The organism is Rhodococcus sp. DMU2021, assembly GCF_019641445.1.
GTDB classification, from domain to species: domain Bacteria; phylum Actinomycetota; class Actinomycetes; order Mycobacteriales; family Mycobacteriaceae; genus Rhodococcus; species Rhodococcus pyridinivorans.
In genome coordinates this window covers 338,247-441,827 of record NZ_JAIFKB010000004.1, presented here as the reverse complement: position 1 = coordinate 441,827, position 103,581 = coordinate 338,247, and the positions used below count along the sequence as shown (strand labels likewise).

86 protein-coding genes and 1 pseudogene (1 of these 87 cut by a window edge) are annotated in these 103,581 nt (G+C 68.6%); 35 read left to right on the top strand and 52 right to left on the bottom strand.

What is annotated here, in order from left to right; genetic code table 11:
* Positions 1 to 589: hypothetical protein (locus K3M35_RS10370; RefSeq protein ID WP_374107757.1), on the top strand; the 589-nt coding region annotated here is incomplete at its 5' end.
* A 14-nt stretch (positions 590 to 603) separates the two neighbouring features.
* Here the strand turns inward: K3M35_RS10370 and K3M35_RS10365 are convergent.
* Positions 604 to 3,381 carry an FAD-binding and (Fe-S)-binding domain-containing protein gene (locus K3M35_RS10365; RefSeq protein ID WP_220666372.1) on the bottom strand — a complete coding sequence of 926 codons (2,778 nt, stop codon included), beginning with the start codon at positions 3,379 to 3,381 and terminating at the stop codon, positions 604 to 606.
* 130 nt (positions 3,382 to 3,511) lie between these two features.
* Between K3M35_RS10365 and K3M35_RS10360 the strand changes: the two genes are divergently transcribed.
* From K3M35_RS10360 to K3M35_RS10350, 3 genes are read left to right on the top strand one after another with little or no spacing between them, the layout of a single operon-like run.
* On the top strand, positions 3,512 to 6,808 hold the full coding sequence (locus tag K3M35_RS10360) for an arabinosyltransferase domain-containing protein (RefSeq protein ID WP_220666371.1): 3,297 nt from the start codon (positions 3,512 to 3,514) through the stop codon (positions 6,806 to 6,808).
* 44 nt (positions 6,809 to 6,852) lie between these two features.
* Positions 6,853 to 10,161 (top strand): arabinosyltransferase domain-containing protein, encoded by a 3,309-nt coding sequence (locus tag K3M35_RS10355; RefSeq protein WP_220666370.1) that lies wholly within the window; start codon positions 6,853 to 6,855, stop codon positions 10,159 to 10,161.
* A 50-nt stretch (positions 10,162 to 10,211) separates the two neighbouring features.
* The gene (locus tag K3M35_RS10350) at positions 10,212 to 10,646 is read left to right on the top strand and encodes a hypothetical protein (protein WP_033097841.1); all 435 of its coding nucleotides are present in this window, start codon (positions 10,212 to 10,214) and stop codon (positions 10,644 to 10,646) included.
* Positions 10,647 to 10,728: 82 nt separating this feature from the next.
* Here the strand turns inward: K3M35_RS10350 and K3M35_RS10345 are convergent, their stop codons facing one another.
* The 14 genes from K3M35_RS10345 to K3M35_RS10280 all read right to left on the bottom strand — a co-directional run bounded on the left by K3M35_RS10345 (position 10,729) and on the right by K3M35_RS10280 (position 34,095).
* Positions 10,729 to 12,270 (bottom strand): acyl-CoA carboxylase subunit beta, encoded by a 1,542-nt coding sequence (locus K3M35_RS10345; RefSeq protein ID WP_064061903.1) that lies wholly within the window; start codon positions 12,268 to 12,270, stop codon positions 10,729 to 10,731.
* A gap of 8 nt (positions 12,271 to 12,278) precedes the next feature.
* Positions 12,279 to 17,264, bottom strand: a complete 4,986-nt coding sequence (gene pks13, locus K3M35_RS10340) for a polyketide synthase Pks13 (protein WP_220666384.1) — start codon at positions 17,262 to 17,264, stop codon at positions 12,279 to 12,281.
* Positions 17,265 to 17,317: 53 nt separating this feature from the next.
* On the bottom strand, positions 17,318 to 19,207 hold the full coding sequence (gene fadD32 / locus K3M35_RS10335) for a long-chain-fatty-acid--AMP ligase FadD32 (RefSeq protein WP_006553446.1): 1,890 nt from the start codon (positions 19,205 to 19,207) through the stop codon (positions 17,318 to 17,320).
* A 683-nt stretch (positions 19,208 to 19,890) separates the two neighbouring features.
* Complete coding sequence (locus K3M35_RS10330) at positions 19,891 to 20,850, bottom strand: cutinase family protein (protein WP_220666369.1); 960 nt, start codon at positions 20,848 to 20,850, stop codon at positions 19,891 to 19,893.
* Between the two features lie 20 nt (positions 20,851 to 20,870).
* Complete coding sequence (locus tag K3M35_RS10325; protein ID WP_072740470.1) at positions 20,871 to 21,431, bottom strand: DUF732 domain-containing protein; 561 nt, start codon at positions 21,429 to 21,431, stop codon at positions 20,871 to 20,873.
* Positions 21,432 to 21,564: 133 nt separating this feature from the next.
* Complete coding sequence (locus K3M35_RS10320) at positions 21,565 to 23,481, bottom strand: alpha/beta hydrolase-fold protein (RefSeq protein ID WP_024102676.1); 1,917 nt, start codon at positions 23,479 to 23,481, stop codon at positions 21,565 to 21,567.
* A 258-nt stretch (positions 23,482 to 23,739) separates the two neighbouring features.
* A complete protein-coding gene (locus K3M35_RS10315; RefSeq protein ID WP_220666368.1) occupies positions 23,740 to 24,750 on the bottom strand; it encodes an alpha/beta hydrolase family protein in 1,011 nt (336 codons plus the stop codon).
* A 267-nt stretch (positions 24,751 to 25,017) separates the two neighbouring features.
* Positions 25,018 to 26,964 carry a flagellar motor control protein ZomB gene (zomB, locus tag K3M35_RS10310; RefSeq protein WP_308257069.1) on the bottom strand — a complete coding sequence of 649 codons (1,947 nt, stop codon included), beginning with the start codon at positions 26,962 to 26,964 and terminating at the stop codon, positions 25,018 to 25,020.
* 4 nt (positions 26,965 to 26,968) lie between these two features.
* Entirely contained in the window at positions 26,969 to 27,874 is a 906-nt protein-coding gene (locus K3M35_RS10305) for a decaprenyl-phosphate phosphoribosyltransferase (protein ID WP_033097846.1), read from the bottom strand.
* Positions 27,871 to 28,368 carry a phosphatase PAP2 family protein gene (locus tag K3M35_RS10300; protein WP_024102673.1) on the bottom strand — a complete coding sequence of 166 codons (498 nt, stop codon included), beginning with the start codon at positions 28,366 to 28,368 and terminating at the stop codon, positions 27,871 to 27,873. The genes K3M35_RS10305 and K3M35_RS10300 overlap by 4 nt, the downstream gene beginning before the upstream one ends.
* Positions 28,369 to 28,414: 46 nt before the next feature.
* Positions 28,415 to 30,352, bottom strand: coding sequence for a glycosyltransferase (locus tag K3M35_RS10295; protein WP_006553438.1), 1,938 nt, complete (start codon positions 30,350 to 30,352; stop codon positions 28,415 to 28,417).
* On the bottom strand, positions 30,349 to 31,569 hold the full coding sequence (gene glf, locus K3M35_RS10290) for a UDP-galactopyranose mutase (RefSeq protein WP_220666367.1): 1,221 nt from the start codon (positions 31,567 to 31,569) through the stop codon (positions 30,349 to 30,351). Before glf ends, K3M35_RS10295 begins: the two co-directional genes overlap by 4 nt.
* A 72-nt stretch (positions 31,570 to 31,641) precedes the next feature.
* Positions 31,642 to 32,394: a MerR family transcriptional regulator gene (locus K3M35_RS10285; protein WP_006553436.1), complete on the bottom strand. Its 753-nt coding sequence runs from the start codon at positions 32,392 to 32,394 to the stop codon at positions 31,642 to 31,644.
* A gap of 141 nt (positions 32,395 to 32,535) precedes the next feature.
* A complete protein-coding gene (locus K3M35_RS10280; RefSeq protein ID WP_006553435.1) occupies positions 32,536 to 34,095 on the bottom strand; it encodes a SpoIID/LytB domain-containing protein in 1,560 nt (519 codons plus the stop codon).
* 273 nt (positions 34,096 to 34,368) lie between these two features.
* Between K3M35_RS10280 and K3M35_RS10275 the strand changes: the two genes are divergently transcribed.
* Positions 34,369 to 36,513 (top strand): N-acetylmuramoyl-L-alanine amidase, encoded by a 2,145-nt coding sequence (locus tag K3M35_RS10275; protein WP_220666366.1) that lies wholly within the window; start codon positions 34,369 to 34,371, stop codon positions 36,511 to 36,513.
* 25 nt (positions 36,514 to 36,538) lie between these two features.
* On the opposite strand, the gene K3M35_RS10270 is transcribed toward K3M35_RS10275, so the two are convergent.
* Both K3M35_RS10270 and K3M35_RS10265 read right to left on the bottom strand, forming a co-directional pair.
* Entirely contained in the window at positions 36,539 to 37,540 is a 1,002-nt protein-coding gene (locus K3M35_RS10270; RefSeq protein ID WP_259443871.1) for an HAD family hydrolase, read from the bottom strand.
* A complete protein-coding gene (locus tag K3M35_RS10265; protein ID WP_006553432.1) occupies positions 37,503 to 38,318 on the bottom strand; it encodes a 1-acyl-sn-glycerol-3-phosphate acyltransferase in 816 nt (271 codons plus the stop codon). Before K3M35_RS10265 ends, K3M35_RS10270 begins: the two co-directional genes overlap by 38 nt.
* A 63-nt stretch (positions 38,319 to 38,381) precedes the next feature.
* On the opposite strand from K3M35_RS10265, the gene K3M35_RS10260 reads away from it, so the two are divergent.
* Both K3M35_RS10260 and K3M35_RS10255 read left to right on the top strand, forming a co-directional pair.
* Positions 38,382 to 39,194 (top strand): hypothetical protein, encoded by an 813-nt coding sequence (locus K3M35_RS10260; RefSeq protein WP_217579291.1) that lies wholly within the window; start codon positions 38,382 to 38,384, stop codon positions 39,192 to 39,194.
* Between the two features lie 52 nt (positions 39,195 to 39,246).
* Positions 39,247 to 40,830, top strand: a complete 1,584-nt coding sequence (locus K3M35_RS10255; RefSeq protein WP_019290360.1) for a Rieske 2Fe-2S domain-containing protein — start codon at positions 39,247 to 39,249, stop codon at positions 40,828 to 40,830.
* A 14-nt stretch (positions 40,831 to 40,844) separates the two neighbouring features.
* On the opposite strand, the gene K3M35_RS10250 is transcribed toward K3M35_RS10255, so the two are convergent.
* Positions 40,845 to 42,047 (bottom strand): MFS transporter, encoded by a 1,203-nt coding sequence (locus K3M35_RS10250; RefSeq protein ID WP_064060539.1) that lies wholly within the window; start codon positions 42,045 to 42,047, stop codon positions 40,845 to 40,847.
* Positions 42,048 to 42,139: 92 nt separating this feature from the next.
* Between K3M35_RS10250 and K3M35_RS10245 the strand changes: the two genes are divergently transcribed.
* On the top strand, positions 42,140 to 42,640 hold the full coding sequence (locus K3M35_RS10245; RefSeq protein WP_217579292.1) for a PaaI family thioesterase: 501 nt from the start codon (positions 42,140 to 42,142) through the stop codon (positions 42,638 to 42,640).
* Between the two features lie 19 nt (positions 42,641 to 42,659).
* Here the strand turns inward: K3M35_RS10245 and K3M35_RS10240 are convergent, their stop codons facing one another.
* From K3M35_RS10240 to K3M35_RS10225, 4 genes are read right to left on the bottom strand one after another with little or no spacing between them, the layout of a single operon-like run.
* The gene (locus K3M35_RS10240) at positions 42,660 to 44,006 is read right to left on the bottom strand and encodes a glutamate-1-semialdehyde 2,1-aminomutase (protein ID WP_220666365.1); all 1,347 of its coding nucleotides are present in this window, start codon (positions 44,004 to 44,006) and stop codon (positions 42,660 to 42,662) included.
* Between the two features lie 2 nt (positions 44,007 to 44,008).
* Positions 44,009 to 45,289: a GNAT family N-acetyltransferase gene (locus K3M35_RS10235; RefSeq protein WP_220666364.1), complete on the bottom strand. Its 1,281-nt coding sequence runs from the start codon at positions 45,287 to 45,289 to the stop codon at positions 44,009 to 44,011.
* A complete protein-coding gene (locus K3M35_RS10230; RefSeq protein ID WP_220666363.1) occupies positions 45,276 to 46,844 on the bottom strand; it encodes an oligosaccharide flippase family protein in 1,569 nt (522 codons plus the stop codon). Before K3M35_RS10230 ends, K3M35_RS10235 begins: the two co-directional genes overlap by 14 nt.
* 47 nt (positions 46,845 to 46,891) lie before the next feature.
* Positions 46,892 to 48,283 carry a polysaccharide pyruvyl transferase family protein gene (locus K3M35_RS10225; protein WP_094979600.1) on the bottom strand — a complete coding sequence of 464 codons (1,392 nt, stop codon included), beginning with the start codon at positions 48,281 to 48,283 and terminating at the stop codon, positions 46,892 to 46,894.
* 207 nt (positions 48,284 to 48,490) lie between these two features.
* Between K3M35_RS10225 and K3M35_RS10220 the strand changes: the two genes are divergently transcribed.
* The 4 genes from K3M35_RS10220 to K3M35_RS10205 are packed head-to-tail and all read left to right on the top strand — an operon-like array spanning position 48,491 to position 54,931.
* On the top strand, positions 48,491 to 50,002 hold the full coding sequence (locus tag K3M35_RS10220; protein ID WP_220666362.1) for a hypothetical protein: 1,512 nt from the start codon (positions 48,491 to 48,493) through the stop codon (positions 50,000 to 50,002).
* Positions 49,999 to 51,513, top strand: a complete 1,515-nt coding sequence (locus K3M35_RS10215; RefSeq protein WP_220666361.1) for an O-antigen ligase — start codon at positions 49,999 to 50,001, stop codon at positions 51,511 to 51,513. The genes K3M35_RS10220 and K3M35_RS10215 overlap by 4 nt, the downstream gene beginning before the upstream one ends.
* Positions 51,510 to 52,595, top strand: coding sequence for a glycosyltransferase family 4 protein (locus K3M35_RS10210; RefSeq protein ID WP_220666360.1), 1,086 nt, complete (start codon positions 51,510 to 51,512; stop codon positions 52,593 to 52,595). The genes K3M35_RS10215 and K3M35_RS10210 overlap by 4 nt, the downstream gene beginning before the upstream one ends.
* Positions 52,574 to 54,931 carry a glycosyltransferase gene (locus K3M35_RS10205; protein ID WP_259443807.1) on the top strand — a complete coding sequence of 786 codons (2,358 nt, stop codon included), beginning with the start codon at positions 52,574 to 52,576 and terminating at the stop codon, positions 54,929 to 54,931. The genes K3M35_RS10210 and K3M35_RS10205 overlap by 22 nt, the downstream gene beginning before the upstream one ends.
* A gap of 16 nt (positions 54,932 to 54,947) precedes the next feature.
* Here the strand turns inward: K3M35_RS10205 and K3M35_RS10200 are convergent, their stop codons facing one another.
* Positions 54,948 to 56,270, bottom strand: coding sequence for a putative glycoside hydrolase (locus K3M35_RS10200; protein ID WP_094979604.1), 1,323 nt, complete (start codon positions 56,268 to 56,270; stop codon positions 54,948 to 54,950).
* A gap of 92 nt (positions 56,271 to 56,362) precedes the next feature.
* The gene (locus K3M35_RS10195; protein ID WP_183079172.1) at positions 56,363 to 57,742 is read right to left on the bottom strand and encodes a phenylacetate--CoA ligase family protein; all 1,380 of its coding nucleotides are present in this window, start codon (positions 57,740 to 57,742) and stop codon (positions 56,363 to 56,365) included.
* A 193-nt stretch (positions 57,743 to 57,935) separates the two neighbouring features.
* Here K3M35_RS10195 and K3M35_RS10190 point away from each other — a divergent pair, with 193 nt between their 5' ends.
* Genes K3M35_RS10190 through K3M35_RS10180 form a run of 3 tightly spaced genes read left to right on the top strand, consistent with a single transcriptional unit; the run spans position 57,936 to position 61,755 of the window.
* On the top strand, positions 57,936 to 60,071 hold the full coding sequence (locus K3M35_RS10190; RefSeq protein WP_308257068.1) for an alginate lyase family protein: 2,136 nt from the start codon (positions 57,936 to 57,938) through the stop codon (positions 60,069 to 60,071).
* A gap of 41 nt (positions 60,072 to 60,112) precedes the next feature.
* Complete coding sequence (locus K3M35_RS10185) at positions 60,113 to 61,117, top strand: glycosyltransferase family A protein (RefSeq protein WP_064060550.1); 1,005 nt, start codon at positions 60,113 to 60,115, stop codon at positions 61,115 to 61,117.
* Positions 61,118 to 61,155: 38 nt separating this feature from the next.
* Entirely contained in the window at positions 61,156 to 61,755 is a 600-nt protein-coding gene (locus K3M35_RS10180; RefSeq protein ID WP_094979606.1) for a dTDP-4-dehydrorhamnose 3,5-epimerase family protein, read from the top strand.
* A 4-nt stretch (positions 61,756 to 61,759) separates the two neighbouring features.
* Here K3M35_RS10180 and K3M35_RS10175 read toward each other — a convergent pair whose 3' ends face one another.
* Positions 61,760 to 62,404, bottom strand: a complete 645-nt coding sequence (locus tag K3M35_RS10175) for a PIG-L deacetylase family protein (protein ID WP_081263402.1) — start codon at positions 62,402 to 62,404, stop codon at positions 61,760 to 61,762.
* Between the two features lie 320 nt (positions 62,405 to 62,724).
* Here K3M35_RS10175 and K3M35_RS10170 point away from each other — a divergent pair, with 320 nt between their 5' ends.
* From K3M35_RS10170 to wecC, 3 genes are read left to right on the top strand one after another with little or no spacing between them, the layout of a single operon-like run.
* Positions 62,725 to 63,945, top strand: a complete 1,221-nt coding sequence (locus K3M35_RS10170; protein ID WP_220666359.1) for a hypothetical protein — start codon at positions 62,725 to 62,727, stop codon at positions 63,943 to 63,945.
* Entirely contained in the window at positions 63,942 to 64,757 is an 816-nt protein-coding gene (locus K3M35_RS10165; RefSeq protein WP_064060553.1) for a WecB/TagA/CpsF family glycosyltransferase, read from the top strand. The genes K3M35_RS10170 and K3M35_RS10165 overlap by 4 nt, the downstream gene beginning before the upstream one ends.
* Positions 64,750 to 66,006 carry a UDP-N-acetyl-D-mannosamine dehydrogenase gene (gene wecC / locus K3M35_RS10160; protein ID WP_220666358.1) on the top strand — a complete coding sequence of 419 codons (1,257 nt, stop codon included), beginning with the start codon at positions 64,750 to 64,752 and terminating at the stop codon, positions 66,004 to 66,006. Before K3M35_RS10165 ends, wecC begins: the two co-directional genes overlap by 8 nt.
* Positions 66,007 to 66,117: 111 nt before the next feature.
* Here wecC and wecB read toward each other — a convergent pair whose 3' ends face one another.
* The 3 genes from wecB to K3M35_RS10145 all read right to left on the bottom strand — a co-directional run bounded on the left by wecB (position 66,118) and on the right by K3M35_RS10145 (position 69,097).
* Positions 66,118 to 67,275 carry a non-hydrolyzing UDP-N-acetylglucosamine 2-epimerase gene (wecB, locus tag K3M35_RS10155; RefSeq protein ID WP_064060555.1) on the bottom strand — a complete coding sequence of 386 codons (1,158 nt, stop codon included), beginning with the start codon at positions 67,273 to 67,275 and terminating at the stop codon, positions 66,118 to 66,120.
* 155 nt (positions 67,276 to 67,430) lie between these two features.
* Complete coding sequence (gene serS, locus K3M35_RS10150; RefSeq protein ID WP_064060556.1) at positions 67,431 to 68,693, bottom strand: serine--tRNA ligase; 1,263 nt, start codon at positions 68,691 to 68,693, stop codon at positions 67,431 to 67,433.
* An 11-nt stretch (positions 68,694 to 68,704) separates the two neighbouring features.
* Positions 68,705 to 69,097, bottom strand: coding sequence for an ankyrin repeat domain-containing protein (locus K3M35_RS10145; RefSeq protein ID WP_006553426.1), 393 nt, complete (start codon positions 69,095 to 69,097; stop codon positions 68,705 to 68,707).
* 36 nt (positions 69,098 to 69,133) lie between these two features.
* Between K3M35_RS10145 and K3M35_RS10140 the strand changes: the two genes are divergently transcribed.
* Together K3M35_RS10140 and K3M35_RS10135 are read left to right on the top strand one after the other, a co-directional pair.
* Positions 69,134 to 70,192, top strand: coding sequence for a septum formation family protein (locus tag K3M35_RS10140; protein ID WP_033097889.1), 1,059 nt, complete (start codon positions 69,134 to 69,136; stop codon positions 70,190 to 70,192).
* A 13-nt stretch (positions 70,193 to 70,205) separates the two neighbouring features.
* Complete coding sequence (locus K3M35_RS10135; RefSeq protein ID WP_033097890.1) at positions 70,206 to 70,544, top strand: metallopeptidase family protein; 339 nt, start codon at positions 70,206 to 70,208, stop codon at positions 70,542 to 70,544.
* A gap of 27 nt (positions 70,545 to 70,571) precedes the next feature.
* On the opposite strand, the gene K3M35_RS10130 is transcribed toward K3M35_RS10135, so the two are convergent.
* From K3M35_RS10130 to K3M35_RS10090, 9 genes are all read right to left on the bottom strand, one after another.
* On the bottom strand, positions 70,572 to 70,733 hold the full coding sequence (locus K3M35_RS10130) for a hypothetical protein (protein ID WP_016933301.1): 162 nt from the start codon (positions 70,731 to 70,733) through the stop codon (positions 70,572 to 70,574).
* 122 nt (positions 70,734 to 70,855) lie between these two features.
* Positions 70,856 to 71,143 (bottom strand): putative quinol monooxygenase, encoded by a 288-nt coding sequence (locus tag K3M35_RS10125; protein ID WP_024102663.1) that lies wholly within the window; start codon positions 71,141 to 71,143, stop codon positions 70,856 to 70,858.
* Positions 71,144 to 71,230: 87 nt separating this feature from the next.
* On the bottom strand, positions 71,231 to 71,629 hold the full coding sequence (locus K3M35_RS10120) for an NUDIX domain-containing protein (protein WP_170318549.1): 399 nt from the start codon (positions 71,627 to 71,629) through the stop codon (positions 71,231 to 71,233).
* A 49-nt stretch (positions 71,630 to 71,678) separates the two neighbouring features.
* Entirely contained in the window at positions 71,679 to 72,437 is a 759-nt protein-coding gene (locus tag K3M35_RS10115) for an SDR family NAD(P)-dependent oxidoreductase (RefSeq protein ID WP_094980951.1), read from the bottom strand.
* A 23-nt stretch (positions 72,438 to 72,460) separates the two neighbouring features.
* Positions 72,461 to 73,618 (bottom strand): acyl-CoA dehydrogenase family protein, encoded by a 1,158-nt coding sequence (locus K3M35_RS10110; protein ID WP_217579298.1) that lies wholly within the window; start codon positions 73,616 to 73,618, stop codon positions 72,461 to 72,463.
* 6 nt (positions 73,619 to 73,624) lie between these two features.
* On the bottom strand, positions 73,625 to 74,608 hold the full coding sequence (locus tag K3M35_RS10105; RefSeq protein ID WP_024102660.1) for a nitronate monooxygenase family protein: 984 nt from the start codon (positions 74,606 to 74,608) through the stop codon (positions 73,625 to 73,627).
* 38 nt (positions 74,609 to 74,646) lie between these two features.
* Positions 74,647 to 75,300: a TetR/AcrR family transcriptional regulator gene (locus tag K3M35_RS10100; RefSeq protein ID WP_094979610.1), complete on the bottom strand. Its 654-nt coding sequence runs from the start codon at positions 75,298 to 75,300 to the stop codon at positions 74,647 to 74,649.
* A 31-nt stretch (positions 75,301 to 75,331) separates the two neighbouring features.
* Positions 75,332 to 76,093 carry a 3-hydroxyacyl-CoA dehydrogenase gene (locus K3M35_RS10095; RefSeq protein WP_019290368.1) on the bottom strand — a complete coding sequence of 254 codons (762 nt, stop codon included), beginning with the start codon at positions 76,091 to 76,093 and terminating at the stop codon, positions 75,332 to 75,334.
* 54 nt (positions 76,094 to 76,147) lie between these two features.
* Positions 76,148 to 77,341, bottom strand: a complete 1,194-nt coding sequence (locus tag K3M35_RS10090) for a thiolase family protein (RefSeq protein WP_217579300.1) — start codon at positions 77,339 to 77,341, stop codon at positions 76,148 to 76,150.
* Positions 77,342 to 77,513: 172 nt separating this feature from the next.
* Between K3M35_RS10090 and K3M35_RS10085 the strand changes: the two are divergent.
* Positions 77,514 to 78,254, top strand: a pseudogene (locus K3M35_RS10085) (alcohol dehydrogenase catalytic domain-containing protein).
* A gap of 10 nt (positions 78,255 to 78,264) precedes the next feature.
* Positions 78,265 to 79,044, top strand: a complete 780-nt coding sequence (locus K3M35_RS10080; protein ID WP_006553415.1) for an enoyl-CoA hydratase — start codon at positions 78,265 to 78,267, stop codon at positions 79,042 to 79,044.
* Between the two features lie 61 nt (positions 79,045 to 79,105).
* On the opposite strand, the gene K3M35_RS10075 is transcribed toward K3M35_RS10080, so the two are convergent.
* Positions 79,106 to 79,681, bottom strand: a complete 576-nt coding sequence (locus K3M35_RS10075) for a TetR/AcrR family transcriptional regulator (protein WP_006553414.1) — start codon at positions 79,679 to 79,681, stop codon at positions 79,106 to 79,108.
* 70 nt (positions 79,682 to 79,751) lie between these two features.
* Here K3M35_RS10075 and K3M35_RS10070 point away from each other — a divergent pair, with 70 nt between their 5' ends.
* Positions 79,752 to 80,327, top strand: a complete 576-nt coding sequence (locus K3M35_RS10070) for a dihydrofolate reductase family protein (protein ID WP_217579301.1) — start codon at positions 79,752 to 79,754, stop codon at positions 80,325 to 80,327.
* Positions 80,328 to 80,367: 40 nt separating this feature from the next.
* On the opposite strand, the gene K3M35_RS10065 is transcribed toward K3M35_RS10070, so the two are convergent.
* The 4 genes from K3M35_RS10065 to K3M35_RS10050 form a co-directional block, all read right to left on the bottom strand.
* Positions 80,368 to 81,003 carry a TetR/AcrR family transcriptional regulator gene (locus tag K3M35_RS10065; RefSeq protein ID WP_006553412.1) on the bottom strand — a complete coding sequence of 212 codons (636 nt, stop codon included), beginning with the start codon at positions 81,001 to 81,003 and terminating at the stop codon, positions 80,368 to 80,370.
* Positions 81,004 to 81,095: 92 nt separating this feature from the next.
* A complete protein-coding gene (locus K3M35_RS10060) occupies positions 81,096 to 81,758 on the bottom strand; it encodes a histidine phosphatase family protein (RefSeq protein ID WP_037217338.1) in 663 nt (220 codons plus the stop codon).
* 2 nt (positions 81,759 to 81,760) lie between these two features.
* Positions 81,761 to 82,687 carry a prephenate dehydratase gene (gene pheA / locus K3M35_RS10055; RefSeq protein WP_064060562.1) on the bottom strand — a complete coding sequence of 309 codons (927 nt, stop codon included), beginning with the start codon at positions 82,685 to 82,687 and terminating at the stop codon, positions 81,761 to 81,763.
* 73 nt (positions 82,688 to 82,760) lie between these two features.
* Complete coding sequence (locus tag K3M35_RS10050; protein WP_019290373.1) at positions 82,761 to 83,423, bottom strand: hypothetical protein; 663 nt, start codon at positions 83,421 to 83,423, stop codon at positions 82,761 to 82,763.
* 108 nt (positions 83,424 to 83,531) lie between these two features.
* Here K3M35_RS10050 and K3M35_RS10045 point away from each other — a divergent pair, with 108 nt between their 5' ends.
* Complete coding sequence (locus tag K3M35_RS10045; RefSeq protein WP_064060563.1) at positions 83,532 to 84,299, top strand: DUF2470 domain-containing protein; 768 nt, start codon at positions 83,532 to 83,534, stop codon at positions 84,297 to 84,299.
* Between the two features lie 32 nt (positions 84,300 to 84,331).
* Here the strand turns inward: K3M35_RS10045 and K3M35_RS10040 are convergent, their stop codons facing one another.
* Positions 84,332 to 85,633 (bottom strand): MFS transporter, encoded by a 1,302-nt coding sequence (locus K3M35_RS10040; RefSeq protein WP_037217341.1) that lies wholly within the window; start codon positions 85,631 to 85,633, stop codon positions 84,332 to 84,334.
* Between the two features lie 195 nt (positions 85,634 to 85,828).
* On the opposite strand from K3M35_RS10040, the gene K3M35_RS10035 reads away from it, so the two are divergent.
* From K3M35_RS10035 to K3M35_RS10025, 3 genes are all read left to right on the top strand, one after another.
* On the top strand, positions 85,829 to 86,635 hold the full coding sequence (locus K3M35_RS10035; protein WP_220666357.1) for a CPBP family intramembrane glutamic endopeptidase: 807 nt from the start codon (positions 85,829 to 85,831) through the stop codon (positions 86,633 to 86,635).
* 199 nt (positions 86,636 to 86,834) lie between these two features.
* Positions 86,835 to 88,064 (top strand): LCP family protein, encoded by a 1,230-nt coding sequence (locus K3M35_RS10030; protein ID WP_232512453.1) that lies wholly within the window; start codon positions 86,835 to 86,837, stop codon positions 88,062 to 88,064.
* Positions 88,065 to 88,204: 140 nt separating this feature from the next.
* Complete coding sequence (locus K3M35_RS10025; RefSeq protein ID WP_229568520.1) at positions 88,205 to 88,750, top strand: ferritin; 546 nt, start codon at positions 88,205 to 88,207, stop codon at positions 88,748 to 88,750.
* A gap of 84 nt (positions 88,751 to 88,834) precedes the next feature.
* Here the strand turns inward: K3M35_RS10025 and K3M35_RS10020 are convergent, their stop codons facing one another.
* The 4 genes from K3M35_RS10020 to K3M35_RS10005 form a co-directional block, all read right to left on the bottom strand.
* The gene (locus K3M35_RS10020) at positions 88,835 to 89,752 is read right to left on the bottom strand and encodes a DUF5926 family protein (protein WP_006553403.1); all 918 of its coding nucleotides are present in this window, start codon (positions 89,750 to 89,752) and stop codon (positions 88,835 to 88,837) included.
* Between the two features lie 62 nt (positions 89,753 to 89,814).
* A complete protein-coding gene (locus K3M35_RS10015) occupies positions 89,815 to 90,588 on the bottom strand; it encodes a glycerophosphodiester phosphodiesterase (protein WP_016694581.1) in 774 nt (257 codons plus the stop codon).
* On the bottom strand, positions 90,585 to 91,640 hold the full coding sequence (locus K3M35_RS10010) for a DUF4328 domain-containing protein (RefSeq protein WP_064060565.1): 1,056 nt from the start codon (positions 91,638 to 91,640) through the stop codon (positions 90,585 to 90,587). Before K3M35_RS10010 ends, K3M35_RS10015 begins: the two co-directional genes overlap by 4 nt.
* Positions 91,640 to 91,966: a rhodanese-like domain-containing protein gene (locus K3M35_RS10005; RefSeq protein ID WP_006553400.1), complete on the bottom strand. Its 327-nt coding sequence runs from the start codon at positions 91,964 to 91,966 to the stop codon at positions 91,640 to 91,642. Before K3M35_RS10005 ends, K3M35_RS10010 begins: the two co-directional genes overlap by 1 nt.
* 258 nt (positions 91,967 to 92,224) lie before the next feature.
* On the opposite strand from K3M35_RS10005, the gene K3M35_RS10000 reads away from it, so the two are divergent.
* Positions 92,225 to 93,160 carry an LLM class F420-dependent oxidoreductase gene (locus K3M35_RS10000; protein WP_006553399.1) on the top strand — a complete coding sequence of 312 codons (936 nt, stop codon included), beginning with the start codon at positions 92,225 to 92,227 and terminating at the stop codon, positions 93,158 to 93,160.
* A 31-nt stretch (positions 93,161 to 93,191) separates the two neighbouring features.
* Here K3M35_RS10000 and K3M35_RS09995 read toward each other — a convergent pair whose 3' ends face one another.
* From K3M35_RS09995 to K3M35_RS09985, 3 genes are all read right to left on the bottom strand, one after another.
* The gene (locus K3M35_RS09995; protein WP_024102646.1) at positions 93,192 to 93,719 is read right to left on the bottom strand and encodes a hypothetical protein; all 528 of its coding nucleotides are present in this window, start codon (positions 93,717 to 93,719) and stop codon (positions 93,192 to 93,194) included.
* A gap of 219 nt (positions 93,720 to 93,938) precedes the next feature.
* Entirely contained in the window at positions 93,939 to 94,607 is a 669-nt protein-coding gene (msrA, locus tag K3M35_RS09990) for a peptide-methionine (S)-S-oxide reductase MsrA (RefSeq protein WP_006553397.1), read from the bottom strand.
* A gap of 9 nt (positions 94,608 to 94,616) precedes the next feature.
* Positions 94,617 to 95,711: an acyltransferase gene (locus tag K3M35_RS09985; protein WP_033097862.1), complete on the bottom strand. Its 1,095-nt coding sequence runs from the start codon at positions 95,709 to 95,711 to the stop codon at positions 94,617 to 94,619.
* A 297-nt stretch (positions 95,712 to 96,008) separates the two neighbouring features.
* Between K3M35_RS09985 and K3M35_RS09980 the strand changes: the two genes are divergently transcribed.
* The 7 genes from K3M35_RS09980 to K3M35_RS09950 all read left to right on the top strand — a co-directional run bounded on the left by K3M35_RS09980 (position 96,009) and on the right by K3M35_RS09950 (position 101,981).
* Positions 96,009 to 96,632 (top strand): superoxide dismutase, encoded by a 624-nt coding sequence (locus K3M35_RS09980; RefSeq protein WP_006553395.1) that lies wholly within the window; start codon positions 96,009 to 96,011, stop codon positions 96,630 to 96,632.
* 232 nt (positions 96,633 to 96,864) lie between these two features.
* On the top strand, positions 96,865 to 97,398 hold the full coding sequence (locus tag K3M35_RS09975) for a hypothetical protein (RefSeq protein ID WP_024102643.1): 534 nt from the start codon (positions 96,865 to 96,867) through the stop codon (positions 97,396 to 97,398).
* A 264-nt stretch (positions 97,399 to 97,662) separates the two neighbouring features.
* Entirely contained in the window at positions 97,663 to 98,361 is a 699-nt protein-coding gene (locus K3M35_RS09970) for a TMEM165/GDT1 family protein (protein WP_064256871.1), read from the top strand.
* Between the two features lie 78 nt (positions 98,362 to 98,439).
* Positions 98,440 to 98,943, top strand: coding sequence for a MarR family winged helix-turn-helix transcriptional regulator (locus K3M35_RS09965; RefSeq protein WP_006553392.1), 504 nt, complete (start codon positions 98,440 to 98,442; stop codon positions 98,941 to 98,943).
* On the top strand, positions 98,940 to 100,187 hold the full coding sequence (locus tag K3M35_RS09960) for an MFS transporter (protein ID WP_170318542.1): 1,248 nt from the start codon (positions 98,940 to 98,942) through the stop codon (positions 100,185 to 100,187). Before K3M35_RS09965 ends, K3M35_RS09960 begins: the two co-directional genes overlap by 4 nt.
* A gap of 130 nt (positions 100,188 to 100,317) precedes the next feature.
* Positions 100,318 to 101,085, top strand: a complete 768-nt coding sequence (locus K3M35_RS09955) for an SDR family NAD(P)-dependent oxidoreductase (RefSeq protein ID WP_006553390.1) — start codon at positions 100,318 to 100,320, stop codon at positions 101,083 to 101,085.
* Between the two features lie 86 nt (positions 101,086 to 101,171).
* Complete coding sequence (locus tag K3M35_RS09950; RefSeq protein WP_220666356.1) at positions 101,172 to 101,981, top strand: alpha/beta hydrolase; 810 nt, start codon at positions 101,172 to 101,174, stop codon at positions 101,979 to 101,981.
* Here K3M35_RS09950 and K3M35_RS09945 read toward each other — a convergent pair.
* A complete protein-coding gene (locus tag K3M35_RS09945; RefSeq protein ID WP_006553387.1) occupies positions 101,965 to 102,723 on the bottom strand; it encodes an IclR family transcriptional regulator in 759 nt (252 codons plus the stop codon). The genes K3M35_RS09950 and K3M35_RS09945 overlap by 17 nt on opposite strands.
* Positions 102,720 to 103,581, bottom strand: the 3' portion of a protein-coding gene (locus tag K3M35_RS09940; protein ID WP_220666355.1) for an APC family permease. 653 nt of this gene lie beyond the right edge of the window; the window shows 862 of its 1,515 coding nt (coding positions 654-1,515); the start codon falls outside the window, past its right edge — the gene reads right to left on this strand; its stop codon occupies positions 102,720 to 102,722. Before K3M35_RS09940 ends, K3M35_RS09945 begins: the two co-directional genes overlap by 4 nt.

Sequence of the window (103,581 nt, the reverse complement as noted above, 5' to 3'; positions counted from 1 at the left end):
GCGGAGTGCCTCTCTCGATGACGGATACTTGACCTTCGACAAGCCAAGAATCCACTACCGGACAGGCACTTCCGTGCTTTACACGCCGGGCTCAGCCCGCATGAGAGGAAATCTCCAGGCTAGTGCCCTTTCCATGGTCTTGCTCTTGGTCGTGTATCTCACCGTCCTCAACGGAGACTTCCGCTGGGTCCACTGGTGGATCATGTGGGTCATCATGGCGGTAGGCGCCTGGATGATGTTTCGCGCTACCGCGAACCATTGGACCGCAGCCGGTGCCAGTTGGGTGCAATGGCGCAGCAGCTGGGTCGACACATACAAACTCACCCGCATCCGCTTTTCCGCAGACGGCTACAGCCGTGTGCTCCGACTGAAAGACGCCCACGGCAACGAAATCCAATCGTTCAAGATCAGTGAGATCCAACGCAACCCCGACCTGTGGGACCTGGTCTACAACGGCATCCTCCACTCCGTCGCGTCGGGCAACTGCGACATCGACGCCAAAACCCGCCACATCCTGAAGATCCCCTACGAACTCGGGCCGCGCCCCACCCGAAGCGAACGCACCAGAGGACGGCGGCGTAGAGGGTGAGGACGTCTCCGGGCCTACGGCAGTCGTGAGGCCAGCAACTCCGCCAGATGCGTGCCGCGCCGCGTCGTGAGGTCGCTCAGCTGGGTACGGCACGAGTAGCCGTCGGCGAGGATCACCGCGTCGTCGGATGCCGCCTCGACGGCCGGCAGCAGTTGGGTTCGCGCGACCGCCACCGACACGTCGTAGTGCCCGCGTTCGACTCCGAAATTCCCGGCCAGGCCGCAGCAGCCGGCGAGGCGCTGCACGTCGGCACCCGCGCGTCGCAACAGGGCGGCGTCGGCGCCCCAGCCCATGACGGCGTGGTGGTGGCAGTGGGGTTGTGCGACGATACGTGTGCCGTCCAGCGACGGCGGTTCCCAGTCGGCGAGGAGTTCGGCGAGGGTCGTGGTGCTGTCGGCCACGAGGCGAGCAGGTGCGGACCCGAGCAGTTCGACCGCGTCGGAACGCAGGACGGCGGTACACGACGGTTCGAGACCGACGATCGGCATGCCGCTGCGGAAGAGTTCGGCGACGGTGCGGCCCAGGATCTTCCGGGCCTGGTCGAGCTGACCGGTTGTGATCCACGTCAGGCCGCAGCAGCGGGGTTCGTCGGTGAGGTGCACGCTGTGTCCGGCGGCTTCGAGCACGCGCACGGCGGCAACCCCGATCTCCGGGGTGAAGTACTCGGTGAAAGTGTCGACGAACAGCAGCACCGGGTCGCCCGTGCGGGATCGTTGCGAGAGGGTGTCGGCGAACCACTTCCGGAAGGTGCGGGGCGCGAACCTCGGTACACGGCGGCGGCGGTCGAGACCGGCGACGGTCAACCCGAGCGGGGCGACCCCCGGAGCGCGTGCAAGGGCGTTGACGGCGCGTGGTGCACGGGAGGCGATCGCCGCCCACTGCGGCAGCCTGCCGAGACCGTAGTGACTGACGGGCCGTCGTCGTCCCCGGTAGGTCTGGTGCAGCACTTCGGATTTGAGGGTTGCGATGTCGACCCCGGTCGGGCAGTCCGACAGGCATCCCTTGCACGACAGGCACAGATCGAGCGTCTCGTGCACCTCCGGCGACTGCCACGACTCGTCGACGAGGTGACCGTTGAGCATCTCCTGCAGCACCCGGGCACGTCCTCGGGTGGAGTCCTTCTCCTCACGGGTCGCGAGGAAGGACGGGCACATCACCCCGCCGGTGCCGGTGTTGTCGGCGCGGCACTTGCCGATCCCGGTACACCGGTGCACTGCCTGCGTGAAGTCGCCGCCGTCCTCGAGATAGCGGAAGGTCAGGCCCTCCCGGATCTTCCCGGCTGCCGGGACGCGCAGGTCGGCGTCGACGGGCCGCGGGTCGACGAGCACGCCGGGGTTGAGGACGTTCTCCGGATCGAAGACCGACTTCACGGCCCTGAACAGTGCGAGCGCGTCGGGTGAGTACATCACGGGCAGCAGTTCGCTCCGGGCACGCCCGTCACCGTGCTCCCCCGACATCGACCCGCCGTATTCGGCGACGAGTTCAGCTGCCTCGAAAAGGAATTCGCGGAACAGACCCGGAACCTCGAGGGGGATGTCGAGGCGGATGTGGATGCAGCCGTCGGCGAAGTGCCCGTAGGGATAGCCGGTGATGTCGTATCCGGCAAGCAGTTCCTCGAAGTCGCGGAGATAGTCGCCGACGCGGTGGGCAGGGACGGCGGCGTCCTCCCATCCCGCGTGCGCGGGCAGTCCCTTCGGACTTCTCGCCGACAGGCCGGCTCCCTCCTCCCGGATACGCCACAGCGCAGCGGCACGCGCCTGGTCCTCGACGTGCAGGACGTCGGTCGCGGCGGCGGCCTGCGCGAGTGCCTTCGCCCGGCCGCGCACCTCGTCGGCGTCGTCACCGGCCAGTTCGACGAACAGCCAGGCCGCACCCGACGGCAGGGGCGGTACCGCCTGCGGTCCGCGCCGGTGCCGGACGATGTCGACGATCCGCGAGTCGAGCCCTTCGCACGCCGTGGGCCGGAAACCCAGTAGTCCGTGCGCGGCGTTGCCGGCGGCGACGATGTCTGGATAGCCGAGCACGACCATCGTGCGGACGGCAGGGTCGGCGACCAGCTGCACCGTCGCCTCGGTCGTGATCCCGAGCGTGCCCTCGCTACCGACGAACAGCTTCCGGACGTCGAAACCGTTCTCCGGCAGCAGATGCTCGAGTGCATAACCCGACACCTGCCGGCCGAAGCGGCCGAATTCGGTGCGGATGGTCGCGAGGTCGCGGGCGACGATCTCCCGCAACGGTTCCAGCACCGGATCCTCGCCGGGCAGCGACAGCGGGTGCCCGGTGCCGGTGAGCACTTCGAGCGCGACGACGTTGTCGGACGTGCGGCCGTAGCCGAGCGCCCGCGCCCCGCACGCGTTGTTACCGATCATCCCGCCGATCGTGCACCGGTTATGGGTGGACGGATCGGGGCCGAAGCGCAGACCGTGCGGTGCCGCGGCGCGCTGCAGTTCGGCCTGCACGACACCCGGTTGCACCCGCGCGGTCCGGGTCTCTGGGTCGACGGAGAGCACCCGGTTCAGGTGACGCGAGAAGTCGATGACCACGCCAGGCCCGACAGCGTTGCCCGCGAGCGAGGTGCCGGTGCCGCGGGAGGTGAGGGGGACACCTTCCCGGCGGCACACGTCGAGGGTCGTGGCGACGTCGTCGATCGATCGGGCGCGCACCACGGCCTGTGGCGGGACGCGATAGAGAGAAGCGTCGGACGAGTACAGCGCGCGCGTGGTCGAGTCGTCGCAGACCTCCCCGATGCCCGCCGCGCGCAGAGCGCGCCCGATCGGGGTGGAGGTCCTCATAGACAGCGATGCTAGTGGCGGGAGGCATCGCTCCGGGCGTGGTCGGACAGAACCGCGGAGTACCCGCGAGTGGTGCGAGCGGAGCGGCACGCGCCGGCCCCGTGACGGGACTCGCCTAGCATCGACGCTTGTGCCAGCCGATACCGCTTCGCCCGGGAAAACCGATTCGTCCGACCCGACATCGTGCGTCCGCACAGCTCGGATCGTCGCGATCGTGTCGGGACTGCTCGGGTTCGTGCTGGCTCTGACCCTTCCGTTCCTGCCGGTCCGGCAGGAAACCGGCGAACTGCAATGGCCGCAGAACGGCAGCATCGACAGTGTCGAGGCGCCGCTCGTCACCTACGCCCCGCTCACGCTGCGGGCCAGCGTGCCGTGCGCGGCAGCAGCGCAGCTCGGTTCCGACGGCGGCACCCTCGTCTCGACCATCCCGTCCGGCTCCCCCGACGCCACGGCGGAGGGCCTGGTGATCCGCGCGATACCCGGTGAGGACGGCGCTCCCGGCACCGTCGAGGCCGTCCTGCGCAACTCGGTGCTCGTCTCGGCGCCGCTCGACGAGCCGTGTACGGCCGTGACGGTCGCATCGAACTCCGAACGCACCGCCGCCGAGATCGTGGGCGCCGACCCGCCGGTGGCGATCGAGCTCGAGGGCGACGAGCGGCCGCAGATGGTCGGTGTCTTCAGCGACCTCGGCGGCCCGGCCGGCGCCTTCGAACCCGACGGTGACGACTCCACCGAGCGGTTGTCGGTGCGCGCCGAGCTCGACTCGCGGTTCACCTCGACCCCCACGGTGCTCAAGCTCCTCGCGATGATCGTGTGCGCGCTCGCGACGCTGGTCTCCCTCGTCGCTCTGCATCGACTCGACGGGATCGACGGGCGCCGCGCGCGCCGGTTCCTGCCGGCCCGCTGGTGGCGGTTCACCCTCGTGGACGCGGTGGTCGTGAGCACTCTGCTGCTCTGGCACATCATCGGCGCGAACACCTCGGACGACGGCTACATCCTCAACATGGCGCGGGTGTCCGGCGACGCCGGATACATGGCCAACTACTTCCGCTGGTTCGGTGTGCCCGAGGCGCCGTTCGGCTGGTTCTACGACGTGCTCGTCGTGTTCGCACAGGTCTCGACGTCGAGCGTGTGGATGCGCCTGCCCACGCTCATCGCGGCGATCCTGTGCTGGATGGTCATCAGCCGCGAGGTCATCCCCCGGCTCGGCGTCGCTGTCCGGCACAGCCGGGTGTCGCTGTGGACGGCCGGGCTGGTCTTCCTCGCCTTCTGGCTCCCCTACAACAACGGTCTGCGCCCGGAGCCGATCATCGCGGTCGGTGCGCTGCTGACCTGGTGTTCGATCGAACGCGCGATCGCGACCGGGCGCATGCTGCCCGCCGCGATCGCGGTCCTCATCGCGGCCTTCTCGCTCGCCGCCGGCCCGACCGGCCTGATCGCGGTGGCCGCACTCGTCGCCGGGATGCGCCCGCTGGTGAAGGTTCTTATCGCGCGCCGGCATCTCGTCGGTGTCGTCGCGCCCCTCGCGCCGATCCTGGCGTCGGGCACCGTCGTGCTCATCGCCGTCTTCGCCGACCAGACGCTCGCGTCGGTCCTCGAAGCGACCCGCGTGCGTTCGGCCGTGGGCCCGAACGTGCCGTGGTTCGAGGAGCGACTGCGGTGGGACGCACTGCTCACCGTCTCCCCCGACGGTTCGCTGGCCCGCCGGTTCGGCGTGTTCGTGATGCTGTTGTGCCTGGTCGTGTGCGTCATGCTGATCCTGCGCAAGGGCCGCATCCCGGGCACCGCTATCGGACCCTCGCGGCGCATCCTCGGCATCGTCTTCGCGTCGTTGCTGCTCATGATGCTCACGCCGACGAAGTGGACACACCACTTCGGTGTGTACGCGGGCCTGGCCGCGTCGGTGGCTGCGCTCGCCGCGATCGGAGTGGGCTCGGTCGGCATCCGATCGGCCCGCAACCGGGCGCTGTTCACCGCCGGGGTGCTGTTCGTCCTGGCGATGGCCTTCACCGGTTCGAACGGCTGGTGGTACGTCTCGAGCTACGGCATCCCGTGGTGGGACAAGCCGCCGTCGATCTCCGGTTACGCCTTCTCCACGGCACTGCTCGGCCTCACGGTGCTCGCCCTGCTCCTCGCCGCGTGGTTCCACCTGCGCGAGCCGTTCACCACGCCGCGACCCGACCGCAACGGCAGGGTGCGGGCCCTGGCGTCGGCCCCGCTCACGCTGGTCGCGGCGGCGGTGGTGCTGTTCGAGGTGCTGTCGCTGCTCAAGGGCGCGGTCTCGCAGTACCCGGCCTATTCGATCGCCAAGTCGAACGCGGCGGCCCTCACAGGCAACTCCTGCGGACTCGCCGACGAGGTGCTCGTCGAGTCCGAACCGAACGCGACCATGCTTCAGCCCCTCGACGGTGATGCGGGCGAGGCCCTGGGTGCGGGCACGGCCGTCGGTTTCACCCCGAACGGCGTGGCCCTCGACCTCACCGCCGACGCGGAGACCACCACGACCGGTGGCGCCAACACCGTCGACAGCGAGGAGGGCGGCACCACCACATCCACCAGCGCCGGCACCGAGGGCGGTCGCACCAGCGACGAGGGCATCAACGGCAGCACCGTGAAGCTGCCCTTCGGCCTCGACCCGCAGACCACGCCCGTCCTCGGCAGCTACCGCTCCGGCGTGCAGCAGTCCGCCGAACTCGAATCCGGCTGGTACGCGCTGCCGGAGCGCACCGACGAGACACCGCTGCTGGTCGTAACCGCGGCGGGACGCATCCGCTACGTCGACCCCGACGGTGTCATCACCCCCGGTCAGGACGTGCTGCTGGAGTTCGGTTCGTCATCCGGGGACGACGTGACGCCGCTGGCCACGCTCGCCCCGATCGACATCGGCCCGTCGCCGTCCTGGCGCAACCTGCGCGTGCCGAGCGACGCGATCCCGGCCGACGCCGACGCCGTGCGGATCGTCGTCGACGACGGTGACCTCTCCCCCGACCAGTGGGTCGCGGTCACGCCGCCGCGGATGCCGCGCATGCAGACCCTGCAGGAGGTCGTCGGATCCGACGCCCCGGTCCTCATCGACTGGTCGGTGGGTCTCGCCTTCCCGTGCCAGCGACCCTTCGGGCACCGCAACGGTGTCGCCGAGGTCCCCGAGTACCGCATCCTCCCGGACCGGGTCGGGGCCGACGCGACGAACGGCTGGCAGGACGACATCGGCGGCGGACCGCTCGGCTGGATCCCGCTTCTGCTGAACGCCGAGGCCGTCCCCACCTATCTGAACCACGACTGGGATCGCGACTGGGGATCGCTCGAGCAGTACCGTCCGATCGACCCGGATGCCTCCCCCGCGGAGGTCACCACCGACGTGACGACCCGCTCCGGCCTGTGGTCGCCGGGCCGCATCCGTGACGGGGTCCCCGTCCTGCTGGAGTAAGGGCGAGTGCCGTCACACCACGTCGCCGGATACCATCGACTCCCGTGCCCGACGACGTGACGACCTCACCCGCGCCCGCTCCGACCGCCCCCCGGTCGATGGGCGAGGACCTTCGCACTCGGTACCGGACTGCGCGACTCGTCGCCGTCGTCGCCGGGTTGCTCGGCATGATCTTGGCGCTGGCCACACCGTTTCTCCCGGTCCGCGTGACCGAGGCGACGATGTCGTGGCCGCAGGACGCGGCGGCGACCGACGTCGAACTGCCGCTGATGTCGCAGGTCCCCCTCCAGCTCCGCGCCACCGTGCCGTGCAGCGCCGTCGCGGAGATGCCCGGCGACGGCGGGATGCTGCTCGCGACCGCCCCCACCAACGGGCAGGACGCCGCCCTCAACGCGATGTTCGTGCGGGTCGGCGCCGAGAACGTCGACGTGCTCGACCGCAACGTGGTGGTCGCGACCGCGCCGCGCGCCGACGTCGAGTCGGGTGCGTGCAGCGAACTGCAGATCTTCTCCGACTCCGAACGCACCACCGCCGAGTTCGTCGGCCTCTCGGACGAGAACGGCAACCCGCGGTCGGGTGAGCTCACCGGCGACCTGCGGCCGCTCGTCGTGGGCGTGTTCAGCGACCTGCCGACCGCGGTTCCCGGCCTCGACGTCACCGTCGATGTCGATTCCCGGTTCACGTCGTCGCCGACGCTGGTCAAGTCCCTCGCGATGGTCCTCGCGGTGCTGTCGACGGCACTCGCGCTCGGCGCGCTGGCCAAGCTCGACGGCACGGACGGTCGCGGTCACCGCCGCTTCCTGCCGTCCCGCTGGTGGAAGTTCACCGGCGTCGACGTCGTCGTGGTCCTCACGCTCGTCGGCTGGCACTTCTTCGGCGCGAACACCTCGGACGACGGCTACCTGCTGACCATGGCCCGGGCGGCGGAGAACTCCGGCTACATGGCCAACTACTTCCGCTGGTTCGGTGTCCCCGAAGCTCCCTTCGGCTGGTACTACGACGTGCTGGCGGCGTTCGCGAAGATCTCCACGGCCAGCCCATGGATGCGCATCCCGGCACTGATCGCCGGAATCCTGTGCTGGATGGTCATCAGCCGTGAGGTGGTGCCGCGTCTCGGCCGGGCCGTGCGGCACAACCGCATCGCACTGTGGACCGGCGGACTGGTCTTCCTCGCCTTCTGGCTGCCCTACAACAACGGTCTGCGGCCCGAGCCGATCGTCGCGCTCGGTGCGCTGCTGACCTGGTGCTCGATCGAACGCGCCATCGCGACCGGTCGTCTGCTGCCCGCCGCGACGGCGGTGTTCATCGGCGCCTTCACCCTCGCCGCTGCACCGACCGGCCTGATGTGTATCGCCGCGCTCATCGCCGGCATCCGGCCGATGACGCGGATCATCGTGCGCCGCCACCGCGAGGTCGGCACCCTGCCACTGCTCGCCCCGATCGGCGCCGCCGGGATGCTCGTGCTCGTCGTGGTGTTCTCCGACCAGACCCTCGCCGCGGTCCTCGAGGCGACCCGCGTGCGCACCATCATCGGCCCCAACGAGGAGTGGTGGAACGACTTCCTCCGCTACTACTACCTGATGGTGCAGACCGTCGACGGTTCACTGCCGCGCCGCTTCGCGTTCCTCACGATGCTGCTGTGCCTGTTCACGACGCTGTTCGTGCTGCTGCGCCGCCGCCGGATCCCCGGCGTCGCCGTGAGCCCGACCTGGCGTCTGCTCGGCATCGTCTTCGGCACGATCTTCTTCATGATGTTCAACCCCACGAAGTGGACCCACCACTTCGGGGCGTACGCAGGCATCGCCGGATCGCTCGCGACGGTCACGGCCGTCGTGGTCTCCGCGAGCGCATTGCGGTCGCGGCGCAACCGCACGATTTTCCTCGCCGGAGTGCTGTTCGTCCTGGCGGTGTCGTTCGCCGGCATCAACGGCTGGTGGTACGTCTCGAGCTACGGCGTGCCGTGGTTCGACAAGACCGTCTCGCTGAGCGGCTACCAGTCGAGCTCGCTGTTCCTGGTCCTGTTCGGTCTCGCCCTGGTGCTCGTCGCGTGGCAGTACCTCCGCGAGGGCTACGCACCGCCGCCGGAGTCCCCCGAGACGAAGAAGGGCCGGCGGATCCGCGCCCTCGCGGCTGCGCCGCTCACGGTCGTCGCCGCGGTGATGGTGCTGTTCGAGGTGCTGTCGCTGCTCAAGGGCGCGGTGTCGCAATACCCGGCGTACTCGCTCGCTCGCTCCAACATCGGGGCGGTCGCCGGGCAGACCTGCGGTCTCGCGAACGACGTGCTCGTCGAGGCCGACCCCAACGAGGGACGCCTCGAACCGATCATCGACCCCGCCTATCCGCCGGCAAACGACGACCCGCTCGCCGGTGCGGCGCCGCGCGGTTTCACTCCCGACGGCGTGCCGTCCGACCTGACCGCCGACTACGTCGAGGTCAAGCCGGGCCAGGGCAACACCGACAACCAGAGCGTCGGCCCGACCTTCGAGACGGGCGCGGGCGGCGGCACCACGGGTGGTTCCGGTGAGCAGACCGTCAACGGCAGCACCGTGCGTCTGCCCTTCGGGCTCGACCCGTCCGTCACCCCGGTGCTCGGCAGCTACCAGGAGGGTGTGCAGGAACCCGCCGCGCTCACCTCCAGCTGGTACGCCCTTCCCGGGATCACCGACGAGACGCCGCTGGTGATCATCTCCGCGGCCGGTCGCATCTGGTCGTACGACGACACCGGTGCACTGACCTACGGCCAGTCGCTGCTCGTCGAGTACGGCACCCGCCAGGCCGACGGCAGCGTCGAGGCGAAGGGCACCTACCTGCCGCGCGACATCGGCCCCGCACCGTCGTGGCGGAACCTGCGTGTGCCGCTCGCCGACCTGCCCGACGACGTCGACGCCGTCCGCATCGTCGCCAACGACCCCAACCTCACCGGCGACCAGTGGCTGGCGTTCACGCCGCCGCGCGTCCCCACCCTCGAGCGGCTCGACGCCCAGCTCGGTTCCGAGCAGCCGCTCCTGCTTGACTGGGCCGTGGGTCTGCAGTTCCCGTGCCAGCGGCCGTTCGACCACTGGGCCGGTGTGGCCGAGATGCCGAACTACCGGGTCCTCCCCGACCGTCCGCTCGCGGTGTCGTCGACCGACACCTGGCAGTCGGCCGACAACGGTGGCCCGCTCGGCTTCGCGGAGGTCCTGGCGCGACCCGAGCAGGTGCCCACCTACCTCGAGAACGACTGGGGGCGCGACTGGGGTTCGGTGGAGCGGTACGTGCGCTTCTACCCGAATGCGCAGCCGGCCGAACTGACCACCACCGAGGTGACGAGGTCCGGGTTGTGGAAACCCGCGCCGATGCGCGTCTACGAGTGACGGATGAGGCGCGAGTAACGGAAGTGACGCCGACGGGCGACACACAGGGCATGACGACCTCGAGAAAGATCGCATTCACGGCAGCCCTGGGCGCGGCGCTCGCGCTCGGTGTGGTCACCGCTCCCGCAGCGTCCGCGGAGCCTGTGGCGGCTACGACCCTGAGCCCTGTGATCGGCGCGGTCGGTGGCACCGGTTCCGCAGGGTGGGGAGGTCTCCTCGTCAACGAGGGCGTGACCGTCGGTGTGGACCCCGAGCGTCCCGGCTTCTCGCGATTCGGCAGCAGCTTCCAGTGCCCGTGCCTCGTGAACTGGACGAACGTCACCACCGGACAGCGTGGCACCGTCACCCTGCCGATCTACCCGCCCATCCCCTCCGCAGGATGGGAATACCCCTGGTTCGAGACCGGCTCCGGACGTATCGAGGCGGTCGTGACGACCACCGACATCACCTTCCTGCCGGGCCGGGGTTCCTGGACCGTGCCCTGACCCCAGGCCCGGTGGGGCGGCGTCGGATACACACGACGGGGCCGGTGCACGCACTGGTGCACAGGCCCCGTCGGCAACGGCTCTACAGCGGCAGCAGGTGATGCTTCCGCGGGTTCTTGAACACTTCCTTGTCGCGAAGAAGGTTCAGCGCCTTGCGGATCTCGAGACGGGTGGTCGACGGCTCGATCACCGCGTCGACGTATCCGCGCTCGGCCGCGATGTACGGCGTGGCCACGTGCTCGTTGTAGAAGTTGATGAGCTGCTGGCGCACCGCGGGAGCGTTCTCGCCCGCGGCCTCGATCTGCCGGCGACCGATCACCGCGACAGCCGATTCGGCACCCATCACGGCGATACGCGCGGTGGGCCACGCGAAGTTGATGTCGGCGCCGAGCTGCTTCGACCCCATCACGGCGTAACCGCCGCCGTAGGCCTTGCGGACCACGACGGTCACCTTCGGGACCGACGCCTCGACATATGAGAACAAGAAGCGGCCGCCACGCTTGATGACGCCGATCTTCTCCTGCTCGACACCGGGCAGGAAGCCGGGGGTGTCGACGACGAACACGAGCGGGATGTCGTAGGCGTCGCACACGCGCACGAAGTGCGCGGCTTTGTCGGCAGCAGCCGCATCGAGGGCACCCGACAGGTACAGCGGCTGGTTCGCCACCACGCCCACCGCCCGGCCGTCGACGCGGGCGTAGCCGGTGATGATGTTCGGCGCGGTCTGTGAGCGGACCTCGAGGAACTCGCCGTCGTCGAAGATCTTCAGCAGGATGTCGTGCATGTCGTAGCCGGAGTTGTCGGCGTCGGGCATGAACGTGTCGAGTTCGAGATCGTCGGGCGTGAGCTCCGGTTCGAGACCGGGATTGATGATCGGAGGCTTCTCCTGCGCGTTGGACGGCATGTAGCTCAGGTACTGCCGCACCCACTCGAAAGCGGCCTTCTCATCCGGCGCGACGTGGTGCACGTTGCCGTACTCGGCCTGCTGACGGGCACCGCCGAGCTCCTCGAGGCTCACGTTCTCACCGGTGACCGCCTTGATGACGTCCGGGCCGGTGACGAACATGTGGGCGCCTTCGGTGGCGACCACGACGTCGGTGTTGATCGGCGCGTAGACCGCACCACCGGCGCAGTTGCCGACGATCACCGAGATCTGCGGGCACAGACCCGACAGCGGCTCGTGACGCTTGCCGATCTCGCCGTACCAGGCGAGCGAGGTGACGGCGTCCTGCACGCGGGCACCACCGGAGTCGTTGATGCCGACGACGGGGCAACCGATCTTGAGGGCGAAGTCGAGGACCGCGGCGACCTTGCGGCCGAACATCTCACCGACGCTGCCGCCGAAGACGGTCTGGTCGTGGGAGAACACCGCGACCGGGCGGCCGTCGACCGTGCCGTGCCCGACGACGACGGCGTCGCCGTACATCGCATCGTCGCGGCCGGGCGTCTTCATCAGCGCGCCGATCTCGACGAAACTGCCCCTGTCGAGCAGCATGTCGATGCGCTCGCGAGCGCTCGGGATGCCCTTCTTCGCGCGCTTGGCGATCGCGAGTTCGCCGGCAGGCTCCTTCGCGATCTCCAGCTTCTCGCGCAGCTCGGCCAGCTTCTGTGCCGTGGTGCTCACTTCTTCGTTCAGCTCCTCGAGGCCTCGATGTCGGCCAGCTTGCGGGTCAGGTCTTCCCCCACCTTCGAGATGTACGGCTCGTCGACGATCTGCAGGTGATCGCCGCCGACGTGCACGACCTCGAGATCCGCGACGACCTCGCCCCACCCACCGTCGGGCAGCCGGGTCCCGAAGGCCGGCTCGAGATCGATCGCGTCGTCGTGATACTTGTCGGCCATGTACAGCACGACCTTGCCGTCGTAGGGCAGCAGATCCGCGGTCTGGATGGCGCGGTTGTCGAGCCACGACGTGCGCTGGTGCTCGATGATGCCGCCGGGGATCTGCGCCCCGCTCAGCTCGAGCAGACCCATCAGGATGCCGATCTGCTCCTCGTCGCTGCCGGCCTCGGCCAGCAGGTCGTAGGGCAGCGGCGCGTCGACCCCGTAGGTCTTCTTCGCGAACGCCGAGTAACGCTGCCAGCGCTTGCGGATCTCGTCGGGCGTGTCCTCGACCTTCTCACCGGCCATGACGGTGTCGATGAGGCCGACGAGACGCACGTCCTTGTCCTCCTCGCGGAGCAGACGGGCCACCGCGTAGGCCAGGACACCGCCGAGCGACCAGCCGCACAGCACGTACGGGCCGTCGCCCTGGATCTCCTTGATGAGCGGCAGGTACGCCTGTGCGCGGGTGTCGATCGGGCCCTCGGTGCGCTCGAAACCGAACACCGGGGTGTGCGCGGGCAGGCGGCGCAGCAGCGGCTCGTACGCGACCGTCGAACCACCCGCGGGGTGGAAGACGAAGACCGGCACGGTGTCCGATCCCTCGGCGCGGGGCCGCAGGGTGCGCACGAGTCCGTCGATGCGATCGGCGGATTCGAGATGCTGACGGACGGTCTCGGCGAGCTGCTCGACGGTCGGGGCGGAGAGCACGTCGTCGACGGTGATCTCACCCTCGGCCCGCTCGGTCAGCCGTGCCGCGAGCTTCTCGGCGACATCGCGGTCGAGCTTCGGCAACGGGTTGAAGATGCCCTTGGCCGACTTGCCCGTGACCACGGCCCACGAGGCGAAGGTCAACCGTTCCGCGGCGTCGCGCGGCGGCACGTCGACACCGCTCGACTCCTGCTCGGGCTCGGCCGTCTCGGGCGCGGTCTGTGCTTCGGCTTCGGCTTCGGCTTCGGCTTCGGCTTCGGCTTCGGCTTCGGCTTCGGCTTCGGCTTCGGCGAGAATCTGCTCGGCCTCGCCCACCGCGGTGGTGTCCTCGAGCGGGGGAAGCTCGACCTGCTCCGCGACCTGCGGGAGGTCCTCGCCGTTCGCAGCGGCGGCGCGTTCGGCTGCCTTCTCGGCGGCCTGCTGCTCGGCGAGCTGCGCGACCTCCTCGCGGTTCTCGACGGCGTATCGCAGGTACTTCGCGACGTCGCGCAGGCTCGCGTCCTTGACCGCCGACAGCTGCAGCTGCGGGATGTCGAACTCGTACTCGACGCGGTTCTTGATGCGGACCGCCATGAGCGAGTCGAGGCCCAGCTCGATGAGCGGGATCTCGGCGGGCAGATCCTCGGGCGCATAACCCATGGACTCGGCGACGATCAGCGTCAGGCGGTCGTCGAGGCTCTGCGATCCGTTGGGATCCCACTGGTCGCCGAACGACTCGACGACCTCGGGAAGCTCCTCGGCCTGCGCGGCCGGCTTCGCGGCCACCGCGACGGGCGCGGGCAGCGGCTCACCGGAGGTGACGACACCCTCGTGGACGAGCGTGAAACCGTCGCCGGTGTTCGCGTGCACCTGCAGTGACGCGCCACCCGGGTGCCGGGTGAGCGTCGTGGTGAGGGTGCCGGTCGCGGGGACGTCGGTGTGCGGGATGGACGCGGTGAGCGTGACATCGGACAGCACCTGCGAGGCCGCCGCGACGACCAGCTCGGCCGCATCGGTGACGGCGGATGCCTGCACCTCCCACACGTAGCGGCCGTCGGGCAGTGCGACCCGGGCGCCGGGCGCGCGGCCGCTGCCGGAGGTGCCGATGCTGGCGTCGACCCAGTACGGCTTGCGCAGGAAGGCGGTGCGCGGCAGGTCGGCGTAGTCGCCTTCCGGCAGCAGCGTCCTCAGATCGACGGACTGCCCGTGCACGTACAACTGCGCGAGCGCGGCCAGCACACCGAGGGACTCGTCCTCCTTGCGCTTGAGCGTCTGGATGAACTGGCCGTCCTGCACACCGGCGTCGAAGGCCGTCGCCGCGACCGACATGAGCGTCGCGGGGTTGGCGTTGAGCTCGACGAAGGTGGTGTGCCCGTCGGACAGCGCCTGCCGGATCGCCTGCGTGAAGTACACGCTGTGGCGCATGCCCTTGGTCCAGTACTCCACGTCGTGGATGCCCTCGTGACCTGCGCGGTAGAGGGTCTCCTGATCGACCGACGAGTACAGGTCGACCTTCAGGCGGTGCGGTTCGATGCCGGCGAGCTCGGCCGCGAGCTCGCCGAGGATCGGATCGACCTGCGAGGTGTGGCTCGCACCCTTGGTCTGCAGGACCCGGGCGAACTTCTCCTCGGCCTCGGCACGCGCGACGATCGCGTTGACCTGCTCCTGCGGGCCACCGATGACGGTGTGCGTCGGCGCCGCGTAGACGCAGACCTCGAGCTGCGGGAAGTCGGGCAGCACGTCGGTGATCTCGGCGGCGCTGTACTCGACGAGCGCCATGAGGCGGATGTCGTCGCCGGTCAGGCCGGATTCGGCCTCACCCATCAGACGCGAACGCGAGCAGATGACGCGCACGGCGTCCTCGAGCGAGAGTCCGCCCGAGATGTAGGCGCCGGCGGCCTCACCCATCGAGTGGCCGACGACCGCGGCGGGCGCGGCACCGTGGTGGCGCAGCAGCGCGGCGAGACCGATCTGGATCGTGAAGATGCCGACCTGCGCCGTCTCGACGTCGTAGTCCTGCGCGTCGTCGAGGAACTTCTCCTTCATGGAGTAGCCCGACTCGTCGTAGATCAGCTCGTCGACCTCGTCGACGGCCGCCGCGAAGACCGGGTTCTCCAGGTACAGCTGCTTGGCCATTTTGCGGTGCTGGGCACCGAAGCCGGAGAGCACCCACACCGCGCCCTTGGAGGCGGGAGCGTCGGCGGTGAACACGCCCTGCGCGGGCTTGCCGGCGGCGACGGCACGCAGACCGGCGATCGCCTCACCGTGGTTGCTCGCCACGACGATCGCGCGGGACCGGCCGTGGTTGCGACGAGCGAGCGTGCGGGCGACGTCGGCGAGCGGCGTCGTGCTGCCCTTCTCGGTCTCGAGCCAGTCGGCGAGATCGGCGGCGGCACGGCGGCGACGCGACGGCATCGCAGCGGAGACGGCGAGCAGGACGGGCAGCTCGCGGGCCTGCTCGGTGGTCTCCGCGGCGGGGATCTCCTCCGGCAGGACCTCGACCTCGGCCTCGGACGCTTCGAGCCCCTCGGGGCCGGTGTACTCGCGCACGACGACGTGCGCGTTCGTGCCACCGAAACCGAAGCCGGATACACCGGCGACGGCGCGACCGGTGTAGCGCGGCCACTTCGCGCCCTCGGGGATGACCTTCAGGTGCGCGCTGTCGAACGGGATGTACGGGTTGGGCGCGGTGTAGTTGAGCGTCGGGGGCAGCTGATCGTTCTGCATCGCGAGAACGACCTTGATGAGACCGGCCGCACCCGCGGCGGACTCGAGGTGACCGAAGTTGGTCTTGGCCGAACCGAGCAGGACCGGCTTGTCGTCCTCGCGGCCACGACCGACGACGCGGCCGAGCGCGTCGGCCTCGATCGGGTCGCCGAGTACCGTGCCGGTGCCGTGCGCCTCGATGTAGTCGACACCGGACGGCAGGATCTGCGCGTCGCGGTAGGCGCGGCGCAGCACGTCGACCTGCGCTTCGGGGTTGGGAGCGGCCAGGCCGTTGGAGCGGCCGTCCTGGTTGACGGCCGAACCGGCGATCACCGCGAGGATGTCGTCGCCGTCGCGCTCGGCGTCCTCGAGACGCTTGAGCACGACGAGACCCCCGCCCTCGGCGCGGATCATGCCGTCGGCGTCGGCGGAGAACGCCTTGATGCGGCCGTCGGGTGCCATGACGCCGAGTTCGTCGAAGCCGAGGGTGCCGGCCGGGGCGAGCAGCATGTTGACGCCACCGGCGAGGGCGACGTCGGCTTCGCCGTTACGCAGCGCACGTACGGCCTGGTGCACGGCGACCAGCGACGACGAGCACGCCGTGTCGAGCGTGACCGACGGGCCGTGGAAGTCGTAGAAGTACGACACGCGGTTCGCGATGACCGCGGTGGAGGTGCCGGTGAGCGCGTAGGGATGCGCTGCGGACGGATCGCCGACCGCGAGGAGCATGTAGTCGCTCGCCGAGCTGCCGATGAACACACCGACCGAGCCGCCCTTGAGGTCGCTCGGCGGGATGTGCGCGTGCTCGAGTGCTTCCCAGGTCAGCTCCAGCGCGAGGCGCTGTTGCGGGTCGACCATCTCGACCTCGCGCGGCGACATCGCGAAGAACTCGGCGTCGAAGCCCTTGACGTCGTCGAGGTAGCCGCCCCTGGTGTTGGCGTTGCGGATCGACTCCCACACGGCGGGATCGTTCTCGAACTCCGACCAGCGGCCCTCGGGCAGATCGGAGATGCCGTCGCGTCCGGACGCGAGCAGCTCCCACATCTGTTCGGGGGTGTCGACGTGGCCCGGAAAACGGGTGGACAGACCGACGATGGCGACGTCCTTCGAACCCGCCGCGGCACCGACCGTGTACAGGGCGGAGTCGTCCTCGGCGGGTGCCTCGGGCTCACCTTCGATGATGCGCGTCGCGAGCGACGCGATCGTCGGGTGCTGGTAGGCGATCGTCGCGTTGAGGGTGACACCGAGGAGTTCCTCGATCTCACCCGCCATGGCGACGGCGTCCCGGGAGGACAGCCCGAACTCCTCCATCGGACGATCGTCCGAGATCTGGGAGACCGGCTGCCCGGTCGCGTCGGCGATCCAGTTGCGCAGCCATTCGCGCAGCTGCGCAACCGTCATTTCAGTGTCAGACATCAACCCACCACGCTACCCGGGAAAGAGGACATTCGTTCTTACACGCTGTCCGGGAAGGCCTGCTGCTGGTAACCACCACGCAGCGTTCCCTCGACATATGCGGTCTTGCACGCCCGACGCGCGATCTTTCCGCTGGACGTACGGGGGATCGAACCGGCCGGCACGAGCAGCACGTCGCGGGCGGTGACACCGTGCCGGGACGAGATCGCGGCACGTACCGCGTCGGCGATCGGCTGCGGATCGGCCTTGCCGGCGCCGGGAGCGCGCTCGGCGACGATCACGAGCTGCTCCGACGAATCGTCGGCATCGAACTGCAGGCCGGAGGCGTCGTTGTCGAACACCTCGCGCGGCAGCTGGTTGGCCGGCACCGCGAACGCCGCGACGAAGCCGGGACGCAGCGCGGAGCTGGCCTCCTGCGCCGAGAACTCGAGGTCCTGCGGGTAGTGGTTGCGGCCGTCGACGATCACGAGGTCCTTGACGCGACCGGTGATGTAGAGCTCGCCGTCGATGTAGACGCCGTAGTCGCCGGTGCGCAGCCACTTGCTGTCGTCCGGGGTGCCCTCGGCGTGGCTGCCCTCGGCCAGACGCTTGGTGATGCGGTTGTGGAAGGTGTTGTCGGTCTCTTCCTTGCGACCCCAGTAGCCGATGCCCATGTTCTCGCCGTGCAGCCAGATCTCGCCGACCTGCTCGTCGGGCATCTCGGTGCCGGTCTCGGCGTCGACGATCGCGGCCCACTGGCTGCGTGCGACGTAACCGCAGGAGACCTGCGGGATGGCGTTCTCGGCATCGGGCTCGACGCGCATGACCCGGCCCGCGTTGAGTGCGGTGCGGTCGACGTAGATGACCTTCGCCTCGTCGCTGTGACGGGTGGAGGAGACGAACAGGGTGGCCTCGGCCATGCCGTAGGACGGCTTGATCGCCGTGCGGGGCAGACCGTAGGGCCCGAATGCCTCGTTGAACTTGCGCATCGACGACGTGGTGACCGGCTCGCTGCCGTTGATCAGGCCGATGACGTTGCTCAGGTCGAGTTCTTCGCCCGGCTTGGGGACCGCGCGTGCCGCAGCGTGCTCGAACGCGAAGTTCGGGGCGGCGGCGAAGGTGCCGGCACCGTCGGAGACGGCGGCGAGCTCGCGGATCCAGCGGCTCGGCCGGGCCACGAAGGCACGCGGGCTCATGATGGTGATGTACTTGCCGCCGACCGCGGGCAGGATCACCGTGAGCAGGCCCATGTCGTGGAACAGCGGCAGCCAGGTCACGCCGCGCGACGACTCGTCGAGTTCGATGGAGTCGGCCATCTGGATGACGTTGGTGAGCACCGAGCGGTGAGTGATCTCGACGCCGGCGGGAACGCGGGTCGAGCCGGAGGTGTACTGCAGGTACGCGATGTCGTCGGTGCCGATGGGCGGCCGGTTCCAGGACTCGGCGACCGAGTCGGGGATGGCGTCGACGGCGATCACGCGGGGACGCTGCGCAGCGGGGAGCGGGCGGAAGAACTGCCGCACGCCGGCCGCGGACGAGGTGGCGGTGAGGATCGCGCTGGGGGTGCAGTCGCCGAGAACGGCGTGCAGGCGATCGGTGTGGCCGGGCTCGTCGGGATCGAACAGCGGCACGGCGATGGTGCCGGCGTAGATCGCGGCGAAGAAGGACACGACGTAGTCGAGGCCCTGCGGAGCGAGGATCGCGACGCGGTCGCCGGGAGCGGTGACCTGTTGCAGGCGCGCGGCGATGGCCTTGATGCGCACGCCGAACTGATCCCAGGTCAGCTCGTGCACCTCGCCGTCGCGTTCCCGCGAGTAGTCGATGTACCGGTAGGCGAGGTCGTCACCGTTTGAAGCGAAGTTCCCCTCGAGGTGATCGAGCAGGGTCTGCCCTTCAGGCAGCCTGATCCGCCCGTTCTCATCGATGAACTCTTCGAACCCGACGCTCAATTCCTTCTCCCTGTCGAAGCGATCCCACAACCACTCGACATGGTTGCGCCACTAACTTTTCCTCCGCGCCGGCGGATCGTCGTACCGATACCGCCCCCCACGGCTTCCGGCGGTCCGTTCCTCGAACGTGTCCATCGACCCCAGATCACGAATATGTTACAGATCGGCATCACGCGCACCCACGCAAAGTGCGGTCGCCGGGAAGAACGCTTCCCCTCGCACACGGGAAACACAAAGATACGACATGGTCGTCTTCACACACACATTCCGCGCCCGTCGAACGAGACGAGCACACGATCCGATTGTGTGCGAGGGTTTTTCGACGCCGACACCGACCGACGGTGCAACCCGCCGCCCTCTGCTGCCCAGGATCGGCGCCCCGGTACGTACGCCCGACCGAGGCGAGAGCTCGTGACAAGGATCATTCCCGGTCGCGGGCCGTCGCTACGCCCCCGGAGGGGGCCGGCCGTTCGCCGTGCCGTCACTGGCACCATGAACCTCTTCTCCTGTGGCAGTCGTCGTGCGCCACGATCCCGGACGGCCGGGCCGCAGCCGAGGGATGAGTCTAAAGGCAGCCCGTCTTTCGAGTGTACCGGGTGGTGAGATCGGACACTACCGGCGAGTAATATGTGGGAGGGTTCACTCGGACCCGAACCTCCCCCGCGTGCAGCGACGGCTGCACCTCATTCTTCTGCGGGTTCCGGTGCGGCATCGATCTTCTCCGCCGCCCAGTTCGCGATCCACTGCGTCGCGGTCGTGCCGTTCTCGTCCACGACGTAGGTGTTGTACATCGCGTGGATCGGGTTGTTGACGTACTCGAGCAGGCGCGGAGCGGCCGACATCCAGTTGGCGGGATTCAGCGCGTTCGGTGGTGCGTCACAGATACTGTCCGTGGGCGCGCAGATTTGGATCGTGCGGTCGTCGAGCTCCCCGAAGCCACCGGGACGCGCGCCGGTCATTGTGATCCCCGGCAGCCGCAGGCCGTCGAGCGACAGTTCGGCGCCCACTCCGGCGACGGGCGCACCGATGTCGGTGCCCGAGACCCCGTCGCGGCGACCGTCGGCAACGAGTGCGACACCGAGCACCCGGTCGGCGGGGACCGGGCCGTTGCCGGCACCGATCTGCGCGGCGACGTCGCCCACGATCACGGCGCCCTGCGAGAAACCGGTGAGCACGTAGGTGGTCAGCGGGCACTCGGCCGAGCGTCGCGCGAGGATTTCGGTGGTGGCCGCGAATCCCTCACTGCGGCTGTTGTTGTAGGACTGCTGGCCGTCCGGCGGGATCGCAATGGGGTTCGAGAACTGCGCGACGTACGGCACCGTGTAGACATCGGCGCGTTGGGCATCGAAACGCTCCTGCAGCGGCCTCGTCACGTTGAGCATGAGCGAGTACGGGTTCGCGGCCGGAGCGTACGGATCGTCGCCCACCGCGGACTCCCAGGTGCCCGGCACCGCGACGACCTGCACGTCGGGGCACGAGGCCGGCTGCGACTGCGGCTCCTCCGGCCCGGGCGGGGTAGGAATCGGCGACGGGATGTCCAGCCGCCCCGCGAGCATGTACCAGAGCACCAGCACGATCGCCAGGACGAGCAGCGCCCCCACGACCACGATCCTGCGTCCGCGACGCTGCTTCGTCCTGACCATTCGTGCTGTCCCCGCGTTCCCTAGTTGCAGTACGTCTCGCCGGCGACGGCGATGTACGTGTCGGCCGTCGAGGAGGCCTGATCCTCCGACAACTCGACACCACCGGCTGCAGCATCACTACCCACGAGCGCGGTCACGAACACCTTGATCTCCTCCGGCGACCCGCCCTGCGCCTGGGCGCTGCAGATGTAGTCGGCGATGTTCACCGCGCCGGTCTCGTCGCTGGGCTCGACGCCCTCGGCGCGGAGACCGTCGAGGAAGGCCTGTGCGCCGGGCGTGGGAGCGGGTGCTACGCCCGTGTCCTCTCCGCCATCGTCGTCTCCGGCAGCGGGCGAGGACGGAGCCGGGGACGCCTCGCTCGTCTCGGTCTCGCCCGTGGTCTCGGCCCCGGCCGCGCCGGGGGATGTCTCGGCCGCGGAGGTCGATGTCGACGCCGAGGTTTCCGTGGCGGCAGACGTCGTCGGCGTGTTCGTCGCGGTGGAGTCGTCGCTTCCGCACGCGGAGAGAACGGCCGTGGCGGTCAGTGCCGCAGCGAGGGCGCCGAGGACTCGGGTCGAGCGTGAGCGGGTCCGTGCAGGCATGTGGTGGGGTCCTCACATCCGGGATGTCGGTCGAACTTGGTCAGATGCGCCCCAGGCTACAGAGCGGCCCGTGCGGCCGGTAGGAGCGTCCCTCCTCCCCCCGGTTACACGGGCCGACCCTGCTGTCGTTCGGTTACGGCTGCAGCTTCACTTCGTCGCCGTCGAGGGTGATGAAGCCGTTCTGAAAGTTCTGCTGGACACCCTTGCCGTCCACGGCCGGGAACTCGTCGCTGATCGGCAGGCCCAGACGTCCTTCGGCACCCTTCTCGGCGAGCCACGCCTCGAGGATCTTGCCGCGGACCGGCCAGGCACCGGTGAGCGGGCTCCAGTAGATGTTGCCGTGCTGAAACTCGTTGAAGCGACCGTCACGCCCTGCGGGCTGCTCGCTGGCCGTCGGGTAGCCCAGGACTCCCGTCTCGTAGCCGAGCTGGGAGTACTTGTCGAGGATCATGCCCTGCACGCCGTGGGCGCCGGTGTCCTCGCTCCAATACATGGCGCCGATCTCGAAGCCCTGGACCGCGCCGCGGCCGTCGGGGGTCGCCGCCTCGTCGAGGATCGGGTAGCCGAGCGGTCCGCCCTCCCAGCCCTGGTTCTTCCATTCCTCGAAGATCTTTCCGCGGACCGCGTGGGCGCCGTGCTCGGGCGTCCAGTAGATCGCGCCGTTCCGGAAATGGTTGAACCGTCCGCGTCCGTCGGGTGCGACGCGTTCCTCGGTGGTCGGATAGCCGAGCTGCCCGGCCGGACCGCCGACACCCTGGTAGGCGCCGCCGATCGCACCCGCGACCGGCACCGTCGTGCCGTCGGACGAGAAGACGCGGCCGAAGCGGAAGTCCTGCACCTTGCCACCGGCGACGTCGTATTCACCGGTGAGGCAGTCGCCGAGCCAACCGTTCACGTTCGCCACATCGCCGAAGGCGCCGGTGGGGTTGCACTCGGGCTTGTCGACCTCGACCCCGAGGGTGTTGGCGAGCTGCGGCCACAGCTGGTGCAGTTCGAACTCCCAGTACTTCCACGTGTGGGTGCCCGACGGCCGGTACACGATCTGGGCGGGGATGCCCTGCTTCTCGAGCTTCGTCGCGAACGCCTGCGAGGTGAGGCGCGAGAGGATCTCGAGGCCCATGCCGGCGTAGTTGGTGCTGACCCCGGGGATGCCCGACGGATCGTCGTGGGGGCCGGTGGTGCCGCTGCCGCTCGAGACGTACAGGCTCACGCCCTTGAGCTTGTCGGCGAGCAGGTAGGGATCGTGCGACTCCCAGCCCTCGGAGCCGGGCGCACCCCACATCGCCTCGGAGTCGAAACCACCGGCGTCCTGCATCGCGTAGTGGATGGCCTCGGGCATGCCGAGGGTGGTCGTGGTGAGGATGCCGGACAACGACGCCGCGAACTGCGCGAAGCCCGGGTTGCGGGCGGGTAGGAACATCGCGGCGGTACCGCCCATCGACAGGCCGACGACGCCACGCTTGTCGGTGGTACGCCAGTCGCGTTCGAGCAGCGGAGGGAGCTCCTTCGTCAGGAAGGTCTCCCACTTGTAGTTCTGTCCGTTGTTCTGATCGATCCAGTCGGAGTAGAAGCTCGACTGGCCGCCCACCGGCAGCACGACGTTGACGTTCTTGTCGGCGAAGAAGGCCTCCGCATCGGTCTCGAGCGTCCACCCGTTCTCGTCGTCGCGCGCGCGCATGCCGTCGAGCATGAACACCGACGGGAACTTCGCGTCGGGCTTGCTGTTCCAGTCGCGCGCGAGCAGCAGCTGCACCTGGATCGGCGTCCCCATCGACGGCGAGTCGATCCACAGAGCGACGCGGCGATCGGTGAGCCAATCGACAGAGCGGACGGTCGCACCGGCAGTGCTCGTCGGGCCGGACTGGGCGATGAGCGGATCGGCGGTAGCCACCGAGACGGTGGTCAGACCTGCGGCGACGGGCGCGACGAGGGCTGCGGCGATCAGTGCGAGCGCACGGGATCTTCTGCGCCGCGCACCCGCGACGCGAGCCGCTCTCCTGCTCGGCCCCGTCCGTCGCTCACCGTGCTCGAGCTCAGTTCGCATCTGCATCGCTCACTTTCTGCGTTGCCGGATTTCCTGCCGAAGTGCGGCTTCGGGTGGACCGCGACGGCGGCAGTGGCAGGGCGCCCGGCTGGGTATGCCGACTCGGGATACCGGAGTCCCGGATGTTGTTTCTACACCGGCGGCACCCGGAATCGCGGGTGCCGCGCTGTGACAGGTGAGAAAATTGTTGCAGAAAGTTACGACGCCGCCCACTCACCGGATCGGTGAGCGGGCGGCGTCGTTGCTAGCAGTGCGTACCGGAGATCAGAACGCGTTCAGCGCCTCGAGGATCTGCGGGCGTGCCTTCCACAGCTGATCCTCCCAGTACTTCCATGCGTGCGTGCCGCGCGCCGGGAAGTCGAAGGTAGCCGGGATGCCGAGCGTCGCCAGCTTGAGCTGGAACGCGCGGGTCTGGGCGAGGGACAGCGCCTCGAGCGCCATGCCGTTGGCGGTGTTGTAGTAGCCGACGAAGCCCTGCGGGTTGTCGTGCTCACCGGGCAGACCGCTGGCGGCCGAGATGTACAGCGACAGACCCTCGAGCTTCGGAGCGAAGACGAACGGGTCGTTGCGCAGCCACGCCGGGCTCCACGGCGGGCCCCACATCGAGTCGACGTTGAACTGGCCGGCGTCGAGCATCGCCACGCGGATGGCCTCACGCATGCCGGGAGCCGACAGGTTCAGGTAGCCGGACAACGACGACGCGAACTTGAACTGGTCGCGGTGGTAGGCGGCCAGGGTCAGGGCGGCGGAACCGCCCATCGACAGGCCGAGAATGCCGTTGTTGTTGCGCGACACGCCACGGGTGGCGAGATAGTCGGGCAGCTGCTCCGTCAGGAACGTCTCCCACTTGTAGGTGATGTCCTGGCCGTTCAGGTTGGACGGCGCGTACCAGTCGGTGTAGAAGCTCGACTGTCCGCCGACCGGCATGATCAGGCTGACGTTGTCGTTCGCGAACTGCTGCAGGGCGTTCGTCTCGAACGTCCAGGCGTTCGCGTCGTCCCGAGCGCGCAGGCCGTCGAGCATGTAGAGCGCCGCGTCGCCACCGCGCGCAGCCCACTGGATCTGAACCTTGATCGGGCCCATGTCGGACTCGACGAAGACCTCTTCGAAGCCCCCTGCAGGCGCGCGGTGCGAGACCGGCGCTCCCTGCGCCGGCGCGGCGACGGCGGCGGTGGTTCCGACGAGGCCGGCAGCCACGGGGAGGACCAGAGCTGCGGCGGCGGTGCCGAGCAGTCGCCGTCGAAGGCCCTGCCTCAACCTCGGGACAAAACGCATGAACAATGCTCTCTTTCTCGTCTGCGGCGTCCGCGTTCGCGTCCCCCGGATTCCGGCGATGACGACCGCGGAAGGCCGCCCCAAGTCACACTGCGGTCAAAACTGTAAAGGACCGCGTGATCTCTGACAAACCCTGGTTTCAACAGCTCTTGGGCACCTCTTGACCTATAGGTCAAGCACGCGCTGCCGGAAAGTTACCTATCCGTGATGCGTCGTGATCCTATCGAGACAGTCGAAGGGGGCCAAGTTGATCTCGGTGTCCGGCCGTCACCCCCGCGGCGGTGGCATCGGCAGGTCACAGCGCTGGATCTCGTACTTCGGCACCCGTTCGATCCGGTACGAGGCGTAGTCGAACGCGTTGCGCAGGTTCCTCTTGAACAGTGCCCACGTGAGTTCGGCGCTCGAGGAATCGATCATCTCCCGGGTCTCGGGACAGGTCAGCGCGGTCTTCGCCATCGCGACCCAGTCCTCGTCGAGATAGCCCGGCATCCACGGATGGACGTCGACCATGCCCGAATCGGCGACCACCCAGTCGGGGAACAGGATCTTGTCATGGCCGATCCGGCCGTCCTCGAGACGCTCGGTGTGCGCGGCGAGCGGGTAGGCCAGGCCCATCTGGTCGACGACCCGCACGTCCAGACCGGTGTTCATGCTGGTCATGCCCAGGTTCAGGAAGAACACCGTGTGCCCGGCACCGCCCGGTGGGATGGGCTCGGGTGGCGGCACGACGTCCCACGCGTCGAAGGAGGGGGTCGGCAGCAGCAACCCGCCGTTCGGGGTGTTCGCGATGGCCTCGACCATGGCCCGCATACGTGGGTAGTCGAGATAGTCCTCGGCCAGGATGGGATGCAGATGCCCGGTGTTGAGGGCGTAGAAGGCGCGCTCGTCGACGATGCCGGATCGGCCCACCACGGCGCCCTCGGTCATGCCGGTCGTGGTGGCCGCGGCGGCCGTCCACACGACGGTGCCCAGCCACAGCACGGCCAACGCACCCGCGACCTGCGTCGGCCGGTTGTTGCCGAGCTCCGCCCGGTCCGGGATCCGCAGCGGGACGACGGCGACGGGCAGGAGCAGGCAGAACAGCGGCGGCAGGAGGACGCGGCCGTGCATGAAGTCGCCGCCCACACGCAGCGAGTACAGCGCGAGCAGCACACCGGAGCCGAGGAACAGCACGACGACGGCGGTCGGCGTGCGCAACAGCTTCTGCGCCCAGGTCAGCGTGGCCCGCACGTCGCGCGGATCGGGACGCGCCGCCGCTGCGGTGAGGCCCACCACCTCACGGCTGGTCGCGAGGACGAGCGCGGCGAGGACCGCGAGGACCAGCAGCGGCAGCCACAGCAGGTACGGCGAGACGAGGTTGCCGAGATATTCGAGGCCCTGCGACCACTTGGCACCACCGGCGTCCTTGGCGACCGCGGTGTTGGGATAGGGCAGTCCGTAATAGCCCATGCGCCAGATCTGGTAACCGATCGGGATCATCCCGGCGACCGCGACCATCGCGACCCGGATGCGCAGGTCGAGGCCGGGCGCGAGGAACAGCATCGCGAGTGCGAGCACCGCGACCAGCGCGAGTTCGGGTCGCACGAGCGGGCCGAGTCCGGCGACGAACGCCGTGGCGAGGATCTGCCCGGTACCCGGGAGCGATCCGTCCCCTCCCGGCGTGGGGGTCGCCCACCGGGCCATGAGCAGCCACAGCAGGCCGAGCCAGCAGATCACCAGGCAGGACTCGAGGCCCGAGGTGGCGAAGTCGCGGGCCGGGGGCACCGCGATGTAGACGAGGACACCGGCGGGCAGGAGCAGCACGGTGCCCGTGGTGGCGCGCAGTCGCCACCGGTACAGGCGTGCGGCGCCGAGCATGGCGAGGACGATCGCGCCCGTCGACAACACGAGCGCGATCGTGAGCACCACGTATTCGAGGCGGAGGCCGGTGAGCCATCCGCCCGCGTAGACGATGTACGTCCACGCGGTGGAGGTGTTGGCCTCCACGCGCTCCCCCGCGTTGAACACCGGCCCGTTGCCGGCGAGGAGGTTGCGCACGGTTCGCAGGACGATGAGACCGTCGTCGGCGATCCAGCGCCGCTCCCACGCTCCCCAGAACATCAGGAACGCGGAGACGACCACACCCGCGGCGAACACACCGCCGGTGAGGCGGTCACGCCGAACGGGCCCGACCGTACTGGACGGTCCGGCCTCGGTGTCGTGGACGCCGTGCACGACGTCAGAAGAGGTAGACAGCACCGCCGACCACCAGGATCCACACCACTGCGAGCAACTGCAGCACCCGGTCCTTCAGGGCGATCTCCTCGGGTTCGCCGGCTTCACCGCCGTCGACGTCGACCGCGTAGCGCAGGATGGCGACGACGAACGGGACCATCGAGATGGCGTACCAGTTGGAACCGGCCACGTTGTCCTGTTCGAACGCCCACAGGCCGTAGCAGAGCACGACCGCCGTCGCCGCGACGGTCCACACGAACCGCAGGTAGGTCTCGGTGTAGTACTCGAGCGACTTGCGGATCTTCGCGCCGGTGCGGGTTGCGAGGCGCAACTCGGCGTACCGTTTGCCGGCCGCCATGAACAGCGACCCGAACGCCATGATCAGCAGGAACCACTGCGACAGCGGGATCTCGGCGGCCACGCCACCGGCGATGGCACGGATCAAGAAGCCCGACGAGACGATGCAGATGTCGAGCACGGCCTGGTGCTTGAGCCCGAAGCAGTACGCGAGCTGGATGCCGATGTACACCGCCATGACGACGGCGAGCTGCCAGTTCGCGATGAACGACAGCGCGATCGAGCCGACGAGCAGCACCGTCGCGAGGATGTACGCGAGTCGCACCGGGAGCACGCCGGCCGCGATGGGCCGGAACCGCTTGGTGGGGTGTGCACGGTCGGCTTCGACGTCCATCGCGTCGTTGACGAGGTAGATGCCCGAGGCGGCCATACAGAAGACGACGAAGGCGAGCGCGACGGGCAGCAGCACGTCGACCTGGGTGACCGAGCCGGCCGCCATCGGGGCCGCGAGCACCAGGACGTTCTTCACCCACTGTCGGGGACGGACCGCCTTGACGATCCCGGCGCCCAGGCTCTTGGGCGCCTCCTTGACGGGCGCCGGTTCCTCGCTCATCGATCTCCCCACTTCGTCTCTGCCCGCGCCACGACGGCCGCGGACGCCGCACCGAGTGCCGCACCCGCCAGTACATCCGTCGGATAGTGCACGCCCAGCACCAGGCGGGACAGCATCATGGGCGGCACGAGCACCGCGGGAAAGGGTAGCCCGGTGGTGCGGGCGAGTAGCACGGCCGCCGCAGTCGTGGACGTCACATGCGACGACGGGAAGCTCAGCCGGCTCGGCGTGGACACGTTGACCTGCACCGTCGGGTCCACCGGCCGCGGACGGCGCACGACCCGCTTGATGACGACGGACGCCGCGTGGGCACCGAACGCGCCGACCGCCACGCTCGCCCACTTGCGGCGACGGGGACGGTCGACGAGGGCGCCGGCGGCGCCGATCGCGATCCAGCCGAGAGCGTGCTCACCGAAGTGCGACATGCCGCGGGCGATCGTCGTCGCTGCGGGTACGGCACCGGCGGTGGCCTGGACGGTCTGCAGCACCCGCACCTCGGTGTCGGTGCTCTTCCAGTGACGTGCAGCCGCAGTGCCGGGGTCAGTTGCCGATTCCGAAGACACGCTCCCACTCCTCCTTGCTGGTCAGGGCGGGAACCGCGTCCCGGTACCGCTTCTTCATCTCGGGGAACCGGCGCGCGAGTTCGCGTCGCAGCCTGAGCGCCTCGGTGAGCAGGGCCTGGGCCTGAGCACGGTCGCGCTTACGGTAGACGACACCCCGACCGTCCGCCGTGGTGACCGTCACGCCGTCGACCTGCGAGAGCAGGAACCACCGCGCGTCGATGGTGGGCACGTTCAGCTGCGGCCGCTCGTGGTGCTCGCGGTTCTCGGGGCGCACGTTGTGCAGCACACCCTTCGCGAGACGCCTGACCTTCGCGACCGCACCCTCGGGCAGTCCGACGGCCCCGACCTCGGCGCCGGATGCCATCGGCAGTTCGGTCGACGACGGCAGCACCACGGCGTCGGGGAAGTTCTTCCGGAGCGCGTGCACCTCGCCGAGGGCACGCGGCAGCAGCTCGAACAGGTTCTCCGGACCGGCGAGGAAGTCCTCGATGGCCTTGTTCTGGATCGCGACCGTCGAGTACTCGAGACACACGAGGTGCTTGATCGTGGCCTTGATCGTGTCGAGCACCATCGGCTTGGCGTCGCCGTGCTGGTGCAGCGCGGCCACGACGAGCCGGTTGCGCAGATGGAAGTACGCCTGCCAGTCGATGGCGTCGTCCTTGTCGCTCCACGCCATGTGCCAGATCGCGGCGCCGGGCATCGTCACCGTGGGGTAGCCGGCGTCCCGTGCCCGCAGGCCGTACTCGGCGTCGTCCCATTTGATGAACAGCGGCAGGGGCTGGCCGATCTCCTCCGCGACGACGCGCGGGATCATGCACATCCACCAGCCGTTGAAGTCGACGTCGATGCGTCGGTGCAGGAGCTTCGAGTTCTCCCGGTCGCGCAGCGGCTTGGTGGAGAAGTCGTGGTCGTACTCGACGTTCGGCGCGGCACCCCACATGAAGTTCGAGCGGTGGATGACCTCGCCCATGGTGTGCAGGTGGCTGCGTTCCTGCAGGTTGAGCATCTGCCCGCCGACGAGCATGGGCTTCTTCGCGAATCGCGACAGGGCGAGCGCGCGCAGGATCGAGTCGGGTTCGATCTCGATGTCGTCGTCCATGAACAGGATGTACGGGCTGGAAGTGGTCTTCAGCGCCTCGTACATGATGCGGCTGTAGCCGCCGGAGCCACCGAGGTTGCCCTGGTCGTGGATGACGAGACGGTCGCCGAAGGGTTCGGCGGCCTCCGCGAAGTCGGCCTCGTCGCGAACCTTGCGGGTGCCCTGGTCGGGGATGATGACGGCGTCGACGACGTCCATCACCAGCGGGTCGGACGCGAGCGCACGCAGCGCCTTCACGCAGTCGGCAGGGCGGTTGAAGGTCGGGATGCCCACTGCGACCGAGGCGTGTCCGGGCGCCTCGACAGGTGCGTACCAGCCGGCGGCGTGCAGCGTGACCTCGCTGTCGGTGGTGACGTCGAACCACAGCCAGCCGCCGTCCTCGAACGGCCCCAGGTCGGCTTCGATCTCGACGACCGTGTCGGACCCGCGGAACTCGCGGCCGGTGACGTGGATGCGGCTCGAGTCGGCCTTGCTGCGGTACAGGTCGACGCGGCCGTGGCCGGTGAGTTCGAGTCGCAGCACCACCGAGCCGAGCGTGCTCCAGCGACGCCAGTAGCTCGCCGGGAAGGCGTTGAAGTAGGTGCACAGCGACACCTCGGACTCGGCGCCGATCGCCAGCGTCGTCCGGCTCGTCGCGTGGGCGCGACGCGCGTTGGTGGGCGACTCCTCGAGGTAGAGCGTGCGCACGTCGAGGGGCTCGCCCGGGCGCGGCAGGATGATGCGCTGCAGCAGCGACCGGCCGAGCAGTTCGTCCTCCGTGGCGGGGGTACTCGCCGCCTCGTGCTTCGCGACGGCCGCGTGCTTCGCGGCGCTCACGAGGCGTCCCCGGCGATGGGCGCTCCCGAGTCGAAATGCGGGGCGAGGACGTTGTCGAACATCGACAGCGCGCTCGCGATCGCCATGTGCATGTCGAGGTACTGGTAGGTGCCGAGCCGGCCACCGAAGAGCACCTTGTTGTCCGCGGCTTCCTTCTTCGCGAGGGAGCGATAGGCGTTGAGTTTCTCGCGGTCCTCGGGGGTGTTGATCGGGTAGTACGGCTCGTCGTCGTTCTCGGCGAAACGCGAGTACTCACGCATGATGACCGTCTTGTCGGTCGGGTAGGTGTCGCGCTCGGGGTGGAAGTGCCGGAACTCGTGGATGCGGGTGTAGGGCACGTCGGCGTCGTTGTAGTTCATGACCGGGGTGCCCTGGAAGTCTCCGGTGAGCAGCACCTCGGTCTCGAAGTCGAGGGTGCGCCATCCGAGCCGGCCCTCGGAGTAGTCGAAGTAGCGGTCGAGCGGGCCGGTGTAGACGACGGGGGCTTCCGGGCTCGCGGCACGGACCTCATCGCGCACCTCGAACCAGTCGGTGTCGAGCCGGACCTCGATCCGCTCGTTCTCCGCCATGTTCTCCAGCCACGCCGTGTACCCGTCGACCGGCAGGCCCTCGTAGGTGTCGTTGAAGTAGCGGTTGTCGAAGGTGTAGCGGACCGGCAACCGGGCGATGTTGCCGGCGGGCAGTTCCTTCGGGTCGGTCTGCCACTGCTTGGCCGTGTAGTCGCGGACGAACGCCTCGTACAGGGGGCGGCCGATCAGGGAGATCGCCTTCTCCTCGAGGTTCTTCGCCTCGGCGGTGTCGATCTCGGCGGCCTGCTCCTTGATGAGGGCGCGTGCCTCGTCGGGGCTGAAGTACCGGCCGAAGAACTGCGACACCAGTCCGAGACCCATCGGGAACTGGTAGGCCTGGCCCTTGTGCATCGCGAACACGCGATGCTGGTAGCCGGTGAAATCGGTGAACTGGTTCACGTAGTCCCACACCCTCTTGTTGGAGGTGTGGAACAGGTGGGCACCGTACTTGTGGATCTCGATTCCGGTTTCCGGTTCGGGCTCGGAGTATGCGTTGCCACCGAGGTGGTGGCGACGCTCGATCACGAGCACTCGCTTGCCGAGCTGCGTGGCCGCGCGCTCGGCGATCGTCAGTCCGAAGAATCCGGAGCCGACGACGATCAGGTCGTACTCACCGGTGGAGGGCTGGGGCGCTGATGCAGCAGTCACGGGAGACCAGGGTATGCGACTCCGTCGCGGAGGTGCCCTCTCGGTCCGGGCGGACCGAGAGGGCCGTCACACTCACACGTAGTAGGTGAGCGCGTCACGGACGAATTCGGCGCCCTCCCGTCCTCCGTAGTTCGCCGCGAAACGCTCGTCCTCGACGTACATGTCGGCGAGACCGAGCACGTACTCCCGCGGACTGCCCGCCGCAGTGCCGCCTCCCGGGGTGCCCGGAATCGACGACAGCCAGGCGACGTGCCGCCGCGCGAGGTCCTGCGCTTCGGGGCCCGCCGGGTCGAGACCGGCCCGGGCCGCCGCGATCCAGTCATGGTTCAGCTGCTCGACCTGCTTCATCCAGTCGTGCCTGGCGGCGTCGTCCATGCCCCGCCACCAACGATCGCCCGAGTCGTAGGCGTCCTTGCCCCACCGTTCGATGACCTCGTCCCGGTACTGCGTGTGGTCGAACCCGTCGAACACTTCGTCTGCCACGAGTTCCTCCCCTCTCTCCGTCTTCGCCAAGGTGGTGCGCACCGCCGCGATACGGCGGTCCAACTGCCGGCGCTCGTGTTCGAGCAGGTCGAGGTGGGTGCGCAGTGCGCTCGCGGTGTCGTCGTGACCGGCGAGCACGTCGCGGATGGCGGGCAGGGCCAGTCCCAGATCGCGGAGCAGCAGGATGCGCTGGAGACGCACGAGTGCGTCCTCGTCGTAGAACCGCATGCCGTTGCTGCCGGTGCGGCTCGGATGCAGCACCCCCACGTCGCCGTAGTGCCGCAGTGTGCGGCTGGTGACACCGGCGGCGCGTGCCAGTTGCTGGATCGACCATTCCCGCACGTGCCCACCTCCTTCTTTCCGGCTACGCCCAGCGTGCATCTTGACGTTGCGTCAATGTCAACCATCGTCGTCGCGGTGCCGGAACGCCACCGGCCGGCCGCCCTGTTCGGGGCGACCGGCCGGTCGAGATGTGCCGTCGGGTTACTCGGCGCTACCCGTGCTCGGGAACCAGTCCTTCAGGAAGCTCGCGTCGATGACCTGAGCACCGAGGTCCGGTGTCCACACGATCGCGCCGCCGGTGAAGATCCGGAACTTGCCGATCTCGTCGGGCAGCATCAGCTCGGGGCCGATGGGCGAGCCGAGCACGCTGTCGACGCCGCCGAGGTCCAGATAGGCCTGCTCGATGGGCGAGGTGCCGGTGCCGCTGCCGAAGGGATCGGTGCCGGTTTCGGGGCCGGGTTCGGGTGCCGGAGTGATCTCCGGGGCGTCCTCGTCGATGCCTTCCTTGACGGTGAACCAGTCGGAACGCAGTCCCAGCTTGGTCCGTGCCTCGGCGCCCGTCGTTTCGATGGTGCGGTCGGAGCCGACCACGCGGACCCGGGTCACGCGACCGCCTTCGGGTCCGAGATTGTTGCGGGAGAGCACCTCGAATGCCTGGAGGTCGCCGACGCCGAACTTGCTGCCGATCTCGGCCGCGGTGAAGGTCTTGGCCCATTCGCGGTTCGGGGCGACCTTGTCACCCTCGTCCTCGACGGGCGGGAAGGTGCCGCCGGCCGAGTAGCCGCCGGTGGAGGCGGAGAACTCGCTGCGCACGACCTCGCCGTCCTTCATCAGGACGGTTCCGCGGGTGGTGCGCACACCGTCGTCCGTGCGCGGATCCTCGACGCCCGACCCGCCGTAGACCTGACAGTCCGTGGTGTCGCAGGTCTGCCACTTCTCGTGACGCTTCTCGGCGAGGGCGTAGGACCGCGCGGCGATGGCCTGCGCCCGCAGCGCCTCGGCACCACCGGTGTCGGCCCAGGCGGGCAGCGCCTCGGCGGGGACCACGCTGCGCAGGTAGTCCTCGACGTGGAGGCGGTTGACGGTGCGCGGGGCGGTGCCGTCGAGCACCACACCGAGGGCACCGCGGTAGGTCTTGTCGTCCGAGCACATCGTGAGGTGCTCGTTCGCGGGACGGTCCTCGGCGAGGTCGATCGGGTCCACCCACGGCAGGTCGGTGGCTGCCTGCCACAGCACGTCGCCGCTGCAGCCCTCGGTGACGACGACGTTCGCGCCGCCGTCCGGGGTGGGTGTCAGGTGCGCGGCCTCGCCGGGCGCGAGTTGCTTACCGGCGACGACCATGCCGGTGTCGGAGTAGACGTCGAGGGTGTGGTCGTCGCGCGCCATGAGACGGACCGCGATCATCGCGTCGTCGACCGTGCCGAGTTCGGTGCCGCCGTAGTAGTGGCCGATGATCCGCTCGGCGGTCCACCCGTCCTGGGCGTAGCCGTAGGCACCCCACTGCCCCATGCCACGACCGTGGCCGTGACCGAAGCCACTGAACGTGAAGGGCGTGTCGGCCGAAACCGCTTGCACGACACCTGGTGCCGCCTGGTTGCTCTGGACGAGCGCGCCCACGCCGGCTCCGACGAGCAGCGCGGGAGCGACCCCGATCGCGGCGGCACGGGCGACGGAGGGACGCCATCCGTTGCGCAGCGGCCTGCCGAGGATGATGCGCCGCCTCCGGATCTTGCCTCTGCGCCCGATGGACTGTCGTGACATGACGTTGCTCCCTCGTTGTCGCTGTAGGCGCGAACTCGTGATCCGCGATATCGGACAATTTCGACCGATCCTCAAGCTCAGGTTGAGGCTTAAGGTTTGCTGCGTCTAGTGTGACAAGAGTGACGGAGCTAGGCAACAAATGTCACAGAAGCAACACAAGAATCACGAGTTACAGAACTTTCGTGTCCGAACCGGGCCACGGAAGCGACACGTAAGGGACGATCCGAAGTCGGAACCGTCCGCTGGAGCACCAACGACAGGGAGTAGCAAACAGTGCCGCATCGCCGCCCCAAGCCGTCGATCGTCCTGGGTGCCGTCGCCGCCCTGGCCGTCGCGACGCCCTTCGCCGTCACCGGGCTGACCAGCACCGCTCCCGAGATCCGGAATGCCAACGACACCGTCGAGGCAGTGGCACCCGATATCGCGGAAGTCGTGCTCGCCTCGGTGCCCGACCTGATCATCCCGCTCGAGGAGCTCACCGGTCTCAACCTGCCGGACCTCAGCCTGAAGGAGATCGTCGACGGGCTCCCGCAGATCACGACTGCTCCCGACCCGAACGGCGGACTCGTCCAGCGCGTCGGTGCGACCGTCAAGGAACTCACCCGCGACACCCCGTTCAGCCTCGTCGCGCTCGCCGCCGAGGACGTCGCCGCCACCGACGCGCTCATCCGCGCGCAGCAGGACGACGGCAGCTGGGGTCCCTGGACCGCGACCGAGCCGATCGAGACGCGCGCCGACGACGCCACCAGCGAGGGACGCACGGGCACGGAGCCGATCTACGTCGGTGCCACCCGTGCGGTGCAGGTGCTGCTGACGCCGCGTCCCGGCCCCGAACCGAATCTCGCCGGCGCGGAGGCCCCGCCGGCACCCGAAGCCCCCGCTCCCACTCCCGAGGCACCCGCCCCGGAGGCACCGGCGCCCGAAGCTCCTGCTCCTGCAGCCCCGGCGGAGGCCCCGGTCCCCGCCGACGAGGCACCCGCGCCGGTCGCTGCACCCGCAGCCGATGCACCCGATCTCGGATACGTGCCCGCGTCCTCGTCCAAGCCGCTGCGCGAGAACCCGCTGCAGGCGGCCGCCGAAGCGGTCAGTGCCGTGCTCATCTCGCCCGGCAGCAGCGAAGCGGACGCGCGACTCGAGGACATCGCGAGCCCGCTCGGTAACTCCGGCCTGAAGGTGATCACCCGCCAGCAGTGGGGCGCCGACGAGTCGATGCGCTGCCAGACCCCGACCTACGACGACTCCCTCGGTGGCGCGACCGTGCACCACACCGCGGGCAGCAACAATTACTCGAAGGCCGAATCGGCCGAGATCGTGCGCGCGATCTACGCGTACCACGCACGCACGCTCGGCTGGTGCGACATCGGATACAACACCCTCGTCGACAAGTACGGCCAGATCTTCGAGGGTCGCGCCGGTGGTCTCGACCGCAACGTCCAGGGCGCACACGCGGGTGGATTCAACGAGAACACCCACGGCATCGCGATGATGGGCGACTTCTCGACCCAGGCCCCGCCGCAGGCCGCGGTGGAGTCGGTCGGCAAGTTCCTCGGCTGGCGTCTGGCCCGCGCGGGACTGAACCCCAAGGGCCGCACCACGATGTACTCCGAGGGCACATCGTTCACCCCCTACCCGCAGGGTGCGGCGGTGGATCTGCCGATCATCTTCGCGCACCGCGACGTGGGCAACACCAGCTGCCCGGGTGATGCCGGCTACTCGCAGATGGGCAAGATCCGCGATATCGCCGTCGCTGCGGCAAAGGGCGGTGGCGGTGGCACTGCCCCGCAGCCCTCGAACCCGTCGCCGTCGAACCCGCAACCCTCGAACCCGCAACCCTCGAACCCGTCGCCGTCCAATCCGTCGCCGAACGTGCCGGACATCAACGTCGGAGCGCTCGCCTCGGGCTCGGCCGACACCGCCGAAGGTGTCGTCGACGAGCTGATCCGCCTCAGCGGCCACCCGCTGGTCCAGAAGTGGCTCGCCGAGGGCGGCGAACTCGGACGGCTCGGACAGGCGGTGACCTCGATCCTTCCCGCGGTCAAGAGCGGTTTCGAACGAGTGAATTTCGTCAACGGGGCCATCTACACGTCACCGAACGGCGGCACGTGGACGGTACTCGGCGAGATCTACAAGGCGTGGGAGAAGAACGGACTCGACGCTGGTGAGCTGGGGTTGCCCACCAGCGACGAGTACCGGGTGCCGGACGGTTGGCGTTCGGACTTCGAGTTCGGCTCGCTGATCTTCAACGAGGTCACGGGTGTCGTCACCAAGGTGCTGCGCGCCTACGACGACGCCTACGACCAGGCGATGCAGGATCAGCCGGCCGACGTCGCAGGACCCGCACCCGAGGGTGCTCCTGCGCCCGGACCCGAACCGGCACCTGCGCCGGAACCGGCACCCGAACCGGCGCCCGCGGGCTGACCCGCAGCGCACCGGTAGGAACGAGTCACCGCCACCACCGTTCGAGAACGCGGGCCACCCCGTCCTCGACGTTGGTGGCGGTGACTTCGTCTGCGACCGACTTCGCGTCCGGATGCGCGTTCTCCATCGCCACACCGTGACGCGCTACCGACAGCATCGGGATGTCGTTGGGCATGTCGCCGAAGGCCACGAGATTCTCGTGGGAGACACCCAGTAGCCGGGCCATCTCCTGGAGACCGGAAGCCTTCGTGACCCCCGCCGCGGAGATCTCGATGAGCCCGTGGGTCGTCGAATAGGTCACGTCGACCAGCCCGTGCAGTTTCGGCACGAGAGCCTCCGCCATCTCCCGGCTGGTCGCGCCGGGGAGCCGGACGAGCAACTTGATGGCGGGCTCACTGATCACCTCGTGCTCGGCGAGTTCGGTGTTGTCCGGATTCAGCCAGGCATGTTCGTAACCGGGAGCGCTGACGAACTGCGGCGTCGCCGCGTCGTGGGCCCGATCCCCCACCCGCTCCGCGGCCAGACCGCAACCGGGAAGCACCGACGAGGCCACATCGGCGAGCCACGCCAGTTCGTCGACCTCGAGCACCGCGGCGCTGAGCACACGGTCGGTGGAACTGTCGTAGAGCACGGCACCGTTCGCGCACACCGCCATGGGCGCGTAGCCCAGCTCTTCGACGACCGGCGCGATCCAGCGCGGCGGGCGGCCGGTGGCCAGGACGAACGGAACACCGGAGTCGACCACCGCATGTACCGCGGCGCGGGTCCGATCGGACACCTTCTCGGTGTCGTCGATCAGGGTGCCGTCCACGTCCGTAGCCACCAATCCGGGACGCACCGCGTCCGTGGAAGCAGGACGCACCGCGTCCGTGGAAGCAGGACGCACCGCGTCCGTGGAAGCAGGACGCACCGCGTCCGTGGAAGCAGGACGCACCGCGTCCGTGATGTGGTCCCGATACGGCTCTCGACTCGACTGTGCGTTCACTCCGTCATTGTGCCGAAGTACCGCGGTCGCCGCCTGCGTCATCGTTGCCGCTACCGGCAGCACCTTCACGGGCGGCACGTTCCCGGGCCTTCCGGGCGCGACGCTCGGCGGCCGCGGCCTCGTCCAGGGCGGTCGCCTCCTCGAGGGTCGGCGCGGATCCGCCCAGGCGGCGGGGCACCCAGTAGGCACCGTCCTCGTGGATGTAACCGTCCTGGACCCGGTGAAGCATCTTCTCCATGGTCGCGTGGAGCTGCGCGGTCATCTCCGCTGCCGGCTCGAACGGATGGATGGGGGCGCCCACCTCGATGGTGATCGGGGTGTTCGTACGTCCGAGCCGCTTCGGGTGGCCCTTCGTCCACACCCGCTGCGACCCCCAGATGACCATGGGGACCACCGGGACACCGGCTTCGTTCGCCATCCGTGCCGCGCCGGACCGGAACGCCTTGAGTTCGAAGCTGCGGCTGATCGTCTCCTCCGGGAAGACACCCACGAGCTGACCGGCACGCAGCGCCTCCACGGCGAGTCGGTAGGACTCGCCGGCGTCGCCGCGGTCGACGGGGATGTGCTTCATCGCGCGCATCATGGGGCCGGAGATCTTGTGGTCGAAGACTTCCTTCTTCGCCATGAAGCGGATGTACCGCTTGGTGACCCGGGCGGGGATCCCGGCGTAGGTGAAGTCCATGTAGCCGGTGTGGTTGATCGCGATGACCGCACCACCCGTCGCCGGGATGTTCTCCGCCCCGGTGATCGCGAACTTCAGCCCTTGCGCTGCGAAGAGCGTGCGGGCGACACCGATGATGGTCCGATAGAAGGGTTCCACGCCGGTCAGCCTAGCGGGGCCCGGTGGAGGAACGACCGTGATCATCGTCGAAAGGCCACTACTGTGCGCACCCTCGCCCGAAAGCCCGACGTACTCGCATTCGCCGGCCTCGCCGTCGCCGTGGTCCTCACCGTCGCCGGTTGCGAGGGCGACGGGCAGTCCGGCATCCCGACCGAGAGCCCGGAACCGACCGCGGCGGAAACCGTCGAGGAGACCACCCCCGCCGCGACGCCCGCGGTGGTCGTCGGGGACGTCCCCGGTAATCCCGCCGCCACCGCGGCGCTGCAGGCATGGACGAACGACCTCGTCGGCGGCATCGATGTGGTGGGCAAGTGCTGGACGATCGCCCCGGAACGGGCCCGGCAGATGTACGCCGACGTCGACGCGATCACCGCCGCGGTGCAGCAGCCGGGCAGGGACGGCCAGTACGCGGTGACGTGGTCGGCCGGTGGCATCGACCTGTCCGTCCTGCGCAGCGAGATCGCGTCCGGCTACGCGTGCCCGTACGTGAACCCGACCGGCGCGCCGGGCTACACCGACGAGGACGCCCGCTACGCCGTCGAACGATTCCTCGGACGGGCGATCGGCGCGCCGGTGGATCCGGACGACACCGAGGAGCGGTACCCACTGGTGTGCGAGGCGCGGGGCACGTGGGATCCCTGGGGCACCGGGAACCCCGGAGTGCCGCCGCTGGCCACCGATCCCGACGTCGTCGGCGACCTCGAATCCTTCGACGCCGCGGCCGCTTCCGTCACCCCGGTCTCGGAGGTGTACACGAATGTGACGATTCCGATCGTCGAGGCCGGTACACCCCGTGACCTGGTGGTCCTGCTCACCACGGGCAGCAACGGGTACTGCCTGGGCGCAGTGGACTGACGGGCGGCGCCTACTCTGGTAGGCGTCGGTCAGCACGTCAGGAGGGTACGAAGTGCAGATCACCAGCGTCGGACACGCCGGTTTCCACATCCAGACCGAAGCGGGGTCCATCCTGTGCGATCCGTGGGTCACGCCCGCGTACTTCGCCTCGTGGGTGCCCTTCCCGGACAACACCGGTCTCGACTGGGACGCTCTCGGCAACGTCGACTACCTGTACGTCTCGCATCTGCACAAGGATCACTTCGATCCCGACACGCTGAGCAAGCACGTCAACAAGGACGCGACCGTCCTGCTGCCCGACTATCCGGTACCGGACCTGCGTCGCGAGCTCGAGAAGCTCGGTTTCTCGAAATTCTTCGAGACCACCGACTCCGTCAAGCACCGGCTGCGGCACGGCACTATCGAGGTCGCTCCGCAGGCTCCGCTCTCGCCGGGCGATCTCGACATCATGATCATCGCGCTGCGTGCGCCGGCCGACGGACCGATCGGCGACTCGGGCCTGATCGTCTCCGACGGTGAGTCGACCGTGTTCAACATGAACGACGCGCGGCCGATCGACATGGACGTCATGCACGAGGCGTTCGGGAAGATCGACATCCACCTGCTGCAGTACTCGGGCGCCATCTGGTACCCGATGGTCTACGACATCCCGAAGAAGACCAAGGCCAACTTCGGCAAGCAGAAGCGCCAGCGCGGCATGGACCGTTGCCGCAGCTACATCGACCAGGTCGACGCGACGTGGATCGTGCCGTCGGCCGGTCCGCCGGTCTTCCTCGACGACGACCTGCGCGACCTCAACGACGACCACGGCGACGAGGGCAACATCTTCCCCGACCAGCAGGTCTTCCTCGAGCAACTGCGCATCCACGGCCGCGAGGGCGGTCTGCTCATGATCCCGGGTTCGGTGGTGGATCTGAAGGGCAGCGAGCACATGACGCTCACGCACCCGATCCCCGACGAGCAGGTCGAGGCGATCTTCACGAACAAGGCCGCCTACATCGAGGACATGGCGCAGCGCTTCGCTCCGGTGATCGCGGCGCAGAAGGCGGCCTGGGCTCCCGCCGAGGGCGAGCCGCTGCTGCCCGCACTCAAGGCGAAGTTCGAGCCGATCATGGCGCAGTCCGATCTCATCTGCGACGGCATCGGTTACCCGGTGGGTCTGGTGATGGGCGACGAGACCGTGGTGCTCGACTTCCCCAAGCGCGTCGTGCGCGAACCCATCGAGGGAGAAGGCAAGTACCGCTACGGTTTCCGTATCGCTCCCGAGCTCGTGCGCACGGTTCTGCGCGACGACGAGCCCGACTGGGTCAACACGATCTTCCTGTCCACCCGGTTCACGGCCTGGCGCATCGGCGGATACAACGAGTTCCTCTACACCTTCTTCAAGTGCCTGACCGACGAGCGCATCGCGTACGCCGACGGCTGGTTCGCCGAGGCGCACGACGACTCGGCGTCGATCGAGTTGGGCGGCTACGAGATCCAGCGTCGCTGCCCGCACCTGAAGGCCGACCTGTCGAAGTTCGGTGTCGTCGACGGCACCACGCTGACCTGCAACCTGCACGGCTGGCAGTGGGATCTCGAATCGGGCCGCTGCAAGACCTCGAAAGGTCACGAACTGCGCAGCACCAAGCTGTGATCCGCATCCGGTAGTCACCGCTCCCGTTCGGTCCCGGCGGGTCGCGCCGCGGGCAACAGCCTCGGCGCGACCACGCCCAACCCGACCAGCGGGAGCACCGTCACCGCGACCAGCGCCGCCATCGGCAACCACAGCGAGCCGATCGCGTAGGCGGCGAAGACCGCCACCGACAGCACCTCGCTCGTCAGGCCGACGACGGACGAGACGGTCGCGCGGGCACGACCGGACATCGTGTCCTGCAGGCGCGCCTCGGCGACGATCGCCGTGTTGTGCAGCGCGCCGTAGCCCACACCGATCGCCGTGAATCCGGCGATCCCCCCGGCGAGTGCACCACCGGCGATCAGTGCCGATCCGACGATCACGACGGCACCCATGGTGCGGCCGCTCATCGTCGCAGTCCGTCCGGCGGTCGCGGCACCGACCACCTGTCCGACGGCCGTCAGCGCGACCAGCACCGGCACGAATCCGGTCTCCGCTCCCGATTCGCGTGCGAGGAGAGCGAAGTACTCGTCGAAGGCGAGGCAGGCGAGCAGGGCGGCCGCGAGGACGACCGATCGTCGCACCACCCGGTCGGTGCGGATCTCGGACGTTCCCGCGCGCAGCGACGACATGTAGCGGACGAGGACGGTGTCGCCTCTGCCGGCGATCTCATCGGCCTCCTCCACCTTCGGTGCGGCGGGAAGCGTTCCCACGAGCGCGATGTCGACGACGGTGATCGCGACCGACACCCAACCCACGAGCGCGTAGCCGCCGAGTTCGAACAGCGGTGCCGCCGTGAGGATCGCGACGAAGACACACGTCATCTCACCCGCGTTGGCGTATCCCATGATCGCCGCGTACCGGTGTTCGCACCCGCGCGCGGCGAGTTCGTCGTACACGAGGGCCTCGAAGGTGCCGGATTTCATCGACTCGCTGATGCCCCATAGGACGAAACCGAGCGCGAATCCCCAGTAACCGGGCCACACCAGCCACATCGTGAACGCTGCCGTGAGCAGGGCTCCGCTGCCGAACAGCAGACCGCGACGGGAGACGGTGTCGGCCCACGCACCCGACGGCACCTCGGAGACGAAGGCGACCACCGACCACAGGACGAACAGCGAGGAGATGGAACGGGTGTCGAGACCGTGATCCTCGAACAGCAACGCGTACAGGCCGTAGAGCGGCACGAACTCACGGACGGACGCGTACGCGACCACCCGCGCGGACAGCGAGGTCACCGGATCGGATCAACATCGACGGCGCATGCAACGAGAATGGCACGCCCGGCTCCACATGTCACCCCTCCGGAGGTGGGATACGGTCGGTCATCGTGAGCACGGACGAGCAACAGCAGCGGCAGCGTACCTACACGTGGGAGGACCCGGCACCGACGTCGGCGGCCAACCGCGACATGCACGGACTCGACTTCCTGCGCGGGCTGATGGACGGGACGATCCCGCACCACCCCACCTCCCGCACGCTCGGCTTCACCGTCACCGATGCCGGCGAGGGCTACGCCGAGGTCACCCTCGAGCCGCAGGAGTTCCACGCCAACGCGGTGGGCAGCATCCACGGCGGCGTGCTCGCTACCCTCTTCGACACCGCGATGGGCTTCTGCGTGTCGAGCACCCTCGAGGCCGGGGTCGGGTACACGACCCTCGACCTGCAGGTCCGCTACGTGCGTCCGGTGCAGACCGGCAAGGGCGTCATCCGTGTGCAGGGCTTCTGCGAGCACACCGGACGTCGCACGGCGACGGCGCGCGGCGAGGCCCGTGACTCCGAGGGCCGCCTGCTCGCGACGGGCTCGACCACCTGCCTGATCCTGCGCTGACCGTTTCCTGCACCGACCGCTACGGCAGTCGGCGCGGGGCAGCGAAGCGGCGGAGGGCAGGTGCCACCGGCCGTCCGCGCAGGAGACCCCGGACGCTCCCGGCGTCGATCGCCTTCCGGTACACCACGAGCGCCGCTTCCACCGCGGCGACCGTGAGGTCGATGTCGTCGTCGGTGTGGGCCGCCGACACGACGAACGACTGGCCCAGGACCCCGCGGTCGAGCAGTTCGGCGAGGAACAGCGTCCGGTACTCCTGCGAGGGCGTCCCGTCGGGTCCTCGCGTCGAGAACACCAGGCAGGACGGTCTGCCCTCGACCCGGACGTATTCGTCGAGTCCCATCTCCGCTGAGAGCGCGTTCACCGCGCTGACCAGGCGCGTTCCGGCGGCCTCCATCCGTTCGATCGGCCGCTCGGTCCCGTACGCGCGTACCACTGCGCGGAAGGCCGCGAGCGACGCCGCTTCCGGTCCGTGGGTGGTCGAGAGCAGGAAGACCCGTTCGGCGTCGGTCCCGAGTCCGCCGAGTTCCATGTACTCGCGGCGACCGGCGAGCGCGGAGATGGGGAATCCGTTCCCCATCGCCTTGCCCCAGCACGACAGGTCGGGCCGCACGCCGTAGACCGACTGCGCCCCGTGCTCCGACCAGCGGAACCCGGTGATCATCTCGTCGAGCACCATGAGCGCACCGTGGCGATCGCACAGCCGGCGCACTCCCTCGAGGAATCCGGGTGCGGGTTCTGTTGTGGCAGTGGCCGCTTCGAGGACGACGCACGCCACGGGGTGCGACGTGAGGGCAGCGTCGAGCGATGCGAGGTCGTTGTAGCGGAAGCGCAGCGTGAGTGATCGCGAACTCTCCGGGATGCCCGCGCTCATCGGCGTGGTGCCGATGAACCAGTCGTCGACGGAGAAGAAGGGGTGGTCGCAGACGGCGATGTGATCGCGCCCCGTGACGGCGCGTGCGAGACGGACCGCCGCGGTGGTGGCGTCGGATCCATTCTTGGCGAACTTGACCATGTCGGCGCCGGGCACGAGCGACAGGAAGTCCTCGGCCGCCTCGACTTCGAGGAGGGTGGGACGGCTGAAATTCGTCCCTCTGCGCACGGCTTCGGTGACGGCGTCGACGACCGGGCGGTAGCCGTGTCCCAGCGTCACCGACCGCAGTCCCATCCCGTATTCGACGTAGCGGTTCCCGTCGACGTCCCACACGTGTGCGCCGTTTCCGTGGGTGAGGACCGGCGTCATGTGTTCGGGATACTGGTCCGGACCACGGGCGTAGGTGTGGGCACCTCCGGGCACGAGTTCGTGGAGGCGCCGCTGGAGGTGGGCGGACATGTCGAATTTTTCTGATAGGTCGACGGATTCGGTCATCGTCATTCTCCCGCGGGGGTTGCGTGATCGAGTCTGGGTGTTTCGCTGTCTGCGCTGCCGTCCGCGACCTTGGCCCACAGGTCGAGATCGCGCAGCCGTTCGTCGCGTGTGGTGATGCCTCGCATCCGTCCTTCGAGGGTGAGCCCGAGCGCCTTCGCGAAACCGGCTGCCACCGCGTTGCAGGAATCGACCCCGGTCTGCACCCGCTCGATGTTCAGCACCCCGAATGCCCGGTCGAGCAGCCATCCCGCTGCCTGCAGGAGCGCCCGGTGACTGTCGTCGCCGGTCGCGTCCACACGCAGTGTGGCGTCGTGCCGGACGAGATCGATCGGTTCGAAACCGACCGTGCCGAGGTGCCGGCCGTCCTTCTCCACACGGTATCCGAAGGCGTGCCCCGACCAGCCCGCCAGCGGTGAACTCGGTTGCCACATCCCTTCCAGGACGGCGTCCTCCTCCCCGCAGTGTCGTCGCAACAGAGGAGGAGACAGGGCGTGGACCGGTCGCAGGATCAGCCCACCGACGTGGGCGGATGCCGCTTGCAGCGATGCGCGTCCGGGAGCCAGCCGTTTCGCGGTACCGAGCACGTACCGACAGCCGATCGCGAGACTTCTCGGCGAGATGCGCCGGTCGACCGAGCACACCGGTAGGACGAGGGGAACCGAGGGATCGGACCACTGCGCGGTCAGTCCCTCGCCGGGCACCCGATCGGCCGTCATAGCGAACAGGATGTGGTTCTTGCGACGGCCTCCTGCCGCGAAGGACTTCTTCATCGTCGCCTCCCGGACGAACCCGAGCCGGTCCGCGCCGCGGGCGGCCGGGAGGTTGTCGACACAGATCGGCGCGGTCAGCCGGTACAGTCCCAGGGCGGTGAACGCGTGGTCCATCAGGATCGATATCGCCAGGTGCCCGATGACCCGACCACCCACCGCCGAATCCATCCAGATACCCAGCTCCGCGGAGCGGCTCACGTGATCGATGCCGAACAGGTTGACCTGTCCGGCGAAACGCCCGTCGACTTCGATCACGAAGCCACGCGACCGGCGGCAGGATCGCAGGTGCAGGCACTCCTGCACCCATTCGTCCTGGGTGTGCCGCGCCTCCCAGGACAGCGGACTGGTCGCCCAGAACGGTTCGATGATGGCCCGGTCGCGCAGCCGGATCCGGCGCCACTCCCGATGGTCCGAGAACCGCGGGGGCCGGAGCCGGACCACCTCCCCGGACCGCGCGACCGCGGCGAGTTCGGCGGAGCCGTGTTTCTCGGGATGGGTTCTAGGAATCGACACGGGTATCTCTCCTCGTCCTGACGGCGGTTGCGACAAGTCGGCGGACCGTGCCGACCAGGTCGGTCGTGGCAGATCTCGCGAACACGCCGAGCGCCAGAAGATAGGCGGCTGCGAAGACGAGTGCGTCGAGTGCCAACAAGGCGACGGCGGTGAGGGTGGGGTGCGTATCGCTGTGTGCGAGATGGTGTTCGAACAACCAGAGCACGACCGTCGCGACTGCCGCGGCGGGCAGCGGGGGAAGGATCGCGCCGGCGAGCTGCGAGAGCGACACCGGGATGCATCTCCTGGCGAGGGCCATGACGACGATCCCCACGACGATGGCCGTGATCGACACGGACAGTGCTGCTCCGACGAGGCCGAAGAATCCGACGAACACGAGCAGGAGCGCCAGACCCACACCGACCTCGGTGAGCGTGTACCAGTTCAGCAGGCCCGTCCGGCCGCATCCTTTGATGATCTCCTCGCTCACGCAGATGAACGCCTTGCCGAGGCTGAGACCGGCCAGGGCGACGACCACCGGTCCGGCTCCGCGCCACGGCTCTCCCAGCACGACGACGACGGCGGGTGTGCCGGCAGCGATCATCAGTCCGGAACACGCGGCGGCTCCGATGGTCGCCCACTGCAGGGCGCGCAGATAGGCCGAGACGAGCCTGTCGGGGTCCTTGGCGATCCGTGAGAAGGCGGGAAACAGTGCGACCGACCCGATCTCGATGATCGCCATCGCCGGGATCCGGGCGATCCGCTGGCCGTACCGGAAGAAGCCGAGGTCGGAGGCGCTGAGCCCTCGGCCGACCACCACCGCCTCCGTCGCCGCCTGCACCCGCGAGCCGATCATTCCGAGCACGAGGGGTGCTCCGTAGCGGGCGAGTTCGCGCCAGAGGGCGAACGAGGCGCGGCCGCAACCCGGCCGCCAGCTGGTGATCGTCCAGACGGATACCACCAGGGTGATGTACGAGACGTAGGTGCCGGCGACCATGCTCCACACGCCCCAGCCGAGGGCGGCCGTCGACACCGCGACCGTCGCGTAGCTGACGGCGACGGCGGGACCGACGATCAGCCGCCTCTTGACGCTGAATTCGCGTTGCAGCATGGCTTCCGGCACGTTGGCGACCGAGTAGACCAGCAGTACTCCGGAGGTCGCGGCGGCGACCAGCCCGGCGGTGGTGCTGTCGAAGATCGCCCCGATCACGGGTGCGGCCGCGAGCGCGCCGATGCTCATGACGATCCCGGCCAGCAGGGTCACGCGGAAGACGGTCTCGGCCGCGTCGGCGACGTCGGTGTCGCGCTGGATGAGCCCCGACCGCAGTCCACCTTCGACGAATGTGCCGAAGAAGGTCGTGAGAACCGTTCCCGCGACGAAGATCCCGATCTCGGCCGGAGTGAGCAGGCGTGCGAGGGCGACGGTCTGGGCGAGCGAGACCAGCTCGCAGAAGAGCAACGCGACAGTCGACGCGCCGGCCACCCGTCCGATCGAGGACATCAGCGACCGACCGGACGGGCCGGTCTCCACCGTCCGGCTCGCAGGGTCCGTCTCTTCGGGGGTCGTGCTGCTCACTCCGGCGACATCCTTCCGGCCTGTACTGCTCGGTGATCCCAGTGGTCTCAGTGGTTCTCGACCCGCGCCCGTTCGGCGAGCGCGAACACGTGTTCGAAGGCCACGTGTCCCAGGCGGATCTGCTCCCGGGCACGGGCACGCAGACGACCGCGGACCTCGTCCGCCTGCTGCCAGGAGGTGCGCGTCGCATCTGCGAGTTTGCTTCCGAGCGCGGGATCGTCGAGGTGCAGCAGGGTGACGCCACCGCCGAACATGTCCTCGAGGCCGCGGAACTTGTCGTCGTAGTAGCGAGTCGATGACAGGGCGACCACAGGGATTCCCCGCGAGAGCGCGAACACCGCGAGGTGGTAGGCACCGGTCACGAGGACGCGGCACCTCGACACCTGTTCGACGAGCTGTCCGGGCGAGGTGTACCGGGGCGGCGGTTCGGCCACCGAGTCCGCTCCGCGCACGATGGGCAGCGTCGAACGGCGGTCCTGGGAACGGTATTCCGCGATGATCAGCGGCACCAGCGTCGAGGAGTACTCGGTGGCCACGGCCTGCACGACCCTGCGGACGGTGTCGCGGGCGATCTCCGAGACGGGGGCGTAGGCGGCGAGACGCAGGCACACGCCGAGGTCGGTTCCGGGGCCGGTGTCGCATTCGGTGTAGGCGAGTTCGATCGCGTCGTCGCCGGTGACGAGGATTCGATCGTCCGGCACACCGGCCCGTTCGAGGATGGCCGGGCCGCGAAGGTTCTCCCGCAGGGAGACGAAGTCGACGCGCGGCATCACCTCGGCCGCGCGTTTCTGCAGGAGGGGGTCGTCGAGCGGTCCGAGGCCCTGGCCGACCATGGCGACGGGAACACCGTGGTCGCGGGCGTGCTCGATGAGGGTGAAGACACGGTGGGCCTGGGCGGCATCGGAATCGGTGATGTAGCCGCCTCCGAGCACGAGCAGGAGGGAGGCCTTCTCGACGGCGGCCGCGCTGCCCGGGTGCACCGGCCGGCGAGCGGCCGCCTCACTCGCGGAGACGGGCGCTTCCACCGCCTGTTCGGACGGGAGACGCGCGCGGACGAGCCGCTCGAGCCGCCGGCGCAGTCCGCGTGCCTTCTGCGGGAACCACACCCGGAAGCGGACCATGCCGAGGGCGATCGGGCCGACGATGTGCGGTCCCAGTGCGGCGAAGAAGTCCTCGGCGACCGTCGGCTCGGCCCATGGGTCGGTCGAGAGGACGGTGATCCCCTTCGCCGTCGGGTGGTAGGCGCGGAGCAGGAGCGGGACGTCGGTGAGCACGCCGATCTGCGCGTCGGGCCATCTGCGACGCAGGCGCGTGATCGTGACCTCGAGCATCGCCAGGTCGCCGTTGTTGCGAAGCCAGTACTCGCTGCTCTCGATAAGAATGCGGACCGGTCGCGTTGCCGGTTCGTCCGAGTGCAGTCCGAAATGATTGTCGATCATCCGATGATCCGATCCTCGATGAGGGAGGGTCCGGGAGTCCCCGGCGGTGCGGTGTAGCGAAGCATACCCAGAATCAGGCTCATGGGTACTGTTCGAATCCATAGTCCATCAAAATTGGGATTTAACAAACTGAAACTCTGCTCTATCGTGTAAAAAGAGACTCAGAGATTGTTTTAAGCGTCGTCTCCCGAGGACCTGGGGTACCCCATGACACACACGAGCACCACTACCGACGCCGATACACTCGGCACGGCGACGACCGTCGGGATCCAATTTCAGCGCATCCGCCACTTCTGGCCCCTCGTCCTTCTCATCACGCTCGGGGCCGTGATCGCGTCGGCCGTGAGCACCTACACCGCCGAGCCGAGTTACACCGGCCGGACGGTGTTGATCGTCTCCTCGCCGGGACGTGTCCCCGAGGAGGACGCCGTCATGGTGCGGGGCTACATCGACCTGTTCAACGATCCCGCCTACCAAGCGCGACTTCGGGATTCGACCCATCTCCCGCCGGGCACGACCTTCGAGGCACGCACCGCCGCCGCGAGCTCGATGATCTTCGTCGAGGCGACGGCCGGTACCGATGTGGGAGCCAAGGACGCCGCCCTTGCCCTGGCCACGAACTTCCGGTGGGACGTCGACGCGGTGCGGCGGGCCGAGAAGGATGCTTCTCTCGATGCACTCCGCAGCCAGCTGGACGAGCGGCGCAGACTGCTCACCGAGGGCGCGGACCCCGCCTACACCACCCAGCGGATCATCGAACTCGAGACGCTGATCCAGCAGTTGCAGGGCGATTCGACCAACCAGCTCCAGATCCTGCAGCCCGACGCCGGCATCGCGATGTCGGAACCGAGCATGTCCCGCAACGTGCTGGTCGGACTCCTCGGCGGCCTCGTCCTCGGCTCCGTCGCCGCAGTTCTCGCCGCCCTGTTCTCACCCACCCTCGGCACCTCCCACGACGTGCACACGAGGACGGGAGTGAATCCGCTCGTCGAGATCCCCCGCGGGGGAAGCCGGCGCAAGGACCGCGCGCGACATCTCGGTTTCGTCCGCCTCGCGACCCGCGCCGGACACCGCCAGGTACCGCGGCCGGGGACCCTGGCCGTCGTCTCGCCGACCCGCACACCGGCGACCGGCCAGGTTGCACGGGCGATCGCCGAGTTCTGGGCCGGTGAGGGCGAGCGCGTCGTCCTGCTCCACGCCGACATGCACACCGCCACGGTGCAGGAACGCACCGCCGCCGACAACGCCGTCACGGTACGCACGGCACTCGTCCGGGATCTGCTCGACGACCCGGACGCCCCGCTCGACCGCGAACGGTTCACCCACCTCTTGCGACGGCTCCGGGCCGATGCCGACCTCGTGATCGTCGAGGTCCCGCCGCTCACCGAGGATCCCTTCGCCCACTCCGCGTGCGTCGTGAGCGACCGGACCGTGCTCGTCCTGGATCGGCGCTCGGGCCGGGTAGGTCCCACCCGCGAGGCCGTCGAACTGCTCGCCGACGCCGAACTGCTCGGCGCGGTCCTCGTCGACCCCCGCACCGGAAGCTCGCTCGTCCGCCGTCTCTTCCGCCGCAACAAGCGGGGCGAGTCCCTCGCCACGGTGCGCTACGAACGGATCGACAACCTCGGCCCCGACACGACGACGATCTCGTCCAACGGCCACCATCCCGACCGGGACGCCGCGACACTGCTGTCCGGCAAGCCGGGTGCGACACCATGACCACCGCAGGAGCTGTCCGGCCGGGCATCCGATCGTCGGGAGCCCGGTTCGGACGCGCGGCGCTCACGGCCGCCACGGCCGCCACGGCCGCGGGCCTGCTCGTCGCCGCGGCCCTGGCCGCATTCGTCCTCCCGGGCGAACTGCTTGCGCTGATCCTGCCCGGGGCGGTGGGACTGGCCGTCATCGCCGCGGCGGTCTACCACCCGGCCACCGCGGTGCTCGTGCTGATCGTCGCAATGTTCTTCCGGCTCCCCACACCCGAGATCCCCATGCTGCCCGTCGATCTGTTCGTCTTCCTCTTCGCGGTCGCGCTGGGGTCGTTCGGGCTCTGGATCACCGTGCGCCCCGATCGCATCCGGCAGCTGGGCATGCTCGAGATCTTCATGGGCCTGTTCGTCCTGTGGAACTTCTGGTCGATGTTCGCCTCGCACCGCTTCCCCGCGGTGGTTCCCCTGACGAGTCAACCCACCTCGGTGTCCCGCTTCATCATCATCGGCACGGTCATCCCGTTCGCCGTCTTCGTCATGGGCCGCCTGAGTTTCGATCGGGAGCGTGCGGTGCGAGGCATGCTCTGGACCGTCACCGCCATCGCGGCGTTCTCGGCGATGATGAGCATCTTCCAGCTCAAAGGTCCGACCGCTCTGGTATGGCCGCGCTACATGCTCGAGAATGAGCACTGGCCGGGCCGCGCGGTGGGTGTCACCAATCAGCCCGTCGGCAACGGGACGATCCTCATCTTCGGATTCATCGTCACGGTCGTCCTGGCTTCTCAGAAATCCGAACCCGTCTGGCTCCGGCGCCTCGCCGCCGTGATCGCCGCGGCCTGCGCCTACGGCGTCTTCCTCACCTACACACGCGCGGTGTGGCTGGCGTTCGGGATCGTCGTCCTCGTCGGACTGCTGTGCGCCCGAGACTTCCGCCGCGCTTTCGCCCTGACGGCCACGGCGATGGTGGTCGCCGTCGCGATGAACTGGTCCACCTTCACCAGCGCCGACCGGAAGGCCGGCGGGGTGGGTTCGACGAGCGAGATCCACGACCGGCTCAATGCGATGGCGACGGCCTTCTGGGCGATCCGCGAGGAACCGCTCACCGGATGGGGTGTCGCGCGTTTCGTGTCCGTCAACACCTTCTTCCACCGGGCGTGGGGACCGAGCATCCCGTGGGAGGGCGGATTCGGTATCGACGCCCACTTCACGGAACTGGGGATCTTCGCCGAACTCGGCATCGTCGGTGGTCTGTTGTGGATCACGGTGCTCGTGCTGCTCGTCGTCCAACTCGTCCGCGCCTACCGCAGGTTGCCACCGGGCCGGCTCACCGGGCAACCGCTCGCGATCGCGGCCGTCCTCGCCGTGCTGTGCCTGCTCGTCACCGGGTTCACCGCCGAACTCCGCAATTTCGATGTCACCAATGCGATGGCACTGCTCATCGCCGGTGTGGCGATCGGATGGTCCGACCGGTTCGTCCCGCGGAAGTGGGATCCCGAGAGATCCCCGGAGGAGGTCTCGTCATGAATGCCCCACGGGTGCTGTGGGTCTCCACCAGCACATCGACCCGAGGCGGTGTCGCCTCGTTCGTTCGCACGATGCAGAGCACCGATCTGTGGAGCGACTGGCATATCGAACACATCGGCACCCATCGCAACGGTTCGATCCCCCTCCGGATCGTCGCCTTCGCCGTCGGGCTGGTCTCGTTCACCTACACGGTGATCCGGAGGCGACCCGACGTCGTACACCTCCACACCGCCTCGTACGGGAGCTTCGTCCGGAAGGCCACGCTGGCGTGGATCGCACGCGCTGCCCGCATCCCGGTGATCCTCCACGTCCACGGTGCCGAGTTCCACCGCTTCTACTCCCTGTGCCCCAAGCCCGCCCGGGCCGTCATCCGCGCGACCCTCACCGAGGCCGACGCGGTGATCGCACTCGGGGAGAGGTGGGCGTGCCGCCTGCAGGAGATCGCACCTCGCGCCCGGATCATCGTCGTGCCCAATGCCGTCCGGCCCCGGACGCCCGTTTCCCAACTGCCGGACGGGCGACCGGTGAACGTGCTCTTCCTCGGCGAGGTCGGTGAACGCAAGGGCACCTTCGTCCTGCTCGAGGCATGGGCGCGACTCGCGCACGAAGGAGTCGTCTCCGGCGCGCACCTGACGATTGCGGGCGACGGCGCCGTGGACGCGGCCGCACAGCAGGTCGCCGAACTCGGAATCGACGACACCGTCACCATCGCGGGATGGGCGGCGCCGGAAAAGGTTTCCGGACTGCTCCGTGACAGCCGCATCCTCGTGCTCCCGTCCCGGAACGAAGGTCAGCCGATGGCGATCCTCGAAGCCATGGCGGCAGGATTGTGTGTGGTGGCCAGTCCGGTCGGCGGGATACCCGATCTCGTCGACGCCGATTCGGGAATTCTCGTCCCACCCGACGATCCCGACGCCCTCGCCGCCGCCCTCCGGAAGGTCGTCACCGACGACGCGGAGCGGGCCCGTCTCGGTGCCGGCGCCTGGCACCGGGTGTGCACGGAATTCGACGTCGACGTCGTGTCACGGCGTTTCGACGCCCTCTACAGAGAGGTCGGCAGATGTCCCGTCCGCTGCGACTGATGTACGTCGTGCCGGATCTCGGTGTGGGCGGCGCCGAACGGCACGTCACCACCCTGCTCCCCCGACTCGACCCCCAGCGCTTCACCTCGTGCGCCGTCTGCATCGGAGAACCCGGCGCGCTGTTCTCCGACCTGGTGGACTCGTCGATTCCCGCAACGGCGCTGCGCAGGACAAAACGACAGATGGTGCGTTCCCTCGTCGATCTGGTGCGGGAGATGCGCCGGTTCCGTCCCGACATCGTGATCACGCGGGGATACAACGCCGAGACGCTGGGACGGGCTGCGGCCTTCCTCGCCCGGGTTCCGCACGTCGTGGTGTGGGTTCACCACTGCGGTGATCCCGAACCTCGCGGCCCGCTCCGGCGACTGATCGACCGGTGCCTCGATCCGATCACCGATTCCTATTTCGGTGTGGCCGAGGCCCAGCGCGCATTCATGACCGACGATCTCGGCTACCCACCCGAGAAGATCACCGTCGTGCACAACGGGGTCGATCCGTCACTGTACGACACCACCGACGATCGCAGCGTGCTGCCCGAACTCGGCGTGCCCGTGGATGCTCCCACCGTCGGGATCGTGGCGGCACTGCGTCCGGAAAAGGACCACGCCTGTTTCCTCCGCGCCGCACGGCGGGTCGCCGACGTGCGGCCCGACACCCGTTTCCTTGTCATCGGCGACGGGCCGTGCCGCGAGGACCTCGAAGTGATCGCCGACGCCGCCGGTCTGCGCGCGAACGTCGTCTTCACCGGTGCACGCGGCGACATTCCCCGCATCCTCCGCGCCCTGGATCTCGTCGTCCTGTCGTCGTACAGCATCGAGTGCTTCCCCATGGCTCTGCTCGAAGCCATGGCATCCGGCCGTCCCGCGGTGTGCACGGCCGTCGGCGGTGTCCCCGAGATGCTGGTCGACGGGGTCACCGGCCGACTCGTCCCTGCCCGCGACGAACGAGCACTCGCCGACGGGATGCTCGAACTGCTCGACGATCCCGAACTCGCCCGCAAGATGGGGCGGGCCGCGCGGGAACGCGTGGAATCGGAGTTCACACTCCACCGAAGTGTCGAGGGCGCCCAGACCGCCCTCGTGGAAGCCGCACGGTCCGCCGGAATCGTGCGACCCGCACGGTCCGGAATCGTGCGACCCGCACGGTCCAGAATCGTGCGACCCGCACGGCCGACGGAGCGAGCCGATCGGACGGATCCCGTCCGCCTCACGCTCGTGCTGGACCAGACGTTCGTCGGGGGCGTCGAGGTCCTCATGCTCGAGGTGTTCCGGCACCTCGATCCGTCGGTCGTGCGCCCCCGTCTGGTGTGCCTGCGCGAAGCCGGCCCGCTTGCCGAGGAATATCGGCGCGCGGGATTCGAGGTGGAGGTCGTCCCCCGATCCGGCCGCTACGATCCGCGTCGGTTGACACGGCTCGTGCGGATGCTGCGTACCGACCGCGCCGACGCCGTGCTCGTGACACACCACCACCATGCCGCCCTGGCACTCGGTAGACTGGCGGCGCGACTGGCCGGGACACCCACGAATCTCGTTGCCGCACACGACATGGATCTGAAGAGCATCGGCAAGCGGTGTCTTCCCCGGTGGGTGGTGTCCACCCTCTTCCTCTCCGATGCCCTCGTGCTGCTGGGACCGCGCCAGGGAGACTATCTGCGCCGCGAGGAGGGGGTCGCCCGCCGGCCGTGGTCCCGCACGCGAGAAGTGGTCATCACCAACGGGATCGACATCGGTGAGCCACCCACCGAGGAGGACCGCGACCGGGCCCGCGCAGCGCTCGGGCTGTCCCCGGACGCGTTCGCCGTCGGTATCGTCGCGCGGTTGAGCCGTCAGAAGGCACACCAGGTGCTGTTCGAAGCGGTGAGGCTCGCCGCACACGCCCGTCCCGAGCTGCAACTGCTGGTCATCGGTGGGGGCGAGAGGGAATCCGAACTGCGTTCGCTCGCCGATGATCTCGGTATCTCCGGCCGGACCGTGTTCACAGGTGTGCGCCGCGACGTCCGGGCACTGCTGCCGGGACTGGACGTGTCTGCGCTGTCGTCCGTCCACGAAGGTGCACCCATCACCGTCATCGAAGCCATGGCCGCCGGGCTTCCGGTCGTGGCCACCGAATGCGGTTGCCTGCCCGACATGGTCACCGACGGGACCGACGGCTTCCTCGTCCCGGTCGGAGACGCCGCAGCACTCGCGGAACGATTATGCGTGCTGGCCGCCGACCGGTCACTCGCCCGCCGCTTCGGCGCGAACGGCCGCGAACGCGCGGAACGCGAGTACCGGATCTCCCGGACCGCACGGTCGTTCGAGGCCCTGCTCGACGAACTGACGGCCCGGTCGAGCTGACGGGCAGATCGACCGGTCAGTCCGTCCGCAGGAGGATGAGGCCGTCCAGCGGTTCGAGCACCACCTCGTCGGTGACGCTGCCGTCGTTGACGCTCGGGTCCTGCGTCCCCTGCAGGTGACGGTAGGGGCGCTCGAGGTACACGTGTTCGGCATTGTCCCCGCTGTTCACGAGGACGATCCCGTTCTCGAAGTCCCGGCGGAGCACGGTCCGTCCCGCGTCGCCCTGCAGGCCGACCTCGGAGACGGGCAGGCCCAGATAACCAGGGCCGAGTCCCGCCCCGTCCATCTCGTCGTAGTAGGCGGTACTGCCGTAGTGCAGGAGCATCGGCGCCCAGTAACCGTCTCCCAGGAGCGTGGCCGTGAGAAAGAAGCGCGCTCGTCGATAGGTGTCGGCCACACTCCGGCCCGTCCCCAGGCGGTCGATCGTCATCCACACTCCCGGCGATCGGTGTCCTCCGCCGGCACTCGTCTCGAGATAGCGGTCGAGGTCCATGCCCGGGTCGCGCTCGACCATCGGATCCGCGAAGCTCTCCCAGGCCCGCCCGTCGAGCAGGCCGTCGACCGGGCTGCGATCGCCGTTCGCGACGATGATCGCGTCGGGCATGCGCTCCCGCATGATCCGCTCCGCCACGGTGAGTCCCCGCGCCCACGGACCGTCGGTGCCGTAGATCTGTGAATCCGGTTCATCCACACCGTCGCCGTCGATGTCCCACGCATCCGCGTCGGCCGAGTAGATCCGATCCCCCCAGACGTCGAGAAGGACACCGTCCCAGATCCCGGTCGACCAGACCTGATCGGCGACCCACTCCGCGGCGTACTCCGCATAGATCCTGCCGTCGACCCGCGGCGCCACGTCGGTGAGGTTGGCCATCGTCGTCCGGGGCCATTCGCTGACCGGCTCCCCCGATGCCGTGGTGGCGAGCCATTCCTCCGGGAAGGCGCTGCTGTTCGGGCCGTCGAACTGCCACAGGGCGTACCGATCGGCCCAGTATCCCGGCGACCCCAGCGCTCCCGGAAGGTCGACGAGGTTCATGTACGCGAGCAGACGGACACGCGGATTCCGCGACCGGAGCCCGTCGAAGTACGACTCCGGAACACGATGCGCCCATTCGTGATCGAGAACCACGAGATCGTATCGGGCGAGCTCCTCCATCGGAGGGAGACGATCCTGGTCGAGATAGTAGGTGGCGGTTCTCGGGAAGGTCGGCTCACCGGTCGCGGGCATACCCGGCAGGGACATCGCTGTCGACGCCGCATCCGCGGTGGTGTCGCGCGCGGTGGGCGCCGCGCAGGACAGCGACGACGTCGTCACCAGCACGACGAGCAGGATGCGGGACACCGTACGGCCCTTCGATCCTCCGGATCGGTAGCGGTGCCGGGATCCTCCGGATCCGCGGGGGCGTCCCGTTCTCCTGTACACGGGATGACGCCTCACTCTCCCGGACCCAGGCGATAGCCGGCGAAGGCCTCGGCCACGGCCGCCGGAACGGCACGGTTTCCCCCACCCTCCACCACGGCCGTCTTGAGTTTTCCGGAGGCGGTGCGCGGCACGGCATCCAGGGTCACCACGCGGAGTTCCTGCCCCGGGCCGAACAACCGCTCGACATTGCGTCTGTACTGTTGCTCGACACGCTCGGCGTCGAAGCCCACGCCCGGAACCATCCGGATCTCGAACCGCCCGGGTGCGAGTTGCGCGATCTGCGCTTCGCGGACACCGGTGACGTCGTCGATCACGGTGGACGGCAACGGAAGCGGCCTGCCGTCCGCGGTGGTGAACGCGTCCTCGACCCGACCGTCGAGCGCTCCGAGGGTGGGGAACGCCCGGCCGCACGCGCACCCGTCTGCCGGTGCCGATCCGACCAGATCGCCCGTCCGGTAACGGAAGATCGGGAAACCCCAGTTGTGCAAGGGTGTTCCGATGATCTCCCATCTGTCCGGTGCACCGGGGACGGGTTCGAGTTCGACGATGCCGTAGTCGGGGAAGATGTGCATCGTGCCCACCTCGCACGTGCCCGCCATCGCGACGCGCTCCGTCTGACCGTAGTGATCGACGATCGGGCCTCGGAAGACCTCGCGGATCAGGGCGCGCTGGGCGGACCGCATCGTCTCGGAGGACGTGAGGACGGCGCGGACCGGGAGCCGCTCCCCCTGCTCGTACAGCAGTTCCGCGAGCAGACAGATGCTCGACGGCCAGCCGTCGATCGCGTCGGGACCGAACCTGCGGATGTCCCACACGATCGTGGGCAGATCGTCGGGGGTGAGCCGGTAACTCGACACCAGCAGCTGTCGTGCGCCGGGGACGATCTCGGTCGGGTGTCCGGGACAGTCGGCCGCGAAGTCGCTGCCGCGCAGCGTCACCCGGCGAGGGGCACGTGGCAGACCGAACCAACTCCACTGCCGCTCGAGCACCCGCATCTCGTAGACCGACGAGCCCGGGGTCCGGTAGACGGTGACGGCCCGGCCCGACGTCCCGCTCGAATGGGCCTCCCACATCGCGCGCGCAGGATAGGCCCGGAACGTCTCGGGACGGTCCATCAGGTCGTTGCGGCGGAGGACGGGCAGGCGCCGCAGGTCGTCGAGGGTGCGGATCTCACGCGGGTCCACCTTCTCGCGGCGGAACCACTGCCGGTAGAACGGCGAGGCGACGGCCGCCCATCGCGTCATCGCGCGGAGCCGACCTTCCTGGAAGGCACGGATCTCGTCGGGGCCCGCCGCGGCGATCCTGCGGAGTTCACGGCTCATCGGGGCGGCGAGTGGATGCATACGCCGCACGCGGTGCTGGACGGCGACGAGTTTCTTCGGAGGTGCCATGGGCCCACCTTCGTTCGGATGCGCTCGCGCTAAACATACCTGTAGTCTGATTAAGCGGCAATATACAGACTTTGATTTTGCTACGGTGGGGATCCGCACCGTGCCGATCCCCTGTCGATCACCTCGTAACGGAGGTCCCGTGCAACCACCTCGTAACGGAGGTCCCGTGCAACCACCTCGTAACGGAGGTCCCGTGCAACGACTCACCTGGTACGCACATCGGCTCCGCGCGATGGAACCCGCCGAGATCGAATGGCGGGTCCGCCGCCTGGTCGGACAACGACTTCCGTCCCGATCGTTCACCGACGCGCAACTCGTCGGGCCCGACCTCGACTGGCGCGGCACCCTCGACCGTTTCCGTGCAACCGAGGGCCGTCCCGTCCTCCTCGGCCACGAACAGGCCGGCGGCCTCGCCGGAACCGAGATCGCCGCCGCCACGCTCGTCGCCGCGGATCGGGTTCTCGACCACCGCTTCGCCTACTTCGGCTATCCGGAGGCGGCACTCGGACCCGAGATCGACTGGAATCACGACCCCATCGGCGGGATCGACTGGCCGGCGCTGCCCGGTCACCGCATCGATCACCGCACTGCGGCCGGCGACCCGAAGTGGATCTGGGAACTGAACCGGCTGCAGCACCTTCCGTGGCTGGCGCAGGCCTGGCTCCTGACCGGCGACGATCGCTACGCCGCCGAGGCGTTCGACCAGCTGGACTCGTGGATCGCCGCCAATCCCCCCGGACGCGGCATCGCCTGGCGCGGAGCGTTCGAGGCGGGCATCCGCGCGATCTCGGTGGCCGTCGCGCTGCAGGGGCTGCGGCACAGTCCGCGTCTCACCGTCGCCCGCTTCCGCGCCGTCGTGTGCATGCTCGCGGAGAGCGCCCACCGATGCTGGGCCGAACGCTCGTTGTACAGCTCGGCGAACAATCACCTCATCGGTGAACTCGCGGGCCTTGTCACCGTGGCGCTGCTGTTCCCCGATCTACGGCCCTCTCCGCGATGGGAGCGTGATGCCGTCACCGCGTTGTGCGCGGAGGCCGACCGGCAGATCCTGCCCGACGGCAGCGGTGCCGAACAGGCCGTGGGCTATCAGATGTTCACCGCCGAGCTACTGCTCCTCGTCGCCGAGATGCTCCGGCGACGTGACGGATACGCGCCCGTCCTGCTCACGAACGCGATCACGCGCAGTAGCCGGTATCTCGCGACGGTGGTCGGAGACCACGACCCGGCACCGCGCTACGGGGACGACGACGAAGGGTTCGCCCTGCGCCTCGACGCGTCGCCTGTGCGCACCATCCGCGATCATCTCGGTCTCGTGGGGGCCGTCCTCGGCACACCCGATGCGATACGGGCCGGCACTCGATCGCCGGCGGCCGGATGGCTGGACGCCCCTACGAAAGCCACCGAGGACGTGCCTCGTGGCGAACCCTTCGGCAGCTTCCACGCGCCCGACGGCGGCCTCGTGGTGCTGCGCTCCGGGCGACGCCGGATCACCATGGACGTCGGGCCCCTCGGGTACCTGTCGATCGCGGCGCACGGCCACGCCGACGCACTCGCGGTCACCCTGAGTGCCGACGGCCACGAACTCGTCGGACATCCGGGTGTGACGAGCTACTACGGCCATCCCGACTGGCGGTCCGCACATCGGGGCACGCGAGCCCACCCGACCGCCTCGGTGGACGGACTCGATCAATCCGTCATCGGCGGTGCCTTCCTCTGGCGGCAGCACGCACGGGTGCACACGCATTCCGTGGACACCGCAGCGGGCTTCGTGGACGCCGAGCACGACGGCTACCTCCGGCTCGACGAACCCGTCGTACACCGCAGGTGGCTCATCGCACCGCCCGACCGTGTCACCGCGGTGGTGGTGGACCTGTTCACCGGTGCCGGCCACCACGAGTTCCGCACCGCCTGGCCGCTGCATCCCTCCCTCGACGTCCGACCCGCCGGGTGCGGCCATCTCGCCCTCCGGGAGGACGCACCTGCCCTGCAGCTCGCCTACGCCGCGTCCTCCGGAGAACCGATCCGCAGCGAGATCCGCGGCGACACCGACACGAATCTGGGCTGGTGGTCGCACCGGCTCGAATCCCGCGTCCCCGCATGGCTCGTCGGCAGTGTCGTGCACGCGCAGACCCCGGTCGCGCTGGTGACGACATTGACCCCGGGCGGCGCCGGAGAACCGGCGGTGTCGGGACTCGCCGTCGCCCTGTGCGACGACGCGATCACCGTCCGGTGGCACGACGAGGACGGCGCCCACCTCCACACCGTCCTGTCGAGCAGCGACCCGCCCGGACACGTGCGGCGCGAGGACGTCGCCGACCCCGTTTCCTGATCACCCGCCTGATCCCCGCAGTTTCTCCGAGGAGTTCGAGCATGGAACCGACCTTCAGCTTCCTCACCACCGCCTACCGCACCGAGGACTACGTCGCCGAGACGATCGAATCCGTCTTCGCGCAGAAACTGGACGACTGGGAACACGTGATCGTCGACAACGGCATGTCGGACGACATGGCCCGCGTGGTCGGGCGGTATCTGAACGACCCGCGAATTATCCTGGTGCGCCAGGAGAATCGCGGCTACGCGGGCGGGATCGCCGCGGCGGCGAAGGCGGCACGCGGGCGATACCTGTGCGTCCTCGACAGCGACGACCACCTGATGCCGGGCTTCTGCACGCGGGTCGGTGCCGTGCTCGACGCCCGGCCGGAGATCGACGCCGTCGCGGTGGACGCCCACCTGTTCACCGATGCCGAGGGACTGCTGCCCACCGGGTACATGCGGTCGATCGGGGCCGGCGGGAACCGCCGGGGGCGCGGACGCCTCTCCCTGCTCGACGTCCTCGGCGGCGAGGTCCCCTACTACACGGCGGCGATCCGCCGCGAGGCGTGGTCCGCGGTGAACGCCTACGCGTCGGGCATCGAGGACGTCGACGAATCGGTGATCGTCTGGCTCCGCCTCGCCGACCGTTTCGAGGTGCAGATGCTGCCCGACCGGCTCGCCCGGTACCGCTTGCGCGGCGACTCGGATTCGCGGGACGAGGCCACCGTCTCGACCTTCGAACGGCAGCTGATCCGGTCGTTCCAGGCGGGCGCGGCGTTGGCGACGACCCCGGAGGAGCAGGAGGCCCTGGACGAGACGGTGCGTCGGCTCCGCTACGACCAGGCACTGCGTCGGGCCCGGTCCGCCTTCCTCCGCAACGATCTGCCCGCCGCCCGGATCGCGGCCCGTGACGCCTTCACCCACCGGCGTTCCCTGCGTGCCGCGGTTGCGCTCGCGTCCGTCACGGTGGCTCCCGGCCCGGTCCGGCTGTTGTACCCGGCGAAACAACGACTGACGAGCGCGGCCGGGCGGGTGGCCGTCCGTCTGAACGCGCCGGTCTGACGCACCTTCCCATCCCGTAGACACGAGGGAGACCTGCGATGCGTATCGACACCACCGACCTGGCCGGTGTTCTCGTTCTCCACCCCGAACCGTTCCGTGACGATCGAGGCCTGTTCACCCGCACCTTCGACGCGACCGAATTCGACGCCTACCTCCGGAGCCGTCCGGATTCGCCGGCCGTCCGGGCATGCGACTTCGTGCAGGACTCGCAGTCCCGCTCGGTCCGGGGCGTCGTACGTGGCATGCACGGTCGCTCCGGGGACGGGGAGGCGAAACTGGTGCGCTGTGCACATGGAGCGATCCACGACGTGCTGGTCGACATCCGTCCCGGATCGCCCACTTTCGGCCGCTCACAGGCATTCCTGCTCGACGACGTCGAGTTCGCCCACCTGTTCGTCCCGCCGGGATTCCTGCACGGTTTCCAGGCGCTGGCCGACGTCACCGACGTCTGTTACCGCATCGACCGCCCGCACGATCCGCGTGAGGATCTCGCGGTGGCACACGACGATGCGGATCTCGGCATCGTCTGGCCACTGCCGGTGACGACGATCAGCGCACGTGACGCCGCTGCCGGCAGCTGGAAGGACCTGTTGGCCGGGCTCACCTCCTCGGAGAACCCGGCCGACGTGTTGTGGTGAATGCTCAGGCGCCCTGCCCGCCGAACCGGACGACCGCCTTCTCCAGGACGAACGCCTCGGCGTGCGGGTACCGGCACTGCACCCCGCGGAGACGGGACAGGCCCAGGAACGACTCCTCGTCGAACCAGTCGTGATCGGTCTGCGACGGATAGTGCTTGAGCAGCACACGCGCCTTCTCCGCCGCGACATCCCTGGTGAGCGGGTGGTACACGGCGGTGGCCGGCGTGTCCGCCTCCCATTTGAGGATCTCGTAGCCCAGGACCAGGTGGTCGCGGAAGACCGTCGGCACCATCTCGGCGAGCAACCGATGGTCCTGATGCGCGTCGGCGCGCTGCGGAGCGAACACCACGTCGGGTTCGGTGTGGTAGCGGAAGGACTGGAGTGCAATCTTGATTCCCTCCCAGTACCCCGGGGCACGCCCGTCCGGGATGTCCAGTACGCGGACCATCACGTCCGCTCCGGGGCACATGGCCCGCAGCGCGTGGTTCTCCTCGATCTCGCGCGGGGTGTCGCCGCCGGAGAGGACGAAGGCACGCACCCGCAGGTTCGGGCACGCCGCCGACAGGGTCAGCAGTGTTCCGCCGACCCCCATGGCGATGTCGTCGCAGTGGGCGCCGAACAGCGCGACCTCGCGGACGTTGCGCGGCATCAGCTCGATCACGACTCCCACACCCCCTCGGTGCTGCGGCCGGGAGCGCAAACGACGGGAGACAGAAGCACTTTCATGATCAACACCTTGTCTTCGGCGACGGAGGCCAGGCTGACGGAAGACCCCGCAGAGGAATGTCGATGGGTCCGAGATTTCGATCGTGGTTCCCACTAAACCACATCCGGAGTCCGCCAACAAGGCTTAAACAAACTCTAGGACTTTTTCTGGCGCAGTAGCTATCCTTGCATCAGTTTATTTCCGACATCCACAGACTTTCATCCACTCCACGGACACGGCATTCGTCCCGCGAAGGAGTCCCTATGAAGATTGCGGCAGGACTGCACAAAGATCACGCACCCCCGCAGAGCGGCAGCAACCCTGTACCGCCGCAGAGCGGCAGCAACCCTGTACCGTCCCGGACCGGCACCCGACCGGAGACGGCCATACGCGTCATCCAGTTGACCGATCTCGCCGTACGCGGGCTCACCCGGATGTACGACGGGGACGGCTTCCCCCAGACCGCGCGTGGCGCGAGGACATCGTTCGGTACCGAACTCCGGCTCGAGGGGCGGAGCACGCGCTACACCTCGATCGCCGCCCTCGGACTGCACCTGCTGCCCGAACACGCACAGCGGAGCGCGCTGCACGGAGACACGGCCGCGGAGCTCGCCCGTCGCACGGGGATCCGGGCCCGCGGTCACCGCGACACCGGCGCCCTCGCCCTCGCGGTGTGGGCCTGCGCCGAGATCACCGGTTCGGTCGACTCCGCGCTCTACGAGGAACTCCGGAGCCGGTGCGAGAGCGGCAGCCCCCTGGCGACGGTCGACGCGTCCTGGGCCCTCACCGCCGCACTCGCCGCGCGCACACAATTCGATTCCGGTGGTCTCGTGCAGACGCTGAAGCGACGGATCCTCGCCGCGCAGGGTCCCGGTGGTCTCTTCCCCCACATGATCCCCGTGGGCACGGGCAGCAGACTGCGCCGGCACATCGGGTCCTTCGCCGACCAGGTCTATCCCCTCCAGGCACTCGCCCGGACGGCCGCGGCGACAGACGACGACGTCGCGTTCGCCGCGGCGAACGCGTGCGCCACCCGGATCTGCGCGCTGCAGGGCGAGGCCGGCCAGTGGTGGTGGCATTACGACTCGCGTGGGCACAGCGTGGTCGAGCGCTTCCCCGTCTACAGCGTCCATCAGCACGCGATGGCGCCGATGGTGCTGTTCGATCTTGCCGCAGCCGGCGGTGACGACCACACCGCCGCGATCGAACTCGGGATCGACTGGCTGCAGAGCCATCCCGAGACGCTGGCCGATCTCGTCTGCGAGTCCCAGGACGTCGTCTGGCGCAAGGTCGGCCGGCGCGAACCGCGCAAGGCCGCCAGATCTCTGGCTGCCGCGACCACCGCGCTGTGCCCGGGTTCGGAACTGCCGGGACTCGATCGGCTCCTTCCCGCCGGAGTCGTGGACTACGAATGCCGCCCGTACGAACTCGGCTGGATGCTCTACGCGTGGCTGCCGCGCAACGAATTCGGAGGAACCCGATGACCGCGAACCCCACCACCGACGTCCCCACGGCGACGACCCTGTTCGGGATGCCGCTCGACGCCGTCACGATGGACGAGGCCGTGGCGCGATGCCGCGACGCCCTCGAACGCCGAGAACCGATGACCGTCGGAGTCGTCAACGCCGCGAAGACCGTTCGTCTCCGCAAGGACACGGCCCTGCGCGAATCCCTGCTCGAGTGCGACATACTCCTCGCCGACGGGCAGGCGGTCGTGTGGGCGGGCAACCTCCTGGGATATCCGCTACCCGAACGCGTCGCCGGAATCGACCTGTTCACCTCGCTCCTCGCGACGGCCGACGCCGAACACCGCTCCGTCTATCTGCTCGGCGCGGAGCAGTCGGTGCTCGACGCCCTCGTCGACGTCCTCACCACGAAGTACCCCGGACTCCGGATCGCCGGCGCCCACCACGGTTACTTCGACGAATCGGAGGAGGTGGCGATCGCCCGGGCCATCCGCGAATCCCGGGCGGACATGCTGTTCCTCGGCATGCCCTCTCCTCGCAAGGAGAACTTCCTGCGGCGCTGGGAGGACGTGTTGGACGTCCCGATCCGTCACGGTGTGGGTGGCTCGTTCGACGTTCTCGCCGGGATCACCAAGCGCGCACCCGAGCGGTGGCAACGCGCCGGCATGGAGTGGGCCTACCGCCTCCTACAGGAACCGCGCCGGATGTGGCGGCGCTATCTCACCACCAACACCGCCTTCCTGATCCTGCTCGCCCGCGAGCGTTTCCGCACCACCCCGCCCTATCCGCGTCCCGAGAAACTCCCGACCCCGAGGAAGCATCATGGCTGACACATTCAGCGGCACCGTCGCCGTCGTCGGACTCGGCTACATCGGCCTGCCGACGGCCGTCGTCCTCGCGACCCGCGACGTCGACGTCATCGGTGTGGACATCGATCCCCGTATCGTGTCGGCCGTCTCGCGGGGCGAGGTGCCGTTCGCCGAACCCGATCTCGCGGTGAGCCTGGCCGGCGCCGTGGCCATGGGGACGTTGAGCGCGACCGACACCGTTCCCCTCGCCGACGCGTACATCATCGCCGTGCCGACACCGTTCAACGCCGACCACACCGCCGACCTGTCGTACGTGCGGCGGGCGACCGAACAGATCGCCCCACAGTTGCGCGGCGGGGAGATCGTGGTGCTCGAATCGACGTCACCACCCGGCACCACCGAGAGCGTCAGCCGGTGGTTGTCCGAACTGCGGCCGGATCTCCGTCTCCCCCACACCGACGAGGGTCTGCCGGACATCCACATCGCCCACTGCCCCGAACGGGTGCTCCCGGGACGCATCATGATCGAGATGATCACGAACGACCGGGTGGTCGGCGGGATCACGCCGCTGTGCGCTCAGCGCGCCGCCTCGATCTATCGCGTCTTCTGCCAGGGCGAGATCTGCCTGACCGACGCCGCGAGTGCCGAGATGGCGAAGCTCGTCGAGAATGCCTACCGCGACATCAACATCGCCTTCGCCAACGAGTTGTCGTACGTCTCGGACGAACTCGAACTGGATGTCTGGGAGGTCATCCGGCTGGCGAATCGCCATCCCCGGGTGAACATCCTCAGTCCCGGCCCCGGTGTCGGCGGGCACTGCATCGCGGTCGATCCGTGGTTCATCGTCGGTGCCTCGCCGGGTTCGGCGAAGCTGATCCGCACCGCACGCGAGATCAACGATTCCAAACCGAACTACGTGGCCCAGCAGGTCATCGAAACCTGTTCGCGTTTCAAGAATCCGACGGTCGCGTGTCTGGGGCTGACGTTCAAGGCCAACGTCGACGACATCCGGGAGAGTCCGGCCCTGCACGTCGTCGAGCTCATCGCCAAGGCGTTGCCCGACGTCGAACTCCTGCTCGCCGATCCGTTCGTGCACGAGGTGCCCGATACCCTCGTCGGCTACGAAAGCGTGCGTACCGCGCGGTGCCGGGACGCCATCGCCGCGGCGGACATCGTCGTCGAACTCGTGGACCACGACCAGTTCCGGTCGCTGTCGCGCAGTCTCCTGGCGGGCAAGGTCGTCTACGACACCCGCGGGGTGTGGCGCTGAACCCACGAGAATCCGGCACCCACGAGAATACGGCCGGTAGGTGTTCTCACACCTACCGGCCGTATTCCTTTCGGGCGAAATTCCTTTCGGACTGTGCGGTATCCGGATTCGTCAGTAGGAGCCGACCGCCTCGACGGGCGCGAACTCCGAGGGGCGGGGTCCGAGGCCGAAGAAGTGCTCGATCGCCGCCACCGAACGCTGGGCGGCGCTCCCGTCGCCGTACGGATTGACTGCGCGGGCCATCTCGTCGTACGCCGCGGGCCGGGTGAGTAGCCGGGTGACCCAATCGACGATGAGCTCCTCGTCCGTCCCCACCAACCGGACGGTTCCCGCCGTGACGGCTTCGGGCCGCTCGGTGGTCTCCCGCATCACCAGGACGGGCTTGCCGAGACTCGGTGCCTCTTCCTGCACACCGCCGCTGTCGGTCAGCACGATCGTCGACGCCGCCATCGCGAGCGCGAAGTCGCTGTAGGACAGCGGATTCGTCACCACCACGTTGTCCAGGCCGGCGAGGGGCGGGAGGAGGACCTCCCGCACGATCGGATTGAGATGTGCCGGCAACAGGAAGGCCATGTGCGGGAACGCGCGGGCCAGACGGGCGATGGCCCGCGCCGAGCACGCCATCGGTTCGCCCCAGGACTCGCGCCGATGCGCCGTGATGAGAACCATCGGACGATCCAGCAGCGGAGCGAGATCCGGATTGTCGAGCGAGGGTTGCTGCGAGGTCACGGTGTAGAGCGCGTCGATCACCGTATTTCCGGTGACGACGATATCGCCGGGATCGATCCCGTCCGCCAGGAGATTGGCGCGGGAGGTGGGGGTGGGCGCCAGGTGCAGCGACGCCAGTTGCGAGGTCAGGCGTCGGTTGAGTTCCTCGGGGAAGGGGTTGTAGCGATCCCCCGTCCGGAGTCCGGCCTCGAGGTGCACGAGCGGCACCTGGCAGTAGAACGCCGCGAGGGCCGCGGCGAAGCAGGTCGTCGTATCTCCTTGGACGAGAACCGCACCGGGTTTCTCCCGCGCGATCACATCCGACACCCCGCCGAGGGCCTTGGCCGTGATGGCCTCGAGCCCTTGCCGTTGGGTGAGGATGTCGAGGTCGTGGCTCGGTTCGATACCGAACAGGGTGTTGACCTGGTCCAGCATCTCGCGGTGCTGGCCGGTCACTGCGACAACGGGTTCGAGTACTTCCGATCTCTGCAGGGCGGTGACGACCGGCGCCATCTTGATCGCCTCGGGACGAGTTCCGTAGACCACCAAAACCTTCTCCATCGCCCAAGAATAGCGTGAAATAAGTACTTCAGGACCGTTTAAATCCTAAAAACCAACTTCCAGTTCGTTATGATCGGACGGACACACGAAAACGGCTCCCCACCGCGGGCGCAATGAGGAGCCGTCGTCGAGGCTGTGCTGTACCGCTGGACGGATCAGCCGGCGGGTTCGAGCACCTCGCGTCCCACGAACGGGACGAGAGCCTCGGGCACCTTGACCGAACCGTCGACCTGCTGGTGGTTCTCGAGCAGCGCGACGAGCCAGCGGGTGGTCGCGAGCGTGCCGTTGAGGGTCGCGGCGGTCTGCGGCTTGCCGTTCTCGTCGCGGTAGCGGATGTTGAGGCGACGCGCCTGGAAGGTCGTGCAGTTCGACGTCGACGTGAGCTCGCGGTAGCGCTCCTGCGTGGGCACCCAGGCCTCGCAGTCGAACTTGCGGGACGCCGACGACCCGAGATCGCCGGCGGCGACGTCGATGACGCGGTACGGCACGTCGATGGCGGCGAGCATGTCGCGCTCCCAGGCCAGCAGACGCTCGTGCTCCGCCGCGGCCTCCTCGGGGCGGCAGTAGACGAACATCTCGACCTTGTCGAACTGGTGCACGCGGATGATACCGCGGGTGTCCTTGCCGTAGCTGCCCGCCTCGCGACGGAAGCACGACGACCAGCCCGCGTAGCGCTTCGGCCCCTTCGACAGGTCGAGGATCTCGCCCGAGTGGTAGCCCGCGAGCGGCACCTCGGAGGTGCCCACGAGGTAGAGGTCGTCCTCCTCGAGTCGGTACACCTCGTCGGCGTGCCGGCCGAGGAAGCCGGTGCCCTGCATCACCTCGGGGCGCACGAGCACGGGCGGAATCATCATGGTGAACCCGTTCGCGGTGGCCTTCTGGGCGGCCAGCTGCAGCAAACCCAGCTGGAGCAGCGCGCCGTAACCGGTGAGGAAGTAGAACCGGGCACCGGAGACCTTCGCGCCGCGCTCCATGTCGATGAGCCCGAGCGACTCGCCGAGCGCGAGGTGGTCCTTGGGTTCGAAGTCGAAGGTGGGCAGCTCGCCGACGGTCTCGAGCGTGACGAAGTCGTCCTCGCCGCCGGCGGGCACGCCGTCCTGCACGACGTTGGAGATCGCGAGGTGCGCGCGATCGAAGGCCTCCTGCGCGGCGTGCTGCTCGGCCTCGAGTTCCTTGACCTTCGCAGCCAGCTCCTTGGCGCCGTCGAGCAGCGCGGGGCGCTCCTCGGGAGACGCCTTGCCGACCTTCTTGCCCAGGGCCTTCTGCTCGGCGCGTGCGTTGTCGCCGGCGAGGACAGCGGCGCGACGGGAGGCGTCGGCCTCGAGCAGCACGTCGACGAGGCCCGGGTCCTCTCCCCGCATGCGCTGCGACTCGCGGACGGCGTCGGGATTCTCGCGGAGGAACTTGAGGTCGATCACGGAATCGAAGCCTACCGCTGCCAGAGTTCCAGGTAGTCGTCGCGCCCGAACATCTTCGCTGTGTCCTCCGCGGTGGGGTGCCCGTGACGCGGGTCGGCACCGGCCTCGGCGAGCACCCGCACCACTGCCTCGACGCCCTTGAAGACCGCCCCCGAGAGAGGCGACTGGCCGCGGTCGTTGAGCCGGTTCACGTCGGCTCCCCGCTCGACCAAGACCTGTACGGCCTCGGCATGACCGTGGTAGGACGCCAGCATGAGCAGCGTGTCGCCGGTCTCGTTGGTGAGGTTCACCGGTACTCCGGCGTCGACGTACGCGGTGAGGGTCTCGACGTCTCCCTGGCGGGCGGCGTCGAAGGTCTGCTTGGCGATCTCGAGAATCTCGGGATCGATCGGGTCGTCGGCCATGAGCCGAAACTACCTGCGTCCACTCGAACAGGCATGATGGAAGTGATGGCCGAAGACAACAAGCCCAAGCCCGACCGGCGCCCGCCCTCGGCGCGGTTGACCCGACGCGCCCTCGTGCTCGTTGCGGCCGGTGCCGTCCTGGCGGCGATCGCGACGTTCGTCGTCGCGGGGTTCCAGGGCGCCGGCGGCGGGGACGACAGCGCCGGCGCCAACATCAGCACGACCGGCGCGGTCGCGGGGGAAGCGTTCGGTACCGCCACCACCGGCGATTGCCTGACCTGGAGTGCTCTCGACGCGAGCGACCTCGCGAAGGTCGACTGCGCCGAGACGCATCTGTTCGAGGTGGTCGCCGACATCGACCTGAGCCTGTATCCCGGCACCGAATGGGGACCGGGATCACGCTTCCCGTCGGTCACGCGCTTCACCGAGCTGCGCGACGAGCAGTGCGCACCCGCCGCGATGGACTATCTCGACGGCCGGTTCGACCCGCACGGCAAGTTCAGCATCGGCCTCATCAACCCCGGCGAGGCGGGCTGGGCGGCCGGCGAACGCACGCTGCGGTGCGGTCTGCAGTTCTCGTCGACCACCGGCAACCTGCTCCCCATCAAGGGCCGGGTCGCCGATCAGGACCAGTCGCGGGCCTGGGACGTCGGCGTCTGCATCGGCATCAACAACGGTGTGCCTGCCGACCCGGTGGAGTGTTCCAAGCCGCACGCCTTCGAGGTCGTCGCGGTCGTCGACCTCGGTGGGCAGTTCCCGGGCGGTCTGCCGAGCATCGAAGACCAGGACGGCTATCTCGAGGAGACCTGCACGCGCCTGGTCAACGAGTACCTCGGCGAACCCGAGGCTCTGCGCAACAAGACCCTCACGTTGTTCTGGGACAACCTCGACTACGACAGCTGGCTCGCCGGCAGCCGCAAGGTGAACTGCTCGATCGGCAAGCAGGTCGAGGGGGGCGGATTCTCGTCGATCACCGGCAGCGCAAAGGGCGACATCCTCATCGACGGCCAGCCGCCCGTGCCGCCGCCGCCCGTGCCGGAAGGCCGGTCGCTGCCGACGCCGCTGCCGGGCGCCGTTCCCCTGCCGGGGTCGTGACGTGCCGGTGCACATGGAGGACGAGCACTTCGAGGAGCTCGTCTCGGAAGCGCTCGACGAGATCCCCCGCGAACTCGCGCGGGCGATCGACAACGTCGTGGTCCTCGTCGAGCCCCGCCACGAGGAAGAACCCGACCTGCTGGGTCTGTATCAGGGCGTCGCGCTGACCGAGCGCGACAGCCACTACGCGGGATCGCTACCGGACACGATCACGATCTACCGCGACGCGATCCTCGACATCTGCGAGAGCGACGACGACGTCGTGCACGAGGTACTGGTCACTGTCGTCCACGAGATCGCGCACTATTTCGGAATCGACGAAGAGCGCCTCCACCAGCTGGGCTGGGGCTGAGGCGCTCTTCGCGATCGGTACCGGGTGCTACTTGTTGCGGGCCGCGGTCGCCTTGTCGAGGCGGGGTCCCTTGGCCTTGCGCTGACCGAAGTGCGGGCTGAGCGTCGACACGACGAACATGATGACGGTTCCGACAGCGACGACGGCCACGGTGAGCCACACGACGATGACGCCGAAGAGTTCCAACATGCCCGGTTACCTCCACAGTCGATGTCACTTCGAGGCAAACGGCACACGTCCGCCCCGGGGTCACCCTACCGTCCGCGTTCCGCCGGGTGACGACCGACTCCGCCCGCGCTCCGATGGGGGACTCAGAGGGTGGTGAAGTGCTCGAGCTTCGGCGCTCCCGCCAGGAGGGGTCCGAGTTCGGTGATGGCACCCTCGCCGGCGCGGAACTTGCGGTAGGCGGCGTCGTGCTCTGCCGAGCGCCACTTCTCCACGACCACCCAACGGGCCTCGTTCTTCTGATCCACAAGGATCTCGATGCCGTCGCATCCGTCGAACTGTCGCGTCTCGTCGAGCACGCGGGTCATGACCTTCTTCGCGTCGTCGAGGGAGTCGGCCTTGAATTCGAGTTCGAGCAGAGCGGTGAGCGCCATGGGAGACCTTCCGTGATGTGCGAGGTGACTGCTCTCATCACATTTCCCCATGGATGAGAACTGCGCAATACCTCTGCGGAAACAGGATTATCGGGAGGCCGAGGCGAGAGCGGGAAGGACGTGGTGCTCGAGCAGCGGCGCGAGATCGTCGGGCAGCGGAAGGGCCGCCGGGTCGAGCCAGCGCGTCTCCGCGATCTCCGCGGCGGCGCCGGCGACCTCCACGAGCGGGTGTTCGTAGACGGTTCCTTCGAGCCGGTAACCGGGCTCGTTGGCGGCCTCGGCGTCGAAGACCCCGACGAGACGCAACGACGACAGATCCAGTTCGGCGCCCAGTTCCTCGGCGCACTCGCGCACGGCGGTCTCGGCGGGGGTCTCCCCCGGATCCGGCTTTCCTCCGGGCAGCATGAACCGCGACGTGTTCCGCTTCCGCACGGTGAGCACCTCACCGGCGGCGTTGCGGAGAACGACGGCGCTCACTCTGATCACACGGTCACGAATCGCGGGGTGCTGGTTCACCGGACCAGCTTAGGACCGGTCAGAACATGCTGTAGCCACCGTCGATGAGCGTCGTGTTGCCGGTCTGGAAGGACGACGCATCGCTCGCAAGATAGACGGCGATGCCTTCGAAATCCTCCGGGGTGCCCCACCGGCCGAGCGGCACACGGCCGATGACGTTCGAGTTGAAGACGTCGGACTCCTGCAGCGGACCGGTCATGTCGGTGGCGAGCCGGCCCGGCAGCACGCTGTTGACCCGGATCCGGTGACGCGCGAACTCGACGGCACAGCCGTTCGCGAGCGCGAGCACCGCGGCCTTACTCGCCCCGTACGGCTGGTTGCGTCCGGCGCCCTGCAGCGCACCGAGGCTCGACGTGACGATCATCGAACCCCCGGTGCCCTGCTCGACGAGCACACGCGAGGTCTCCCGCATCGTGAAGAACGCGCCGTCGACGTTCGTCGCCATGACGGCGCGGTACCGCTCGGTCGTCGACTCGTGGAACTTCTGCAGCGACGACCAGATGCCGGCGTTGACCACCACGATGTCGAGCCCACCGAAGTCGTCGACGAGCGCCGCGACACCGTCGGTCACGGCCTGCTCGTCGGAGACGTCGACCGTGCGGGTCGCCACACGGCCGGCGAACCTCCCGATGTCGGCCGCGGCCTTCGCGAGCTTGTCCTCGCTCCGGCCCCACAGGGTGACGTCGGCGCCGGCACGGGCGAGACCCCGTGCCATGCCGAGACCGATCCCCGCGGAAGCACCCGTGACGAGAGCGCGCTTGCCTGTGAGGTCGAAGATCGAATCCCTCTTCCCTGAAACGATTACGCGTACCCGGCAGCGATGTCGCGGCCGATGATCTCCTTCATGATCTCGGTGGTGCCACCGTAGATCGTCTGGATGCGTGCATCGACGTAGGCGCGCCCGATCGGGTACTCCATCATGTAGCCGTACCCGCCGTGCAGCTGCACGCAGCGGTCGACGACGCGCTTCTGCAGTTCGGTCGCCCACCACTTGGCCTTCGACGCATCCACCGGTGTGAGTTCCCCGGCGTTGAGGGCGAGTACGCACCGGTCGACATGCGACTCGGTGATCTCGATCTCGGTGAGCATCTCGGCGAGCGCGAACCGGGTGTTCTGCAGGTCGCCGATGGGCTTGCCGAACGCCTTGCGCTCGAAGACGTACTGCGCGGTCCACTCGTAGGCGGCCCGCGCCGAGGTGATCGCGCTGACGGCGATACCGATGCGTTCGAGGGGCAGGTTCTCCATCAGATGCACGAAGCCGCGACCCTCGGTGCCGAGGAGGTTCCCGGCGGGGACGCGGGCGTCCTCGAAGACGAGCTCGGCGGTGTCCTGTGCGGCGAGACCGACCTTGTGGAGTTTGCGGCCCCTGCCGAAACCGGGGGTGTCGCGCTCGACGACGATGAGCGAGAAGCCCTTCGACCCCGCGTTCGGATCGGTGCGGCACACCACGATGACGAGATCGGAGTGGATTCCGTTGGTGATGAACGTCTTCTGTCCGTTGATCACCCACTCGTCACCCTCGCGTACGGCGGTGGTCTTCACGCCCTGCAGGTCGGATCCGGCGCCCGGTTCGGTCATGGCGATCGCGCCGATTCGTTCGCCGGTGGCGAGTGCCGGCAGCCAGCGCGCCTTCTGGTCCTCGGTGCCGAGGTGGAGGATGTACGGGATCGCGATGTCGTCCTGCAGTGCGAGTCCGGCGCCGAAGGAGGTCGTTCCGGTGCGCGCGATCTCCTCCTGCACGATGTGCCGGAAGCGGTAGTCGGTCACGCCCGAACCGCCGAACTCCTCGGGTACCCCGAGGCCGACGATGCCGGACTTGCCCGCGGCGATCCACGCCGACCGGTCGACGAGGCGCTCCTCCTCCCACCGCTCGTAGTTCGGTTCGATCTCGCGGGCGAGGAACTCGCGCACGGTCTCCCGGTACGCCTCGTGATCGTCGTCGAAATGGGTGCGTTTCATGGCTTCCTAGGCGTTCACGCGCGACATCATGCCGCTCAGACGCTCCGCGATGAGACTCTCGGCGTCGGCGACGATGCGCTCGACCAATTCCCCCGCGGTGGGGATGTCGTGGATGATTCCCTGGACGGTACCGACCGTCCAGATGCCGGCCTCGGGATCGCCGTTCTCGTAGACGAGGCGGCCGCGGGCACCGGCGACGAGGTCGCGCACGTCCTCGAACTGTCCTCCGCGGTCGAGGATCTCGACGACCTCGCGACTGACGGTGTTGCTCGCGACGCGGGCGGTGTTGCGCAGCGGACGGAAGATGAGCTCGGTGTCGGTCTCACTCGCCGCGACGATGGCTTCCTTGATGGTGCGGTGGATCGGCGATTCCTCGGTGCACATGAAGCGGGTGCCCATGTTGATGCCGTCGGCGCCGAGCGCGAGGGCCGCGACCAGACCACGACCGTCACCGAAGCCGCCGGAGGCGATCATCGGGATGGTGATCTTCTCGGCCGCGGCGGCGATGAGCACGAGGCCGGGGACGTCGTCTTCACCGGGGTGCCCGGCGCATTCGAAACCGTCGATGCTGATGCCGTCGACACCGATGTCCTGCGCCTTGACGGCGTGCCGGACGCTGGTGCACTTGTGCAGCACCTTGATTCCGGCAGCGTGGAAGTCGGGCAGGTGCGGCGCGGGATTCGATCCGGCCGTCTCGACGATCTTCACACCGGAGTCGATGATGACCTGGCGGTACTCCTCGTAGGGCGGCGGGGTGATCGCCGGCAGGATCGTGAGGTTGACGCCGAACGGCTGGTCGGTGAGCTCGCGGGTGCGTTCGATCTCCTTAGCGAGATCCTCGGGGGTCGGCTGCGTCAGAGCGGTGATCATGCCGAGCGCGCCGGCATTGGCGACCGCTGCGACGAGTTCGGCACGGCCGACCCACTGCATCCCTCCCTGCACGATGGGATGGCGGACGCCGAAGGTTTCGGTGAAGGCGGTGGTCAGCACGGCATGGACTCCTTGCGTGGAGGTGGTTGGAAAGACTCTCAGGCGGCCGGGTGGTGACCCACGACCCGCAGTGCGATCACGATGTACCGCTGGGCAATCCGAGCGGGAGTGAGGGGACCGCCGAGCTGGTACCAGCGGACGATGGACTGGAACATCCCGAGGAGGGCGCGCACGGCCTCCTCGACGTCGTCTACGTCGAACACCTGCTGTTCGACGCCCTCGCGCACCAGGTCGAGCATCATCAGCTCGAGACGCTTGCGGGTCGCGGCGTAGGTCCGGCGGTTCTCCGGGGAAATGTGGCGCACTTCGGAATCCAGGCCCGAACGCTGTGCACGGTGGGTCATGTTCAGCACGATCGCCTCGACGGCGTTGACGAAGCGGGCGACCGGGTCGTCGCCGCCGTCCGCGACCGCGGCCGACACACGGTCGATGAGGTCGAGGACGGCGGCGTCGAGCAGCGTGACGAGAACGGCTTCCTTGTTCTCGTAGTGGTAGTACAGCGCGGGCACCGTCACGCCGACCCGGCCGGCCAGGTCGCGGACGGTGGTTCCGTGGAAGCCGTTCTCGCTGAATGCTTCCAGGGCGTGTTCGAGGATGGGGTCGAGCCCCAGAGGCTGGAACTCACGCCAGTCCGCGCACGGCACGTCCGCGTGGTGCGTGTCGGATTCCTCGGCCTCGTATGCCGGGGTCATCGACCCCCTCCTCTCACAGTCGGTGCTCGGGTCAGCGCGGAGCCATGCGGATCGCGCCGTCGAGGCGGATGACCTCGCCGTTGAGCATCGGGTTCGAGACGATGTGCGCGGCGAGGGCACCGTACTCGGACGGATCGCCGAGGCGGGCCGGGTGCGGCACCTGTGCGCCGAGCGAGGCCTGTGCCTCCTCCGGCAGCGAGCCGAGCAGCGGGGTCTTGAACAGGCCCGGTGCGATGGTGACGACGCGGATGAGCAGCGACGCGAGGTCGCGGGCGATCGGCAGCGTCATGCCGACGACACCGCCCTTGGACGCCGAGTAGGCGGCCTGTCCGATCTGGCCGTCGAAAGCGGCGACGGAAGCGGTGTTGATGATGACGCCGCGCTCGCCGTCGATCGGCTCGGTCTTCGCGATGCGCTCGGCGGCGAGACGGATGACGTTGAACGTGCCGAAGAGGTTGACGTCGACGACCTTCTTGAACGCGTCGAGCGGGAAGGCACCCTTCTTGCTGACGGTCTTGATCGCGTTGCCGATGCCGGCGCAGTTCACCGCGACACGCACGGGTCCGAGCGACTCGGCGACGTCGAGGGCCTCGGTGACGGCGGCCTCGTCGGTGACGTCGGCGGCGACGAAGCGGACGCGGTCGCCGAGTTCCTTGGCGATGGTCTCACCGTTGGACGACGGCAGATCGATGATGACGACCTGGGCACCGTCGTTCAGCAGGGCCTTGACGGTGGCGAGACCGAGGCCGGAGGCACCACCGGTGACGACGGCGACGCTGTCGTTGACGATCATTGATTACCCTTTCGAGAGTGGTTGCGGTTCGGAGATCTTCGAGACTTCGAGAAGTCAGAGACGTTCGATGATGGTGGCGTTGGCCATGCCCGCGCCCTCGCACATCGTCTGCAGGCCGTAACGACCGCCGGTGGCCTCGAGGTGGTTGACGAGGGTCGACAACAGACGGGTGCCCGACGAGCCGAGTGCGTGGCCGAGCGCGATCGCGCCACCCCACGGGTTGAGCTTGGCCGGATCGGCACCGAGTTCGTGCGCCCAGGCGAGCGGCACGGGCGCGAACGCCTCGTTGACCTCGTAGGCGTCGATGTCGTCGATGCCCAGACCCGCGCGGGCGAGCACCTTCTGCGTGGCCGGGATCGGGGCGGTGAGCATGAAGACCGGGTCGTCGCCGGCGACGGAGAACGAGTGGAAGCGGGCGCGCGGGGTCAGGCCCAGCTTGTTCGCCATCTCCTCGCTCATGATGAGCGCGGCCGACGCACCGTCGGTGAGCGGCGACGAGTTGCCGGGGGTGATGACCCACTGCGCCTCGGGGAACCTGGCGGCGTACTCCTCGGTGTAGAAGGACGGCTTCAGGCCGGCGAGGCCCTCGGCGGTGGTGGAGGCGCGCAGCGTCTCGTCGACGGTGTGCTCGGCCTGCTCACCGGCTGCGTTCTCCACGGTGATCGGGACGATCTCCTTGTCGAACCGGCCGGCCTCGTGGGCGGCGGCGGCGCGCTGGTGCGACTGCGCGGAGTAGGCGTCGAGCGCGTCGCGGTCGAACTTCCACTTCGCAGCGATGAGCTCGGCCGAGATGCCCTGGTTGACCAGGCCCTCGGGGTAGCGGGCACGGATGCTCGGGCCGTGGGTGTCCTTGCCGAGGGTGGCGGTGCCCATCGGGATGCGGCTCATCGACTCGACACCGCACGCGATGACCATGTCGTAGGCACCGGCGATGATGCCCTGCGCGGCGAAGTGCGCGGCCTGCTGGCTCGATCCGCACTGGCGGTCGATGGTGGTCGCGGGCACCGACTCGGGGAAACCGGCGGCGAGGAGCGCAGTGCGCGAGATGTTGAGGGACTGCTCGCCGACCTGGGCGACGCAGCCGCCGATCACGTCGTCGACCTGCGCGGGGTCGATGTCGTTACGCTCGACGAGCGAGCGCAGGACGTGGGCGAGGAGTTCGACGGGGTGGGTGCCGGACAGGGCACCACCCGGCTTGCCCTTACCGACAGCGGTACGGACGACGTCGACGATGACAGCGTTGGTCATGACGATCCTTTCGAAAGTGCAGCGTGCGGGCCGGAGACGTTCCCAGCGGCGTACTTATCGATCGCTAAAAGCTCTACCACGGACTTAGCGCTCGGTCAATGATCTCTGAGAGCTAGCGCACGCTAAGCCACTCTGATAGTGATGGATCACGACCCGAGTCGAGGAGACGCCCGTGCGCGCAGCGCAATTGACCGAACACGCCGGCCCCGACGCCGTCCGCGTGACCGACATCCCCGAACCCGAGGCAGGCGATTCGCTCGTCCTCGTCGACCTACACGCCGCCGGCGTGCCCTTTCCCGATCTGTTGCAGACGACCGGCGGCTACCAGATGGTCCGGCCGCTGCCGTGCGTGCTCGGCGCCGAAGCAGCGGGCATCGTCCGCAGCGCACCCGAGGGCAGCGGCCTCACCGCCGGACAACGCGTCGCCGTGCTGTCCATCGACGGATCGTGGCAGCAGACCGTCGCACTGCCGCGCGAGCTGGTCTTCCCGCTGCCCGACAGCGTGTCGCTGACCGCGGGCGCCGGGATGCTCATGAACTCCTTCACCGCGCACTTCGCGCTCGACGAGCGCGCCCGGTACCGGGCGGGTGAGACCGTCCTCGCCCACGGTGCGCCGGGTGGACGGGCCGTCGTTCTCGGATTCACCGGCGGCAGCATTCCCACCGTGAAGGTCAATCGCCTTCTGCTGAAGAACATTTCGGTCGTCGGCGCGGGGTGAGGCGAGTACCTCCGCACCGACCCCGGCTACCCGGCGCGGCAGTGGGCCGCACTCGAACCGCTGCTGCGCGACGGGACGCTCGTCGTCCCCGAACCCACCCTCCATCCCCTCGACGAAGCTCCGGCAGCACTGCGTTCGCTCGAGAACCGTTCCGCGACCGGCAAGGTCGCGCTCGACCTGACGTCCCGACCCTAGGAGAACAGCCATGACCGACGACCTGCCCGGTGTCGATACGACCGTCGACGACGGCGTCCTGCGCGTCACCCTGAACCGTCCCTCGCGGATGAACGCCGTGAAGACCGAGACGCTCGAGGCGATCGCCGATGCGTTCGAGAAGTACGCCGACGATACCTCCGTCCGGGTCGCGGTGCTCACCGGCGTCGGTCGCGCGTTCTGTTCCGGCGCCGACCTTTCCGGTCGTGACCTGAGCGCTCCGCCCTCCGCCGACACGATCGACGCCGCCAACCGCGCGGTTGCCGCGATCCGGGTGTTCCCCCGGCCGGTCGTCGGAGCGATCAACGGCGCGGCCGCGGGTGTCGGCGTATCGCTCGCTCTGGCATGCGATCTCACCGTCGCAAAGGAGTCGGGATACTTCCTGCTGGCCTTCACCCGGGTCGGTCTGATGCCGGACGGGGGTGCGTCCGCGCTCGTCGCCGCGTCGATCGGTCGCGCGCGGGCGCTGAAGATGGCCCTGCTGGCCGAGCGACTTCCGGCCGGTGAAGCGCTGGCCTCCGGACTCATCTCGGACGTCTACGCGGACGACGAATTCGACAGTGCGGTGGAGACTCTCGTGCATCGGCTCGCCGACGGCCCGTCGACCGCCTTCGCTTCGACGAAGAATGCGATCAACGACGCGACGCTCACCGAACTCGACCACGCCTTCGCCCGCGAGCGCGAAGGGCAGCTCGTCCTGCTCGGCAGCGCCGACTTCACCGAGGGTGTGACGGCCTTCCAGGAGAAGCGCACCGCGAACTTCCGTCGTTGAACCGTCGACGATTTCGGTGGATCCGGCCTCGCTGAGCGGGGTCGGATCCACCGAAGTCGTTTCAGGCGTCGGGGATCACGCGTTCGACGGCCGCCCGCACCAGTTCGGCGACACGGTCCTCGTCGACGATCCCGGGGAGGGTGAGTCGGTCGAGCACGAGCCAGTTCAACGCGAGATAGAGCAGCACGACGGCGTTCTCACCGCCCGGCAGGCCGGAGTGCCGGTAGTTGGCGATGTTGAAATCCAGGTCGGCGCGCACCCGCTCGGTGAGCAGGGCCTGCAGTTCGGGCCGTCGGGTGGCTTCGAGGCGTAGTTCGAGGAGCGCGAGATAGCCGGCGCGGAACCGGATGAGCCGGTCGACCACCTCCGTCATCAGCTCGATCATGGATTCGCGGGTCTGCGGCGCCTGCGACTGTGCCATGACCTCGTCGGCGGGCAGGAGCCGCTCGTAGTAGCGGTGACCCACCTGGACGAGCAGGTCGTCGCGGTTGGCGAAGTAGTTCGACGCCGTCCCCGTCGGGACCCCTGCCTCCTTGTCCACCGCGCGGAAGGTCAGCCCGCGCGCACCGTCGCGCGCCAGCACCTCGATCGAGGCATCCAACAAGGCCTGTCGTCGTTCCGGATTCGTCCGAACCACTTGACACCACTCCATATGTAGTACTACCTTCAAACCACTTCATCCATAGTACTACGAATGGCGGTCCACCATGCGAAAGCTCGTCTACTACGTGGCAGTGACCCTCGACGGCTATATCGCCGGGCCGAACGGGGAGTACGACTTCTATCCGATCTGCGACGACATGACAGCGGCGATGAGCGCGAGATATCCGGAAGCCGTCCCCACCGCGCTCCGCGAACAGGTCGGCATGCCGGTCGACACGCCGAACAAGGAATGGGACACGGTGATCATGGGGCGCGGTGCCTACGAACCCGGTCTCTCGCTGGGACTCACGAGCCCGTACAGCCACATGCAGCAGTACGTCGTGTCCCGCACTCTCGCGCCGGTCGACGATCCGCAGGTTCGGATCGTCGACACCGACCCGGTCGAGCTGATCCGAAAGCTGAAGGCGGAAGAGGGGCTCGACATCTGGCTCTGCGGTGGCGGCAACATCGCGGGGCAACTGTTCGCCGAGATCGACCGGCTGATCTTCAAGAGCTATCCGGTGATCGCGGGCGACGGCATCCCGGCACTGTCGGGCAACTTCGTCCCCACGCGATTCGACGTCACCGCGCGCGAGGAGTTCAGCAACGGCACGCAGGTCACCTGGTTCGACCGACGCTGAACTTCGACCGCCGAAGTTCGATCGACACCGGATCCGGCCGTCAGACCCCGACGGTCTTGAGGGCGATACCGACGTACTTCTGCGCGACGGCCTCGGGGCTGAGCGTGCCCTCCGCGTGGTACCAGCGCGGGATCGACTGGCACATGCCGAGCAGGGCACGCGTGGTCTCGGCGGGATCGTCCACGTCGAACACGCCCGCGGCGACGCCCTCCTCGACGATCTGGCGCACCAGCTGCTCGACGCCCTTGCGCACCGCACGGTAGCGCTGGCGGTTCTCGGGGCTCAGGTAGCGGGCCTCACCCTCGAGCGCGGCGAGGCGGGCCCGCAGGGTCATGCGCAGCACAATCGCCTCGATGACGTTGGACAGCCTGCGCACCGGGTCGCCGTCGGCGTCCTCGGCGGCGGCGTGGGCTCGGGAGAGCACGTCGCTGGTCGAGAGCTCGAGAAGGGCGATGAGCAGCCCTTCCTTGTTCTCGTGGTGGTAGTAGAGCGCCGGGACGGTGACGCCGACGCGGCGCGCGATTTCCCGCACCGAGGTGCCGTGGAAGCCGGTCTCGTAGAAGGCGTCGAGGGCAGCGGTGAGGATGGGACTGAGCTGCATCGGTTCGAGGATGCGCCAGTCCGGGATCGCCTCACCGTTGGTGAGGGTGTCGGCCCCGTCGCTCGAAGCACCCATGAAACCGCACCTATCTACCGATCGCTACTTCATACGGACGCCCCGAGGATACCCGTACGTTTTGCGCTCGAAGGATCGAAAGGTGGGCGGTATCACCCCATCGGGTCGTCGGCACCACCGCGCGCGGTGTCGTGGAAGGGCGCGAAGAAGGTTCCCCAGCGCGCGCACTCCCAGCCACCGCCGGCCACCGGCACCAGCTCGACCGTCTCGGTGTTGGCCAGGTGGTTGGTGATGGCGAAGCCGGACGGCACCTTCCCCAGATAGGCGGCGACGAGCCGGATCGCGGCACCGTGACTGACGACCACGACGTCACCCGAACCGGCATCGAGATAGTCGCTGCGCAGCGACTCCAGGACGGGCAGGTACCGGTCGAGCACGTCGAGCGCCGACTCACCGCCCGGGACCCGCGCCCGCAGGTCGCCGTTGTGCCACTCCTCGTAGACCTTCATGAACAACTTGTGCGACTCCTCGTCGCTGCGGTCCTCGAGCTCGCCGACCTGCACCTCGTGCACGCCCTCGCGGACGACCGTCTCGAGCGACACCACCGGTGCCGCGTGCTCGGCCGTCTGCCGAGCGCGGAGCGCCTGCGACGCGACGAGCAGCGACGGCGTCTGCTCGACGAGGTTCTTCCCGAGCGTGCGGGCCTGTTCGACGCCGAGCTCGGTGAGCTCCGCGCCCGGGAGTTTCGTATCGAGCCTCCGGGCGACGTTCGCCACCGTCTGGCCGTGCCGGGCCAGGATCAATCTGCCGCTCACCGTCAGTCCTCTCCGCGCCGCAGTCGGTCGAGCCACCGCGCATCCTCGTCGTCCGACACGGGTGGGACACCGTGTTCGGACACAGCGGGCCACGATCCGAGGAACCGCACCTGCGCGAAGCGGTGCAATCCCTGCAGCGCCTCGGCGACCAGCGCGTCGTCGATGTGACCCACACAGTCCAAGTGGAAGAAGTAGGTGCCGTATTCCCTGCGGGTCGGCCGGGACTCGATACGCGACAGATCGATTCCGCGCGTGGAGAACTCGGTGATGGCGCGCACCAGCGAGCCGGGCTCGTTGGGGAGTTGCAGCACCACCGAGGTGCGGTCGACACCGGTGCGCTTCGGCACGGGCCGCGGCCGCGTGATGAGCACGAAGCGGGTGCGGGCGCCCTCGAAGTCGGCGACCTTGTCGGCGAGGACGGACAGGCCGAGCCGCTGTCCGGCGAGCGCCGTGGACACCGCCGCGTCGACCTTGCCGGACGCGACGTCCTCGGCGGCTCCCGCGTTGGAGGCCGCGGTCACGACCTCGGCGTCGGGCAGGTGGTCCTCGATCCAGCGACGCACCTGCGCTGCGGCCACCGGATAGGCACCGATAGTGCGGACACGATCGCGGGTGATCCCTTCGCGGGTGACCACCGTGAACGCGATGTCGAGTTCGACCTCGGACACGATCTGCAGGCGCGGCCCGAGCGCGAGGGCGTCCATGGTGGGCGGCACCGAACCCTCGACGGAGCTCTCGATGGGGACGACGGCACCGTCGGCCTTCCCGTCGCGCAGGAGTTGCAGGGCAGCGGGCGGGCTGGCGACCGAGACGCGCTCGACGTCGGCGGATCCGTCGCCGAGCACGTCGAGTGCACCGAGGCTCTCGAAGCGGTCGAGGGCCATCTCGGTGAACGTTCCCGAGGGTCCGAAATAGGCGATACGTGGCACGTGTACGAGGTTACGCATCGGTCGTGACGGGAAGGCGGACTCTGTGTGAACCGCACCCGAGCGGTGGCCCGTGTCAGTCGGTGGTGAGGTCGAGCGCCTCGAGCTCCCGAACGACGGCGTCTGTGTCGTCGACCTCGACGACCAGCAGGATCTCCCGCACCGCCGCGGCGGCCTCCGGTACGAGTCGCCGGAGCCGGGCCACGTCGGGAGTCCCGAGGGCTTCGCGGACGTCGAAACCGCTCAGCGCCGCGACGGTGGCGGAGAGTAGGGCGACGACGTCGTCGGTGCCGGTCGCGCGGGCGGCGTAACCGGTGTCGGCGTGGGCGAGGACGGAGAGGAAGTCGGCGACGGCGTCGCCCCCGCGACCTGCGGTCAGGCCGGGGATGTGACCGGCCTCGGTGAGCGCGCGGGCGGCGTCGGCGAGCGCGGCGTCGGGCACGTGCGGGTAGACGACCAGCGGTGCCGGCGCGGTGATCGCGAGAACGTCCTCGAGGTCCTCGGCCGTGCAGTCGACCTGATACCGGACCGGACGCCACCCGGCGGGCGAGGGGAGTTCGGCCGAGGCGTCGAGCTCGACGACAAGTTCGCGGGTGGGTGATCCGGTGACGGCAGCGGCCGGGACGATCGGCGGGGCGAGCGTGCGGCCGGTCGCGGCGAGGGCGTCGGTGAGGCTGTCGTGCCGGTGTGTGAGCAGCGCGTCGAGCAGTCCGCGGGGCTCGTCGCGGGACGGCGGCATTCCGAGGGGAAGTGGGATCGGCACCGATCCAGGCTACCGATGGACCACTTGCGACCGCGATCACAATGACTTAGGTTTGCCTCACCTACATCGAGAAGGAGGGTTGTCATGCAGACCACCACATCCGTCATCCCCGCGCCGACCACGGCCGAACGCGTACGCACCGCCCTCATCCGCGCCGACACGACGCAGCTCGCGATCGACGGCTGCGGTCCACTCCCCACCTCGGTTCATCATCTCCTCGACGACGGGCAGGTCGCGGTGGTCGTCGCCGAGGACAGCCTCCCCGTCGCACTCGCCTGGCAGTCCGGCAGCGCAGGCATCCCCGCCATGCTCGAGCTCACCGACCACTCCCCGATCGCCCTGCGCAATCCGGTCCGGTCGCTCATCTGGCTCAGCGGCACCCTGCGTCCCGTGGAGCATCCGCGCCGGGTCGCCGCCGAGATCGCGGAGATCCTGCCGCATCCCGAACTCCTCGACGTCGGACACCGCTCCGAACTGCTGTGCCTGACGCTCGACTCCGTCGTCGCCGCCGACACCACCGGGGCCGAGGCCGTCGACGTCGCCGACGTCCTCGACGCCGCTCCCGACCCGTTCGCCGCACTCGAGACCGGGTGGCTCCAGCACCTCGAAGAGGACCACGCCGACATCGTGCGGCAGATCGCGCGACGCATCCCGCCCGCGCACCGCGGCGGACGAATCCGCCCCCTGGGCCTCGACCGCTACGGACTGCGGCTACGCGTCGAGTCCGAAGGCGACGACCACGACGTGCGGATCCCCTTCCACGAACCGGTCGACGATCCCGCCGCCCTGAGCCGCGCGCTGCGCCTGCTCGTCGGCTGCCCCTTCCGAAACGGACTGCCGCCGCGCACCTGAGCGGTACGCGGCGGCAGGGATCATCCGAACGATCAGACCTTCTGCAGGTCGATACCCTTCGTTTCCTTCATGATCAGCGCAGCGATGCCGGTCGCGACGCACAGCACCATGATGTAGACCCCGAAGACCCAGCCGATGTCCCAGCCGGTGAGCAGCTGATTCAGGTAGGGCGCGGTGCCACCGAAGACCGCCACCGAGAAGGAGTAGGCGAAGCCGATGGCCTGGGTACGCAGGCGGGTCGGGAAGCTCTCCGACAGGGTGCACGACAGGATCGCACCAGGGATCGACACGATGAGCAGGGCGAGAGTGGTCGACACGAGCAGCGTCCACCCGGCCGACGTGATCATCGACGTCAGCGGGATCTGCAGCGCGAACATGAGGACCGCGAAGCCGCCGAGCATCGGGCGCCGGCCGATCCGGTCGGAGAGCAGACCCCAGAAGGGCAGCGAGACCAGCGCGATGACCTGGGCGATGACGAGCATCCAGTAGGCGGTGTCGGCGTCCATGCCCTTCTGCGTGATCGCGTACGTCGAGACGTACGAGGTCCACGTGTAGTGCGCCGCCGTGACACCCGAGGTCATGCCGATCATCAGCAGGATCGCACGCACGACCACCTTGCGCGGGATACGCGGTTCGTCGACCCGGGTCTCCTGCTGGTCGAAGACCTCGCTCTCCTCCATGCTGCGTCGCAGGTAGAGGGCGAACAGCGCCAGGAAGAAGCCGAGGAGGAACGGCACGCGCCATCCCCACTCGCCCACGGCGCTCTCGGAGAGCGTCGAGGTGACCGCTCCGCCGATCGTGTACGCGAGCACGGAACCGCCGAAGATCGCGACGAAGGCGACGCTGCCCCACATGCCGCGGCGATGCGGCGGCGCGATCTCGCTGACATACGAGTAGGCGGTCGCCGACTCGCCACCGTGCGCGAAGCCCTGCACCACGCGGGCGAGCAGCAGAAGCACCGACGCCCACACGCCGATCGACGAGTAGGTGGGCATGAGCCCGATGACGAGGCTGCCACCGGCCATCATGAGCATGGTCGTGACGAGCACGAACTTGCGGCCGCGCTTGTCGGCGATGCGGCCGAACACGATGCCACCGAGCGGTCGCATCAGGAATCCGACGGCGAAGACCGCGAGTGTGGACAGCAATGCCGAGACCGGATTGTCGCTGTTGAACATCGCTGCGGCGATGAACGGAGCGAACACAGCGTAGGCGCTCCACTCGTACCACTCGAGAATGTTGCCCACGGAGCTGGCGAGAAGAGACTTCTTCTTCGATGCGAGAGTCACCGAAGTTGTTGCAACAGAATTCTTCTCAGATGTTTCGATGTTCATGTCCCTACTTCCGGGTCGCAGATTCCCCTCGGCCCCCAAGGCCCCTATCCGCACCCGAGCGATCGATCGGTCGGGCGATGTGAAGTGTGATGGGTCACATGGACCGCTGTCAAATTGGACACATCACCGCGAACCGGTGGGGCGCCTCTCCGCGGCGAAAGGACCGGCCACGCAGGGTCCGGCACAATCGCTCCGGTGACGACCCTTCGCGACTGGCTGCGGCCCGCATCCCGCAACCCCGAGCCGCCCCTCGACCCCACCGAGCGCCGCGCGCTGTGGATCGAGATCACCATCGTCCTGCTCGTCACCTTCGGCCTGAGCGGGATCTCGTCGATCCTGTCGCTGGCCGAGGCGGCGCTGGCACCAGAACCGCTGTCGGATCAGACCGTCGCCCTCAACACGCCACGCTCGTCGCAGGGGTTCATCGATCTCGCCCGCCAACTCCTCGGCATCGTGCGCCTGCTCGCCTGGGGTGCCCTCGGCCTGTACCTGCTCTGGCGCAGCGGTGTCGGACCGCGACTCGCGGGCCTCGCCCGACCCGGTCTGCGCCGGGGCCTGCTGCCCGGCCTGGGGCTGGCCGCCCTGATCGGACTCCCCGGACTGGTGCTGTACCTGGTGGCGCGGGCCGCCGGCCTGAACCTGACGGTCGCGCCGAGCCTGCTCGAGGACTACTGGTGGCGACTGCCCACCGAGGTGCTGTGGGCGATCGCCAACTCCGGGGCGGAGGAGATCCTGGTCGTCGCCTATCTCCTCACCCGCCTGCGGCAGCTCGGCTGGTCGGAGAATTCGTCGTTGCTCGCCTCCGCCCTGCTGCGCGGCAGCTACCACCTCTACCAGGGCGTCGGCGGCGGGTTCGGCAACGTCGTCATGGGCCTGGTCTTCGGGCGCTACTGGCAGCGCACCGGCCGGTTGTGGCCGCTCGTGATCGCCCACGCACTCATCGACACCATCGCCTTCGTGGGCTACCAAGCACTGAGAGGCCACGTCTCCTGGCTGCCCTGAACGTAGAGTTGTCCGGGTGAACGGCGACCCTCGCGACCCTCGGAACCGGCCGCGGCCTCCGCAGGGACTTCCCCCGCAGGGCCCTCCTGCCCGGCGGGCAGTACCGCCGAACCCGCAGCGCGGGGTGCCACCGCAGCGACGGGGCGCTCCTCCGTCACAGCGTCGCGGCGGCCCCCCGCCGTCCCCAGAGGGCACCCAGGTGCTCCGGCGCGACGGACGACCGCAGTCACCGCAGGCGTGGTCGCAGGCACCCGCCCCGAACTACCGGCCCGCTCCGCGGCAGGACCGGCAGCAACCGCCCCCGCAGCAACGACGCGACTGGGCACCGACGCAGCGACCCGAACGGATCGCCGACCCCGCCCCGAACCGTCGCCCGCCGCGCGGGAACACACCACCGCCCGCACCCCCGCGACGCCCTGCGGCACCGCCTTCACGACCGGGCCCGCCCTCACGACCGGCACCACGCCGCCCGCTCGGTGCCCGGCGCATCCTGCGGCGACTCGCGATCGTCCTGGTGGTGCTCGTCGTCGCGATGGGCGCGAGCATGGTCTACCTCGACGGCACACTCGCGCGCGTCGATGCGCTCGCCGATTACGACGGCCGGGTCGGCGACACCCCCGGCACGAACTGGCTGCTCGTCGGCTCCGACAGCCGCGTGGGCCTCACCCCCGAGCAGGAACAGGAACTCGCGACCGGCGGGGAGGTCGGCGCCGACCGCACCGACACGGTGCTGCTCGTCCACATCCCGCCCGGTGGGGGCGCCACGACGATGATCTCGCTGCCCCGCGATTCCTACGTGAGCGTCCCGGGCTTCGGCCAGGACAAGCTCAACGCGTCGTTCGCGTTGGGCGGACCGCAACTGCTCGTGCAGACGGTCGAGGGCGCCACGGGCGTGCACATCGACCACTACGCCGAGATCGGCTTCGGCGGGTTCGCGTCGATCGTCGACGCGGTCGGCGGGGTCGACATCTGCGTGCCCTATCCGATCGACGACCCCCTCGCCGGACTCAGGCTCGAACCGGGATGCCAGGAGCTCAACGGAGCGCAGGCCCTGGGCTTCGTGCGCACCCGCGCCACCCCGCTCGCCGACCTGGACCGGATGAACAACCAGCGCCTGTTCCTGTCGGCGCTGCTGAGCAAGGCCACCAGTCCCGGCACCTTCCTGAACCCCTTCCGGGCATGGTCGCTGATGTCGGGTGCGGCCGGGTCGCTGCGGGTCGACGACGGCGACCACCTGTGGAACCTCGCACGACTCGCGTGGGCGATGCGCGGCGAGACGGTCACCACGACGGTTCCGGTGGGCGGATTCGACGACGTCTACGGCATCGGCAACGTCTTGCTGTGGGATCGTGAGCGCGCCGTGCCGTTCTTCGGAGCCATCTCGGAGGGCGACCCGATCCCGCCGGAACTGCTCGCTCCGACCCCCTGACGGACGCCGCGAATCGTCGTCGATCTTGGGGAAGGCTGTCCGAATTTTCCGTAGGGTAGCCGATGCTGCGTTGCCCAAGGGTAGCCAAGGCTTGGATGAAAAGCGCGTTGACCTGCACTAACGTCGTGATCATGACGACGATGGGCGACATGACCAAGACCAAGTTCCACACGCTGCTGCACGACCAGATCCGCCACGAGTTCACGGCGTCGCATCAGTACATCGCCATCGCGGTCTTCTACGACAACACCGATCTCCCGCAGCTGGCGAAGCACTTCTACGCGCAGGCCGTCGAGGAGCGCAACCACGCCATGATGATCGTCCAGTACTTCCTGGACCGCGACATGGCCGTCGACCTCACCGGCGTCGACGCGGTGCAGTCGATGTTCGAGGATGCCCGCGAGCCGATCGCGCTGGCCCTCGCCCAGGAGAAGAAGGTCACCGACCAGATCGTCGAGCTCGCCCGCACCGCGCGCGACGAGGGCGACTACCTCGGCGAGCAGTTCATGCAGTGGTTCCTGCAGGAACAGGTCGAGGAGGTTGCGACGATGACGACCCTGTTGACCGTGGCCGACCGTGCCGGTTCCAACCTCTTCAACCTCGAGGACTTCGTGGCCCGCGAGCTCAACTCGAAGGTGCGCGAGCCGCGCGGCAACGCCCCGCTCGCCGCCGGCGGTGCCATCTGATCGTTCCTCCATCCGGGGACAGCCCACCCGGAACGACGAAGGCCACCTCCCGCAGGAGGTGGCCTTCGTGCTGTCGTGAGCGGGTCAGCGCAGGGTGACCTGGCGGCTGCGCAGGCCGTCGCGCGACCGGCGCTCGGCGGCGGTGAGCGGTTCGTCCACGGCGAGGGCCTCGTCGAGGCGCTGCCCGAACTCGATGGTCGGGGTGACCCATTCGTCGGGGTGCTTCTCGCGGTCGAGGTCGAAGACCGGCACCAGCAGACCGTGGGTGCGGAACGAACCAGCGAACCGCGATCCCTCACCGAGGTGCAGACCGCCCGCCGCGTGCACGCGCGACAGCGCCGCCATCAGCGCGTCCTCGTCCTCGGGGCGCACCCAGCGCAGGTGCGCCTTCTCGCCCGGATCGACCCACCACGCGCCGCGGAGACCGTCGCCTTCGAGACGCGCGGACGGCAGCACGGCTTCGTTCGCGTGCTTGACGGTGTGCGCGATCTCGGCGCTCGGTTCGACACCGGCCGGGATCCACCAGTCGAAGTCGTTGTGGACGGTGATCGCCGGCACGGCTGCCGGGTCGATCAGCTCGGCCAACGGCGGGGTGTCGTCGTCGACACTCGCGACCTGCAGCGACGAGCCCGGCTCGGCCGTGTGCGCCCAGTACAGGGCCGCGGCCAGTTCACCCGCCGGGTCCGGGCCGAAGCCGGTGGCGAGCTGCAGGCCGACGTACGCGACCGGCTCACCGTTCTCCTCGCGGACCAGGGCCGCTACCCCGCCGGGGAGGATGGTCGCACCCACGACGCGACGGCCGTCCTCGGCCGCGGGCAGCTCCGCGAGGGCCGACGGCACGAACTCGCGCAGTGCCACGAGATCGCATTCGAAGGCGAGTCCTTCGAAGGGCCGGGACGTCGCGGCGGCCGCTGTTTCCCGCTCGAGTCGGCGCTGCTCGAGCTTCGCGGCGCGGTTGCTGCCGGGCTTGGGTCCGCTGTTTCTCTTGCTCTTCTTGGCCACGGCGTCAAACTACACGGCGACCCGTGTCGCGATGTCGAGGTCGCGGGACCGGGTGAGGGTGCTCACCGATCGAAGGCGGCGTCGAGCTGCAGCTTGGTGCGCCCGGGATGGTTGGTGGCGACCCACTCGACGCCCAGCTCGCGGCACAGTTCGACGTCGGCGGGGTCGTCGACGGTCCAGCAGTAGGTGGCCCGGCCCGACAGCGCAGCCCGGTCGACGAGATCGCGGTGCTCGCGCAGCGTCGCGATCGAGGGACCGACAGCGGTCGCGCCGACGGTGGTCGCGGCACTGCCGCGCAGGTAGCGCGAGGTCTCCCCCAGCAACACGGTGGGCAGCAGCGGCGCGGCCCGGCGGATGCGCCAGACGGCCCCCGCCGCGAACGACATCACCACCACCCGGGAGAAATCGGCCGATGCCGGGGTCGCGAGACCGAAGCGGGCCAGTTCGGCGAGCAGTTTGCTCTCCACGAGACCGCCGTAGCGGACGGGATGCTTGGTCTCGACGAAGACCTTCACCGGGACACTCGTGAAGTCCATGACGAGTTCGAGCAGTTGCCGCAGCGTGAGCAGGTCGGCGGGCTCGCCGGGGCGTCCGTAGTCGTACTGCGCGAGCTCGTCGAGGGTCATCTCGCTGACGACACCTGTGCCGTTCGAGGTGCGGTCGATCGTGCGGTCGTGCACGCACACGAGGTGACCGTCGCGGGTGAGCCGCACGTCGCATTCGACGCCGTCGGCACCTTCCTTCAACGCGAGCTCGTAGGCGCCGATCGTGTGTTCCGGGAGGGCGGCGGACGCACCGCGATGCGCGACGACCCGGGGATGCGCGCTGCGGGTCACGGCGCCACCGCCTCAACGCGCTCCTCGTCGTCCGCTCGTTCTCCGGCCGATTCCGGAGCGTCGTCCTGTTCTTCGCGGGCCTGTTCCTGCTCGCGCACGGCGGCGGGGACGATGGGCGCGATCGGCGACGAGGCCGGACCTGCCGCGTGGGTGAAGCGGCGACGGCGCAGCGGCCGTCCCCACAGGTCGGCGTCGTCGAACAGGCGCAGGACGTGCAGGGTCGACAGCGCGACGACCGTCCCGAGCGCCGCGAGGACGGCGGTGAGCAGGACGCCGTCGGCGCGGGCCTGCAGGGTGTCGCGCTGACGCCACGCGAGCAGCGCCACCATGAGCACACCGTTGACCACCCACAGCACCCACCAGGTGCGGATCGCGCGGAGCAACCGCGGGTCGCGGTCGGCGATCTCGGTGAGGAAGACACCGGGCATCGCGAGGTTGAGGCCCGGAACGACCAGCCCCGCGAGGATGGACAGCGGCGACCGCGACTCGGCGAGACCACGCTCGGCGTAGATGCGCCGGCGCAGGTCGATCAACCGCAATCCGGATGCGACCGCCGCGGCCAGCGCCACGACCGGCCCGACCACCTGGGTCGCCCACACCGCGGCATCCGACAACGCGAGCACGAGCGGGTCGACGAGACGGGTGCGGTTGTACAGCAACACTCCGTACCGGACGGCCTCGGCGACCGCCGCGAGACCGAAGACGACGGCGGTGCCGACGAGCAGCGTCGGCGCGAGGTCGGCGGCGGTCTCGGCGCGATCGGGTTCGACGGCCTCGTCCGGGAGCGGATCGAGCAGTCCCCAGCGGGGCATCTCACGATAGGACGGGGTCTCGGGAGCCGGACACCCGTGCGCAGGCGACGTCGGTTCGGTCGTCGGAGCACCACCCGCGGGTCGCGCGACCCAGCGGAAGTTACGGCGCGACGGAGGAACCGTCCCGTCGGGGGCGACGGGTGAGAGCAGCACACCGCGGCAGGCCGGGCACCACTGCCGCGGCTGATATGTCACCGACCAGCGATTCTCACAGCGCACACAGATCTGATAGGCCGACATCAATAGATCTTTGCCGGTTCGTCGCGCTCGGAGACGAGCGGGAGTCCGTGCTTCTGCCACGCCACCATGCCGCCCGCGACCTGGAAGGTCTCGTACCCGATGCGGGCCAGGTACTCGACCGCTCCGAGGGAGCGGCCGCCCTGCCTGCAGATCACGTAGATCTCGGCGTCGGGGTCGAGTTCCTCGATGTGGGCGGGCACGTCGGCGAGCGGAATGTGCAGCGCGCCGGGGGCGTGTCCGAGTTCCCATTCGTCGTCCTCGCGGACGTCGAGGAGGACGACCTCGTCGCCGAGTTCGGGTACCAGGTCGACCGACACGGTGGGCACGTCGGAAAAGCTCACGTCTCAATAGTGGCACGCGGCGTGAACGGATGTGGGTGTGGTCGTACCGATACTGTTCCGCAGGTGGGGCAGGTAGGTCTTCCACAACACTCCCCATCAACCCCATCCGCTGGAGTTATCCACAGTTTCCACAGGTTCATCAACAGGCCTATCCACGCATGGGGAATCACACTCGAGACATCTCACAGTGGACAAGCGCCCGCCGATGGCGCGCGCCGGGTCCGTCGCTGAAATGATCGGGTCATGGAATTACGCATCTTCACCGAACCCCAGCAGGGCGCCACCTACGACGACCTCCTCGCCGTCGCACAGACCGCGGAACGACTCGGCTACGGCGCGTTCTTCCGCTCCGACCACTACCTGGCCATGAACGCCGAGGGTCTGCCCGGACCGACGGACGCATGGATCACGCTGGCCGGTCTCGCCCGCGACACGTCGACGATCCGCCTCGGCACGCTCGTCACCTCGGCGACCTTCCGGTACCCCGGCCCGCTCGCAATCTCCGTCGCGCAGGTCGACGCCATGAGCGGCGGACGCGTCGACTTCGGATTCGGAGCCGGCTGGTTCGAGGAGGAGCACCTCGCCTACGGCATCCCCTTCCCCACGCTGAAGGAGCGGTTCGACCGCTTCGAGGAGTCCCTCGCGGTCATCACCGGCCTGTGGGACACCCCCGAGGGCGAGACGTTCTCGTACGAGGGCGAGCACGTGCGGATCGAGAACTCCCCGGCGCTGCCGAAGCCGTACCAGCGTCCCCACCCACCGATCGTCATGGGCGGCGCAGGCAAGAAGCGCACGCCGGCACTGGCGGCGCGCTACGCCGACGAGTTCAACGTGCCGTTCAAGTCGCTGGACGAGACGAAGGTCCTGTTCGAGCGGGTGCGCTCGGCCTGCCGGGATGCTGGACGCGACCCCGAGGAACTGACCTACTCGAACGCACTCGTGCTGTGCTGCGGCCGGGACGAGGACGAGATCGCGCGTCGCGCGGCACGGATCGGCCGTGAGGTCGACGAACTGCGGGAGAACGGACTCGCGGGCACGCCGCAGGAGTTGATCGAGAAGATCCGCACCTTCGCCGAGGCCGGGACGCAGCGCATCTACCTGCAGGTCCTCGATCTCGCCGATCTCGAGCACCTCGAACTGGTGGCGAACGAGGTCATGCCCGCCGTCGCGGATCTCTGACGCGCAGGCGGTGCTTGCAGTCCTAGCCGGGTCAGTGGCTGCTGGTGGAGCCGAGGAACGCTTCGATGTCCCGGCTCCACTCGCGGCTGCGCCGCACCTCGAGACGCCAGTGCGCGAGGGCGAACAGCCCGGCCGCGGCGGCGGCGGAGAACGTCCACAACCACACCCCGGACAGCACGGCGGTGAACTTCGCGGCGGAGGTGGTCAGCGGGGGCTGCGTGTATTCGCCGGTGCTCCCCTCAACCCAGACCTGCACCTCGCTGCCCGCGGTCGCGAGACTGTCCACCTGGACGAGCGCGTGACGCGTCTCGTCGCCCCAACCCCAGGTCGCGGGGGCCGAGGAGATCTTCACGGTCTCGCCCCATCCGGAGGAGTCGCTCAGGGCATCGGCGTCGAGGACGGCCGTGACGCTGACACGTTCGGCATTCTGCTTCTCGGAGAGTTCGAGCTGGGAGCTCCACATGGTGGCGGACACCCACACCGCGACGGGGATCAGGATCGCCATCACGGCGATCATGAGGGTGAAGCAGCGCGCCTCGAGCTTGTCGGTGCGACGCACGAGCGGATCCCGCCTGCGCAGACTTCGCCGTGTACGCCGCAGATACCCCGCTCTGGTCGTCATGTCGGCAAGCCGTCCCTTTCCCCCTCTGGAATGATCCCTTCTTCCAGAATGCGTCCGCCTTCGGGGAAGTTCAAGGAACGCCAACGCATCTCACACTCGCACTGCGAGCGGAGATGTGGTGCGCGACACCGTCGAACCCTGAGGCCCGACGCTCTCTCAGGCGCCGAGGCCCACCGGGCAACTCACGCCGGTGGCGTGGACGGGGCAGTAGCCGTTGGGATTCTTCGCGAGGTACTGCTGGTGGTAGTCCTCCGCGTAGTAGAACTGCGTGAGCGGGGCGATCTCCGTGGTGATCTGCCCGTATCCGGCGTCGGCCAGTCGCTTGCCGAACGCTTCGGCCGTGGCCTCGGCGACCTCGATCTGCGTCTCGTCGTGGGTGTAGATCGCCGAGCGGTACTGGGTGCCGTGGTCGTTGCCCTGCCGCATGCCCTGGGTGGGGTCGTGGTTCTCCCAGAACTGCTGCAGGATGTGTTCGTAGCCGATCACCTTCGGGTCGAAGACGACGAGCACCACCTCGGTGTGCCCGGTCCGGCCGGAACACACCTCCTCGTAGGTGGGGTTGGGGGTGTAGCCGCCGGAATAGCCGACCGCGGTCGAGTAGACGCCGTCGAGCTGCCAGAACTCCTTCTCGGCGCCCCAGAAGCAACCCATGCCGACGACTGCGGCCTGCAGGCCCTCGGGGAAGGGGGGAACGATGCGGTTGCCGTTGACGTAGTGGGTCTCGGGGACGGGCAGCGGTTCGGCGCGACCGGGGAGCGCGTCCTCGCGCGTCACCATCTGCGACTTCGAACCTGCACGGGCGAGGATCTCGTCGAACCAGGACATGACCCGATGCTACGCGCGGGTCGGAGCGACAGTCCGTTCGTCGGAAGCGACCTGCTTCGGCGCGAGCCAGCGGCTCTTGATCCAATGCGCAGCCGGAACCTCGACGCTGCGGTACAGCACCTCGGCGACGAGACCGCAGCCGATCAGCAGCAGCACGATCGCCGCGGTCGTGCCGACGATGCCCACGGTGTTCTCGTAGATCCGGTACATCACGAGGGTGTGGGTCAGGTAGATGCAGTAGCTGCGGGTCGCGACCCAGGAGACGACGGTCGAGCGCGCGAGGCGCCCGTCGTACCGCGCGACCAGCACGATCGCCGCGAAGACCACCGTCACCGTCCACAGATAGCGGCTGCCCGACCAGTAGACGTTGATGTCCGTGGCCATCACGATCACCGCGATCTGCGCGAACATCGCCGCCAGCAGGGCGCGCAGCGAAATCAGGCCGGCCCAGCCGAAGTACACGATCTGCCCCAGGAACAAGGTCGGCAGCGTCGACGCGATCTTCGACAGGAACGGCACCGTGTACGGCTCGGGCACGTACAGGTTGTAGAGGAGCACCAGCATGCACAGCACGGCGCCGAGCATCGGCACCGCCACCGGCGCCGTCCGCAGCAGCGACCGTCCCGCCACGCACCACAGGTAGAACGAGATCTGTGCGGCGAGCGTCCACACCACGCCGAGCACGATCACCTGTGGTTTCAGGAAGAACGCAGCCAGGAAGAAGGACAGGAACGCCTCGGAGACCGACACCGTGGTGTGGCCGCTGAAGGTGCCGTTGATGCCGAGCCACACGAGCACGACCGCGGCGAGGATCGCCACCCAGAAGGCCGGCAGGAGCCGCGCGGCCCGGGCGATGAGGAACTTCCGGCGGTCCTGCCGGATCGCGGACCGGGTGACGAGCATGCCCGTGAGCATCATGAACGCCGTCACCCCGACGGACGACAGGTGCTGGTTGAGGCCGGCGCCCTTGACGAGTACCTCGTAGGTGAGGTCGATGCCCCACCAGCCCGTCCCGAGGTCGTCGATCAGGTAGAAGGCGATGTGGGAGTAGAGCACGGCCGCGACCGCGACGAACCGGACGACATCGACGCCCGGCAGATCCACACGCGGTGCATCGGCCCCGCGTGTCGGTTCGTTCAGGAAGGGCCGAAACACGCGCCAATGTTAAGGTCCCGTTCACGCAGCCGTTGCCGATGGTCCCGATATCCGACTGTTTGCGCTGGTGAGAGCTATTTTCCGGACGCGTGGGCCGTTCCGGGTGCTCTCCGACACAGTCGCGGTCCGATCGTGTCCGCATTACGGGGAATGTTGCGGACGGTGTAGTTATGGACTTGGGTGGAAACCCGAGAAGGTACGGAATAACTGCACGGGCCGGACGGCCCGGTGAAGAAGGGACCCTTCGTGGCTGAATACACACTTCCGGACTTGCCCTACGACTACGCAGCGCTCGAGCCGCACATCTCGGCGAAGATCATGGAGCTGCACCATTCGAAGCACCACGCCACCTACGTCGCCGGTGCGAACACCGCTCTCGAGAAGCTGGCCGAGGCCCGCGAGAACGGCACCATGGCGGCCCAGGCGACCAAGCTCGAGAAGGACCTCGCCTTCCACCTGGGTGGTCACACCAACCACTCCGTCTTCTGGAACAACCTCTCCCCCGAGGGTGGCGACAAGCCCGAGGGTGAGCTCGCTGCTGCGATCGATGACGCCTTCGGTTCGTTCGACAAGTTCCGCGATCACTTCTCCGCGAACGCGAACTCCATCCAGGGCTCCGGCTGGTCGATCCTCGCGTGGGATTCGATCGGACAGCGTCTGATCATCGTCCAGCTGTACGACCAGCAGGGCAACATCCCGATCGGCCTGACCCCGCTGCTCATGCTCGACATGTGGGAGCACGCCTTCTACCTGCAGTACCAGAACGTCAAGGCCGACTACGTCAAGGCCTTCTGGAACATCGTCAACTGGGCGGACGTGCAGGCTCGCTTCGAGCGCGCTCGCACCGCCACCTCGGGCCTGATCGTCTAGTACGGATCGGGCATACAGGTCGCGAGACCGACAGCGAGGGCGCCGGGACACCGGCGCCCTTCGTCGTCTCCGGGCCTGGTCTTTCCTATCCGCTACAGGACTCGCTATCCGCCGCAGCAATTGCCGAGGCGGATAGCAAGAGGTGTAGCGGCAGTGCTGGCACTCGACACCTCTTGTGTGCCAACGAAGAAAACGGGCATTCTCCCCTTACCGACCGAGAGGGAGGAGTGGGATGAACGCCGAGGAACACAGCCGCATCGAGCTGTCCGCATTCCAGTCCGCCGGGTCGCTTCGAGGTTTCGTCGTCTCGGGCAGATGGCCCGCGACCACCCGCGAATGGGCCCAGGTGCTGGCGATGACGGTGCGGATCGCGTCGCTGCCGGGACTGCTGCCCACCTCGACGGTGTTCGGGGTCAAAGAAGAACTGCCCGACGACCCCGAGCCCGGAACCGTGGGCCTCGTGGTCGCCGAAGGTCCGGTGCTCGGCGAGCGTGCCGTGCAGCCCGGACGGTTCGCCGAGCATCAGCCGCCGGCACTGATCATGCTGCATCCGCCGTCGGAGACGACGCCGTCACTGCCGGAGAACGCCGGCGCCGCCTCGGGCTGCGTGCTGCTCCCCGGGATCCCACATCTCGGGCTCGAGCATCGCGCCGCGTGGGTCGAGGCCGAACCGGACGGCACGGTGACGGCACTGGTCAGCAAGGTGGGAGTGGATCCGGGCAACGACCCCGACACCGCGATTCTGGCCATGCTGCTCGCTTCGTGAGGGCGCCCTGAAAACGAGAGTTCGGTTCTCCGAAAGTTAGCATTGCCTTTACAGAATTCGGTTCGCCGGGCTAACGTTGTCGTCGGCGAAGGGGAGTAGCCCCCAATCGCAGGGTCGACATACTGGCGGCGCCCGACAACGGCACTGCCCGGCCCCGCGGACCGGATCATCCTCCGGTGGGCGAGACCTTCGGCCGCTGGTCGCACCGTGCGTCCGGCGTCCGGAGGAAGCCCCGTTTCCTCCATACGAAAGGAGGAAACGCATATGTGGTCCGCGCTCGTCTTGTCCTTCGCAGTCGTCTTCGTCGCCGAACTCGGCGACAAATCCCAGCTCATGGCGATGACCTTCGCCCTGCGGTATCGCTGGTGGGTCGTCCTGTCGGGGATCCTGTTCGCGACCACCGCGGTGCACCTCGTGTCAGTGGCTGTCGGGCACTATCTGGGTGTCGCGATCCCCGCGACCGCCATCTCCATCGTCGGCGGCATCGCCTTCCTGATCTTCGGCGCGTGGACGCTGCGCGGCGACTCCCTCGACGACGACGAGCAATCCAAGGCCGGACGCGTCGCGCGCTCCGCCTTCCTCGCCGTGACCTCGGCGTTCTTCCTCGCCGAACTCGGCGACAAGACGATGCTCGCGACCATCACGCTCGCGACCGACAACAACTGGGCCGGGGTGTGGATCGGGTCCACCGTCGGCATGGTCGCCGCCGACGCGCTGGCCATCGTCATCGGTGCCGTGTTCGGCCGGCATCTTCCCGACAACGCCATTCGCTACGGTGCTTCCGCCCTGTTCTTCGGCTTCGGCGCGTGGATGCTCGGCGACGGCCTGTTCCCGGCGACCGGCGTCGTCGGACCGATCGCCGGCGCGGTGGCCCTGCTGCTGTCCGTCGCCGCGATGGTGGTCGTCCGCCGGCGCGCCCGCCGTATCACGGAGGACGAGGCCCCGGCGCTCATGCGTCCCTGATCACCGTCCCGAACAGTGTCTTTCCACTCTGCACAGGAGTATGCTTGCCGATAGGCAAATAAATTCGGAGGTGGTTCCATGTCTGAACTCACGGACAGCACCCCTCGATCCGAAACTCCTCCGTTCGACGCGGAAGACGTCCATCGTCTGCGTATCGCGATCGGACGGATCTCCCGCCGCATGGGCATGTTCGCCTCGGAGGAAGGGCTGACGCGTTCGCAGTCGACCCTCCTCACGACCGTCGCCCGCCACGAGACGATCGGAGTCCGCGACCTCGCGGAGATCGAAGGGCTCAACCCCACCATGTGTTCGCGCATGGTGGGCAAACTCGAAGACGCCGGGTTGCTCACCCGGTCCCCCGACACCGACGACAAGCGTGTCGTCCGCGTCCACATCACTCCCGCCGGTGCCGCACTCTCGGCGGAACTGCGCGACCGCCGCACCGCCCTGTTCGCCCGTCACCTCACCGAACTGAGCGACCGGCACCTCGAAGCTCTGCACGACGCACTGCCCGCCCTCGAGGCACTCTCGCAGCGCGTCGCCGATTCACCGCGCCCCTCCGCCGAGAGGGGTCGCCCGTGACAATGCTCGCCGACATCAGAGGACAGACCTTCGCCGCCCTGCGCGGCCCCAACTTCCGCCTCTACATCAGCGGCCAGGCCGTCTCGCTCATCGGCACGTGGATGCAGACGGTCGCGCAGTCGTGGCTCGTCCTGCAGCTCACCGGCTCCGCGACCGCCATCGGCATCGTGCTCGCACTGCAGACCGTGCCGATGCTGCTACTCGGCCCCTACGGCGGCGTGGTCGCCGACCGCTCCGACAAACGCCGGCTCATGATCGGGTTGCAGACCCTCATGGGTGTGCAGGCCCTGATCCTGGGGCTGCTCGTCGTCACCGACACGATCGCCCTGTGGCACGTCTACGTCCTGGCGGTCGCGCTCGGCCTCAACCAGTGCTTCGAGAACCCCGCCCGACAGTCGTTCATGCTCGAACTGGTCGGTCCGGAGGATCTGCGGAACGCCGTGAGCCTGCAGTCGGTCCTCGCCTCGTGCTCCCGCATGATCGGCCCGGCCGTCGCCGGCCTGGTCATCGCCGCGGGCGGACTCGGCGTGTGCTTCCTGCTCAACGCCGCGAGCTTCGTCGCCGTCGTCACCTCCTTGCTGCGACTCGACGTCTCCCGGCTCCAGCGCTCCCCCGCCGCCGCCCGCGCGAAGGGACAGCTGCGTGAGGGTTTCGCCTACGTCCGCAGCACGCCCGACCTGGCCGTCCCGCTGTCGATGATGGCGCTCGTCGGATGTCTGGCCTTCGAGTTCCAGGTGGTTCTGCCGGTCCTGGCCGACCACACCTTCGCTGCCGGTGCGGGGGCCTACGGCTTCCTCACCGCCGCGATGGGCGCCGGATCGGTGGTGGGGGGCCTCGCCGTCGCCACCTGGGGTCGCACCGGAACCCGGCCGCTGATCCTCACCTCCCTCGCGTTCGGCATCGCCATGGCGGTCGCCGCCGCGGCCCCGAACCTGACCACGCTCATCGTGCTCATGGTGATCGTGGGCGCACTGAGCGTGACGTTCACGTCCACCACCAACAGTTCGCTGCAACTCGCCTCCGCGCCGACGATGCGCGGACGGGTGATGGCCCTGTGGTCGGTCGCCTTCCTCGGCTCCACGGCCATCGGCGGTCCCATCGCCGGATGGGTCTGCGAGCAGTGGGGTGGCCGGGCCGGATTGCTGCTCGGTGCCGTCGCGTGTCTCGTCGCCGCGGCGATGGGAGTCGTCGCACTGCGCCGCCGGACCGCGACCCCCGCGGAACCCGCGGCCGTGACCGGTTAGGGTTCGTGACGAACGACACTCACACGCCGTAGGGCTCTGTGAGAGAACCCGACGGAGTCGGACTCGGTGCCAACGAGCCCGAACCCGTCGGGTTCACGCAGCCCTCGGCTCGGGACAGGAGATACGAACAGTGGAGATTCAGGGATCCGCCGCACTGGTGACCGGCGCCGCATCCGGTCTCGGCGCCGCAACCGCACGCCGTCTCGCCGACGCCGGAGCCACCGTCTTCGGCCTCGACCTGCAGCAGTCCATCGACCGCGTCGGCGATGCCGCACCCGCGGGTGTCACGCTCCTCGCCACCGACGTGACCAGCGGCGACGAGGTGCAGGCCGCCGTCGACCGCATCGTCGAGTCGGGTGTTCCGCTGCGCATCGTCGTCAACTGCGCCGGTGTCGGCTGGGCCGGCCGCATCCTGTCGAAGAACGGCCCGCACGACCTCGAGCTGTTCCGCACGGTCATCACCGTCAACCTGCTCGGCACCTTCAACGTCATGCGCCTCGCGGCCGACGCGATCTCCAAGACCGAGACGGTCGACGAGTCGGGTCAGCGCGGCGTCGTCATCAACACCGCCTCGGTGGCGGCGTTCGAGGGCCAGATCGGTCAGATCGCGTACTCCGCGTCGAAGGGTGGCGTGCACGGCATGACCGTTCCCGCCGCACGCGACCTCGCGCAGTTCGGCATCCGCGTCAACACCATCGCCCCCGGCATCGTCGACACCCCGATGCTCGCCGGTGTCACCGAGGAGTACCGCAAGGGCCTCGAGGCCGGTGTGCCGTTCCCGTCGCGGCTCGCCCAGCCCGCCGAGTACGCGCAGCTCGCGCAGATGATCGTCGAGCACGACTACCTCAACGGTGAGACCATCCGCATGGATGGCGCGCTGCGCATGGCGCCGCGGTAACCCTTCCTCCGGTAACCCCGCCTCTTCCGTGCGCGTTTCCGGCAGTTCCGGCTGCCGGGAACGCGCACATGCGTTAGACCGGACCCATGCGGATCGTTCTCGCCGTGGTGCTCGTCGTCGCGCTCGTCGGCGTCGCCGGGTGGGCGCTGCAACGACGCCTGATCTACCTGCCCGACAGCTCCAATCCCCCGTCCGCCGCGACCGTCCTGCCCGGTGCGGAGGACGTCGTGCTCACCACCTCCGACGGTCTCGCGCTCGACGCCTGGTTCGTGCCCGGTCGCGCTCCCGACGGCCCCGGAGCCGGCTTCACGGTTCTCCTCGCTCCCGGTAACGGCGGCAACCGACTCGGCCGCGTCGACACCGCCGCCGACCTCGCCGCGGCGGGTTTCTCGACGCTCCTGTTCGACTACCGCGGGTACGGCGGCAATCCCGGCGCCCCCACCGAGGAGGGTCTCGCCGCCGACGCCCGCGCGGCCCTCGAGCATCTCCGTTCACGCGACGACGTCGACCCCGCCCGGGTGCTGTACTTCGGGGAGAGCCTCGGCTGCGCCGTGGTCACCGCGCTCGCCGTCGACGAACCTCCCGCCGGGATGCTGCTGCGCTCGCCGTTCACCGATCTCGCCGCCGTGGCCCGGCACCACTATCCCTTCGTGCCCGCCGCACTGTTGAAGGACGAGTTCCCCGTCGCCGAACTCGTCGGCCACATCGACGTGCCGATCACGGTCGTCTACGGCACCGCCGACAGCATCGTCCCGCCGGCCCAGAGCTCGGCAGTCGCCGATGCCGCCCGATGGCTGCACGAGCGGGTCGAGCTCGACGGTCTCGAACACAACGATCCGCCGATGTTCGGCGCGCCCGTGGTGGACGCACTGATCCGGCTCAGAGCAGGCCTGTGAGCCTGGCGGAGCCGTCGACGAGGAATCTCACCAGATCGGGATCGGGTTGCACCTTCGCGGCCGACCCGTGCAGGTACAGGCCGCCGACGACGAAGGACGACGAGTCGCGGATCGGGACGGCCAGCGCCGCCCTGCCCAGCCGGGTCTCCTGGCACTCCTTCGCGTAACCGGACGAGATGATGTCGCGCAGCTCCCGCGCCAGCGACTCGCGCTCGCACATCGTGAACTCGGTGAGCCGGCGAAACTCGGCATCCGGAGCCGCCCCCGGCACGTGTGCCAGCATCAGCTTGCCGATGGCATTGGCGTGCAACGACTTCGACAGCGTGGTGATGGCGACGATCTCGTGGTCCGGATCCTGGTCGACGAAGCGGAGCCGGCTCCCGGCGAAGGACGCGACGTGCAATCCGAAACGCGTGCACCCCCGCAGGTCCTCCATCACGTCGTGGAGCGACTCGGACGGGGTGGATTCCGCTGCGGCCTGGGCGAGTTCGGCGGTGCGACGACCGAGCGCGAAACCCGACAGGTCGGGGACACGCACGAGATAGCCGTCCGCCACGAGCAGGTTCAGCATCCGGTAGGCGGTGGCGGGAGGCACTCCGGCGAACGCGGCGATCTCCTTGGCGGTGGTGCCGGGACCGAGCTGTGCGACGGCCTCGAGCATCCCCAGCGCCTTCTGCACGGCGTGGGGTTGTCGTCCTCCGAAAGTAGTCTCGGAGGACCGGATCGGCACGTGGGCGGTCACATCCGCTCCTCCTGTATGCCCCCCGTGACGATCCGCGGCCGCCCGTGCTCGTCGAGGACCAGTGTCCCCGCACCCGGCAGCAGATCCGAGGTCTCGACGGTGTCGAATGCTCCGATCGTCGCGAGGCTCTGCGGGCGGAGCCGGCGCAGCACCGCGCGCCAGACGGGTCCCGACACCAGGAGCGCGACGAGCGCCACCGGCACGACGAGCAGCGAGTGCGTGACCCCGTCGACGGCCGTGGCCACCAGCAGACCACCACCGAGCAACGCGACGAACACCGCCGCGACCCGCGTCCACGTGGTGTCCTCACCGATGCGGTGCAGGAACCGCAGGGATGCCACCGCGACCAGCGTGTACGCCGCGACCAGCGCGACCTCGACGACACCGTCGAAGACGGACGAATCCGCTTCCGCCACCAGGGTGTACAGGACGGCACCCGCGACACTCACCGCGACGAACGTCGTCACCGCGAGGTAGGGGGTGCGCAGGGTGCCGTGTACGCGGGCCAGAGCGGACGGCAGCACCCGTTCGACACCCATCGAGTACAGGAGCCTCGAGCCTGCCTGTGCGCAGCCGAGTGTCGACGCGAACCACGAGCACGCCATGCCCGTCTTCACGGCGAGCACGACCGCCCACGACGCACCGGAGTCGACACCGTCGAAATACGCTCCGATGATGAGCGATCCACGCCCTGTCAGCGAGGCGACGGCCGTGAAGACGAACAGCGCCCCGACGACGAGAGGGGTGATCAGCACCGTCCGGCTGACCGTGACGAGCGGCCGACGGGCCTCGGGCCCGAAGAACGCCGCGCTCTCGAATCCGGCCATGGACAGGACGGTCATGAGCGCCAGGAAGGGC

Excerpts from the sequence above, each read along its gene's own strand:
- K3M35_RS10365 (WP_220666372.1), bottom strand. The coding sequence starts at position 3,381 with ATGAGGACCTCCACCCCGATCGGGCGCGCTCTGCGCGCGGCGGGCATC.
- K3M35_RS10350 (WP_033097841.1), top strand. The coding sequence starts at position 10,212 with ATGACGACCTCGAGAAAGATCGCATTCACGGCAGCCCTGGGCGCGGCG.
- pks13 (WP_220666384.1), bottom strand. The coding sequence starts at position 17,264 with ATGACGGTTGCGCAGCTGCGCGAATGGCTGCGCAACTGGATCGCCGAC.
- K3M35_RS10330 (WP_220666369.1), bottom strand. The coding sequence starts at position 20,850 with ATGGTCAGGACGAAGCAGCGTCGCGGACGCAGGATCGTGGTCGTGGGG.
- K3M35_RS10325 (WP_072740470.1), bottom strand. The coding sequence starts at position 21,431 with ATGCCTGCACGGACCCGCTCACGCTCGACCCGAGTCCTCGGCGCCCTC.
- K3M35_RS10320 (WP_024102676.1), bottom strand. The coding sequence starts at position 23,481 with ATGCAGATGCGAACTGAGCTCGAGCACGGTGAGCGACGGACGGGGCCG.
- K3M35_RS10315 (WP_220666368.1), bottom strand. The coding sequence starts at position 24,750 with ATGCGTTTTGTCCCGAGGTTGAGGCAGGGCCTTCGACGGCGACTGCTC.
- K3M35_RS10305 (WP_033097846.1), bottom strand. The coding sequence starts at position 27,874 with ATGAGCGAGGAACCGGCGCCCGTCAAGGAGGCGCCCAAGAGCCTGGGC.
- K3M35_RS10280 (WP_006553435.1), bottom strand. The coding sequence starts at position 34,095 with ATGTCACGACAGTCCATCGGGCGCAGAGGCAAGATCCGGAGGCGGCGC.
- K3M35_RS10270 (WP_259443871.1), bottom strand. The coding sequence starts at position 37,540 with ATGACGCAGGCGGCGACCGCGGTACTTCGGCACAATGACGGAGTGAAC.
- K3M35_RS10240 (WP_220666365.1), bottom strand. The coding sequence starts at position 44,006 with ATGACCGAATCCGTCGACCTATCAGAAAAATTCGACATGTCCGCCCAC.
- K3M35_RS10225 (WP_094979600.1), bottom strand. The coding sequence starts at position 48,283 with ATGATCGACAATCATTTCGGACTGCACTCGGACGAACCGGCAACGCGA.
- K3M35_RS10220 (WP_220666362.1), top strand. The coding sequence starts at position 48,491 with ATGACACACACGAGCACCACTACCGACGCCGATACACTCGGCACGGCG.
- K3M35_RS10215 (WP_220666361.1), top strand. The coding sequence starts at position 49,999 with ATGACCACCGCAGGAGCTGTCCGGCCGGGCATCCGATCGTCGGGAGCC.
- K3M35_RS10210 (WP_220666360.1), top strand. The coding sequence starts at position 51,510 with ATGAATGCCCCACGGGTGCTGTGGGTCTCCACCAGCACATCGACCCGA.
- K3M35_RS10205 (WP_259443807.1), top strand. The coding sequence starts at position 52,574 with ATGTCCCGTCCGCTGCGACTGATGTACGTCGTGCCGGATCTCGGTGTG.
- K3M35_RS10195 (WP_183079172.1), bottom strand. The coding sequence starts at position 57,742 with ATGGCACCTCCGAAGAAACTCGTCGCCGTCCAGCACCGCGTGCGGCGT.
- K3M35_RS10185 (WP_064060550.1), top strand. The coding sequence starts at position 60,113 with ATGGAACCGACCTTCAGCTTCCTCACCACCGCCTACCGCACCGAGGAC.
- K3M35_RS10180 (WP_094979606.1), top strand. The coding sequence starts at position 61,156 with ATGCGTATCGACACCACCGACCTGGCCGGTGTTCTCGTTCTCCACCCC.
- K3M35_RS10175 (WP_081263402.1), bottom strand. The coding sequence starts at position 62,404 with ATGCCGCGCAACGTCCGCGAGGTCGCGCTGTTCGGCGCCCACTGCGAC.
- K3M35_RS10170 (WP_220666359.1), top strand. The coding sequence starts at position 62,725 with ATGAAGATTGCGGCAGGACTGCACAAAGATCACGCACCCCCGCAGAGC.
- K3M35_RS10165 (WP_064060553.1), top strand. The coding sequence starts at position 63,942 with ATGACCGCGAACCCCACCACCGACGTCCCCACGGCGACGACCCTGTTC.
- wecC (WP_220666358.1), top strand. The coding sequence starts at position 64,750 with ATGGCTGACACATTCAGCGGCACCGTCGCCGTCGTCGGACTCGGCTAC.
- wecB (WP_064060555.1), bottom strand. The coding sequence starts at position 67,275 with ATGGAGAAGGTTTTGGTGGTCTACGGAACTCGTCCCGAGGCGATCAAG.
- K3M35_RS10145 (WP_006553426.1), bottom strand. The coding sequence starts at position 69,097 with ATGGCCGACGACCCGATCGATCCCGAGATTCTCGAGATCGCCAAGCAG.
- K3M35_RS10140 (WP_033097889.1), top strand. The coding sequence starts at position 69,134 with ATGGAAGTGATGGCCGAAGACAACAAGCCCAAGCCCGACCGGCGCCCG.
- K3M35_RS10135 (WP_033097890.1), top strand. The coding sequence starts at position 70,206 with ATGGAGGACGAGCACTTCGAGGAGCTCGTCTCGGAAGCGCTCGACGAG.
- K3M35_RS10130 (WP_016933301.1), bottom strand. The coding sequence starts at position 70,733 with ATGTTGGAACTCTTCGGCGTCATCGTCGTGTGGCTCACCGTGGCCGTC.
- K3M35_RS10125 (WP_024102663.1), bottom strand. The coding sequence starts at position 71,143 with ATGGCGCTCACCGCTCTGCTCGAACTCGAATTCAAGGCCGACTCCCTC.
- K3M35_RS10110 (WP_217579298.1), bottom strand. The coding sequence starts at position 73,618 with ATGAAACGCACCCATTTCGACGACGATCACGAGGCGTACCGGGAGACC.
- K3M35_RS10100 (WP_094979610.1), bottom strand. The coding sequence starts at position 75,300 with ATGACCCCGGCATACGAGGCCGAGGAATCCGACACGCACCACGCGGAC.
- K3M35_RS10095 (WP_019290368.1), bottom strand. The coding sequence starts at position 76,093 with ATGATCGTCAACGACAGCGTCGCCGTCGTCACCGGTGGTGCCTCCGGC.
- K3M35_RS10090 (WP_217579300.1), bottom strand. The coding sequence starts at position 77,341 with ATGACCAACGCTGTCATCGTCGACGTCGTCCGTACCGCTGTCGGTAAG.
- K3M35_RS10080 (WP_006553415.1), top strand. The coding sequence starts at position 78,265 with ATGACCGACGACCTGCCCGGTGTCGATACGACCGTCGACGACGGCGTC.
- K3M35_RS10070 (WP_217579301.1), top strand. The coding sequence starts at position 79,752 with ATGCGAAAGCTCGTCTACTACGTGGCAGTGACCCTCGACGGCTATATC.
- K3M35_RS10065 (WP_006553412.1), bottom strand. The coding sequence starts at position 81,003 with ATGGGTGCTTCGAGCGACGGGGCCGACACCCTCACCAACGGTGAGGCG.
- K3M35_RS10050 (WP_019290373.1), bottom strand. The coding sequence starts at position 83,423 with ATGCCGCCGTCCCGCGACGAGCCCCGCGGACTGCTCGACGCGCTGCTC.
- K3M35_RS10045 (WP_064060563.1), top strand. The coding sequence starts at position 83,532 with ATGCAGACCACCACATCCGTCATCCCCGCGCCGACCACGGCCGAACGC.
- K3M35_RS10040 (WP_037217341.1), bottom strand. The coding sequence starts at position 85,633 with ATGAACATCGAAACATCTGAGAAGAATTCTGTTGCAACAACTTCGGTG.
- K3M35_RS10025 (WP_229568520.1), top strand. The coding sequence starts at position 88,205 with ATGGGCGACATGACCAAGACCAAGTTCCACACGCTGCTGCACGACCAG.
- K3M35_RS10010 (WP_064060565.1), bottom strand. The coding sequence starts at position 91,640 with ATGTCGGCCTATCAGATCTGTGTGCGCTGTGAGAATCGCTGGTCGGTG.
- K3M35_RS10000 (WP_006553399.1), top strand. The coding sequence starts at position 92,225 with ATGGAATTACGCATCTTCACCGAACCCCAGCAGGGCGCCACCTACGAC.
- msrA (WP_006553397.1), bottom strand. The coding sequence starts at position 94,607 with ATGTCCTGGTTCGACGAGATCCTCGCCCGTGCAGGTTCGAAGTCGCAG.
- K3M35_RS09975 (WP_024102643.1), top strand. The coding sequence starts at position 96,865 with ATGAACGCCGAGGAACACAGCCGCATCGAGCTGTCCGCATTCCAGTCC.
- K3M35_RS09970 (WP_064256871.1), top strand. The coding sequence starts at position 97,663 with ATGTGGTCCGCGCTCGTCTTGTCCTTCGCAGTCGTCTTCGTCGCCGAA.
- K3M35_RS09965 (WP_006553392.1), top strand. The coding sequence starts at position 98,440 with ATGTCTGAACTCACGGACAGCACCCCTCGATCCGAAACTCCTCCGTTC.
- K3M35_RS09950 (WP_220666356.1), top strand. The coding sequence starts at position 101,172 with ATGCGGATCGTTCTCGCCGTGGTGCTCGTCGTCGCGCTCGTCGGCGTC.